This window comes from Sphingomonas sp. SORGH_AS_0879, assembly GCF_030819175.1.
Lineage (GTDB): Bacteria > Pseudomonadota > Alphaproteobacteria > Sphingomonadales > Sphingomonadaceae > Sphingomonas.
On record NZ_JAUTBJ010000002.1, the window covers coordinates 1,880,917 to 1,996,259 of the forward strand.

The following is a 115,343-nucleotide window of genomic DNA, read 5'->3' on the forward strand; positions in this document are numbered from 1 at the left end:
GCCGACCTCGCGCGCCCAGACCTTCATCAGTTCGGGATAGCGATAATAGACGGCGTGCGCCGACAGCATGTCGTTATAGGCCGACACGATGCCGATGTTCATGCCGCGATCCGCCTTCATGGCGTCGCGGTCCTCCTCGGTCCCGGCATAGGCATGGGCGAGGTTGGCGCAGCCCAGATTGGGGCGGCGCACCGCCGTTTCGGCCTCACGCGCGATCAGGTCGAGATAGGCCTGCCGTCCGGGCTTCGAGCGTTCGATGACCCGGTCGGTGACGGCCGAGACGGCGGCGTTCAGGCTCATTGCTCGCTCCAGTGGATGTCGATCGGCAGTTCGACCTCGGCCAGCACGCGACCGATCGGATAGGGCGACGACGCGCCTTGCTTGATCGCGTCCTCCAGCACCTTCTTCTTGGCCGGACCCGAAATGGCGATCATGATCGAGCGCGCCGAGACGATCCCGGCGCGGCTGAGCGTCACCCGCGCGACGGGGGCTTCGGGGGGCAGCGGATCGGGCATGACGCCCAGCGCGCGGCGTTCCTTCGGCCCATTCAGCGCCTCGTCATAGTCCGGGCCGGGGAAGATCGAGGCGGTATGCCCGTCGCCGCCCACGCCCAGCAGCACCAGATCGAGCGGCCAGTGCAGGTCCTGCATCAGCGCATCGGCGGAGCGGCCCGCGGCCTTATAATCCTCGGTCGCCTGGGGCACGATCGGCATCACCCGCGCACCCTTGGGCAGGAAGATCTTGCCGATCATGGTGACGTTGGACAGTGGATCGCCCAGCGGCACGATGCGTTCGTCGGCGGGGACGATCGTCACCCGCTTCCAGTCGAGCTTGGCCTTGGCCAGCTTCTCATAGACCGGGATCGGCGTCTTGCCGCCCGACAGCGCGATCACCGCCGCGCCGCGCGCCTCGATCGCGCTTTCGATGATGAACTGGATGTCGCCCGCCAGCGCGTCCGCCATTTCGGTGGTGTCTTCATAATCCCACCATTCGATTTCGTCGGTCATGTCATCCTGTCCTGAAATATTTCGGGGCAGGGCCGGTCCGCAGTTTCCAGCGAACGGCCCCTGCCGATCATCGCACGCCGTTCAGGCGCGTATGTCAGTCGTCCTGCCAGGTCACGCCGTCGCGCTCGGTCAGCGCAATCGCGGCGGACGGGCCCCAGCTACCGCTGGGATAGGATTTGGGCTTCACATCGGCGGCATCCCAACCGGCCCGGATCGCATCGATCCAGGTCCATTGCGCCTCCACCTCGTCACGGCGGACGAACAGCGTCTGGTCGCCCTCGATCAGGTCGAGCAGCAGCCGCTCATAGGCGATGCGGCGGCGGGTGCCGGCGAACTCGGCGTCGAGCGACAGGTTCAGCGGCACTTCGCGCAGGCGTAGGCCCTCGCGGTCGAGGCCTGGCTCCTTCGCCATCACCAGCAACTGGATATATTCCTCCGGTTGCAGGCGGATGATCAGCGTGTTGGGCTGAAGGATGCCACCGCGCCCCGCGAACATCGAGTGCGGGACGGGCTTGAACTGGATCGCGATCTCGGAGCGCCGCGCGGCCATGCGCTTGCCGGTGCGCAGATAGAAGGGCACGCCCTGCCAGCGCCAATTGTCGACATGCGCCTTGATCGCGACGAAGGTCTCGGTCTTGGAGGGCTTGCCCAGTTCGTCGGCATAGGAGCCGACGATCTTGCCGCCGACCGCACCGTCCGAATATTGGCCGGTGACCGTGTTGTGCGGCACCTCCTCCGGCGTCATCAGGCGCAGCGAGCGGAAGACCTTGGCCTTTTCGTCGCGGATCGCGGTGCCGTCATAGCGGGCGGGCGGCTCCATCGCGATGAGGGCGAGGAGTTGCAGGATATGGTTCTGCACCATGTCGCGCAGCGCGCCCGCGCCCTCGTAATAGCCCGCGCGATCCTCCAGCCCGACCGTCTCGGCAATGGTGATCTGCACATTGTCGATGCCGTGCGCGTTCCAGATCGGCTCGAAGAAGAAATTGCCGAAGCGCAGCGCCAGGATGTTCTGGACGGTTTCCTTGCCCAGATAATGGTCGATGCGGAAGGTCCGATCCTCGGGGAAGCCGAACGCCACCGCGTCATTGATCTCCTTCGACGAGGCGAGGTCGTAGCCGAGCGGCTTTTCCAAGCCGATTCGCACCGTCTCGCCCGCCAGGCCGACCGATTCGAGCCCCTTGATGGTCGATTCGAACAGGCTGGGCGCGGTCGACAGATAGATGGCGAGACCGTTCGAGACGTCGCCGACCTTCTCCGCCAGTGCCGGAAAGCCCTCGGTCGAGGAGGCGTCCAGCGACTGATACTGCAATCGATTTAAGAAGCTGGCAATTTTTTCGCCGTCCTTGCGGTCGTCCGGCAGGAAAGTGTCGAGCGCCTTCTCCGCGAATTCCCGGAAGCTGGCGTCGTCATGGTCGGAGCGGGCGGTGCCGGTGATCGTCAGTTCCTCGGGTAGCAGGCCGTCGGAGTGAAGATTGAACAGCGATGGCAGCAACATACGCTGCGACAGGTCGCCGGTCGCGCCGAACAGCAGCAGCTTGCCAACGGGATTGCGCGTCATGACGTCTCCTTAGAGCACGAGGCCGGCGGTCGGATCGAGCCCGGCCATGATGTTCAGATTCTGCACCGCCGCTCCCCCGGCACCCTTGCCCAGATTGTCGAGCGTGGCGATCAGTCGAGCCTGACCCGTGGCGGCATTCCCACACAGGCGCAAGGTCATCCGGTCGGTACGGGCATTTTCCTCGATATTCACCGCCGCGACGTCGCCTGGCGCGAAGCTTACCACCCGGCCATCGGCATAGGCGTCGGCCAGCACCGCCGCGACCGTCTCCAGCGTCGGCGCGCCGGGCAGGGCATGAAGGGGCAGCGGCACCTCCACCACCATGCCGCGATAGGTATCGACCACGGCCGGGGCGAAGATCGGGGCGTGGGTCAGGCCCGAATGGCGCTGCATCTCCGGCGCATGCTTGTGCGCCAGCGACAGGCCATAGGGGCGAAAGGCGCGGTTGGTGGTGCTTTCATATTCGGCGATCATCGCCTTGCCGCCGCCCGAATAGCCCGAGGCGGCGTTGACCGAGATCGGCCAGTCCGCCGGAACGATCCCGGCGCGGACCAGCGGACGGACGAGCGCCAGGAAACCCGTCGGGTAGCAGCCGGGATTGGAGACGAACCGCGCCTCGGCGATCCGCTCCGCCTGGTCGGGCTCCAGTTCGGCGAAGCCATAGACCCAGTCGGGCGCGGTACGGTGGGCGGTGGAGGCATCCACCACGCGCGTCCGGTCGTTGGCGATCAGCGAAACGGCTTCGCGCGCGGCATCGTCGGGCAGGCAGAGGATGACGAAATCGGCATCGTTGATCGCCTCGCGCCGGGCATCCGCGTCCTTGCGGCGGTCATCGGGCAGGGTCAGGATCGACAGGTCGGGCCGACCGGCCAGCCGGTCGGCGATCTCCAGCCCGGTCGTGCCCGCTCCGCCATCGATGAAAACCGTCTTCGTCACTGTACCCGCTCCAGCCCATCGGCATCGCAATAGCCGACCAGCCCCATATGCGTCGCGATCCCCCAAGCCTGACCGCCCGCGATTTCCAGAACCTCGAACCTCTCGCCCGAGGTCAATTCCGCCAACACCGTGCTGTCAGACCGGCGGCCTTCGCGCAAGGTGAGCGGAACTTTGGTGGTGTAAAGCAACGGCGCGGCATAGTGGGGCGCGAACACGTATTCGGCGAGCCGCACATCGGCCAGATCAGCGCGGACCGCATGGGTGCGCGGGTCGAGTTCGGCGCGGCGACCCTGCAACGAAAAACTCTTACGCGCTGGCTCGCTGGAGGCCGGGGGCGTCGCCAGCGCCGATGAAATGTCCGAATTCTTCAAGAAAGTCCGCCCCTTCAGGTGTCCTGGCGACAAAGATGTTACGCTTGTCGCTATCATCGCGTTGGCGGCGCAGATAGCCCAGCGTTCCTAGTCTATTCAAGGCGCGGGTGACGACGGGTTTCGAGACGTTCAAAGCACGCGCCAAACCGCGCACGGTATGGGGGCCCGGGCGAAGGTAGACGACCAGCAGCAAGGCCATCTGCCGATTGGTCAGGTCGGGCTCGCCCGAACGGACATAATCGACCAGGGCGCTCATCCAGGCCAACAGCGACTGAGCTTCGTGTGGGTGGGACACGGGTGGCGATTCCAATAGCTGAGCCGGGCTTTGCCGGGCGTTGTTTCGAAGTCATAACGCCCTTTATCGGTGGTGGTTTCCACTGATGTTCCGTGAAGGTCATCAACTTGAGTCAGGGGATTCCCATTCCTCCCTGAACTTGCCCGGGGTGGTGGAGGGGCAGGGCCGGTTCGGACTTGCCCTCCCAACCATCGCTGGCGCGAGGGGCCTGCTCCTCAGGCCGGCTTGGGGAGGAATGGGCTACCGATCCGTCCCATGGTTGATCCCGCCCCCGGGCTCGCCTATGTGCGCGGTTTCGCACACCCCTCAATCGGGATCATACGCGCCTCATGTTCGCATTTCTGCTCGTCATCCACGCTCTTATCGCCGCGACCCTGGTCACGGTGATCCTCATGCAGAAGTCGGAAGGCGGCGGTCTGGGCATGGGGGGCAGCCCGTCGGGGCTGATGTCGGCGCGCGGTGCGGCGGACTTCCTCAGCCGGGCGACGGCGGTGCTGGCGACGGCGTTCGTCGGCTTCTCGATCCTGCTGGCCGTGCTGGCGGCGACGCGCGGCGCGCCTGCCATCGATACCTCGCTGGCGCGCACGCCCGCGACTCAGGCGCCGATCACCGCGCCCGCACCCGCGCCCGTTCCGTCGGACAATGCGGCGGCCCCGGCACCGGCGCAGCCGGCTGATAATTCGGCGGTTCCGCTCGCACGCTAAACCTCGTTTTTATAACAACTTAGGCCAACGCGCCGCCGCAAATCGACGGCGGCGCGCATCTTTGCTGTTGTCGTATCCACCCCATCCAAGCTAGGCGATTCTTCCCATGGCGCGGTATATCTTCATCACCGGCGGCGTGGTTTCGTCGCTCGGCAAAGGCCTCATGGCGGCCTCTCTTGCGGCTCTTTTGCAGGCGCGCGGCTACCGCGTGCGCATCCGCAAGTTCGATCCCTATCTCAATGTCGATCCGGGCACGATGAGCCCGTATCAGCATGGCGAGGTCTATGTGACCGATGACGGGGCCGAGACCGATCTCGACCTGGGTCACTATGAACGCTTCACCGGCGTGGCCTCGCGCCAGTCGGACAACGTCACCTCGGGCCGCATCTACAAGACGATCATCGAGCGCGAGCGGCGCGGCGACTATCTGGGCGCGACGGTGCAGGTCATTCCGCACGTCACCGACGCAATCAAGGCGTTCGCGCGGGCCGACACGGTCGACGAGAATGGCGAGGATCTGGATTTCGTCCTGTGCGAGATCGGCGGGACGGTCGGCGATATCGAGTCGCTCCCCTTCATCGAGGCGATCCGCCAGTTGAAGAACGAACTCGGCCGGGGCCAGTCGATCAGCATCCACGTCACGCTGGTGCCCTATATCGCGGCGGCGGGCGAGTTGAAGACCAAGCCGACCCAGCACTCGGTGCGCGAGATCGCGGCGCTGGGCGTGTCGCCCGACGTGCTGGTCTGCCGCTGCGAGCATCCGTTGCCCGCCTCGGATCGTGCCAAGATCGGCCTGTTCTGCAATGTGCCGCCCTCGGCGGTCATCCCGGCGCTGGATGCCAAGAGCATCTATGCCGTGCCGCTGCAATATCATGCCGAAGGTCTCGATTCGGAGGTGCTGCGCGCCTTCGGGATCGAGCCCGAGGGTGCCCCGGACCTGTCGCGCTGGACCGAGATCGTCGACCGTCTGGTCAACCCGGAAGGCGAAGTGACGATCGGCGTGGTCGGCAAATATGTCGGGCTTCAGGACGCGTACAAGTCGCTCAACGAGGCGCTGGTGCATGGCGGCATCGCCAACAAGGTGAAGGTCCATATCCGCTGGATCGACGCCGAACTGTTCGAAGGTGACGAGAGCGAGATCGCGCAGCAACTCGAACCCTGCCACGCCATCCTTGTCCCCGGCGCGTTCGGTGAGCGCGGCGCGCAGGGCAAGATCGAGGCGGTCCGCTTCGCGCGCGAGCGGCGTGTGCCCTATTTCGGCATCTGCTTCGGCATGCAGATGGCGTGCGTCGAAGGCGCGCGGAACCTGGCCGGGATCGCCGACGCCTCCTCGACCGAGTTCGGCCCCACCGCCGAGCCGATCGTCGGCCTCATCACCGAGTGGATGGGGCGCGACGGTCTGGAGAAGCGCGAGGCGAGCGGTGATCTGGGCGGTACGATGCGGCTGGGTGCCTATCAGGCGAAGCTGGCGGGCAACAGCGTCGTCGGCTCCATCTATGGCAGCGAAGACATCTCGGAACGACATCGCCACCGGTACGAGGTCAACACCGCCTATAAGGACGCGCTGGAAAAGGGCGGCCTGGTGTTCAGCGGCATGTCGCCGGACGGCACGCTGCCGGAGATCGTCGAGCGGCCCGACCATCCCTGGTTCGTCGGCGTGCAGTTCCACCCGGAGTTGAAGTCCAAGCCCTTCGATCCGCATCCGCTCTTCGCCAGCTTCGTCCGCAGCGGCGGTGAAGCAGAGCCGGTTGGTGTGATTTTTGGCCCCGCTCCCGGATGATGGGGGCGGGGTTTTTTCTTGTCCCGGAAGGCTCCAACCATCCGTTCAGCCTGAGCGAAGTCGAAGGCCAAGATAGCGCTTATCCTCTTGGCGGATTTTCGGACGTAGGCTTCGACTACGCTCAGCCTGAACGGAGGCAAGGAAAAAACAGAAGGCGCCCGGACCCGTCGGTCCGGACGCCCCGCGACGTCTTCAGGGAGGGAAAGACGTCGAGTCGGTTACGCCGCCTTGGCCTCGTCGGCCTTGTCGTCGGCGTGATGTTCCACCGCGGCGAGCGGCTGGCCCGTCTTGATCGCGATCGTCTTGGGCTTCATCGCCTCGGGCACCTCGCGGACGAGGTCGATGACGAGCAGGCCGTCGTTCAGGCGCGCATCCTCGACGAACACGAAGTCCGCCAGTTCGAAGCGCCGCTCGAACGAGCGATTGGCGATCCCGACATGCAGGAAGTTGGGCGAACCCGCCTTGTCATCCTTCTTGCCGGTGACGAGCAGCATGTTCTGCTGCGCGGTGATCTCGATCTCCTCACGCGAGAAACCGGCGACCGCCAGGGTTATGCGGTAACGGTCCTCGGCCAGACGTTCGAGGTTGAAGGGAGGATAATTCTCCGCCGAAGCGCCACGCGAATTGGCCTCCAGCAGATCGAACAGCCGATCGAAGCCAATGGTCGAACGGCGATACGGGGTCAGATCGATACGCATGTCAAAACCTCCATCAGAAGCGAATTGAAACGGGATCGGCCGGACCGCCCCGGCGCGGGGCGGTTCGACCCATCCGTGCAGCCCGATATCGGCACCGCACGCGAACCCATATGGTTCACCATAAAGAGGCTTCAAGAGCCTTTTCGGATCGGAAAGCAAATCTTCGGAAGGGCCAAGCCATGGCTGGCTTGAATGCATAGTAAAACGATGTGTGAATAGGAGATGAAATCAAAAGGGGAGCTTCCATGTACTTGACCCTCGCGCTCATCCTCGCTGCCCAGGCGGCTGCACCGGCCGCCGATCCGCAGGACACGTCTGTCGTCACCGCACCGACGACCGAAGCCCGCCGCGACGAAGGACGGTTGGGCACCGCGCAACAGGGCGGCGGCGATGTCGTCGTCACAGCGCGTCGTCGCGCCGAGACGATCCAGAGCGTTCCCATCGCCATGTCGGTGATCGGCGGCACCGCACTGGCGGAGACGGGGACGTACAATGTCAACCGGCTGACCCAGATTCAGCCGACGCTGCAATTCTATTCGACCAACCCGCGCAACTCGGCAGCCAATATCCGCGGGCTCGGCGCGCCGTTCGGGCTCACCAATGACGGGATCGAGCAGGGCGTCGGCATCTATGTCGATCAGGTCTATTACAGCCGCATCGCCTCGGCGACGTTCGATTTCACCGATACCGAGCGGATCGAAGTGCTGCGCGGGCCGCAGGGCACGCTCTATGGCAAGAACACCACGGCGGGCGCGATCAACATCATCACCCGCGCGCCCAGCTTCACGCCCGAGGCGCGGGTCGAGCTGAGTGCCGGCAATTACGACTTCTTCCAAGGCAAGGCGTCGGTGTCGGGCCCGCTGGTCGATGACAAGGTGGCGGTCCGCCTGTCGACCTCGATCACCACGCGGCGCGGTACCGTCTGGAACACGCGACAGCAGGAATGGCAGAACAGCCAGGACAATCTGTCGCTGCGCAGCCAGTTCCTGTGGCACGCGACGCCCACTCTCGACCTGACCCTGTCGGGAGATTATGCGCGGCAGAACCCCAATTGCTGCGTCCAATATTATGCGCGGGTGGGCGCGACGCAGCGGCCGATCAACCGCCAATATGCCGCGCTGGCGGCGGCGCAAGGGTATAGCGTGCCCTCGACCAATGCCTTCGACCGGCTGACCGATGTCGATACCGATCTGCGCGCCAAGCAGGAACTGGGCGGGCTGTCGCTGGTCGCCAACTGGGATGTGGGGGAGGCGACGCTGACCAGCGTGTCGGCCTGGCGCTTCTGGCACTGGGACCCATCCAACGACCGCGACTTCATCGGCCTGCCGATCACCACCGTCTCTGCCAATCCTTCGCAGCAGAGCCAGGTGACACAGGAAATCCGCATCGCTTCGAACGGCAAGCGGACGCTGGATTATGTGCTGGGCGCCTTTTACTTCTGGCAGTCGATCGACACGCAGGGGCTACAGGTACAGGGCCCGGCGGCGAGCGCCTTCCTGCTCAACCCGACCAGCGCGGGCGGGCGTGATCCGGCGACGCTGAACGGCCTGACCTCGCGCAATACCATCGGCTTCACCAACACCTCGGCGGCGTTGTTCGGCAAGCTGACCTGGCATGTCGACGATCGCCTGTCGGTGTCGCCGGGCCTGCGGCTCAACTATGATCGCAAGGACGGGTCCTATGTCTCGACCGTGACCAATGGGGCGGGATCCTCGACGCTGACCAGCGACCAGCGCGGGGTGCTGGCGCCGCAGAATTACACGCCCTCCTTCACCAACTGGAACCTGTCGGGCGACCTGACCATCGCCTATGAGTTCAATCCCAATGTCCATTACTACGCGACCTATGCGCGCAGCTATAAGTCGGGGGGCATCAACCTGTCGGGCTTGCCGCTCGATGGGCAGAACAATCCGATCCTGGCGACGCAGACCGTGCGCCCCGAGAAGGTCAACCATTTCGAGCTGGGGCTGAAGACCCAGTTCGCCGACCGGCGTGCGACGGTGAATATCGCGGGCTTCTGGACCGAGATCGGCGATTATCAGGCGACGGTGAACAACCTGCAGGTCAACGTGCTGCGCGGCTATCTCGCCAATGCGGGGCGGGTGCGGACGCGCGGGGTCGAGATCGACTCGGCCTTCCGCCCGACCGAGCGGTTCAACGTCTATGCCAATGCCGCCTTCACCGATGCGCGCTATACCCGCTTCACCAACGCGCCTTGCCCGCCGGAATTGTCGGGCGGAAGCGCGCTTCCCGTGGTGAACGGCCAGATCGTGGGCACGCCCGCCGCCGCCGGAACGCCGGGCGCGTCGCTGCCCTATTGCGATATCTCCGGCCAGTGGCTGCCGGGCGTGTCGCGCTGGGCCTTTTCCTATGGCGCGGAATATGACCTGCCCGCGACCGTGGCGGGGACCGAGGGGCAATTCTACCTCGGTTACGACGGCAGCTACCGGTCGAAATTCTCGTCCAATCCGTCGCGCTCGGCCTATACGGATATCAACGGCTACAGCCTGTCTAACGTCCGTGCCGGGTTCAAGGCGCCGGGGAGTTGGAACGCCTTTGTCTGGGTGCGCAACCTGTTCGATCACAATTATTATGAGTTGCTGGCGACGCAATCGGGGTCGACCGGGTTGATCGTCGGCCAGCCGGGTGATCCCAGGACCTATGGGTTCACGATTTCCAAGTCTTTCTGACCCAATCCTCCCCATCGGAGATGGGGAGGGGGACCATCGCGTCAGCGATGGTGGAGGGGCGGGTTACGCCCGCGAACGGCATAACCCCTTCACCACCGGGCTAACGCCCACTGGTCCCTCTCCCCCAAGCGAAGCTTGGGGAGGATTGAAGGGAACGAAGCACAGGATTCGTCCACATTCGGTTCATCTTGTTCTGGTATATCCAAGGTCCCGTGAGTGGGCGCCGGGCCGGCATCTGGGGGACGGAAGTCTGGAAGCTCCCCGTTTCCCTGGCCGGTCCCGGTGGCTTTTCCCGAGCGTGGAGCGATCGTGTCGGTGCCCGAATGCCAAACGCCCGGACCGTTTCCGATCCGGGCGCCTGCGTGACGATCGCTCGTCAGCCCCCTTTTCCCGCTCCCGCATCAACCTCGTTGGGTGAGCGTTGGAGCAATCCCCGAACCACGGCCGTTGCTGCCTGTGTCTCAGTAAGATTGTGGTACGTTAGGATGACGGGGCTTGTCATCCCTCTTGCGGCATCCGCGCTACGATTGGCGCGGCTGTGTGGCACGCGCGCAACAATCGCCGGAGTCACCGGTTTTGCAAGCCGAACCGGGCGCGGCATTGCCAGCACCCGCCGGCGCTCCTACAGCCTGCGGGCATTTCGTCTTCTTCATGGATCGATCGGACCTCAATGATCCTGTCTCGTTACGAACGGATGATCGCGCGGCGCTATCTGCTGCCGGGCAAGGGGGAGGCATTCATCTTCCTCGTCGCCTCGATCAGCCTGGTCGCGGTCATGCTGGGCGTCGCCGCGCTCATCATCGTCATGAGCGTGATGAACGGTTTTCGCGCCGAGCTGTTCGACAAGATCGTCGGGCTGAACGGTCATGCGGTGGTGCAGGGGGTGGGCGGTCGCCTGCCCGATTGGCGCGATATCGTGCGCGATGCCAGGGCGACGCCCGGCGTGACCAGCGCGGTGCCGATGATCGAGCAGCCATTGATGTCCAGCTATAACGGCCGGGTCGAGGCCGTATTGGTGCGAGGCATGCGTGTCGCCGATATCGGCGGCAACTCCGCGATCCGCTCCAAGATCGTCATGGGCAACCTCAACGGCATCACGCCGGGCAGCGGTCGCATCGCGATCGGCAGTCGCCTGGCCGAAGCGCTGGGGGCATCCGTCGGCTCGGAAATTTCGCTGATCAGCCCGCAGGGACAGACCACCCCCTTCGGCACGGTGCCGCGCATCGTCAGCTACACGGTCGGCGCGATCTTCGAGATCGGGGTGTACGACTATGACAAGGCCTATGTCATCATGCCCATCGAGGATGCGCAGACGCTGCTCCTGATGGGCGACACGGTCGGCATGGTCGAAATCCAGACGGTGGATGCCGACCGGGTCGGGCAGATCCTGGCGCCGCTGGCCGACAAGCTGGGTGGGCGCGCGGTCATCGCCGACTGGCGGACGATGAACGCGCAATTGTTCGAGGCATTGGCGGTCGAGCGGGTGGCGATGTTCACCGTGCTGTCGATCATCATCCTGGTCGCGGTGTTCAACATCCTGTCCTCGCTGATCATGCTGGTCCGCGCCAAGACGCGCGACATTGCCATCTTGCGGACGATGGGCGCGACGCGGGGCGGGTTGATGCGTATCTTCATGACGGTCGGCACGACGATCGGCGCGCTGGGAACGTTGGCCGGGCTCGTGCTGGGGGCGATCTTCCTCTTCTATCGGCAGGGGGTGGTGAACTTCGTCCAGTTCGTCACGGGGCAGAATCTCTGGGATCCATCGATCCGCTATCTGACCGAGCTGCCGTCCAAGACCGACCCCGTCGAGGTCATCGTGATCGCGTCGATGGCGCTCGTCTTCTCTTTCCTCGCCACGCTCTACCCCGCCTGGAAGGCGGCGAGCACGGACCCGGTTCAGGTGCTGCGCTATGAATGATCCGATCATCCGCATGGGAACCGCCGTCGAGGCCCGCGTCGCCGAACCGGTGCTGGAGACGACCGGACTCTCGCGCAGCTTCACGCAAGGGGGCCAGACCATCGAGGTACTGCGCGGCGTCGACCTGGCCGTCGCGCCGGGTGAGATCGTCGCGTTGCTCGGCCCCTCCGGCTCGGGCAAGTCGACGCTGTTGCAGGCGGTCGGCCTGTTGGAAGGCGGTTTTTCGGGCTCCATCCGCATCGCGGGCGAGGAGGTGTCGAAGCTGGACGCGCATGGCCGCACCATCGCGCGGCGCGATTATCTGGGCTTCGTGTATCAGTTCCATCACCTCCTGCCCGACTTCAATGCCATCGAGAATGTCGTCCTGCCGCAACTGGTGCAGGGCAAGCTGCCCGGTGCCGCCGATGAGCGCGCCAGGGGCTTGTTGACCGCGCTGGGCCTCGGCCACCGGCTGACCCACCGGCCGAGCCAGCTTTCCGGCGGCGAGCAGCAGCGCGTGGCGGTCGCCCGCGCGCTCGCCAACCAGCCGCCGCTCGTGCTGGCGGACGAGCCGACCGGCAATCTGGACGAACACACCTCCGAAGTGGTGCTCGCCGAGTTCCTGCGACTGGTGCGGGGCGAGGGGGCTGCCGCACTGATCGCGACGCATAACGAACGGCTGGCGTCGAAGATGGATCGGGTGGTCCGCCTGCACGAAGGCCGCCTGCAATGACCGCCTGGAGCGAGACGCCGACTCTGACGGGGCGTCATGTCACGCTACGCCCGTTCGTGGAGGCCGATCTGCCTGCGCTGGTCGAAGCGGCGCGCGAAGGCGATCTCTGGAACATCTTCTACGCCAATGTCTCGATGATGAAGGTGCCCGAACGCTGGCTGGCGGCGGCGTTGAAGGAGCAGGATGTCGGTCGCGCCCAGCTCTTCACGGTCGAGACGCCGGGCGGCGAGGTGGTCGGCACCACCCGCTATATGCGCATGGCCCAGCAGCATCGGCGGCTGGAGATCGGCGGCACCTTCTACGCCACCCGCGTCCAGCGCACCGGCGTCAATACCGAGGCGAAGCGAATGCTGCTGACCCATGCCTTCGAGGTGATGGAGTGCCAGGCGATCCAGATCCGCACCGATGCGCTAAACCTGCGTAGCCAGGCCGCGATCGAGCGGCTGGGCGCGAAGCGGGACGGGGTGCTGCGCGGGCATCAGGTGATGGCGAACGGGCGTGTCCGCGACAGCGTGGTCTATTCGATCCTGCGCCACGAATGGCCGGGGGTGCGCGCCAATCTCGACTATCTGCTGGGGAAGCACCGATGAGCGGTATTGCGGATTTTACCGTCCAGGCGGCCGACGGTTCCGCCGTCGATCTGTCGGCCTATGCGGGGCGGGTGGTTCTGATCGTCAACACCGCGTCCCAATGCGGCTTCACTCCGCAATATGAGGGGCTGGAGGCGCTGCATCGCCGCTATGAGGAGCAGGGGCTGACCGTGCTGGGCTTTCCCTGCAACCAGTTCGGCGCGCAGGAGCCGGGCGATGCGGCGGAGATCGCGAATTTCTGTTCGCTGACCTATGACGTGACCTTCCCGGTGATGGCGAAGGTCGAGGTCAATGGCGACGGAGCCGATCCGCTGTTCCAGTGGCTGAAAGTCGAAGCGCCGGGCGTGCTGGGGACCAAGGCGATCAAGTGGAACTTCACCAAATTCCTGGTGGATCGTTCGGGGAAGGTTGTCGGGCGTTACGCGCCGACGACCAAGCCCGAGGATCTGGCGAAGGATATCGAGGCGCTGCTCGGATAGGGCGGAACGTGCGCTTCGACTTCGCTCAGCGCGAGCGGAGTGGAGGATAAATCCCCCAACTTCCGTTCAGCCTGAGCGAAGTCGAAGGCTAAGGGAATGGCTCAGATCGAAAAGGCACTCGTCCCCTTCTTGTGGTCCAGCGCCGAGGCGATCGAAGTAACCCCGCCGAAGAAGAAGCTGAGCCCCAGGATATAACCGGGCAGCGTCATCGCGCTCCACGGCAAGGTTGCCAGCACGAACAGCGCCAACACGATGTTGAGCACACCCAGCGCGATCATCCAGCCGCGCCGCCGCCGCATCCGCGCACCCAATCCGATCTCCAGAGCCCCGCGAAGCCCCAGCCACACCGCGACCAGCAGGGTGATCGAGATCGCACCGGTCGCGGGCTCGAACGCCATGATTAGCCCGATGACGAGCGAGACCAGGCCGAAGCCGATCGCATAGCCGCGCCCCTCATGGCCCTTGCCGAAGATGCCCGCGCCGATCGCGACGATCCCGGACGCCAGGAAGAATGCCCCGATCACCAGCGTCGCGGCCAATGTCGCAGGCACCGGAAAGACGAACGCCGCCAGGCCCAGCAGCGCCGAGAGGACGCCATATGCCAAAATCCAACCCCAGCCCGCACCGGGACTGGGGGAGGTCGCAAAGGAACGGTCTGTATCGGTCATCGTCACCATCCCGCGTTCGGACCAACGTTCTGTTGTCGTAACGGTTCGCTTTGCGACGGGTTCCGCGCTGGTCGAATCACGCTTGTTCGGATAGGGATGGGGGATGCATTCCGGTTATGTGCCCCTCCGCATCTTTTCCTCCTTCACGATGCTCGACGGCGCGATCGACCCGAAGGCGATCGCGGCCCAGGCCAAGGCGAATGCCTTTCCTGCCGCCGGGCTGACCGATCGCAACGGCCTTTATGCCGCCATGGCCTTTTCGGACGCGGCGAAGAAGGCGGGGGTGCAGCCGATCATCGGCACGATGCTGGGCGTCTCGCGCCCGGATATGCCCGACAATGTCGCGCCCATGGTCGACTGGATCGCGCTCTATGCGCAGGACATGACCGGTTACGACAATCTGTGCGCGCTGGTGTCGGCGGCGCATCTGGAGCGGCCGATCGAACTGGCCGCCCATGTCGGTTTTGACGTGCTGGAGAAGTTCAGCGCCGGCCTGATCGCGTTGACGGCGGGGGGCGAGGGGGGCATCGCGCGGCTGTTCGCGGAAGGCCAACCCGACCGGGCGAAAGCCTATGCCGGCCGGTTGCAGGCCATTTATGGCGACCGGCTCTATATCGAACTGGTGCGGCGCGATGACGCGATCGAGATGGCGGCCGAGCAGGAGCTGATCGACCTGGCCTATGACCGCGACCTGCCGCTGGTCGCGACCAATCCCTGCTGCTTCGCCGATAGCGGTTTCCGCGATGCGCATGACGCGATGCTGTGCATCGCCAATTCGACCTATGTCGAAATGGACGACCGCCCCAAAAGTTCGCCCGAGGCGTGGCTCAAGCCCGCCGAGGTGATGAAGCAACTCTTCGCCGACCTGCCCGAAGCGATCGACAACACGCTGGTCGTCGCGCAACGCTGCGCCGTCATGGCCCCGTGGCGCAAGCCCATCCTTCCCAGCCTGGCGGGCGACCGGGAGGGCGAGGCCGAGATGCTTCGCCGCGACGCGACGGCGGGGCTTGAGGCGCGGCTCGATCGTATCGCCGAACTGGAGGGTGAGGGCGAACCCGGCTGGCGCGAAGCCTATCACGAACGGTTGAAGTTCGAGGTCGACATCATCATCCAGATGGGCTTCCCCGGCTACTTCCTGATCGTCGCCGACTTCATCAAATGGGCCAAGGACCATGACATCCCCGTCGGTCCAGGCCGTGGTTCGGGCGCGGGTTCGGTGGTCGCCTGGGCGCTGACCATCACCGATCTCGATCCGCTCAAGCTGGGCCTGCTGTTCGAACGCTTCCTGAACCCGGAACGTGTGTCGATGCCCGACTTCGACATCGACTTTTGCGAAACCCGGCGTGGCGAGGTCATCCGCTACGTTCAGGAGAAATATGGCCGCGATCAGGTCGCGCAGATCATCACCTTCGGTAAGCTGAAGGCCCGCGCCGTGCTCAAGGACACGGGCCGTGTGCTCCAGATGAGCTATGGCCAGGTCGATCGCCTCGCCAAGCTGGTGCCCAACCACCCGACCGACCCCTGGGACCTGAAGCGCGCGCTGAACGGCGTGCCGGAACTGGCGAAGGAGTATGCCAACGACAATCAGGTCCGCCGGTTGCTCGATCTCGCCACCAAGCTGGAGGGGTTGCCGCGCCACTCCTCGACCCACGCCGCAGGGGTCGTGATCGGCGACCGGCCGCTGGCGCAACTGGTGCCGCTCTACCGCGATCCGCGCTCGGACATGCCGGTGACGCAGTTCGACATGAAGTTCGTCGAGGGCGCGGGGCTGGTCAAGTTCGACTTCCTCGGCCTCAAGACCCTGTCGGTGCTGCAAAAGGCGGTGCAGTTGCTTGCCAAGCGCGGGGTCCAGGTCGATCTGGGTGCGCTGCCCTGGGATGACGAGGCGACATACGCCCTGCTTCAGAAGGGTGACACGGTCGGTGTGTTCCAGCTTGAATCGGAAGGCATGCGGCGCACCCTGTCCGCCGTCCGCCCGACCAATTTCGGCGACATCATCGCGCTCGTGTCGCTCTATCGACCCGGCCCGATGGACAATATTCCCAGCTTCGGCCGCCGCAAGCAGGGGACCGAGGAGATCATCTACCCGCATCCCCTGCTCGAACAGATCTTGTCCGAGACCTACGGCATCTTCGTCTATCAGGAACAGGTGATGCAGGCTGCCCAGATCCTGGCGGGCTATTCGCTGGGCGGCGCGGACCTGTTGCGTCGCGCGATGGGCAAGAAGGTGAAGGCGGAGATGGACGCGCAGCGCGCCATCTTCGTCAAGGGATGCCAGGAGGTGAACGGCATTCCCGCGCAAAAGGCCAACGAGCTGTTCGACTTGATCGACAAGTTCGCCGGCTATGGCTTCAACAAGAGTCACGCGGCCGCTTACGCGCTGCTCGCCTATCAGACCGCGTGGCTGAAGGCGCATCATCCGCACGAATTCTACGCCGCGTCGATGTGCTACGACATGGCGCTGACCGACAAGCTGGCGATCTTCGTCGATGACGCGCGGCGCATGGGGGTGGCGATGCTCCCCCCTTGCATCAACGCCAGCCAGGCCGAGTTCGATGTCGAGCCGCATGAGGATGGCCTGGCCGTCCGCTATGCGCTGGGCGCGCTCAAGTCGGTGGGCGAGGGCGCGATGGAGAAGCTGGTCGTCGAGCGTCAGGCGGGCGGCCCCTTCGCCTCGCTCGACGCGCTGGCCAAGCGGGTCGATCCACGCTTGATGAACAAGCGGCAGTTGGAGACGCTCGCCTCGGCGGGCGCGTTCGACGGGATCGAGCCCAACCGCGCGGGTGTCCATGCGGTCGCGGAAACCGTCCTCGCCATCGCCGCGCGGACGCATGAGGGACGGACCAGCGGGCAGGGCGGTCTGTTCGGTGAGACCGAAGTGGCGGGCGACGCCATCAAGCTGCCTTCGGGGGTGCGCTGGACCCTGTCGCAGCGGATGGAGCAGGAGAAGGAGGCGTTCGGCTTCTATTTCTCGGCGCATCCGGTGGACCGCCATGCGCATATCGCCAAGATGCACGGCGCACGGACCTATACCTCGCTGACCGAGCTTATCATTCCCGACGATGGGGCGCGGATCGGCGCGACCATGGCGGCCCTGGTCGAGGATGCGCGCTGGCGGACCTCGGCGCGGGGCAAGCGCTACATGATGGCGCAGCTATCGGATGCGACGGGCCAGTTCCTGGCGACCTGTTTCGACGACTCGGTCGCCGCCGATCTGGAAAAGGCGGCGAAGGAAGGCGACTGTGCCCTGATCACGGTCGAACTCGACCGTCGACCGGGAGAGGAAGCACCGCGCGTCAGCATCAAGCGGGTCCAGCCATTCGATGGCCTTGCCAGCACTGCCAAGTTCGTGGTCGAGGTGACGGTGACTGACAAGGTGGCGTTCAAGGCGCTCCACGCGATGCTCGACCCCTTGCGCAACGGACGCGGAGAGGTGCGGGCACGGATCAAGGGGCTGGATGGCGATACGCTGCTGACCCTGGGGCGCAACTTCCTGCTCGACGCCGAACTGGCCAGCCATATCGAGGACCTGCCCGGCGTGAAGGCCGTGGAGATGAAGTCGTCTGAGGCGCGACTGGCGTTGGTGGGGTAGCAGCCGGTCGTCGCCCCAGCGAAGGCTGGGGCCTTTGGCGAAGGTGTCGCTTACCTGCCAAAGATGCCAGCCTGCGCTGGCATGACGTTATGGAAGCCGGTCAGCCGCCGACTTCGCGACGATCCTGTTCTTCCTTGCCCGCGTCGCCGTGATTGCCGTAACCCCCGCCGGAGCTGTCGGCTTCATCCTCGTTGGGGATCTGGTCGGGCTGGGTGGGCTCGGGGTCGGTCGTCATCGTCTCTCTCCTTCGTGCCCTCAACGCATTGGCCGATAGGGACGATCCTCAGAATAGCTCGCCTTGCGGGCCTTTGGGCGGACGGAACCGGCCGGTGTCGAGCAATGGTCGGTCGCGGTTCAGTCCGTGCAACCGGCAGGCGCGGTGAAAGCGGACGCGGAGCAGCTCCGCCCAAGGGCCCTGGCCCTTCATGCGGGTGAAGAAACCCGGATCATCGTCCCGCCCGCCGCGCAAGGACTGGATGATCGCCATGACCTTGCCCGCCCGATCGGGGAAATGCGTGTCGAGCCAGGCGCGGAACAGCGGCGCGACCTCGTGCGGCAGGCGGACGGGGATGAAGAAGGCGTGCCGCGCGCCCGCCTCCGCCGCGCGGGCGACCAGATGCTCGATCTCGTGATCGGTGATCGCCGGGATGACCGGCGCGATCGAGACATAGGTCGGAATACCCGCCGCCGCCAATTTCGCTACCGCCGCCAGCCGCCGTTCGGGTGTCGGCGCGCGCGGCTCGACCGTGCGCGACAGGCGCGCATCAAGCGAGGTGACCGAGACACAGACGGTCGCCAGCCCCTTGGCCGCCATGGGGGCCAGAATGTCGAGGTCACGGACCACCCGGTCGGACTTGGTGGTGATCGCGACGGGGTGATCGGTTTCGGCCAGCACTTCCAATATCTGCCGCGTGATACGCCATTGCTGTTCGATCGGCTGATAAGGATCGGTATTGGTCCCCAACGCGATCGGCGCAACCGCATAGCCGGGCTTGGTAAGTTCGATGCGGAGCAGATCGGCCGCATCGGGCTTGGCGAACAGTCGGGTTTCGAAATCCAGCCCAGGCGAGAGATCGTGATAGGCATGGGTCGGCCGCGCGAAGCAATAGATGCAGCCATGCTCGCAGCCGCCATAGGCGTTGATCGACTGGCTGAACGGCACATCGGGTGAGGCGTTGCGGGTCAGGATCGTCCGCGGTTTGACCACCGTCACGCTCGTCCGCAGCTTGGGCGGCTCGCCATCGATCTGCGCGCGCTGGTCCAGCCAGTCGCCGTCCGCCTCATGCTCGGGCAGGTTGAAACGCCTGCTCGTCGCATTTCCGGTTGCGCCGCGCCCCGTCATTTTCGACATGGGAGCACCATCGTGACAGCGACCATGACGTTCAGGGAATCGCGCTTGACCATGCGGCCAGATTAGATCATCAATAAGAACGTATCAAGAACATTAGGGGGCGATCATGGCGCGGTTCGATTATCTGGAGCTTCCGGTTTCCGATCGGGCGGAGGCCAAGCGTTTCTATGCCGAGGCGTTCGGCTGGAGCTTCACCGATTTCGGGCCGGATTATGCCGCGACGATGAGCGGCGACACTGACCTCGGGCTCGACGCCGCCTCCGATAAGGTCGCAGCGCCGTTGCCGGTGATCCGCGTCGATGATCTGGAGGCGGTACAGGCCGCGGTCGAGCGCGCGGGTGGGGCGATCAGCGTGCCGATCTTCGCCTTTCCGGGCGGGCGGCGCTTTCATTTCCGCGACGTCGACGGCCATGAACTGGCGGCGATGCAGGTCGACTGATCAGCGCTCCAGCAGGCGCGGCATCAACTCGACGAAGTTGCAGGGGCGGTGGCGGCTGTCGAGCTGGTCGCGCAATATGCCGTTCCATGCGTCCTTCACCGCGCCGGTCGAGCCGGGGAGCGCAAAGATGTAGGTGCCGCGCGCGACACAGGCGCAGGCGCGCGACTGGATGGTCGAGGTGCCGATCGTCTGGAAGCTGAGCCAGCGGAAGAGTTCGCCGAAGCCGGGGATCATCTTGGTGGCGACTCGTTCGATGGCTTCCGGGGTCACGTCGCGCCCCGTCACCCCGGTGCCGCCGGTGGTCAGGATGCAGTCGACGCTCGCATCGTCGATCCAGCGATGGAGTTGCGCGACGATATGATCGGCATCGTCGCGCAGGATCGTCCGCTCGGCCAGGTCATGCCCCGCCTCGGTCAGCAACCCGACCAGCGTGTCGCCCGAGCGATCTTCCGCCAGCGAGCGAGTGTCGGAAACGGTCAGCACCGCGATGCGGACGGGGAGAAAGGGGCGGGGCGTGTCGATGGGCATGGCGGCTTTCGATACAGGTGGTCGCGCGTGAACGCTCGGGCGGGGATATTGGGAGCGGCTGGGCAGGTGGTGGAGTGTGCGCTTCGACTTCGCTCAGCGAGAACGGAGGTTGGGGATGGAGGCAACGCGGTCATTCCCCGTGCCGCACATCCCAAGTCCCGTTCAGCCTGAGCGAAGTCGAAGGCCAAGGGACGCCGCCCGCGATCCCGCTCAATTCGCCTGAGGGACCGCCGTGCTCGATTGCGGGTTGATCGTGGCGTTCAGGGCGATCGTCGTCTTCGAAGGCACGCTCGCCTGCGCGACATTGGGACGTTGCAGCCGGATCGCCGTCGCACCGGGAAGACCCGGAAAGCGCGGCCACAGGCCTTGCGCCAGCGCGGAGCGGCTGGGCGACTTGGCCTTGCCGGTCTGGCTTTCGTACATCCAATAGTTGCGCAGGACCATGGTGACGTATCCGCGCGTCTCCCAATAGGGAATGCTCTCGATATAGAGGAGCGGGTCGCCATTGTCGCGGACGATGCTGTTCCACTCGCCCACCGGCTTGGGCCCGGCGTTGTAGGCCGCGATCACCTTGGGCAGCAGGCCGCCGGTGATGCCGGTCATGTCGCGCAGCCGCTCCAGATGGCGCTGGCCGATATCCATGTTGGTCGACGGCTTGGTCAGCGCGCTGCGGTCGATCGACACGCCCCGCTCGCGGGCGAAGTCGGTCGCGGCAGCGGGCATGATCTGCATCAGGCCGTACGCCCCCGCCGGGCTGATCACCTTGTTGCGGAAACCGCTTTCCTGAAGCGTATGGGCATAGACCAACGCCTTTTCGACGCGCCAGCCGCTGTCGGGCGTCCAGCTCGGCGTCGGATAGCGCGCCTCGGCGGTCGCGGTGACGCCGGCCGGGCAATTATGTGCCAGCCACACCGTCGTCGCGGGCAGGTCGAGCGATTCGGCGAGGCGGACGAGGTTGCGGAACTCGGTTGGCTGACCGATCCGCGCCTGCTGGCGGATCACCTGATCGGCCAAGTCGGTCTCGCCGATCTCGACCAGCGCGGCGGCGACCAGGATGTTGGGGCGACGGTCGAGCGCGGCCCAGTCGGTCGCGACCAACTGCCCGCGCGGCTCCCGCTCGCCGCGCATCCCCAGCGCCTGACGCGCAAGCTGGCCATAGAAGCTTTCGCGGAATTGCGAGGCGGAGCGCAGTCGCCCCTCAATCCGGTCGGGACGGCCGCAAACCATGTCGGCGCGGGCGGCCCAATAGAGTGCGGCGGCGCGCAGGTCGACATCGGTGGCGCGCGCGGCGGTACCCTCGAACGCGGTCGCGGCGGTCTGGCAGTCATTCTGACGCCAGGCCGACAGAGCGACGGTCCAGCGACCCTGCACCGCCCATTCGCCATAGCCCTCGGCGGCCTTGGCGGCCAGCGTGCGGGCATTGTCATCGTCGCCCATCAGGAAATAGATCCAGGCGACCTTCTGCTGCCATTCGGTCAGTGCCTCGGGCGACAGGCCTTGCGTCGATTCGAGCAGCGCCTGTGCGGAGGGGCCGTCATCCGCCTTAACGAAGGGTTGCATCTTCACCGCCAGATCGGCGGCGATCATGTCGCTCTTCACGCTCTTGGCCCGGACGCGGCGGGGCGCGCCGTCCTGCCAGATCAGGTTATGCGCCTCCGGCAGCGGGGGCAGGTCATGCGCGCCGCGCGACCGGGCGAGGCGGGCAAGCTGCTCGGCCTGGGGCAGTTCGGGGGCTTCGTTGAGCAGCGCGACCAGCCGCTCGACATCGACCTTGGGCGAGCCCTTGGCGGTATAGAGTTCGGCGCGGGCGATCGCATGGAGCGGGCCGGGTTTGAGCGCGTCGAGTTCGAGCTGCGCGTCGGTCCAGCGGCTTTCGCGGATCGCGGTGAAGACGCGGGCATATCCCGCCTTCTGATCGGCATCGAGCAATGCAGGGATGCTGGGCGGCGCCTTGGCGGGGAGGGAAACCCGCGCGTCGCCACCGGCGGCGGGTTCGATCGGGGCGGCGGAGGCACTTTGGCCGGCGGCGATCATCGCCCCCATGGTCAGCATATACGTAACAAGCTGCCCCGGTTTCATCCTCGCATATCCCCCATCAGCATCTGCAAGTCCTTCCAGCTTTCCGCTTTGGCCATCGGCTTCTCGATGAGGAAGCGGGGATGGAAGCTGGCGATCGCCCTGCTTTTGCCGTTCTTATGATCAAGTTCATGCGAATGTCCGCGTGCGCTGGTGAGTTCGGTCCCGAGCACGGCACGGCTCGCCGCATTGCCTAGCAATAGCAGCCCGCGCGGGGCGACCAGGCCGACATGATGAAGCGCGATCTCGGCCAGCCGCGCCTCCAGCCCGGCGGGCGCGCGTCCGGCCAGCGGGCGGCGTGCGCAGACCGAGGCGATGTGGACCGTCTCCCGCGACTGGCCGATCGCGGCCAGCATCCGGTCGAACAAGCGGCCGGGCGCGCCGGACAGGATTTGTCCCGCGTCGCCGTCGTCGCGGTCGGGGCAATCGACCAGCACCATCAGCTTCGCGTCGACCGGCCCCGTCGCGGCGAGCGATATGCCGTCCCATGCGGTCTCCGGCGCGGCGTCCGACAGTCGCCACGCCAGGAACGCCTCCAGCGTATCGGGAAGGAGCGTGGGCTGTGCCGGGGCCAGCGCGACCACGCCGCCATGCATGGCGGGCGTCGCACTCGCCATGGTCGGCGCGGGGGGCGTGAAGGCCATGGGCCGCACCGGTTCGGCGGCCATCCAGTCGCGGGGTTCCTCCTCGACCAGCAGGTCGACGCCCGCGTCATGCCACCAATCGAGCACGCTGGCCGCCAATGCGGTGTCGAACGTTGGAAGAACCCCCATATGACTTGCTTCCATGCTGCAAGGTTGACGTGCGCGTCAATCTGTCGGATCGACGGTCGGGACAAGATGTTTCCCGTCCGCGCCCGGACGAACCCGCCATAGCGGGACCCTACGGCAGCGGCGCGGTCACAATGCGAGGATGCCATGAGCGAACGCGAATCGATGCCTTATGACGTGGTGATCGTCGGCGCTGGTCCGGCGGGCCTGTCGGCGGCGATCCGCCTGAAACAGCTCGCGGGCGAGCAGGGCGGCGAATTGTCGGTCTGCGTGCTGGAAAAGGGGTCCGAGGTCGGCGCGCATATCCTGTCGGGCGCGGTGATCGATCCGATCGCGCTCGACGAACTGCTGCCCGATTGGCGCGACGATGGCTGCCCGCTGGCCGAGGTGCCGGTGACGGAGAATCTCCACTGGATATTGAGCGCGGGCAAGCACCGCAACCTGCCCCATGCGCTCACCCCGCCCTTCATGCACAACAAGGGCACCTATACCGGGAGCCTGGGCAATCTGTGCCGCTGGCTGGCGGGCAAGGCCGAGGAACTCGGGGTGGAAATCTTCCCCGGTTTCGCCGCCGCCGAAATCCTGTTCCACGAGGATGGCCGGGTGAAGGGCGTCGCGACCGGCGACATGGGCGTAGGCCGCGATGGCACCCGCAAGCCCGACTATCAACCGGGCCTCGAACTCCACGCCAAATACACCTTCTTCGCCGAGGGCGTTCGCGGCCATCTGTCCAAGGAGATCATCCGCCAGTTCGACCTCGCCCGCGACAGCGATCCGCAGGTCTATGGCCTGGGCGTGAAGGAATTGTGGGACATCGACCCCGCCAAGCATGTGCCGGGCCGGGTGATCCATACCCAGGGCTGGCCGCTGGGCCATGACGCCAATGGCGGCGGTTTCATCTATCACCAGGCGGGCGGGCAGGTCGCGCTCGGCTTCGTGACGTGGTTGAACTATACCAACCCGTACATCTCGCCCTTTCAGGAGATGCAGAAGTGGAAGACCCATCCGGTCATCGCCGAACTGCTCAAGGGCGGCAAGCGCGTCTCCTACGGCGCGCGCGCGATCAATGACGGCGGGCTCCAGGCGATCCCGAAGCTGACCTTCCCAGGTGGCGTACTGGTCGGCTGTTCGGCGGGTTTCCTCAACGTGCCGCGGATCAAGGGTACGCACGGCGCGATGAAGTCGGCGATGCTGGCCGCCGAGGCGGCCTTCGCGGCGGTGCAGGCGGGTCGCGAAGGTGACGAACTGACCGATTACCCGCAGGCGTTCCGTGCGTCCTGGCTCTACAAGGAACTGTCGACCGTCCGCAACGTCGTGCCGCTGGTCAAGAAATATGGCGATACGCTGGGCTCCGGCCTGGCGGGCGTGACCATGTGGGCCGAGCATTTCGGGCTGAAGATGCCCTTCACCATGAAGCACAAGCCCGATCACGAAAGCCTGTGGCGCAAGGATCAGGTGAAGAAACCCGATTATCCCAAGCCCGACGGCGTGCTGACCTTCGACCGCCTGTCCTCGGTCTTCCTGTCGAACACCAATCACGAGGAGGATCAGCCGGTCCATCTGACGCTGAAGGACGCCAGCGTTCCGATCGCCCACAACCTGCCCTTGTTCGACGAACCCGCGCAACGCTACTGCCCGGCGGGCGTTTATGAGGTGGTGGGTGTCGAGGAGGGCGATCCGAAGTTCGTGATCAACGCCCAGAACTGCGTCCACTGCAAGACGTGCGACATCAAGGACCCGACCCAGAACATCAACTGGGTCGTGCCGGAAGGCGGCGGAGGACCCAATTATCCCAATATGTAAGCGTTCGTCCCTCGTCCGGGGTTCGGCTCTGGCCCTGATCGCGGCGATTGTCTCGACCCCGGCGGTCGCCGCGGTCAAGGCCGGTCCCGAACCACTCGCCGCCTATCTGTCCGCGCGGGTCGCGGCGGCGGAGGGGCGTTCGGCGGCGGCGGCGAGCGACTATGCGGTCGTGCTGACCAGTTGGCCCGACGATCCCGCCGTCGCGGTCCGGGCCTATCGCGAGGCGATGATCAGCGGCGACGAAGCGCTCGCCCTGCGCGCCGCCCGCGTGATGGAGGCCGAGAAGGTCGCGCCGATCGACGTGGCGCTGCTCGACCTGGCCATCGCGGCGCACAAAGGCGACCGAAGGGCGTATGATGGCGCGCTGACCCGGATCGATGGCGGTGCGCTGCGCATCCTGTCGCCGGTCCTGCGGGCATGGGGTGCATGGGACCGCAAACAGCCGGTCGAAGCGGCGCTGGTCAGCGCGGGCAAGGAGCCGGTCGCACGGCGGCTGGCCGAGGAACATCGCCTGTTGCTGGCGCTGGCGGGGCGGCGGATGGCCGATCCGTCGGCGCGCGTGCTGCTGGAGACGATGCGCGCCCCCGCCGACACGCGGATCGCAGCGGCGGAATTGATGGCGGGGCGCGGCGACGAAGCCAATGCCCATGGCCTGTTGACCGATCCGCTGGTGTCGTCGGAGCGCGGGAAGCTTGGCCGTAAGCCCGATCTGGGCTTCGGCGTATCGCGACTCTTCGCCCGCGTCGGGGCCGAGCTGGTGGGGGAGGGGCCACGCCCGCTGGTGATCGCGCTCGCCCGCACTGCCCTGATCGCCGACCCGGGCAACGACCGGGCCCGCCTGTTGATGGCGGAGGCACTCGCCAAGGACGAGGCCTGGGACGCCGCGATCGCCGCGCTGGAGGGCGTCGATCCCGACCGCGCCTTCGCCCACCGGGCGGCGGTGGTGCGGATCGGCCTGCTGGGAGAGGCGGGCCGCCCGGGCGAGGCGCTGATGCTGGCGAAGGGGCTGGCGACCGCGAAGACGGCGGGGGTCGATGACTGGCAGGTCTATGCCGACCAGTTGATCGCGGCCAAGCGCCCGGCGGATGCCGCCCCCTGGTATGAGCGCGTGACCCGCGTCGATCCGCCGCTGCCCTGGGCCGCCTGGCTGCAATATGGCGGCGCGCTGGATCAGGCGGGCCGCAAGGACGAGGCCGATGCCGCGCTCGCCCGTGCGGTGGCGCTGGGGCCAGAGGAACCGCTGGCGCTCAATTATCTGGGCTATGCGCGGATCGAGCGGGGAGAGGACGTGCCCGGATCGCTGGCGCTGCTCGAACGCGCAAGCAAGCTGGCGCCGGACGATGCCTCGGTCACCGACTCGCTCGGCTGGGGCTATCACAAGGCGGGGCAGACCGGGCGGGCGTTGCCCCTGGTCGAGCAGGCGGCGATGGCCGAACCCGCCAATAGCGAGATCGCCGATCATCTGGGCGATATCTATTGGGCGCTGGGGCGGCATTATGAGGCGCGCTATGCTTGGCGTGCGGCCGCGTTGACCGCCGACGATAGTGAGCAGGCGGCGCTGGCGGCGAAGCTGGCGCGTTGAGCGGTCTTGCCGCGCCGCGCCGGGCGACGCATGGGCTGGGTATGACCGTCATCGTCGAGACCGCCCCCGCCAAGATCAACCTGGCCCTTCACGTCCGCCGTCGCCGCGCCGATGGCTATCACGATCTGGAGACGCTGTTCGCCTTTTGCCGCGACGGCGACAGGGTGACGGTCGAACCGTCGGCGGCGACCAGCCTGACCCTGACGGGCCCCTTCGCCGCGGTGCTGGAGAGCGAGGCGAAGGAGGACAATCTGGTCACCCGCGCGGCGCGCCGTTTTGGCGAGCGCTTCGGCGTGACCGGGGGCCATGCCATCACGCTCGACAAGCATCTTCCCATAGCCTCCGGGATCGGCGGCGGTTCGGCGGATGCGGCGGCCACCCTGCGAGCACTGGCGCGGTTGCATGACGTTCCGCTGGACCATGCCGAGTTGTTCGCGCTGGCGGCCGGTCTGGGCGCGGACGTTCCCGCCTGTCTGCTCGGACGGACGGCGCGGGGCGAGGGGAAGGGCGATGCGCTTCGACCGCTGCCGCCGCTCGGCGACCGTCCGGTGCTGCTCGTCAATCCGGGCGTGGCGGTATCGACGGCGGCGGTGTTCGGGGGCTGGGACCGGGTCGATCGCGGGCCGCTGGGCGAGGGGGACGCGATGGCAGTCGCGGCCGAGGGACGCAACGATCTGGAGCCCCCGGCGCGCGCCATTGCGCCGCAGATCGATGCGGTGCTGGCGCTGCTGGAGGGCGCGGCGGGCGTGGACTTGGCGCGCATGTCGGGATCGGGGGCGACCTGCTTTGCGATTTTCCGTAATGCGGCGGCGCGCGACGCGGCGGCGCAGACGGCTTCGGCACAGGGCTGGTGGGTACTGCCGACATTTCTGCAGTAAGCTTTGTTCTTCTCTTGTTCCCTCGGAACAAAACACATACATAGCAGATGCGTTGAATGGACCACGCGCATGGTCTAGCGAGGGAAGCATCTGATGGCCGCCAATCTGAAAGTGATCGAAACAGGCATGGCAACCGCAAACGCAGACCGGCAAAAGGCGCTCGACGCCGCGCTCGCTCAGATCGACCGGGCATTCGGCAAGGGCTCGGCAATGAAGCTGGGGCAAAAGGAAGCGATGCAGGTCGAGGCGATCTCGACCGGTTCGCTGGGGCTCGACATCGCGCTCGGCGTCGGCGGCTTGCCGCGCGGCCGCGTGATCGAGGTCTATGGCCCCGAATCGTCGGGCAAGACGACGCTGGCGTTGCACGTCATCGCCGAGGCGCAGAAGATGGGCGGCACCGCCGCCTTCGTCGACGCCGAACACGCGCTCGACCCCGTCTATGCCAAGAAGCTGGGCGTCAATATCGACGAACTGATCGTGTCGCAGCCGGATACCGGCGAGCAGGCGCTGGAAATCACCGACACGCTGGTCCGCTCGAACGCGATCGACGTGCTGGTGGTCGACTCGGTCGCCGCGCTCGTGCCGCGCGCCGAGATCGAGGGCGAGATGGGCGACAGCCATGTCGGTCTCCAGGCCCGTCTGATGTCGCAGTCGCTTCGCAAGCTGACCGGCTCCATCAGCCGTTCGCGCTGCATGGTGATTTTCATCAACCAGCTTCGTATGAAGATCGGCGTGATGTACGGCAACCCGGAGACGACGACGGGCGGCAACGCCCTGAAATTCTATGCCTCGGTCCGGCTCGACATCCGTCGCACCGGCGCGATCAAGGATCGTGAGGAAGTGACCGGCAACGCCACCCGCGTGAAGGTGGTGAAGAACAAGGTCGCGCCGCCGTTCAAGCAGGTCGAATTCGACATCATGTATGGCGAGGGCATCTCGAAGATAGGCGAGATCCTGGACCTGGGCGTCAAGGCCGGGCTGGTCGAGAAGTCGGGGAGCTGGTTCTCCTACGACTCGGTGCGGATCGGGCAGGGGCGTGAGAATGCCAAGACCTATCTGCGCGACAATCCCGACATGGCCGACCGTCTGGAGCGCGCCATCCGTCAGCGGACCGAAAAGGTCGCCGAAGAGATGATGACCGGCCCCGACGCGGACGATATCTGAACGAGGGGAGCGGCCCGCCAGCGATGGTGGGCCGTTTCGCTTTTGGCGCATATGGGGTGGGGCGATGACCAGCGGACTGGATTGGCGTGGCCGGGTCGGCGATATCTGGGCGGCGGAATGGCGTCGCACCGATCGCAGCCTCGCCGATCTGTCACGCCACCTGAACGCTGCGATCGCAGCAGTCGCCCCGGAGCAGGGGCTCGCGCTCGATATCGGAAGCGGGGCGGGGGCGACCAGCCTGGCGCTTCATGCCGCGCGACCTGGGTTATGTGTGACGGGTGTCGATCTGTCGCCGGACCTGGTAACGGTCGCGCAAGGCCGGGCGGCGGACGAGGGCGGCGGGGCGGACGAGGCGCATCTGCGTTTTCGCTGCGACGATGCGATCCGACTGGCGGCGCGTGAGGGGCCGTTCGACCTCTTCGTCTCGCGCCACGGCGTGATGTTCTTCCCCGATTCGGTCGCGGCCTTTCGAGGGTTGCGACAGGCGGCGACCGATGACGCCGCGTTCGTCTTTTCCTGTTTCGATGAGCGCGGGCATAACGGCTTCGCGACCCTGGCCGATGCGGTGATCGGACACACGCCCCCCACGCCCGCCGGATATGAGCCCGGACCCTTCGCCTTCGCCGACAGCCATAGGGTGGCGGACTGGCTGGAGCAGGCGGGATGGGCGCCGGGTGCGGCGGCGCGCCTCTCCTTCGAATATGTTGTCGGAGCGGGGGAGGATCCGGTCGCCGATGCGATCGCCTTCCTGTCGCGCATCGGCCCCGCCGCTCGGGCGATCGCTGCGGCCACTCCCGATGAACGCGACCGGATCGTTAAGGCGTTGGGGCGGGCTCTGTCGGACTATCGAGTGGAGGACCGCGTCGTTCTGCCCGCCTCCGCCTGGATCTGGCGCGCCCATGCGCGGGGTGGTGCGGGATAGGCGTGTGGCGGTGGGGCTGGCGCATCGTCTGATCCTGTCCTGACGGATCGCCACGATGAGGCGCGCTGCGCACCGACGTTCCATCCTGCTTGGCCCCGAACGACATTCGGGCTGCGCCGCCTTCACTCCTCCCCTGCGAGAGGAGGGCGGGCGTGCGGAGCATGGTGGCGGGGTATCCCCCTATCGAAAGCGCGACGCCGCTGCGTCAGGCCTGACGGCCTGCCACTTCCCCTTTCAGGACTCCTCTGCAAAACTCCCTCAGCACCATTCCGGCAAAGGCCGGAAGCCAGTTGCTGGACGATTGGAAATGACTTTAATTGCTTCCCAACTGGACCCCGGCATCCGCCGGGGTGGTACATGGTATTGGGCGAGGTCCCGACTTTCGCAGGGGTTTCCTTCCAGGGGAGGAATGAGTGAATGTCGATTCGCGCCGGTCCCTCTCGAACGGGGTTCGCGCAGAGGCGCAGAGAACGCAGAGATGTTTCGATTGAGCGTCCCGTCAGAGGGGGGCAAGCTTGGCGCATGGATCGGATCATGACCGCCCGGTCCGTACGCATCCCGATCGCGGCGAGCGATGACTTGCCGAAGCCCGGATTGGGCCCCGCGAGACGATTGATGCGTTATCGCGCCCGCATCATGGGGAACAGGCATGACGATCATCGTCCATCATCTGGAAAACAGCCGCTCGCAGCGTATCCTCTGGATGCTGGAGGAACTGGGGCTGCCCTATGACGTGAAGCGCTATGAGCGCGACCCCAAGACGATGCTGGCCCCGCGCGAGTTGCGTGCCGTGCATCCGCTTGGCAAGTCGCCGGTGATCGAGGATGACGGCATGGTGATCGCCGAGACGGGGGCGATCATCGAATATCTGGTCGGCAAGGGCGATGGCCGCCTGGGACCGCCCGCGCATCGGGAAGCCATGCAGCGCTGGCGCTTCTGGCTGCATTATGCCGAGGGATCGCTGATGCCGCCGCTGTTCGTCCTGCTCGTGCTCAGCCGCATACCGGTGATGGGCAAGGCCGCGATCAAGCGCTTCCGGCCGATGATCGACCGTCATCTCGACTATATCGAAAGCGAATTGCAACGCGCGCCCTGGTTCGCGGGCGAGCAGATGACCGCCGCCGACATCATCATGAGCTTCCCGCTGGAGGCCGCTCGCGCCCGGGCCGGGCTGAACGAAAGCCGCCCGGCGACGATCGCGTGGCTGGAGCGGATCCATGCCCGCCCCGCCTATCAGGCCGCGCTCGCCAAGGGTGGGCCCTATGCCTATGCGTGAGGGCGGAGGCTGGGGTTCACCCCATGCCCTGCCCATCGCAACTTACGTAACGTCGCCCAACCGCAAAGGATGGTGACGATTCGGCGCACCATCCCCCGCGCGAACGCCCTCAATGCCCCCCGATCTGGCGAAAGCTGTCCGGTGCCGGTTCGGCGGGCGTGCCCGATGGCGCCCGCAGCGATTCGACATCCACCGGCTCGGGCGGATCGAGCGGGCCTTCCCATTTGGCGATGACCGCACTCGCCACCGCGTTGCCGATGACGTTGGTCGCCGAGCGGCCCATGTCGAGGAAGTGATCGACCGCCAGGATCAACAGCAGCCCCGCCTCGGGAATGTTGAACATCGGCATGGTCGCCGCGATCACCACCAGCGAGGCGCGCGGCACGCCCGCAATCCCCTTCGACGTGACCATCAGGACCAGCAGCATCGTGATCTGCTGTCCGATCGACAGGTCGATGCCGTAAGCCTGTGCGATGAACAGCGACGCGAAGGTCATGTACATCATCGAGCCGTCGAGGTTGAACGAATAGCCCAGCGGCAGCACGAAGCTGGCGATGCGCGGCGGCACGCCGAACCGGTCCAGCCCCTCCAGGATGCGGGGGTAGGCGGCTTCGGACGACGCGGTCGAAAAGGCCAGGATCAGCGGCGCGCGGATATGCGCGATCAGGTCGCGGATGCGCGGCCCGATGAACAGCGTCGCGATGCCGAGCAGCACGCACCACAGCAGCAGCAAGCCGAGATAGAAGCTGCCCATGAAGATGGCGAGCTTGCCGATCACCGACGGCCCCTGCTCGATCAGCGTCCCCCGCCACCGCCGCGAACACCGCGATCGGGGCGACGCGCATGACGTAGTCGGTGACCTGCAACATGACGGCGACCAGCGCATCGACCGCGCGGACCAGCGGCGCGGCGCGCTCGCCGACCGCCGTGATCGCAACGCCCAGGAAGAGCGAGCCGATGACGATCTGCAACACTTCGTTGGTCGCCATCGCCTCGATCAGCGAGGCGGGGACGAGGTGGGTGACGAATTTTTGAAGATCGAACCCGGCCTTCACCACGCCGCTATCGGCGGTGACGGCGGGCAGCGGCAGGTTCAGGCCGACGCCCGGCTGCAACAGGTTGACTAGGATCATGCCCAGGCTGAGCGAAACCAGGCTGGCCGAAATGAACCAGGCCAGCGAGCGGAAGCCGATCCGCCCCAGTGCCTTGGTATCGCCCATCTGCGCGATGCCGGATACCAGGGTCGCGAAGACCAGCGGCGCGATGATCATCTTGATCAGGCGCAGGAACAGGCCGGTGACGATCGCAAAATATTTGGCGATCGTCGTCAGTTGCGCGGTCGCCGCCGCGCTGCCGTCGTCGAGCGACAGGTTGATCGCAAGCCCGACGATCAGGCCCAAAACCAGCCCGATGAAGATGTACAAGGTCAGCCGCTTGGCCATGCATCCCCCAATATAAGTTCCACGCGCGAGCCAAGGGCATTGCGGCGCTCAGGTCAAGAATTCTATCGTCCGGCCATGCAGACCCTGTTGTCCCGCCGCGCGCTGATCGCGGCCGCCGCCCTGCCGCTTCTGATCCGTCCGGGGCTGTTGCGCGCCGCCGAGCCCGATCTGGCGGGATTGTCCGATATTACGGGCGGGGCGGTGCCGATCGGGCCGGAGGAGCGCGCGCGGCGGCTGGCGCGGGCGCAGCAACTGATGAAGGCGAACGGCATCGGCGCGGTGCTGATCGAGCCGGGATCGAGCCTGGTCTATTTCACCGGCGTCCGCTGGGGCCGGAGCGAGCGGCTGACCGCCGCGATCCTGCCGGTCGAGGGCGAGCCGTGCATCGTTACGCCGTTCTTCGAAGAACCCTCGGTCCGCGAGACGCTGGCCGTGCCCGCGGAGGTGCGGGTGTGGCAGGAGGACCAGAACCCGCTCGCCATCGTCGCGGGCTTCCTGCGTGATCGCAAGCTGGCGGGGCGTCCTGTGGGCATCGAGGAGACGGCACGCTTCTTCGCCTTCGATGGCTTGCAAAAGGCATTGCCGGATGCGCGGCTGGTGTCCGCCAATCCGATCGTGCGTGGGTGCCGGATGGTGAAGACCCCCGCCGAGATCGCATTGATGCAGGTGGCGACCGATGTGACCATGGCCGCCTATCGCTGGCTCCACCGCCGTGTCGAGGCGGGGATGACGGGCGCGGAGATCGGCGCGCTGATGAGCGCCGCGACCCGCAAACTGGGCGGCAACCCGGAATTCAGCATGGCGCTGATCGGTGAAGCCTCGGCCTATCCGCATGGCAGCAAGCAGGTGCACAAGGTCGCCGATGGCCAGGTCGTCCTGATGGACTGCGGCTGTACGGTCGAGGGTTACCAGTCCGACGTCTCGCGCAGTTGGGTGCATGGCACGGCCAGCGCGGAGCAGCGCAAGGTCTGGGACACGGTCGCACGCGGGCAGCAAGTGGCACGCGCGGCGGCGAGGATCGGCGCTCCGGCGGGCAGCATCGACGATGCGGTGCGGCGTTTCTACACCGCGCAAGGGTTCGGCCCCGACTATCGCCTGCCCGGCCTGTCGCACCGGACCGGCCACGGGATCGGCATGGACGGGCATGAGCCGGTCAATCTGGTGCACGGCGAGGCGACTCCGCTGGCCCCCGGCATGTGCTTTTCGAACGAGCCGGGGCTGTACCTGCCGGGCAAGTTCGGCATCCGGCTGGAGGATTGCTTCCATATGACCGAGAACGGGCCGGTCTGGTTTTCGCAGCCGCCAAGGTCGATCGAGGTGCCGATCGGGTGATCGACCAACTGGAAGATCAGGGCCATGCGCTCTGGCCGTCACGGCTGGACGAGCGCGAGCGCGCCGAACTGGCGGCGCTGTTTGCCGACTGGCCCGCCGGGCGTCCCGGACAGCGGATCGACCCGGCGCGTGCGGGTGCCCTGTCGGGCGTGCGCCGACTGATCGCGGACCGGGCTTCGGCCATGCGCCCCGTCCGTGCGCTGCTGTTCGACAAGACGGACGATGCCAATTGGGCGCTCGCCTGGCATCAGGATCGGACGATCGAGGTCGCGGAGCGGCGCGAGGTCGACGGCTTCGGCCCATGGACCGTCAAACAGGGCAGGGTGCATGTCGCGCCCCCGGTATCGCTGCTCGAGCGCATGATGACGGTGCGCTTTCACCTCGATCCGGTGGATGCCGACAATGCGCCCCTGCTGGTCGCGCCGGGGTCGCATCGACTGGGTCTGATCCCGGAAGCGTCGATCAATGACGTGGTTGAGCGGTGCGGCGAGGCGATGGACCTGGCGGAAGCGGGATCGGTCTGGCTGTACCGGACGCTGATCCTTCACGGCTCGGCCCGATCGAGGCCGGGGCGGCATCGCCGGGTGCTCCAGATCGACCTGTCGGCGGACGACTTGCCCGGCGGGTTGCGTTGGGCAAGCGATGCGGAAACTGCGGAAACTGCGGATGCGACGGAGCGCCCCGAACGCGCGGGCGCTTGAGCGCGCGTGAAACCTCGCCTAAGTCGCTTGGCCATGACCTCGACCAACGACATTCGCCGCGGCTTTCTCGACTATTTCGGAAGTGAAGGGCACCAGATCGTCCCTTCCGCGCCGCTCGTGCCGCAGAACGACCCGACGCTGATGTTCGTCAATGCGGGCATGGTGCCGTTCAAGAACGTGTTCACCGGGCTGGAATCGCGTCCCTACTCCACCGCCACCAGCTCGCAGAAATGCGTCCGCGCCGGGGGCAAGCATAACGATCTCGACAATGTCGGCTATACCGCGCGGCACCATACCTTCTTTGAAATGCTGGGCAATTTCTCGTTCGGCGACTATTTCAAGGAACAGGCGATCACCCATGCCTGGACCCTGCTGACCAAGGTCTGGAGCATTCCCGCCGAAAAGCTGACCGCCACCGTCTATCACACCGATGACGAGGCGTTCGACTTGTGGAAGAAGATCGCCGGGCTTCCCGAGCACAAGATCATCCGTATCCCGACCAAGGACAATTTCTGGGCGATGGGCGAGAACGGGCCGTGTGGTCCGTGCTCGGAAATCTTCTACGACCACGGCGACCATATCTATGGTGGCCCTCCCGGCAGCCCCGAGGAAGATGGTGACCGATTCGTCGAGATCTGGAACCTCGTCTTCATGCAGTTCGAGCAGGAAGCCAATGAGATCGTCGGCGAACTGCCCAGGAAGTCGATCGACACCGGCATGGGACTGGAGCGGATCGCCGCCGTGCTCCAGGGCGTGCATGACAATTACGATACGGACACCTTCAAGGCGCTGATCGCGGCGTCGTGCGAACTGACCCATACCAAGGCCGAGGACGGGCAGAAGGCGTCGCACCGCGTCATCGCCGACCATCTGCGTTCGGCCGGTTTCCTGGTCGCGGACGGGGTGCTGCCCGCCAATGAAGGGCGTGGTTATGTCCTCCGCCGGATCATGCGCCGGGCGATGCGTCATGCGCATCTGCTGGGCGCCAAGGAGCCGTTGATGCACCGGCTGGTCCCGGCGCTGGTCGCCGAGATGGGCGCGGCCTATCCCGAACTGGTCCGGGCGCAGCCGCTGATCGAAGCGACGCTGAAGCAGGAAGAGACCCGCTTCCGTCAGACGCTGGACAAGGGCCTCAAGCTGCTCGACGAAGCGACCGCGGGCATGGCCCCCGGCGCGACGCTGGCGGGTGAGACGGCGTTCAAGCTCTATGACACCTATGGCTTCCCCTATGACCTGACCGAGGATGCGCTGCGGGCGCAGAACCTGTCGGTCGACCGCGCCGGCTTCGACGCCGCCATGGCCGAGCAGAAGCGCGCCGCCCGCGCCGCCTGGAAGGGCTCGGGCGCGAAGGCGTCGGACGATGTCTGGTTCGACATCGCCGAAGAGACGGGCTCGACCGAGTTCCTCGGCTATGCCTCCGACACCGGTGAGGGCGAAGTGCTGGCGCTGGTCAAGGACGGCGCGCGGGTCGACAGCGCGGCGGCGGGTGAGAGCGTTGCGATCATCGTCAACCAGACGCCTTTCTATGGCGAGAGCGGCGGCCAGGTCGGCGATACCGGCACCATCTCCAGCGATGCCGGGCTGAAGGCGGTCGTCACCGACACGTCCAAGCAGCTGGGCCGCGTCTTCGTCCACAATGCCGAAATCCAGGAAGGCGGGATCAAGGTCGGCGACAGCGTGAAGCTGGCGATCGACACCACCCGCCGCGCCGCGATCCGCGCCAATCACTCGGCGACGCACCTGCTGCACGAGGCGCTTCGCCAGCGGCTGGGCACCCATGTCGCGCAGAAGGGCTCGATGGTCGCGCCCGAGCGGCTGCGCTTCGACTTCTCGCAGCCGGTCGGCATGACCGCCGACGACATTGCCGAGGTCGAGGCACGCGTGAACGAACAGGTGCGCGGCAACGGCCCGGTCGTCACCCGCCTGATGACCCCGGACGAAGCGATCGAAATGGGCGCGATGGCGCTGTTCGGCGAGAAGTACGGCGACGAGGTGCGCGTCGTGTCGATGGGCGAGGATGCCGACGGCACCTACAGCCTCGAACTCTGCGGCGGCACGCATGTCGGTGCGCTGGGCGAGATCGGCGTGTTCAAGATCGTGTCCGAAGGCGCGGTGTCGAGCGGTGTGCGCCGGGTCGAGGCGCTGACCGGCGAGGGGGCGCGCGCCTATCTCGGCCACCGCGACGATATGCTGAAGGCCGCCGCCGCGACGCTGAAGACCACGCCCGACGAGGTGCCCGCGCGCATCGCGGCTTTGGTCGAGGATCGCCGTCGCCTGGAGCGCGAACTCGCCGAGGCCAAGAAGGCGCTGGCGATGGGCGGCGGGGCCGGAGGAGCTGCCGCCGGACCCGAGCAGATCGGCGATGTCGCGTTCATCGGCCAGGTGCTCGACGGCTTCGAGGCCAAGGGACTGCGCGGCGCGGTGGACGATGCCAAGCAGCGTCTGGGCGGATCGGGAGTCGCGGTGATGGTCGCGGTGAATGACGGCCGCGCCTCGGTGGCGGTCGGCGTCACCGACGACCTGACGGCCAGGCACAATGCGGTCGAACTGCTGCGCAAGGCGGTGGCGGCGCTGGGCGGGCAGGGCGGCGGTGGCCGTCCCGACATGGCCCAGGGCGGCGGCCCGGACGGCACCAAGGGGGCTGAGGCGTTGCAGGCGGTTCGGGACGCTCTTGCAGGCTGAACCCATATCGTAGGGAGCAAGCGATGCGAAAGACCATTTTGAAGGCTTTGACATTGCTTGCTTCTTTTGTCGGGGCATCGAGCGGTGCCGTCGCGCTGGCGCAGAGCGGCGCGACGGCGAGCGACCCGGTCGTCGTGACCGCGCGACCCTTGCCGGACCGGCGGCAGACCCTGCGCTGGTTCGGTTCGATCTCTGGCTATCCCTCCGGTGACGAACCGCTGGCCCGCATGACCGAGCCCTTGTGCATCGCCATTTCCGGAATGTCGGCAAAGGTCGCGGTGCCGATCGCGAACCGCATTCTGGAGCATGCCGAGCGGCTGGGGATCAGACTGGGCGGCGACAAATGCAGCCCCAATGTCCTCGTCCTGTTCGTCGAAAACGGGGCCCGGCAGGTCGCCTGGCTTGCCGATCATCGTCCGAGCGTGTTCGGCACCCTGTCCGCGCATGAGGTGGGCACGCTGGTCCGCGACAAGGGACCGGTCCATGCCTGGAGCCTGACCGCGATCACCAGCCGCGACGGCGATCCGCTGGTCCAGATCGGTGGCGGCCTGCCCACGCTGCGCATTCCGACCGCCAGCCGGATCAGCCTGTCCACCAAAGCCCATATCGCCGCCGCCCTGGTGCTGATCGACAATGGTGCGGCGGACGGAAAGACCGTCAACCAGATCGCCGATTACACGACGATGCGGCTGCTTGCCCAGGTCCGCCCGCGCAAGGGCGAGGGCGTGTCCACCATATTGTCGCTGTTCGATGGCGACGGCGCCGCGCCGGAGGCGATGACGCCGTTCGACTGGGGGTATCTGCGCGGGCTCTATTCGGGTCCTGGCGACCGCCGCCCCATGTTCCAATATGCCGCGATGGCGCGTTTCGTCGAAGAGGAAACGGCCAAAGAAGAGGCCAAGCCGTGAGTACCCCCAACGGACGTCGCGACCTGACGGCGGGGCCGATCGGAAAGACGCTGCTGCTGTTCGCATTGCCCACTCTGGGGTCGAGCGTGCTGCAATCGCTGAACGGCTCGATCAACGCGATCTGGATCGGCCAGTTCCTGGGCGAGCGCGCGCTGGCGGCGACGACCAATGCGAATATCATCATGTTCCTGCTGGTCGCCGCGACCTTCGGCTTCGGCATGGCGGCGACGATCCTGATCGGCCAGAATATGGGGCGGCGGGATGTCGAGGCGGTGCGCCGGGTGCTGGGATCGGCGCTGGGGCTGTTCGTGGTCATCTCGACCCTGACGGTGGTGGTCGGCTGGCTGGCCGCGCCCGCCATTCTGCGGGCGCTGGCGACCCCGGCGGAGGTCTATCCGCTGGCGCTCGCCTATCTACGCGTGATCTTCGTCGCGATGCCGCCGGGGTTCATCGGCGTGCTGCTGACCATGGCGTTGCGCGGGGTGGGCGATTCGATCACGCCGTTGAAGTTCATGGCGCTGGGCTCGGTGCTCGACGTCGTGCTGAACCCCGTCTTCATCCTGGGGCTCGGCCCCGCACCGGCGCTGGGGATCGAGGGGTCGGCGGTGGCGACGCTGATCGCCAATAGCGGATCGCTGCTGGCGATGGTGATCTATCTCTACGCCAAGGATCTGGTCATCCGGTTGCGCGGCGCCGAGTGGCGCTATCTGGTCCCGACGCCGACGCTGCTCAAGACGATCGTGGTCAAGGGCTTTCCGATGGGGCTCCAGATGCTGGTCGTCTCCACCTCCGCGCTGGCGATGATGGGGCTGGTCAACCGGCACGGCACCGCGACCACCGCGGCTTACGGCGCGGCGAACCAGCTTTGGACCTATATCCAGATGCCCGCCATGGCGGTCGGCGCGGCGGTCAGCGCGATGGCGGCGCAGAATATCGGGGCGGGCCAGTGGGACCGGGTCGACCGGATCACGAACGCGGGGCTTCGGATGAACCTGCTGCTGACCGGCGTGCTGGTGCTGGCGGTGACGCTGCTCGACCGGCACGTCCTGTGGCTGTTCCTGGGCAGTGAGCGGGAGGCGATCGGGATCGCGACGCGGATCAACCTGATCGCCGGGTGGAGCTTCATTCTGTTCGGCGTGTCGATGGTGCTGGCGGCGACGGTGCGGGCCAATGGCGCGGTGGTGGGACCGCTCGTCATCCTGGCGATTTCGATGTTCCCGGTCCGCTTCGGCCTCGCCAACCTGCTGGAGCCCAGCCTGGGGGCGGACGCGATCTGGTGGAGCTTTCCGGCAGGCTCGCTCGCCTCGATGGTCATGACGATCGGCTATTATCGCTATGGCGATTGGCGCAAGGGGCGGATGGCCGTGGTCGACAAGCAGGAATGCGAGGAACAGGCGCTGGCGGAAGGGCAGCCGACCAACAAGGCGATGCCGGTCGGATAATCGTCCTTTTTCCTCCCCTGCAAGGGGAGGGGGACCATCCGAAGGATGGTGGAGGAGTATCGCCAGCGGCGTGGACACCCCTCCGTCAGGGCTTCGCCCTGCCATCTCCCCTTGCAGGATTCCTCTGCGAAACGTCTGGCAATGAGGATGGTTGAGTGATTCACTGTGCGGGCAGGAGGGCATGGTGATGGTCGAGCAGCGATTGCTGGTGGAAGCGTTGATGGATCCGCGCTTGGGATCGAATGCGAAGCTGTCGGGGATCGAGCGGCTGATCGACTGGAGCCGGCTGGAGCCGCTGGTGTCGCCGCTGCGGCAGGGTCGGACGGGTCGACCGCCCTATGCGCCGCTGGCGATGGTCAAGGCGCTGTATCTACAGGCGTTGTATGATCTGTCGGACCCCGGGCTGGAGGAGGCGCTGCTCGACCGGCTGTCGTTCCGGCGGTTCTGCGGCTTTGCGCTGGATGGCGGCACGCCGGACGAGACGACGCTGTGCCGGTTTCGCGCGGCGGCGGCGGGGGACGTGCTGGAGCGCTGCTTTGCCGAGATCAACCGGCAGCTGGATGCGCAGGGGCTGGTGCTGCGGCGGGGGACGATCCTTGATGCCTCGGTGGTCAAGGCGACCCGCAAGCCCCCGCGCGGGGACGGGATCGCGCCGGGTGATCCGCACCCCCAGGAGCCGGGTGCCGACTGGACGCGCAAGGACGGCAAGCCGGTGTTCGGCTACCGCTTCCATATCGGCATGGACGAGGGCTCGGGCCTGATCCGCAAGCTGGCCTTCACCTCGGCCAGGGTCCAGGATGTCGAACGGGCCGACGCGCTGGTCTGCGGCGACGAAGGCGCGGTCTATGCCGACCGGGCCTATGAGGGCCAGGCGCGTCGCAAGGCCCTGAAGGCGGCCGGGATCAAGGATCGCATCATGCATCGTCGGCACCGCTACATGCCAAAGCTGCCGCGCTGGCAGGCCCGGCGCAACCACCTCATCGCCAGACGGCGCGCCCCTGTCGAGGCGGTCTTCAGCGCCATGAAGCGCCTCTACGGCAAGGCGCGCACCAGATGCCTGTCGATCGAGCGGAACGCCGCAGACTTCCTCGCCTTTGCCACCATCTACAATCTCAGACGCGCCGCCATCCTTGCCGCTGGCTGAGCCGGGGCGATCCGGCCCCTCCAAACCGGCCAGCCAAAGCTGGCCAAGGCCCGTACCGGATCCCTGCAGCGAAAGCCTCGCCCAGATCCTCTGTCACAAATGAGCCGTTTCGCAGAGGAATCCTGTAAGGGGAGGGTTTTCATTCCGCCGGGGCCATCACCTCGATGATGCCGGGCGCGATCCTCGCGGTGACGGGGGTGCGGGCCAGGACCTCGCCGTCGATCGAGATGGGCAGCGGCGGGATGCTGTTGAGCCGGATTTCGCGTCCCCGGAACTCGCGCACCTTTTCCTTGCGATAGTCGCTGCGCAGGACACTGGCCGCCCAGTTGACGAGCAGGCGGCGCTTCACATGGCCGCACACCGCCTGGACCACGATCTCGCCCGAATCGACCGCCGCCGATTCCACCAGTTCGGTGCCGCCATGATAGGGCCCGTTGGAAATCCGCACCTCGACCACCCGCAGCCGCTCGCGCTTGCCGTCCTGCTCGACGATCAGCGTGAAGGGGCGGAAGCGCAGGAACTGATAGGCCGCCCAGCCCAGATAACCGAGCCGCCCCGCCACGCGCTTCAGGCCGTGCGGCACGGTCTCGGCGATCTTGGGGCTGATCCCCATGGCGGCGCAATTGGCGTAATAGTCATTGTCGATCATGCCCAGGTCGATGCGGCGCGGACGACCGGTGCGGATCACCTCCACTGCCCCCTCGATGTCGAGCGGGATGTTAAGTGACCGCGCGAAGCTGTTCGCGGTGCCGAGCGGCAGGACGCCCAGCATGACCTCATGCCCGACCATCAGGTCGACCAGCCCGCTGATCGTCCCGTCGCCACCGCCCAGGATCAGCAGGTCTGGCTTGGCGGCCAGCAACTCGCGAACCGTCGGCTCCAGATCCTCCGGGTCCTCGATTGCCCGGGCGTCGACGGGGTAGGGGAGGCCGGACATGGCGGCGCAGGCTTGTCGGAACAGCGCCTGTCCGCGCCGCGATTTGGCATTCACCACCATCGCGGCCGATCGTATCTCTCTCACCCTCATATCCTTTCGCACCCGGAACGCTTTATCCAACGCTTGGCAAGCGCGGTACGATCCCCCAAATGCCATAAGCATGACCGCATCCTTTCCCGCGCTTCGCCTTCGTCGTACCCGCGCCTCCGACTGGAGCCGTCGGCTGCATGCCGAGAATGTGCTGACCCCCGCCGATCTGATCTGGCCGCTGTTCGTGACCGAGGGGCAGGGGGTGGAGGAACCCATCGCCAGCCTGCCCGGCGTATCGCGCTGGTCGCTCGACGGGATCGTGGCGCGCGCGCGGGAGGCGGCCGAACTGGGCATTCCGTGCCTGGCGCTGTTCCCCAACACGCCCTCACACCTCCGCACCGATGACGGGCGCGAGGCGCAGAATCCCGACAATCTGATGTGCCGGGCGATCCGGGCGATCAAGGATGCGGTGCCAGAGATCGGAGTGCTGACCGATGTCGCGCTCGATCCCTATACCACGCATGGCCATGACGGGCTGGTCGATGCGGCGGGTTATGTCGTCAACGACAGCACCGCCGCCGCACTGGTCCAGCAGGCGCTGACCCAAGCGCGTGCCGGGTCGGACGTGATCGCGCCGTCCGACATGATGGACGGCCGCATCGGCCTGATCCGTGCCGCGCTGGAGGCGGAGGGTTTCGTCAATGTCCAGATCATGGCCTATGCCGCGAAATACGCCAGCGCCTTTTACGGGCCGTTCCGCGACGCGGTGAACACGCGCGGGCTGCTGAAGGGCGACAAGCGCACCTATCAGATGGACTCCGCCAATGCCGAGGAGGCGCTGCGCGAGGTCGCGCTCGATCTGGCCGAGGGCGCGGACAGCGTCATGGTGAAGCCGGGTCTGCCCTATCTCGACATCATCCGCCGGGTGAAGGACGAGTTCCGCGTGCCGACCTTCGCGTACCAGGTGTCGGGCGAATATGCGATGATCGAGACGGCGGTGGCCGCCGGGGCCGCCGACCGTGACGCCATGGTGCTGGAGACGCTGATGGCGTTCAAGCGGGCGGGATGCGCGGGGGTGCTGACCTATCACGCCGCCCATGCCGCGCGTCTGTTGAACGCCTGAGCCCGGCACGGGAGTGATCGCCCAATCGTCCGGCCTGCCCGCGCGCGCGCTGTTCGTCGCGACGATCCTGACCGGATCGTTCCTGCTGTTCCTCGTCCAGCCGCTGGTCGCGCGGATGGCGCTGCCCCGGCTGGGCGGCGCGCCGGCGGTGTGGAACTCGGCGATGTTCGTCTATCAGGCGCTGCTGCTCGGTGGCTATGCCTATGCCCATGCGCTGGGCCGGTGGCGACCGCGGGTTCAGGCGGGCATCCATCTGGCGTTGTTGGCGGGTGCGGCGCTGTGGCTGCCCATCGGGTTGATGGCGGTCGAACTGCCATCCGATGCGGAGCCCGCCTTGTGGGTGCCGTGGCTGCTGGGCCTGTCCATCGGGCCGCTTTTCTTCGCGGTGTCGGCTCAGGCCCCGCTTATCCAGCGCTGGTTCGCGCTCGCCGAGCCGGGGCGTAACCCTTATGCGCTCTATGCGGCCTCCAATCTGGGCAGCTTTGCCGGGCTGATCGCCTATCCCCTGCTGGTCGAGCCGATGATGACGCTTCACGGGCAGAGCCGGTTGTGGAGCGCCGGCTATGCCCTGCTGGCGGTGATGGTGCTGGCCTGTGCGACGCGGCTGCCCGGTGGGCAGGATCGGGAGAAGGTCGAGACCCCCGCCTCGTCGCCTCCGGGATGGCGGAAGGTGGCGCTGTGGACCGCGCTGTCGGCGGTGCCCTCGGGTCTGGTGCTGGCGACCTCGACCTATATCACCGCCGATATCGTGGCGATGCCGCTGCTCTGGGTGCTGCCGCTGGGGCTGTATCTGTTGAGCTTCATCATCGCCTTCGCGACGCGGCGGGTGGCGGCGGACATGCTGACGCGGATTGCGCCCGTGACCCTGTTGCTGTTCGGCGGGGTCATCATGGGCGGCTATCCGGGGCGGCCCTATTTCAATGTCGTCGTCGCGCTGCTGCTGCTCTTCATGGTGTCGGTGGCGTTGCACACCGCGCTTTACCGGGCGCGACCGGCGGTTGATCGGCTCACCGGCTTTTATCTGTCGATGGCGGTCGGCGGCGCGCTGGGCGGCGTGTTCGCCGGGATATTGGCGCCGGTGCTGTTCGACTGGACCTATGAATATCCGCTGCTGATCCTGGCGGCGGGCGTGCTGATCCCGCAGCAGTTCATGACCATGGGGCTGCGCCATGCATGGCTGCGGCATCGCCGCGTCATGCTCGTCGCGCTGGTCATCGTCATCGGCCTGTTGCTCGGCCTCAGGCTGCTCGGGCAAGCGGCGTGGTTCGGGGAGGAGCGGCAGGGGCCGATCTTCCTCGCGATCGCGCTGCTCGCCTTCCTGACGATCGGCGCGCGGACGGGCTTTGCCCTGTTGCTGGCAGCGGCACTGATCCTGTTCGGCGGCTATCGTGCCCTGTCGCTGTCGATGGAGCGCGACGCCCGGATGCGCAGCTATTTCGGCGTCTATACCGTGCGCGACGAGGTCGGTCGCCGCGAACTGGACCATGGGTCGACCGTCCATGGCATCCAGCTACGCGGATCGGAGGCGCGCGAGCGGACGCCGACCACCTATTATGCCCCCGATTCCGGTGTGGGTCGGGCCATGCGCGCCTCGCCCGCCATCTTCGGACCCTCGGCACGGATCGGCGTGGTCGGGCTGGGGACCGGAACGCTCGCCTGCTATGCCAGGCCGGGGCAGAGCTGGCGCTTCTACGAGATCGATCCGGTCATCGTCCGCATCGCGCGTGACACCGGCCAGTTCAGCTATCTGCGGCGCTGCCTGCCCGATCCGGTCATCCGCATCGGCGATGCCCGCATCCGCCTGGCCGCCGAGGCGAGCGACAGCTTCGACCTCCTCGCGCTGGACGCCTTCTCCTCCGACGCCGTGCCCGCGCATCTGTTGACCCGCGAGGCCTTCGCCACCTATGGGCGGGTGTTGTCGCGGCGCGGGCTATTGCTGGTCCATATCTCCAATCGTTTCGTCGATCTGGAGCCGCTGGTGGCCGCCGCCGCGCGCGATGGCGGCTGGGCGGTCGGCAAGCTGACCTATATCCCCTCGGACCTGGACGAGCAGGAGTCGGCCACCTACCTCGGTCTGGCTCGCCCTGTCGCGCGATTCGGGCGTGCTCCGCGCGCTGGAGGAGAGGGGGGGCGACTGGAAAGCCGCGACCGCTCCGCCAGGCCTTGCGCCCTGGACCGACGATTATTCCAGCGTCCTGCCCTTCATCCGGCAGTTCTGAGCGGATCAGCCGCTCGGCAGGCTGGCGGACAGCGCCGCGATCTGCTTGGCCTGACGCTCGGCCGCGCCCGCCACCCGCTCGCGCAGTGCGGTGAGCGGGGGATAGTCCGGCTCCAGCGCGGCCGCACGCGCGATGGCGCGGTCGTCGATCTCGGTCAGCAAGCCCGAAGTCCGCGCCCGGATTTCGTCCAGCGCCGCCAGATCGGTCTGCGCGGCCAGCCAGGCATCGCTGCCCACGCTCTGCCCGCGTGCCTTGGCCGCGCCGGTACGGGCTTGGTCATAGGCCTTGGCGAATTCCCCCTCCACGGCGGTCAGGCGATCGGCGATCCCGGCGATCTGCGTATCGAGCTCGGGATCGGGGCGCAGCGTGACCGGCTTGGTCACCGGCTCGGCAAAGCCCTGCTTCTCGACCGGGCGGACCGCGAGCGAAGGATAGGGCGTCGTGTCGCGGTCGCGCGCGCATCCGGCCAGCATCGTGGCGGACAACAGGCCGACCAGCGCGATCATCGGGCCGGAGCGGATTGTGGAGAGGGACGGATGGATCATCACAACCATCCTAGACGGAAGACAGGGCTTGGGAAAATGCCGCACGGACGCTTTGCGGGCGTGTTCCGAAAAAATGTGGATAACCGGGTCGAGGGGCTTGCCATGATCCCGAACCGCTTCTAAGAGCCCACCTCCACAGCGCGCCCGTAGCTCAGCTGGATAGAGCATCAGACTACGAATCTGAGGGTCGGACGTTCGAATCGTTCCGGGCGCGCCAGTGGATCATATCCGGTCTTATCAGACCCTTGCGCGCCCGTAGCTCAGCTGGATAGAGCATCAGACTACGAATCTGAGGGTCGGACGTTCGAATCGTTCCGGGCGCGCCATTTCTTTCCCGTCATCGACATATCGGCTTCCCGGCCCCGGCTTTCGCCGAGGCCTTTCGCGATCAGCGCCAGCCGAGCGCGGGTGCGATGTGGCGCAGGATGTTCTCGATCACATGCGCGTTATAGTCCACGCCGAGCTGGTTGGGCACGGTCAGGAGCAGCGTGTCGGCCTCCGCGATCGCCTCGTCCGCGCGAAGTTGCTCGATCAGGCGCTCGGGCTCGGCGGCATAGGAGCGGCCGAAGACGGCGCGCATATTGCCGATGACGCCGACCTGATCCTGGCTGTCGTCCCGGCCGAAATAGGCGCGGTCCTGATCCGTGGTCAGCGCGAAGATCGAGCGGGAGACGGACACGCGTGGCGTCCGCTGATGCCCCGCCTCGGCCCAGGCCTCGCGATAGGCGCGGATCTGCTTGGCCTGCTGCACATGGAAGGGCTCGCCGCTCTCATCGGCCTTCAACGTGGAGCTTTGCAGGTTCATCCCCTGCTTGGCCGCCCAGATCGCGGTCGCGTTGGAGGCGGAGCCCCACCAGATACGATCGCGCAACCCCTCCGAATGCGGCTCCAGACGAAGCAGCCCGGGCGGGTTGGGGAACATGGGGCGCGGATTGGGCTTGGCGAAACCCTGCCCTTTCAGAAGGTGCAGGAACACCTCGGCATGGCGGCGGCCCAGATCGGCGTCGGTCTCGCCCTGGGCTGGGCCATAGCCGAAATGCCGCCAGCCATCGATCACCTGCTCGGGCGAACCCCGGCTGATCCCCAATTGCAGGCGACCGCCGCTGATAAGGTCCGCCGACCCGGCATCCTCGACCATGTAGAAGGGGTTCTCGTAGCGCATGTCGATCACGCCGGTGCCGATCTCGATCCGCTTCGTGCGCGCGCCCACGGCGGCGAGGAGCGGGAAGGGCGAGGCCAGTTGCTGCGCGAAGTGGTGCACACGGTAATAGGCGCCGTCCGCCCCCAGTTCCTCCGCCGCGACCGCGAGGTCGATCGACTGGAGCAGCACATCCTGCGCCGAGCGCGTCGCGGACTGGGGGGAGGGCGACCAATGGCCGAAGGACAGGAAACCGATCTTTTTCATGGGACGAAGATAGGTCACGCGCGGTCGCGATGCACCCCGGGGCATGGCGCGCCGAGCGAAACGCTTGCTTTCCGAAAGCGCGATTGGATTTGGGGTATTACCTTCTGTTCCCCTCTCTCCTCTACGAGGGGCGAGGGAAGTAGGAGTGTCGCTTGAACGTCGATGATGTCCGGGAATGTCAGCGGTTGCGCCAGTCCTTGGCGATGGCGGCCTTTTCTCCCTCCGCATCCAGCGGCATGTCGGCCATCATGTCCTGCGCCGCCGCCATCAGTTCGGCGTCGGACGATCCCGCCTGGGCATAGCCGCCCGCTTTGGGCGTGGTGCCCGGCATGGTCCGGCGGAGCGCCCAACCCTTGGGATCGCGACAGGCGATGCCGTCGGCGGCGGCGGACTGGAAGACGCGGCAGAAGTCGTTGTCCGTCGCGCGGAAGCTGACCGCGATCCGCACCGCGCCGTCACCCCCGCTCGCCTGTCGATCGAGTGCGCTGGCCAGCGATCCGGCGGCGTAGAGTCCATGGTCGGTTGCGGAAATCGGTCCCCGATCCACCTGCCGCCCCAGCAGCACCCCGACGACCAGACAGGCCGCCATCGCCGCCGCCGACTGCCACAACGGCAGCGACAGGCGCGAGCGTTGGCGTAGCGGCGGCTGCATCGGAACGACATTGCCGGTCAGTATCGCGGCCAGGCGATCGGGCACGGGTTCGTCGGCGACGGGGGCATAGGCGCTGGCGAGCCTGGCCTTCAGGCGCCGATGGCGTTCGACCTCGTCGGCTAGCGCGGGGTTCTCGGTGATGGCGCGCTCGACCCGTTTGGCGTTCAGGGGATCGAGCGCCCCATCGGCATAGGCCATCAGCATTTCCGGTTCGATCGTCATGCCGCTTCTCCCAGTCGCGCCATCAGCGCCTGTCGTCCCCGCACCAGCCGCGAGGTCAGCGTGCCCATGGGAATGTCGAGGATCTCGGCGGCTTCCTTATAGGCGAGCCCTTCGACCAGGACGAGCGCCACCGCCTCGCGCTGTTCGTCGGGCAGGGTGCGCATCGCGGCGTCGACCTCGTTCAGCGCGACGCGCGCCTCGGCATTGCCGGTCGCGCCGACGGACAGCCCGGCATCCTCGCCGACGAAGGTTTGCGCCGCGCGCGAGCGGGAACGGGCGGTGTCGATCCAGGCGTTGCGCATGATCCGGTACATCCAGCTATCCAATCTCGTCCCCGCCTGCCACGATCCTTGCGCGAGCAGAGCCTTTTCGACCGTCACCTGGCAAAGATCGTCCGCATCCGCCGCATCATGGGTGAGCGATCGGGCGAACCGCCGCAATCGCGGCAGCAGCGCCAACAACTCCTTCTCGAATGCAGCCAAGCGCGGTTCCTTCAATTCAGGGATGAAACGGACGACCCGGATCGTTTAATCCCTGTTCGTCTGATCCATGTCAGGATTATTTTTCAACGGGAGGGCGGCGGTGGGCAAGCGGGCATTTCGGTTTCTGGGCGTGATGGCCGCCATGACCGGCTGTGCGCTGGGCGTCGGTGGGGCCCATGCACAACTCGGCGGGACGCTGCCGAGCCTGCCGTCGCTGCCGGGCGGGCTTCCTCCGAACATCGGGCCGATGGTCGATGGCGTGGTCGATCCGCTGCGGCGCGGCGTCGACCGGGTGGCGAGCACGACCGCGGCCAGGCTCGATGACCTGCGCCGCGCCGCCTATGCGCAACTGGTGCGCGATCATCCCGATGCGATCGCGCTAGACCCGAACGGCTTCCCGGCGCGTGCGGGCGAGGTGGTGGTGGATGCCCCCAGCGAGGCGTTGCTCACCGCCGTCGCGGCACAGGGTTTCAGCGTGATCGAGCGGGATGATGTGCTGGGCGTGTCCTTCGTCCGGTTGCGCGTGCCGAACGGCCTTCCGCTCAGAAAGGCGCTGGCGTTGATCGACAGGCTGGGTGGAGAGGTCAGTGCGGATCAACTCCATTTGCCGAGCGCGGCGAGCGTGGCGACGATCGCCGGGGGCGCGTCGCCGGAGGGGCAGGGCATCATGGTCGGCGTGATCGACGGCGGGGTCGAGGGGGCGGCGGTGATCCGCGGTTTCGCGACCGGGGCTCCCAAGCCTGACGATCATGGCACCGCCGTCGCCTCGCTCATCAGCGGCAGGGGCGGTGTCCGGGGATCGCTGCCCGGTGCGCGGATCGCGTCGGCGGATGTCTATGGCACCGACCCGGCGGGCGGCAATGCGACCGCGATCGCCAAGGCGCTGGGCTGGCTGGTCGAGCAGCGCGTGTCCGTCGCGACGATCAGCCTGGTCGGCCCCTCCAACCCGCTGCTCGCGCGGGTGGTCGCGGCGGCGCAGGCGCGGGGGCTGATCATCGTCGCGGCGGTCGGCAATAACGGCCCCGCCTCGCCGCCGGCCTATCCGGCGTCCTATCCCGGCGTGGTGGCGGTGAGCGGCGTCGATGCGCGCAACCGCCCGCTGATCGAGGCGGGCCGCGCCTCGCATATCGATTATGTCGCGCCTGCCGCCGACATGCTGGCGATCGGGCTGGGCGGTCGGCGGATGAAGGTGCGCGGCACCTCCTTTGCCGCGCCGCTGGTCGCGGGGCGCATCGCCGCCGCCTATCCGGCGCTGAAACCCGGCCAGGCCCGTTCCGTACTCGCGCGGGTGGATGGGGAGGCGAAGGACTTGGGGGCGAAGGGCCATGATAAAAGCCATGGCCGTGGAATGCTTTGCGGGGAATGCCGCACCCCCGTGCAATAATTTTCACGAAATCCGGGATTAAACCCGCGAGCCGCCTCGTTGTCGTTCCAGAAGTTAAGGAGAACGATGATGAAGAATTTTCTTTCTGGTAGCGCGATCCTTGCCGTTGCTCTGGTGGCGGCGCCCGCTTCGGCGCAGTTGCTTGGTGGTGCTGGCGGCCTGGGTGGCCAGCTCGGCGGTGTGACCGGGGGCCTGACTGGCTCGGCCACGGGTTCGCTGAGCGGTATGGCGGATCGGGGCCGGGTCGCGACGGACACGGCGACCCGGACGCGCGGGTCGACGCGGGCGGATCGCAATGTCGATCTGCGTCGCGGCCGGGTGGCGGCGTCGGGCGATGCCTCGGGCGGCTCGACGCTGGATAACGCGACGCGGATCGGACAGGCCTCGGGCGGTGGCAACGGCTCGGCCTCGGGTTCGCTGGGTGGCGGCGTCGATGCGCAACTGGTCGGAACCGACGCGGTGCGGGATACGACGGGTCGTGGGGTGAACACCGTCGGCAACGTCGCCGGGCAGGTCCGGGATACCGCCGGGGCGGTCGGCAACCGGGCGCGTGGTGCGGTGTCCAACCTGGCCGACGGGGCGGCGAATAGCGGTGCTGCTGCGGCGGGGTCCGCGACGGGCTCGGGATCGGGCGCGCTGTCGGCGGCGGGCGGTAGCCTGTCGGGTGCGGGCAATCTGGCGCTGGCCGGTAGCGGTGCGGCCCAGGGCGGGGCCTTCCCGGTCAATCCGGGCATGGCCGTCACCGACGCCCGTGGCCGTGCGCTCGGCGCGGTCCAGTCGGTCCGCACCAATGCCCAGGGCGCGGTCGAGCGGGTTCTGGTGAAGGTCGGCAACCGCGTCGCCGATCTGCCCGCCGCCAATTTCTCCGGCTCGGGCAATGTCCTGGTCTCGGCCATGGGGCAGGGCGATGTGAAGAGCGCCGCGCAGTAATCCTGGCCGATCCGAAAGGTACGCCCGACCTCCCTCGCGAGGTCGGGCGCATCGTCATGTCCGGCTCAGGCGGACATGCCTTGCGCGGCGGGCAGTTCGACGATGTCGGAGGATTCGGCCCACAGGTTGATGCCGCCATCCTGTGCCGCCCGGTCGATCGCCGCCAGCTCCTCGTCGGTGAAATCCAGACGGGCCACGGCGTCGAGCGAATCGTCCAACTGCGCGACCGTCCGTGCGCCGATCAGCGCGGAGGTCACGCGCGGATCGCGCAACACCCAGGCGATCGCCATCTGCGCCAGCGTCTGCCCCCGCGCCTGTGCGATATCGTTCAGGCGGCGGATGGCGGACACATTCTCTTCGCTCAGCAGCGACTGCGACAGCGAACCGCCCCGGCTGGCCCGCGCATCCTGCGGCACGCCGTTCAGGTACTTGCCAGTCAACATGCCCTGCGCCAGCGGCGAAAAGGCGATGCAGCCGGTGCCGAGTTCGCCCAGCGTGTCGAGCAGATCGCGCTCGATCCAGCGGTTGAGGATCGAATAGCTGGGCTGGTGGATGAACAGCGGCACCTTCTCCTCCGCCAGGATCGCCGCCGCGCGCCGGGTCAGCCCCGCATCATAGGAGGAAATGCCGACATAAAGCGCCTTGCCCTGCCGATGCAGTTGCGCCAGCGCCCCCATCGTCTCCTCAAGTGGCGTCTCCGGATCGACCCGGTGCGAGTAGAAGATATCGACATAGTCGACGCCCATCCGTTTCAGGCTCTGTTCGCAGCTGGCGATGAGGTACTTCTTCGACGAGCCGATATCGCCATAGGGCCCCGGCCACATATCCCAACCCGCCTTGGTCGACAGGATCAGTTCGTCACGATGCGCGGCGAAGTCGGTCGCCAGTACCCGCCCGAAATTCTCCTCCGCAGAGCCATAGGGCGGACCGTAATTGTTCGCGAGATCGAAATGGGTGACGCCGCGATCGAAGGCGCGCCGAAGAATGGCGCGGCCCGTCTCAAACACATCGGTGCCGCCGAAATTCTGCCATAGCCCCAGGCTGATCGCGGGCAGCTTCAGGCCGCTGCGCCCGCTCCGGCGATAGGGCATCCGACCGTCGTAACGGGCCGGATCGGCGACATAGGGGGTGGGGAAGGGCATGGGACGGTTCCTCTCGTATCGGCGCGGCTCTTATGACGTCTGACGATAGCGGCCAACTGCCTGGGTCAAGATGGCGGTCAGGCGAGCAGATCGGCCAGCCGTGCCAGCCGCTCGGACGGATCGTCGAGGCGTTCCTTCAGCAGATAGCGGCCGTTCTTCTCCTCAAGCCCGTCGATCCCGTTCAAATCTGCATCCTCACCCTGCGGCGTCAGGGCGACGGCGGCGGGCCCCGCGTCGATCCGCGCGATCCCCAGCATCCGCATCCGCTCACGCAATCGGGCGAGCGCGATCAGCAGGGCGGCCTCTTCGGGCAGTTCGCCGAAACGATCCTCCAGTTCCGCCTCGAAATCGTCGAGTTCGGCATCGTCGCGCAGCCGCCCCAGCCGCGCATAGAGCGAGATGCGCAGATCCTCATCGGGTATCCATTCGGCGGGCAGGCGACCCTCGACGCCGACGCACAGTTCGGGCGTCCAGCGCTCGACCGTCTCGCCGCGCGCGGTGCGTAGCGCGTCTTCCAGCAATTGCTGGTAGAGCTCGACGCCGATCAGCCGCATATGCCCCGCCTGCGTATCGCCGAGCAGATCGCCCGCGCCGCGCATGTCCAAGTCGCGCGCGCTGATCGCGAAGCCCGCGCCCAGCCGGTCGAACGCCTCCAGGGTGCGCAACCGCTTCAGCGTGCGCGGCGCGATGGCGTCGTCGGTTTCGGTGAACAGCAGCACCTGGCCGCGCCGGTGCCCACGCCCGACCCGCCCGCGCAACTGGTGAAGCTGCGACAGGCCGAAACGATCGGCATGGACGATCGCCATCGTGTTGGCACGCGGCACGTCGAGCCCCGCCTCGATGATATTGGTCGCCAGCAGGACATCGCCATCGCCGCGCCCGAAGCGGACCATCACATCGTCGATCTCGGCGGCGGGCAGCTTGCCATGGGCTCGCAGCACCTCCAGTTCGGGGACGATCTTGGCCAGCTTCTCGGCCAGCGGGGCCATGTCCGCGATGCGGGGCACCACGACGAAGCTCTGCCCGCCGCGCGACCGCTCCCGCAACAGCGCGGCCCGCAACGTCTCCGGCGAGAAGGCGGAAACGGCGGTGCGGATCGGTTGCCGCCGGGCGGGCGGGGTCGCGATGATCGACAATTGGCGCAGGCCCACCAGCGCGGATTGCAGCGTGCGCGGGATCGGCGTCGCCGACAGGGTCAGGACATGACCCGCCGACAGCGCCTGGAGCCCCGCCTTGTCACTCGCGCCGAAGCGCTGCTCCTCGTCGACGATGACCAGCGCCAAATCCTTATAGGTCATGCCCTTGGCCGCGACCGCGCCGGTGCCGATCACGATCCGAATACTGCCATCGGCCAGCCCGGCCTTGACCCGGCGCTTTTCGGCGGCGGTGGACAGGCGCGACAGGCCCGCGACGGCGATGCCGCTGTCGGCGAAGCGCGCGGCGAAGCTGTCGAGATGCTGGCGGGCGAGCACGGTGGTCGGGGCGGCCAGCGCCACCTGCCGCCCGGCGAGCGCGGCGATGGCGGCGGCGCGCAGCGCGACCTCGGTCTTGCCGAAGCCGACATCGCCGACGACCAGCCGGTCCATGGGGCGCCCGGAGGACAGGTCGGCGCGCACCGCCTCGATCGCGGTCAACTGGTCGGGGGTCTCGCTGAACGGAAAACCGGCGGCGAAGCGCTCATAATCGGCGACCGGGGGATCGAGCACGGGGGCATGCTGCTCGGCGCGTTCGGCGGCCATTTCGGTCAGGCGGCGTGCGGTCTCGGCGATCGCCTCGTCGATGCCACGGCGGCGCTCGTGCCAGCTCTTGCCGTCGAGCGTGTCGGCGCGGACCGCATCGTCCTCGCCGCCATAGCGCCACAGCCGATCCGCCTCGGCCACCGGGACCAGCCGCGTCGCCGATTTGGCGTAGACCAGCTTGATGGCGTCCCCCGTCACCCCGTCCTGCATATCGATCGGCTCGATCCCCGCGACGGTGGCGATGCCGTGATCTTCATGGATGACCATGTCGCCGACCCGGATTTCGGCGGTCTGGATCAGCGACAGGTCGACGCGGTGGGCCTTGCCGTCCTCGCGGTCCGCGCGACTGCCCAGCAGATCGGCGGCGGTGACGGCCAGAATGTCCTTGCGGACGAAGCCCCGCTCGGCGGGGGCGACCAGCGTCAGCAGCGCGCCGGGCTCGGCCTTGCGGACCGCGCGCCAGCTATCGACCCGGACGGACGGCGTGCGCAGGACATTGTCGACCCGCCGCCCGAGAAAGCGCAGGTCGCGCTCGCTGCCGATCAGGACGACGCGGCACCCTTCGTCACGCGCGGCCCGCGCGGTCTTGGCGAAGTCCCGCAAGGGCGCGCGGCGTTCCACGAAGCGGGGAGGGAGGTCACCGATCCGGCCAAGGCTCGCGGTCTTGCGATCGGCGAGCAGGATCGACCAATGCTTGTCCGCGATCATGTCGCGCGCGGCGCGTCGGGAGCCACGCTTGGCGACATCGGCGCTCAGCAGCAGCAGGCGTCGGCGGCGTTCGTCGGCGGCGGGCTCGACGATGATTTCGGCGCCGGGCAGATGCTCGATCAGGCTGGTCGGGTCGGACGCCAGCGGCGGCTCGGCGACACGGCCCAGTTCGCGGCGATCCAACTCGCCGGTGCTCCGCTGGTCGGCGGGATCGTAGGACCGGATCGCCGCGATCCGCCCCCCGGCCACCTCGATCCGCAGCGGCTGTTCGGCGTCGGCGGGAAACACGTCCAGCACCTGTCCGCGAAGCGCCACCTCGCCGGGCTCGTCCACCCGCTCGTCGGCGATATAGCCCAGGTCGAGCAGCATGTCGTGAAGTCGGCTCAGGTCGCAGGGCTCGCCCTGGGCGACGCAGGGCGGCTCGGCATCGAAGGTCGAAGGCGAGGACAGGGCACGCGCCAATGCCTCGCCCGAAGTGACCAGTGCGATCCGACCTCGCTTCTTCGCCGCCGATGCGGCGCGCAGGGCGTGGAGCGCCGACACGCGCTGCCCGACATTGGCGGGCGAGGCGGGGGCGTCGTCGCCGGGCAGTGCATCCGATCCGGGGCAGAACAGGATCGTCGCGTCGGGCGCGATCGCGGTCAGGATGCGGGTGACGGCCATCGCGCGCGTCTCGTCCGTCACCGCCAGGATGATATCGGCCCGTTCCAGCCGCTCCGCCGCGCCCGCCGCCAGTTCGGCGACGCCCAGCAGCGGATGGGGCCCTTCGCCGGACGGGGGCATGGTGGCGATTTCGGCTTCGGACAAGGAACGCACGGCGGGGGCTCTCCCAGGACTGATTGCGATGGCGAACGGGCGGGAGGTGCGCGTCGTTCCGCTCGGGATCAAAGACTTATCGGCGGAACCCTAAGCCGCTTCGTCACTTCATCGGCACGGCATTGATCTGCATCGATGACATGGCTGACCGCCCGCCGAGGGAGAATGACGATGGATCTGGGTATCGAGGGCCGCATCGCACTGATCAGCGGATCGGATTCGGGCATGGGCAAGGAAACCGCGCGGCTGTTGCTGGAGGCCGGAGTGCGGGTCGCGCTGACCGACAAGCCGGGCGGCACCATGGATGAGGCGGTCGCGGAACTGGCCCCGCTGGGCGAGGTGATCGCCGTGACCGGCGACGTCACCAGGCCGGGGGAGGTGAAGGCGCTGTGGCAGGAGGTTCGCGAAAGGCTGGGCGAGCCGGACATCTACATCAACGCGGCGGGCGTGACCGGCGCGCAGGGCGATTTCCTGGAGGTGGGCGATGACGGCTGGCTGGAGACGCTGGACATCAACCTGATGGGGGCGGTGCGCATGTGTCGCGAGGCGATCCCGGCGATGCGGCGCAAGGGCTGGGGCCGGGTCGTCCTGTTCGCATCCGAGGATGCGGTGCAGCCCTATGTCGAGGAACTCCCCTATTGCGCGTCCAAGGCCGCGATCCTCAGCTTGGCCAAGGGATTGTCCAAGGCCTATGGCGGCGACAATGTGCTGGTGAACACCGTGTCGCCCGCCTTCATCGCGACGCCGATGACCGATGCGATGATGGAGAAGCGTGCCGAGGAAAAGGGCTTGAGCTTCGACGAGGCGATCGAGACGTTTCTGGAGGAGGAGCGCCCCGGCATGGTGTTGAAGCGGCGCGGCAGGGCCGAAGAGGTCGCCGCCGCCGTCGCCTTTTTGGTGTCCGAACGGGCCAGCTTCATCAACGGCGCGGGGCTCCGCGTCGACTCCGGTTCGGTCTTCACCATCGCCGGATGATTTCCCCGGCTGATCTGGCCCCCGTTTCACCGGACGGGTTCAAGCGGTTGCAGAAACCAGTGCGCGATGCTCGCGCGGCGAACGCATTTTGAGCCCTGAATGGGGGTGGTTGTCGTTGTAGTCCTCGATCCATCCGGCAAGCGATGTCAACGCGGTGAGTGCGTCCGGCAGCGGCGAGACGCGGACGTAATCCCGTTTGAGGGTATGGACGAAGGCCTCCGAGATGCCGTTGGACTGCGGGCTGCGGACGGGGGTGAAGCAGGGTTTGAGGCCCAGCTGCCGGGCAAAGGTCCGTGTTTCGCAGGCGGTATAGGCCGAACCGTTGTCCGACAGCATCTCGACCGGTGTCGTCGCGCGCATGGTGCCGAAGCGGGTTTCCACGGCTTCCAGCATGATGTCGCGCACGTCCGAGCCGCTGATGCCGGCATTGGCAACCGCGCGCCACGAGATGATCTCGCGGTCATGGGCGTCGATGATGAAGGCACCGCGCACGACCTCACCGTTCCAGCAGGTGAACTCGAAGCCGTCGGAGCACCAGCGCAGGTTCGAGCGGATCGTCACTACGACGCCGTCATGCCCATAGTCGGCTCGCTCGGCGTAGCGCCGCGCCAGCAGCAGGCGGTCCGCCGCCATGATGCGGTAGACGCGCTTGTGGTTGACCGGCGCAAGTCCTTCGGCGCGCCGCTGCCGATTGAGGACCGCCGCGATGCGGCGGTAGCCGTATGTTGGCCGTTGCGCGGCGATCTGGCGAATGCAGGGCAGCAGATCCGTGTCGTCGGCCTTGGCGTACGGCCCGCGCGTCCTGGTGGTTCCCGTCAGGCGGTCGTACACCGTCGAACGCCCGACCCCGAGCGTGCTGGCGACCAGGCTCACCGGATAGTCTCCGGCAGCGGCGAGTGCATGAGCAAGCTCGCTTTTTTTGGGCGCGAGCGCTCCAGCGCCTCCTTCAGTATCTCGACCTCCAGCGTCTTGCGCCCGAGCTGGCGCTCCAGTTCGCGGATGCGGGTTTCCATCTCGCGGACCTGCCGGTTGCTGGTCACGTCGTCGTCGCCGGCAACTGCAACGCTCCCGCCTTCCAGCATCAGCCGCCGCCAACGGTACAGCAGGTTCGGCGCCACGCCGTTGCGGCGCGCCACCACCGATATGCTCTCCCGACCATCGAGCGTCTCCTCGACGATCCTCAGCTTCTCGGGCGTGCTCCAGTGACGGCGACGACCGCCGTCGGTGATGATCTCGGACACGGACATAAGCCTATGCTCAGGGGATAGCCCCAAGCCTCCTTCCTAGGCTCAAATCCGTCCGGTCGAAATGGGGGCCAGTTCACCGGCCCGTCGGCATGGTCTTTCCCGTTGGGGATGACTAGGCTGACGGGCAAGATATTCGGGGAGAGTGGCGATGCGGCGATGGGCTTGGGCGATGCTGGCGGGTGTGTCCCTGCTGGCGATGGGCGGTGCGACCGGGCAGGAGACGCAGACCGCGACGCTGGGGGCGACCAACACGAATTACGACGGAGCCATGGCGGCGCCGAAGACCGCCCCGACCTTCGGCGACGAGTTCAACCGCGCGATCGATCCCGGCCGCTGGCGTTGGGACGTGTCAGCGAACAAGCGCGGCTGGCCCAATCACGAACTGCAATATTATGTCGGGCCGAAGCGGAGCAACGCGCGGATCGAGAAGGGCGCACTGGTGATCGAGGCGCGACGCGAAGCCGCCCGCGACGAGCCGGATTGGGGCGGGCAGGATTATACATCGGCCAAGCTGGTGACGCAGAAGACGCTCGGTTTCGGCTTTTACGAGGTTCGCGCAAAGCTGCCCTGTGGCCGTGGCATGTGGCCCGCCATCTGGCTTCTCCCCATGGACGGCGCGCGCTGGCCCGATGGCGGCGAGATCGATATCATGGAGATGGTCGGGTGGAACCCCGATGTCATCCATGCGACCGTCCACTCCGCCGTCTATAACCACGTCAGGAAGACGCAGCGGGGCAGCCAGACCGACGTGCCCGGCGCGTGCACGGACTTTCACCGCTATCAACTCGACTGGACGCCCGATATGATCACCATCGGGGTCGATGGCCGCGCCTATATGCGGGTAAAGAACGACAAGCCCGGCGGCGCGGCGGCCTGGCCGTTCACGCGGCCCTATTCGCTGATCCTGAACCTGGCGGTCGGGGGCGACTGGGGCGGGCAGAAGGGCGTCGACGATGCCGCCCTGCCGCAGCGGATGGATGTGGATTATGTGCGCTACTGGAAGCGATAACCGGGTGTTCGTCGCCCCGCTTACAGCAGAGTCCCCGACAAGATCGCTAGCGCAATGCTGAAATAGATCACCAGCCCGGTCACATCGACCAGCGTCGCGACGAACGGAGCCGAGGCGCTGGCCGGATCGAAGCCCAGCCGTTGCAGGACGAAGGGCAGCATCGATCCCGCCAACGAGCCGAAGGTGACGATCCCGACCAGCCCCGTCCCGACCGTCGTCGCCACCAGCACCCAATGCGGTCCGTAATCATAGAAGCCCAGCGTCTGCCACAGCGCAATCCGTGCGATGCCGAGCAGTCCCAGTATCGCCCCCAGCGTCATCCCCGCCGGAAGCTCGCGCAGCGCCACTCGCCACCAGTCGCGCAGGCGTACCTGCCCCAGCGCCAGCGCACGGATAATCAGCGAGGTCGCCTGGCTGCCGCTATTGCCGCCCGAGCTCATGATGAGCGGGATGAACAGGGTCAGCACGACCGCCCGCTCCAGTTCGGATTCGAAATGCTGCATCGCGCTGGCGGTCAGCATTTCGGAGAAGAACAGGATGCTCAACCACCCGGCGCGCTTGCGGATCATCGCGAGGAAGCCGGTTTCCAGATAGGGATTGTCCAGCGCCTCGACGCCGCCGAACTTCTGCGTGTCCTCGGTATGGGCGGCGACCAGCGCGTCGAGCACGTCGTCCACCGTGACGATGCCGATCGGGCGGCCCTGTTCGTCGACCACGGGCAGGGCGAGCAGGTCGTGGCGGCGGATCAGATGCGCCACCTCCTCGCGGTCCGTGACCGGTGCGACGGTGATCGGGTCATGCCCGCGCGCGAGATCGATCGCGGGCGAGTCCGGCTCGGCGGCGATCAACTGGCGCAGCGAGACGGTCGCGACCAGCCGCCCCTGCGGCTCCAGCAGGAAGACCGAATAGACGGTCTCGCGGCTGCGTTCGACGGTGCGGATATGGGCCAGCACCTCGGCGACGGTCGCGTCGGCGGGGGAGGCGACATATTCGGTCGTCATCATGCCGCCCGCGCTGTCCGGCGGCCAGCGGAGCAGCGTGTCGATCGACGCGAGGATGGTGGCGGGAAGGTCGGCGCGGATCGGCGCGGCGACCTCTTCCTCCATCGCCGCCAGCACGTCGGCGGCACGGTCCTCCGCCATTTGCGACACCAGGGCGGCGGCGCGCGCCGCGGGCAGCAGGGCCAGGATATCGGCGGCGCAGCGCAATTCCGGGCTGTCGAGCACGGCGACGGCACGCGCGTCGGGCATCTGGGTCAGGGCGTCGGCCGCTTCCGCCACGGGCAGCGACTGGAGCGTATCGACGAGATCGGCGATGGACAGGCCACGCCGAGAGGAGCGGAAACCGGCGGCGACGCCGGCGATCAGATCGTTGACCATTCAAAACCTTTCGTCCGCACGACACGGGCGGACGAAAGCCAGTTTCGCGAAACTAGCGGACGACCCCGGGGCGTGCGGCGCTACTGGAACTGTCGCTGGACATGTTCTCGCTTTCTGGAACGACGCGGGGGCTCCCGCGCCTGTCGGGCGCTCTGATCCTCTGCGGCCCGATCGTCAACACCGGCAGGCCACCTGACGAATTTTTCATCGGGGCACCAAGGTTTCGGGGTGAGGGCTCCGTCTGAACGGGCAAAGCGCACAAAGGGGACCTTATTCGTGCATCGCCTGCTCTTCGCCTCGACCGCCACGCTCGCCCTGGTGGCGGGGACGGCCGCTTCGGCCCAGACCGTCATCGATACCAAGCGGACCACCCCGGTCCGCACCGCGACCGTCAATAACGGCGGTGCGGGCGATGTCAGCATCGCCGCGGCGGGCAGCGTCGTGACCACCGGCGGTACCGCGGTGACGATCGACAGCAACAACAAGCTCGCCAATGCGGGCACCATCCAGATCACCGACGCCAACGACTCGATCGGCATCGGCGCGGCGGCGGGCGTGACCGGCGAGATCGCGAACAGCGGCAAGATCGTCATCGACGAAAGCTATACGCCCGTCGATATCGACAAGGACGGCGACCTGGACGGCCCCTTCGCACAAGGCGCGCGGCGGACCGGCATCCGCACCGCCGGGGCCTTTACCGGCGCGATCAGCAACAGCGGCGAGATCACCGTCGAGGGCAACGACTCGGCGGGCATCTATCTGACCGGGCCGCTGACCGGGAACCTCGCCCAGTCGGGCAAGATCAACGTGCTGGGCGATCGCTCAGTGGGTGTGCGGACCGGCGCGGTGTCGGGCAATGTCACGCTGGGCGGCACCATCGTCGCGGTCGGCCAGGGCGCGGTCGGCGCGCGGATCGACGGCGATATCGGCGGTGCGCTGACCATCGAGGGCGGGATCGGCTCGACCGGCTATCGCTACACCACGCCACCCAGCGATGTGTCGAAGCTGGACCCGGACGATCTGTTGCAGGGCGGATCGGCGCTGGTCGTGGGCGGCAATGTCGCGGGCGGCATCACCCTGGGCAACGCCACCGGCAAGACGGCGGACATCATCTCCAACGGCGCGGCCCCCGCCATGCTGGTCGGCGCGGCGGACCGGGCGATCGTCATCGGCGCGACCGGCGGCAGCACGCCCGCACCCGGCCTGGTCGTCAATGGCCGGATTACGGGCAACGGCGTCTATAGCGGCGTGCGCGCCAATGCGCTGACCATCGGCGGGCAGGGCGGCAATGTCCAGATCGCGCAGGGCGTCGCGGTCGGCGGTACGGTGCAGGCGACCGCCAATGGCGCGGAGGCGACGGCCATCCGCTTCGGTGCCGGAGCCTCGACGCCGGAATTGCGCGTCGGCGGCTCGGTGACCGCGACCGGCGGCGGCACGGCCTCGGCGGTGACGACCGCCGTGCTGATCGACAGCGGCGCTTCGGTGCCGACGATCCGCAACTCCGGCGCGATCCGCGCGACGGCGGCGGGCGCCAGTGCGACCGCAATCCTCGACCGGACCGGCGGCCTGACGCTGGTCGAGAATGCGGGCGCGATCGCGGGGGCCGGGGCGGACAGCTCGCGCAGCACCGCCATCGATCTGTCGGCGAACACCATCGGCGCGATCGTCCGCCAGATCGCCCCCGCCAGCGGAGCCGCCGCCCCCACCATCACCGGTGCGATCCGCTTCGGCAGCGGCGACGACCGGCTTCAGATCGGCGCGGGTTCGGTGAAGGGCGACGTCCGTTTCGGCACCGGCAACAACCGGCTGGAGATGAGCGGGACGGGCACCTATGCGGGCAGCGCGACCTTCGGCACCGGGGCGGACACGCTGACCATCGCCGATACCGCGCGCTTCGACGGCGTGGCCGACTTTTCCGGGCTGGGCCAGGATGTGGTGGCGATCACGGGGAAGGGCGTCTTCGCCGGACGGCTGACCAACGCCTCCCATGTCGCGGTCACGGTCGCCAGCGGCGGCGGCACCTTCGCCGCGAACGGGGCGACCAACATCGCCTCGCTGACCATGGGCGACCAGTCGATCCTCAGCGTCGCGCTCGACAAGGCGAACCCGACCGGCAACCTGATCCAGGTCGGCGGGGCGACCACCATCGGCGCGAACAGCCAGCTGGCGCTGCGCGTGTCGGGCGGGACCGATGTGACGGGCCGCTATGTCGTGCTGCGCTCGGGCACCTTGACCGGTGCGGGCAATCTGACGCTGGCACCCTCGGCCATGCCCTTCCTCTACAAGGGCGCGATCGTCGCCGCCCAGCCCAACGAGATCGCGGTGGAGGTCAGCCGCAAGGCCAAGACCGAACTGGGCCTCAGCAACGCGGGCGTCAGCGCCTTCGACGCGATCGACGCCGCGATCGGGACCGACGCCAGGCTGTCCGACGCCATCCGGGGCATTTACGACGGCGCGGCCTTCCGTGGCGCGGTTGAGCAGATGCTGCCCAATTATGCGGGCGGTGTGTTCGAGGGGGTGACGCTCGCCTCCCGCGCCGCCGCCGCGCAGCTTCGCGAGCCTGCGGGCGAGTTCAGCGAAGAGGGCAAATGGGGCTATTGGCTCACCCCGCTCGGCTGGGATGCGTCCAAGGGTACGCGATCGACCCGCAGCTATGACGTGCGCGGCTGGGGTATCAGCGGCGGCATCGAGCACAAGACCGATGCGGGCAATTTCGGGGCCTCGCTCTCCTATATGAGCGGTCGCGACAATGAAGGCTCGGCGATCAACCGCGTGAACCACAGCCAATATGAACTGGCCGGTTTCTGGCGTGCGCGTTGGGGAGCATTGGCGGCGCAGGCGCGTGGTTCGGCGGCCTTCCTGTCCTTCGATTCGCAGCGCCAGTTCGACGGCGTGGTCGGGACCGAGGCGGTGCAGCGCCGCGCGACCGCCGACTGGAAGGGGATGCTCTATTCCGGCTCGGGCTCGGTCTCGTGGGAGCATTGGGTCGGCCAGTTCAACGTGCGCCCGATCCTGGCGGTCGATTATTACCGGCTGAACGAGGACGGCTATCGCGAGAGCGGCGGCGGCACCGGATACGACCTGACCGTGCGCAAGCGGACCAGCGACGAACTGGCGCTGACCGCCAGCGTGGCGGCGGGCATCAATTTCGGCGGCGACAACCGCTACGCCCAGTGGAGCCGCCTGGAGATCGAGGGCGGTCGGCGCGAGCGGGTCGCCGGGGCGCTGGGCCGCACGGTCGCCAGCTTCGGCGACGGCACGCCCTTCATCCTCGATCCCGAGGCGCGCGGCGGCGGCTGGGTCGGCCGGGTCCGCGCGATCACCGGCACCAGCGAGATCCGGCTGAGCGGCGAGGTCAACGCCGAACAACGCCTTGGCAACGTCGCGCTGTCCGCGCGCGCTGCCCTTCAGTTCGCCTTCTAGGCGAGTTCGTCCGCGTGCATCCCCCCTGTAGCGTGCGCGGGCGTTCGGAGCCCCACCTTGCGTCCCGGTGGGGCTCCTTTCCATGGGCGGAAGCTTCGTCTAAACGGCGGGACTTCCGCCCATCTTGTCCGGTTCAGACCATGACGCCCACCGGGATCGAGGCCGTCTTCCTCGCCAATCGCGACAAGCTCGTGCGCTTCCTGACGGCGCGCGGCGCGGGCGATGCGGCGGAGGATCTGGTCCAGGACCTGTGGCTGAAACTGTCGGGGCGGATGGACGGGCCCCTCGCGCAATCCGCTGGCCTATCTCTACCGCGCGGCGGACATGCTGATGATCGACCGCTATCGATCGTGCCGCCAGGCCGAGCAGCGCGACCAGGCCTGGGCGGAAGGACAGGGTGGCCCCGAGCCGCCCGCCGCCGAACGCGCGGTCGAGGCGCGGCAGACCGCCGAGCGGGTGGCGGCGACGCTGACCGCCCTGGGCGAGCGACCCGCGCTGATCTTCCGCAGGGTGCGGATCGACGGCGTACCCCAGAAACAGGTCGCCGCCGAACTCGGCATCAGTATCAGCACCGTCGAAAGCGATCTCCGCATGGCCGCCCATGCGCTCGCCGCCCTCAAGGAACAGATCGGATGAGCCAGGACCGCCATATCGCTTTCCCCGCCACGGATGCGGTCGCGCTCGACTGGGCGCTGCGGATGGCCGATCCGGCGCGCGCGGACTGGGATGCCTTTACCGACTGGCTGGAGGCCGACCCGGCACACGCCGAACGCTATGACCGGATGGCCGCGACCCTGCTCGACGCCGAGGATGCGCTGGCCGCGCATCCCGAACTGCTCGACGCGCCTACGCCCTTGCCGGTCGAGGAGACGCCCCGTCGCCGCCCCCTGCGCTGGATCGGCGGGGCGGTCGCCGCCGCGCTGGTCGCGACCGTCGGCGTCACCGTCTGGCCGGAACGCGCCCAGCCCTATGCGGTCGAGACGGCGGCGGGCGAGACGCGCAGCGTGCCCCTGCCGGATGGCAGCAGGATCCTGCTCGCGGGTAACAGCCGGGTCGAACTGGATCATGCCGATCCGCGCCGGGCCGTCATGGCGCGCGGCGAGGCGCTGTTCCGGGTGCAGCATGACGCAGACCATCCCTTCGCGGTGCAGGCGGGATCGCTGGCGCTGGTCGATCTGGGGACGGTGTTCGACGTGCGGCTGGGCCAGGCGCGGACCCGCGTGGCGGTCGCCGAGGGCGCGGTGATGGTCGATCCCGAGGGCGCGGCGCTGCGCCTGGATGCGGGACAGGCGGTCGTCGCGACGCGCGATCGGTTGGAGCGGGAAGGCGTCACTCCCGCCGATGTGGGCGGCTGGCGTGAGGGGCGGATGGCCTATGACGGCGTGCCCTTGAGCGATGTGGCGGAGGATGTGTCCCGCTTCCTGCCGCAGCCCATCGGTGTCGCGCCCGCCATCGCTGGCAGGCCGTTTCGCGGCACCATCGATCTGGAGGCGGTGCGGCGTGATCCCCGGCTGCTGGGGCCGTTGATGGACGTGACCGTGCGGCGCGGGGCGGTTGGCTGGATGCTGGAACCGCGCGGGTGAGGCTGGCGGGGGGCGGGATCGTCGGGATGCTGATCGTCGCGGGCGCGCCCGCGATGGCGGCGGACCGCGCGCCCGTCGACCTGCCCGCCGGAACCGTCGGTACGCAGGTGATGGCCTTGGGACGGCTGACCGGGGCCAACATCGTCGTACCCGATGCGCGGCTATGGGATCGGCCCGTGCCGCGCCTTCGCGGGCGATGGTCGGTCGAGCAAGCGCTGGCTCTGATCGCGCGGGGCAGCGGCGCGCAGGTCCAGCGGCTGGGACCGGCAAGCTGGCGGCTGGTCCCGCGCAAGGTCGTGCCGGTCGCCAAGGTGGTCCGCCGTCGCTTCATCCCGCCGCCGCCCGAAGTCCCCCCCGGCGATGTCGTCGTCACCGCCAGCAAGCGCGACACGACCCGCGATCATTTCGCCGGGCAGGTGGTGCAGGTGGCGGGTGCCGATCTGGAACTGGGCGGGGCGGGCGGCACGTCGAAGCTGGCCGACCGGATGACCGCCATCGCCTCCACCTATCTGGGTGCGGGTCGCAACAAGCTGTTCATCCGGGGAATCGCCGATTCCAGCTTCACCGGCCCGACCCAGGCGACGGTCGGGCAGTATTTCGGCGACCTGCGGCTCAGCTACAACGCGCCCGACCCAGATCTGCGACTGGCCGACCTGGCGGCGGTCGAGGTGCTGGAGGGGCCGCAGGGGACGCTGTACGGCGCGGGGTCGCTGGGCGGGCTGATCCGGCTGGTCCCCAATGCGCCCGATCCGACCCGCGCCGGGGGATCGGTGATGCTGGGCGGCTCGGCGACGACGAACGGCAGCCCCGGCGCGGACGGGCAGGCGGTGCTCAACCTGCCGCTCATCGCCGACCGGCTGGCGGTGCGGCTGGTCGCCGACAGCGCGAGCGAGGGCGGCTATATCGACAAGCCGCTGCTCGGGCGCACCGACGTCAACCGCACCCGCATCACCGGCGGACGCGCCGCGATCCGCGCCGATCTGGGCGGCGGATGGAGCGTCGAGGCGATCGGCATCGGCCAGCGCATTCGCGGCGCCGACAGCCAATATGCCGATCGCGACGGCCCGCCGCTGACCCGCTCCGCCCCCGTGACCGAGGGGTTTTCGGCGGATTTCGGCCAGGCGCAACTGGTTCTGTCGGGGCGGCTGGGCCGGGTGCGCTTCCGGTCGAGCAGCGGGATCACCGCGCATGACCTGATGGAACGCTATGACGCGACGCCGCCAGGCGGCCCGGTTCAGCTCTTCGCCCAGGCCAACGAGACGCGGATGCAGGCCAATGAGACGCGGGTCTGGCAATCCGCGCCCGACGGGTCGGGCTGGCTCGCGGGGTTCAGCTATATCCACAACCGTACTCGCCTAACGCGCCTGTTCGGCGAGCCGGATGCGCTGGTGCCGCGTACCGGCGTCGTCAACACGGTCGAGGAGGCGACCCTTTATGGCGAGGGAAGCGTGCGGCTTCTCCCCGGCCTGCTCGCGACCGGGGGCCTGCGGGTGACGCATTCGGTGCTGGACGGCGCGGGGGAGGATCTGCCCGCTGCCTTGTCCTTTCAGGCGATGGTGCGGCTGGCCGAGGTGACGGCGCGGCGGGCGCAGACGATCCTGCTGCCCTCCGCCTCCGCGCTGATCGACCTGACGCCGGGTGCGCAACTGTTCCTTCGCTATCAGCAGGGGTTTCGCCCCGGCGGGCTGACGATCGAGGGGCCGCTGGTCCGGCGCTTCCGCAACGACCGGGTCGCGACGATCGAGGCGGGATTGCGGACCGGCCAGCCGGGGCGCGATCGCTTCGACGCCTCGCTGACCCTCGCCCATACCGCGTGGCGCGATATCCAGGCCGATTTCATCGACGCGACGGGCCTGCCGAGCACCGCCAATATCGGCGATGGACAGCTCTGGACGGTCGAGGCGCTGGCGGGCTTCAAGCTGGCCCCCGGTCTGCGGATCGAGGGAGCCCTGTCCTATAACGACAGCCGCATCGATGAGCCGTCGAGCGCGCAGGCCTTCGCGCTGATGGACGGGCTGGTCGCCGATCCCGTCACCGCGCGCGCCGCGATCCTGGCGCGGTTGAGCCAGATCCCCAATATCGCCCGGATCACCGCGCGGGCGGGGGCGGTGTATCGCCGGACGCTGGCCGGTGGACGCGACCTGCGGGTCGATGGCTGGTTGCGCTATGTCGGCTCGTCGCGGCTGGGCGTCGGGCCGGTGCTGGGCGAGTTGCAGGGCAGCTATCTGGACAGCGGCGTGACCACGCGACTGGGCTTGGGCGCATATGGCGTGACGGCGGGGATCACCAATCTGGCCGATGTGCGCGGCAACCGCTTCGCGCTGGGCACGCCCTTCACCACGGGGCGGGATCAGGTGACGCCGCTCCGCCCCCGCACGATCCGGATCGGGCTGGACGCGGCGTTCTGATCAGCGGCGGGGCGGTGCCTTCCCGAACAGCGCCAGCGGCACCGCCTGAGCCATGACGCGGTAGCCCGCCGCACTGGGATGAAGGTGATCGCCGCAATCATAGGCGGGCAACAGCCGCGCGGGCTGCGCCGGATCGGCCAGCGCCTTGTCGAAATCGACCACGCCGTCGAACAGGCCGGAGGTGCGGATGAAGCGGTTGATCGCCTGTCGATCCGCCTCGGTCTCCGGGCCGGGATGATAATAGTCGTTGCCCTGGAACGGCGTGATCGTCCCGACGATCAGGCGGATGCCATGCGCGTGCGCCCGCTCGGCAAGCTGGCGATAGGCGAAGGTGATCTGCCGCACGATCGCCTGATGCGTGGCTGTGTCCACCGGGTGTTCGCGGGTCAGCATGCCCAGGTCGTTGACCCCCTCCAGCAACAGCGCATGGGTGACACCGGGCCGTGCAATCACGTCCCGGTCGAACCGCGCCATCAGGCTGGGGCCTAACCCGTCGAGCAGGACGCGATTGCCGCCGATCCCCGCATTGACCACGGAGAAGCCCCGCGTGGCCGGGCTGGCCGCCAGCCGCTTGGCCAGTTCGTCGGGCCAGCGCGTATTGCTGTCGTCGGCGATGCCATAGCCGTCGGTGATCGAATCGCCGATCGTCACGATCGTCCCGGTCTGCGCCGCATCGCGGACCTCGATATCGGACAGATTCCACCAGCCGCCGATCCTCTGCGCATCGGGGAGGGCGGTTTGTGCCGTGGCGTCGCCCGGAATCAGAAAGGTGGTCGAGCGCGCGCCCGAATGGCCGGTCGGAGTGGTGACGGCTTCGGGGAAGTAGAGGCTGACCGCGACATCGCGCCCGCGCGTGACGGGCAGGGGGATGGGGTCGGAATAGATTTCGGCTCCCGGCGGCACGATCACATCGCGCGCGCCGTCGAACAGGATGGATTGCGGCGCGGTGACATTCGACTGGCCGGGTTGCGCCATGCCGATGGTGGCGGCGCCGATCTTCAGCGGGGATTGCCCGGTGATGTTCGACAGGCGTAGCCGGATCGTCTTGCCATCGGCCGTGAGGTGGACGATCTGGCGGATGGTGGCGGGCCCGGCCTTGGCGACCTTCTCTGCATTCGGACCGTCCAGCCGCATCTGCGACGCACCCCAGGCCGGCGTCCACCGAACCTCCCGCGCCGGAGCCGCCGCCGCCAATGTCAGGCCCAGAGCGATCAGCCCGGTCAGGCGACCGGTTGCCCGGTGAAAGGCGCGCGCCTTGGTCATGTCCATCCCCTCCAAAATGTCGATCCGCGCTTGCGGCTTTGCATTATGGTAGCGATAACGGAGCGATAGGCCAATGAGAAAGCTCATGAAGCATCAATGGCTTCGGGGCGGGGAGAGAGATGATGCGCCACCTGTTCATGTCCGTCGCTTTGACGGCGCTGATGCCGGGTGCGGCCTGGGCCGCGTCGGACTGCACCGGGCCGATCGTGGCATGCGAGCGGGCGATGCCGGGGAGCCTGGCGCTGCTGGCACCCGGCCGCACGGCAACCATCGTGGTCGATGCGGGTGATGAGCCGGGCGTCGCGCGGGCTGCCCGGGATCTGGTCGCTGACCTGAAGGCGGTCGGCGGCGGCGATGTTCGGCTGGGCAACAATGCCTCACGCGGGGCCAGCGTGATCGCGGGCACGCTGGGGCACAGCGCGCTGATCGACGGACTGGTCCGGTCGGGCAAGCTCGACGTGTCGGGCCTGGCGGGGCAGTGGGAAGGCTATGTCGAACAGGTGGTCGACAATCCCCTGCCGGGAGTCGCCCGCGCACTGGTGATCGCGGGGGCGGACCGGCGCGGCACCATCTTCGGCCTCTACGACATCAGCGCCAAGGCGGGAGTCAGTCCCTGGACCTGGTGGGCGGACGTGCCGGCGCAGCGTCACCCGACGCTGTACCTGACGGCGGGTCGCGTGGCCGACCATCCGGTGGTCAAATATCGCGGCATCTTCATCAACGACGAAGAACCGGGCTTCGGCGGCTGGGCGCGCGCGAAGTTCGGCGGGATCAATCACCTGGCCTATGAGAAGGTCTTCACGCTGCTTCTGCGGTCCAAGGCCAATTTCCTCTGGCCCGCCATGTGGGGCAAGTCACTGTGGGAGGACGATCCGGCGTCCGCTCCGCTGGCGCAGGAGATGGGGGTGCTGCTGGGTACCTCGCATCACGAACCGATGCAGCGGGCGCAGGCCGACTGGAAGCGGGAGGGGCGCGGCCCCTGGGACTATAGCAAGAATGGCGATGTGCTGCGCGCCTTCTGGCGCAAGGGCATCGAACGACGGGGCAAGGCCGAGGACCCGGTGACGATCGGGATGCGCGGCGATGGCGACGAGCCGATGACCGAGGGGACCGCCACCGGCCTTCTCGAACGCATCGTCCGCGACCAGCGCCAGATCATCGCCGATGTCACTAAGCGACCCGCCGCCGAGACGCCGCAGGTCTGGGCGCTCTACAAGGAAGTGCAGGATTATTACGACAAGGGGATGCGCGTCCCCGAGGACGTGACCCTGCTGTTCGCCGACGACAATTGGGGCAATATCCGCCGCCTGCCGCCGCTGGGCGAGCATCGCGCGGGCGGGGCGGGCGTCTATTATCATTTCGATTATGTCGGTGGTCCGCGTAACTACAAATGGCTGGACACGAACGCGATCCCCCGCGTCTGGCAGCAGATGCGCATGGCCGACCAGTACGGCGCGGACCGGCTGTGGATCGTCAATGTCGGCGACCTGAAGCCGATGGAATATCCGACCAGCTTCTTCCTCGACATGGCGTGGAACCCGGCCCGCATGGATCTGGCCGCGATGCAGGCCTATCCCGTCCGCTGGGCGACGCAGCAATTCGGTCCCGCTCATGGGGCCGAAATCGGCAAGCTCCTGACTCGCTATGGCCAGCTCGCCAGCCGCCGCAAGCCCGAGCTGATCGACGCCACCACCTATGGCCTGAAGAACGGAGAATGGGCGCGGGTGCTGGGCGAATGGAATGCCCTCGACACGGCGGCGCGCGGGGTGGAGGCTCGGCTGCCCGCCGATCTGCGTGATGCCTATTACGAACTGGTGCTGCACCGGGTCGAGGCGATGACCAACCTGCACCGGCTGTACGAAGCGGTGGCCGCCAATCGTGCGGCGGCCCAGGCCGGGGACGGCGCGGCGGCGGAGCGGTTCGCTACGGCGGCGCGGGGCTATTACGCGCGCGATGCGGCTATCCGCCGCCGTTACGAGGTGGAGACGGCGGGCGGCAAATGGACCAGCATGATGGCGCAGACCCATATCGGCTATACTGGCTGGCAGCAGCCCGATGCCGATGTCATGCCCGCCTTGGCCAGCGTCGCCAAACCCCTGCCGCTACCGCCCTCCACCCCCGCGCCGCGCCTGGCACTGGCGGCGGATGCCGGTCGCGCGGTCGATGGACGGGGCATAAGCTGGCAGCGTGTGGCGGGCTTCACCGCCGAGGGCGCGGCGATGGTCGCCAACCTCGCTTCCGCGCCGGTGGTCGAGCGTCCCGGCGGGGACAGCCCGCATATCGTCTATGACCTGAACTGGGATCGCGCGGGGCCCGCGACCCTGGGCGTGGTCGCTGCCCCCGGCCTGGACGTGCGCGGCGGGGGCCAGCATCGGATCGCGGTGTCGGTCGATGGAGGCGCACCGGTGATGCTCGACCTGATGGCGGGCGAAACGGAGGAAAGCTGGGGCCGCGCGGTGATCGAAAACCGGCGCATCGCGACCACCCGCCTAACCGATCTGACCAAAGGCAGGCATCGCGTCACCCTGTGGCTGGTCGATCCCGAAATCGTGGTGCAGGGGATCACGCTCGATCCCGCCGCCTAACCGCCGCGAAGCATCCGCATGGCCTGGGCACGGAGGATGCCGATATTCTCCGCGCTCATACCCAGCACCCCGTGCCGTTCCTCGGGTAGATGGGCCAGCGGGTGGCCGTCGGGGCGAAAGACATAATGGTCGAACCACGCCCGCCACGCCGCACGCTCTGCCTCCGGACGCGCGGCGATGGCGCTCATCGCAAGCAGCAGGGGGGCGAAGGGCTGGTCCGGGCCGACTGGAAAGGCGTCCCACCAGTAATTGACCAGGATGTTAAGCGATCCGCTCGCCTCCACCCGGTGCCACCACAGCTTGGGCATATAGAGCGCGTCGCCCGCCGAGAGTTCGACCGTGATCGCACGGTCTCTCGCCCGTTCGAACCGGGGATAGCGGGAATCATCGGGTGCGGCTTCGGCGGCGAGTGCGACCGGCTGTCCGGCCATGGTGTGGTCGATCGGTCCGACATAGAGATCGCCGATCGCATTGGGCGGATAGAGGGTGAAGCGCCGCTGCCCCGCCACGACGCAGGCGATATTGTCCATCATGTCGTAATGACAGGCTATGGTCGAGGCATGGCCCATCCAGATGCGCGGCGGCACGTTCGCCGGCGCGAGGGGCAGGATATTCTCCTCCGCCAGTCCGGGCAGGACGAGCGGGATGGGGAGTGACCCAACATAGAGGGTCTCGGCCTCGTTGCGGCCCGTGACGAGGCGTTCGACGGCCTCGCTCAGCGGCATCGACTCGCGCCGGAAATTGAAGCCCGACAGATCGTCGGTATAGTGATAGCGCCCTGCGATCGCCGCATCGCCGACAAAGGCCTCGATCCGCCGCCCCGCGTCGAAGCGCGCGAGATACTCGCCCAACGCCGCCCCACCGGTCGCGGCGATCCGCGCCAGCGGCCAGTCGCGCACCGCGCCGCGAAGCACGACCGGCCGACAGGGTTCGGTCACGAGCCGCCGAAACGCCCCGGGGTCGTTCAGCGTGGCGGGGTCGACCTCGACCGCCGCGCCGCTCACCGGGCCAGTCCGCTCAGCCGGTCGTTACGCCGACGCCCGAGGAAGGGGATGTGCCGGACCGAGCCGGTGATCGCATAGACGAGTTGCAGATCGCCCGACCGGAAGAGCGCCAGCGCCGCCTCGTCGGGCAGACCGTGAAGCGCATCGAGGCTGATCGTGTAGAGCGCGTCCAGCCTCAGGCTCTCGCCATTGTCGAACTGGAAATTCAGGTCGATCGGCTCGACCAGCTTGTGCTCCAGCAGGCGCGCGATGAACCCCTCCGTCTCGGGCAGGCCGACATGCAGGCGTCGCAGCGCACCCTGCACCCGGCGGAGCGCCGGGGCCGCGCCGCCGTCCGATTCGAAGATCGGGTCTCCTTCCATCTGGGTCAGTGCGGCATGGGTGGGGTCGATCGCGATATTCTCGCCCGAGACGTAGAAACCCTGCCGCTCCAGATCGGCGGGGCGATAGCCCGCCAGGGTGGCGTTGGTCGTCAGACAGAGATTTTCGTCCGGCACCAGCCCCATCAGGGCACCGGGATAGAGATCGCCGGTCTCCGGGTGACGCGCGAACAGGATCGGGTAATGCAGCGCGGCCGGGAGAAACTCCTCGGCCACCAATTGTACGAAGTGGCGCGCCGCATCGGGCTTGGTCGAGACGCGAAGACCGGCATGACGCGCGCTGTCCAGCAATTCCATTTCGGCCATGGCGATTCGATCCTTTCGCATCCTCTCCGGCCCGATTCTGACGAGGGAACCGGACGACGAGGCCCCGGATTTGTCGGCATCCACCACCCCGCGTCAAGGCGTCGGATTAGCGGGGGGAGTAGCGAGTTGCGAACGCTCTGACAAATGCCTTGTTTCGGAGGCATTATAACGCTAACATCATGTCATCGAATGGGCGGTACGGTGGCGATAACCATCGATCGTACATTGACCATAGAACCGAAGGAGAGGGGAAGATGGTGTCTCGCACTAGCTTTGTGGGCGCATTCGTTTCGCGCCGCGGCCTGATGACCGGCGTGTCGCCGCTCATGGCCCTGGCGATGATCGCGCCGGGCGCGGCCTTTGCTCAGACTGTGGCTCCCGGAGCCGTTCGGCCGGACACCCCGGTTCAGGCCAACACCACCAGCGCCCAGGAAGCCGGAACCCCGCAGGATCAGGCGACCGCCCCCAGCGCGCAGAACAATGCGCCGTCCCCCTCGGGCGAGGTTTCGGAGGGCGAGATCATCGTCACCGGCCTGCGCAGTTCGCTCCAGCGCAACCTCGATATCAAGCGGACCGCGACCGGCGTGGTCGACGCGATTTCTGCCGAAGATATTGGCAAGTTTCCCGATTCCAACGTCGCGGCCTCGCTCCAGCGTCTGCCCGGCGTGTCGATCCAGCGCTCCGGCGCGCGCGGCGAGCCGACCGGCATCACCGTTCGCGGCTTTGGCGGCGACTTCAACACCACCCTGTATGACGGCCGTCGCATCTCGACCGCGACGGGCGGGCGCCAGATCGACTTCAGCACCGTCGGTTCGGACTTTATCGGCCAGCTGAGCGTGCTCAAGACGCCCGACGTGACGCTGGCCTCCAGCTCGATCGGTGCAACGGTCGACATCCAGTTCCCCAAGCCGTTCGACCATCCCGGCTTCCGCGTCGCGACCAGCGCCTCGGGTTCGCTCCAGGATCGCGCGGGTCAGGTCGTGCCGACACTGGGCGCGCTGGTCAGCGATACCTTCGCCAATGATACGCTGGGTATCCTGTCGAGTTTCATCTATACCCGGCGTGATACCGATACCAATCGCGTCTATGTGTCGGGTTGGCCGGGCGGCAACTTCGCGCCGTGCCAGTTGGCGGGCAGCACCGCCGCGACCTGCGCACCGACCACCGACGCCAGCGCTGCCCCCAGCAACCGCCGCACCCTGACCGGCTGGTTCCCGCAGCAATATGGCGCGGAGCAGCAGCGGACCAAGGACGAACGCGTCGACGGTCGCGTGGCCCTGCAATGGCACCCGAACAATGACCTGATGGTCACGCTCGACAACAACTTCTCGCGCCAGACGATCTCGACCGACATTTACGGCTTCGGCGTGTGGTTCAGCCAGGAGTCGCTGCGCAACGTCCAGCAGGACGCCAACGGCACGGCAGTCAGCTTCACCCAGGCGGGGTCGCCGACCGACTTCACCGCGGCGATGAACAAGCAGATCCTCCAGACCAACCAGACCGGCCTGAACGTCAAGTGGGACGTCAATGAGAAGGTGACCGTCGAGGCGGACGGCGCCTATGCCAAGAGCTGGCTGAACCCCGGCAACACCATCGGCAGCAGCAATGGCGATATCGGCTATGGTGGCGCGCTGGGCACCAATCTGGGCTTCAACGTCACCGCCGACAGTAACAAGGCGTTCCCGACGATCAGCAATTTCGGTCCCGCCGGCAATGGCGGTCGCTGGGCCGATCCGACCGCGATCGGATCGCACGTCACCGTGCTCCAGACCCAGCAGAATACCGACGAACTGAAGCAATTCCGCGGCGTCGTGACCTGGAAAGAGGACAACATCACCCTCAAGGCGGGCGGCCAATATACCGACGACACCTTCAACCTGCTGAACCGCAGCACCTTCACGAACAATTTCTGGCAGGCCTATGCCGGTTATGGTGCGCCGTCGGGTCAGGGATCGGGTATCTCGCCGCTGCCGTCGAGCCTGTACCAAGGGTCGATCAGCCTCAACAACTTCATCCCGGGCTTTTCGGGCAGCCTGCCGCCATCGGTCCTGATCTACAGCCCGCAGGCCTATCAGAATTACCTGACCAGCCTGGGCAATCCCCAGGCGCAGAACGTGCCCGGCTTCAACTATAATGGCGGGGTGAACGGCTTCACCGGCCAGTTCACCGAAGCGGTCGACCCGGGCAGCATCCTGTCGGTCAACGAAAAGACCCTGTCGCTGTTCTTCAGCGGCAGAATGGAAGGGCAGATCGGTTCCATGCCGCTGCACGCCGCCTTCGGCGTGCGGACGGAGAACACGCGCCTCCTGTCGATCGGTCAGGGGCGTGCGCCGACGTCGATCACGCGGAGCACCGCCGATCCGACGCTGCTGTCGATCGCCTTCACCGACGTCCAGCCGATTTCGAACCGCAGCAGCTATACCTATGTGCTGCCCTCGGTCGATCTGCGACTGGAGGTGACGGACAATCTGCAATTGCGCTTCGACGCATCGCGCACCCTGACCCGTCCGGGCCTGAGCCTGCTGAACCCCGTCGTCGGCATCGGCAACGGCCAGCGCGTCGGCGCATTGTCCGGCAGCGGCGGCAATCCGAACCTGAAGCCCTATCTTGCCGACAATTTCGACGTTGCGGCGGAATGGTATTATCAGCGCAACTCGTACATCGCGGTTGACCTCTTCCTGAAGAATGTCAGCAACTTCATCGTCGGCGGCGTGACCAATCAGACGGTCGGCGGCGTGATCGACCCGACGACGGGCCGCCCGGGCGGTCTTCGCCATCACGGCCCAGGTCAACGGGCCCGATGCGACGGTGCGCGGCGTCGAAATCGCGTGGCAGCAGGTGTTCGGCGACAGCGGCTTCGGCTTCCAGGCGAACGGCACCTTCGTCAACACCAACAAGCCCTATGATCCCAAGGTCGTCGGGCAGAGCGGCTTCGCGGTCACGGGTCTGGCGAATTCGGCGAACTTCGTCGGCTTCTATGACAAGAACGGCTTCCAGTTCCGCACCGCGCTCAACTGGCGGGACGAGTATCTGTCGGGCTTTGGACAGAACCAGAATACCGGCTCCTATGGTGCCGAGCCGACCTTCGTGAACCAGAGCTTCCAGGTCGATCTGACCAGCAGCTACGACGTGACGAAGAACTTCTCGATCTTCGGCGAGGTGCTGAACATCAACAAGAACAAGCAGAGCACCCATGGCCGGTTCAAGAACCAGCTGCTCGACGTGTTCGATTACGGTCGGCGCTTCACGCTCGGCGCCCGCTATCGCTTCTGACGATAGCCACTGGCGGGGATGTCGGGCTGCCGCTTGACATCCCCGTCCTTTCCCGGACCCTTTGGCCCCATGGTTCAGCCTGTTCAGCATATCGTGATCGTCGGCGGCGGGACCGCCGGCTGGTTGGCCGCGGGCGTCATCGCCGCGCGGCATCAGGGGCGGCGACCGCATGGCTTCACCGTCACGCTGGTCGAGTCCCCCAATGTCCCGATCATCGGCGTGGGCGAGGGGACCTGGCCGACATTGCGCACCACGCTGCGCAAGATGGGCGTGTCGGAGACGGCGTTTTTCCGGGAGTGCGACGCCTCGTTCAAACAGGGCGCGCGGTTCAATCGCTGGACCACCGGTGCGGCGGATGACGGCTATTACCACCCGCTGATGCTGCCGCAGAGCTTTGGGCAGGTGAACCTCGCGCCGCACTGGCTGGCGGGTGAGGGGGAGGCGAGTTTTTGCGACGCGGTGACGCCGCAGGGGCGCATCTGCGACGCGGGGCTGGCCCCCAAGACGATCGCCACGCCGGAATATGAGGCGCTGGCGAACTATGCCTATCATCTGGACGCGGGCAAATTCGCCGACTTCCTGCGCCGCCATTGTACCGAGCGACTGGGCGTGCGGCATGTGCTCGCCGATGTCGAAGAGGTGTTGCTGACCGAGAGCGGCGACATCCGTGCGGTTCGGACCACCCAGGCGGGTGAGGTTGCGGGCGATCTGTTCGTCGATTGCACCGGCTTCCGCTCGCTCCTGCTGGGCGAGGCGTTGGGGGTGCCGTTCAAGCCGTTGAACGACGTACTGTTCTGCGACACGGCGCTGGCGATCCAGGTGCCCTATGACGATCCCGAAGCGCCGATCGCCTCGCACACCATCTCGACCGCTCAGTCGTCGGGGTGGATTTGGGATATCGGCCTGCCGACCCGGCGCGGCGTCGGCCATGTCTTTTCCAGTAGCCATATCGGGCGCGACGAAGCAGAGCGGGAATTGTGCGCCTATCTGGGCGAGGCGGGGCGGGATTTGCCCGTTCGTGAGTTGAAGATCCGCGCCGGGCACAGGACGCGCTTCTGGGAGCGGAATTGCGTCGGCGTCGGGCTGGCGGCGGGGTTCCTCGAACCGTTGGAGGCGTCCGCGATCGTTCTGATCGAACTCTCCGCCAAGCTGATCGCCGAGCAGATGCCCGCCTGCCGGGAGGTGATGGACACGGTCGCGCGGCGGTTCAACGACACCACCCTCTATCGCTGGGGCCGGATCGTCGATTTCCTGAAACTCCATTATTCGCTGACGAAGCGGACCGATACCGATTTCTGGCGCGACAATTGCCGTCCCGAAACCATGCCCGAGCGATTGCGGGAACTGATGGAGTTGTGGCGCTATCAGGTGCCGTGGATGCACGAGGAGTTCGACCGGGTGGAGGAGGTGTTTCCTTCCGCCAGCTATCAATATGTCCTCTACGGCATGGGCCAGCGGACCGAGATCGTACCGGGGAGTCTGGTCGCCGAGACGGTCGCGGCGGAGCGGGCCCGGCGGGAGAATGACGTGCAGACCGGCCGGCTGCTCGCTGGGCTGCCGCGCCACCGTGACCTGATCCGCAAGATCGTCGAGCGGGGATTGCCGACGATTTAGTTGGTGAGGGTGTCGCGTGGCCTTCGACTTCGCTCAGGCTGAACGGAGCGGAGGATCGAAGGCCACACCCCAATAGTCGTTCAGCCTGAGCGAAGTCGAAGGCCAAGGGACGACCTCTCCAGTCAGCGCCCCGTCAGCGTGAAGCTGTCCACATCCATCCACCCGCCCTTCGTGCCCGGATTGTAGCAGAACAACGCGAATTGCTGCCCCTGGAACGTGCCCGTCCGCCAGTCGAAGGCAAGCGGGAATTCCCCGCCCAGCGTCCGCCAGTTTCGCCCATCCACGCTATAGGCGACGCTCGCCCGGTCGGTCTTGAACTCCATATCCGTGCGCAGGAACAGGCGCCGACCCATGACCGGCCGGGCATCGATGCGGAGGTCGGTCTTCTGCGTCGTCGCCTTATCCTCGATCACGCGCATCGTCAGGGTCAAGCGACCGTCCGTGCCGCGCCCGACCGCGATATGGCCGCTATATTTGCCGAAGGTGCCGAAGCCGCACTGGTCGCCTGCGACGATGTGCGAGGTATCCATCGCCACCACGCCGCGACCGAACGGCCCCTGTCCCTTTTGCAGCAACGTGTTGCGCGCGCTCCATAATGCGGGTGCCTGTGTGGCGTGCAGCCGCAGAAAGCCCGGCCGCTCGGTCAGCGACCAGCGATCGGGCAGCGGGTTGTGGTTCCACTGCCATTGCAGGCCGAGCTTCGGCGTCGCGAAATCGTCCGAGGCGGGCAGCGAGGCGATCGGCTGCCCCTTGATCGGTTTGGGCGCGGTGGCGGGCACCCGGCCCGGCGCGTCGGGCGTGCCCCATACCGGCCAGCCGTCCTTCCAGAAGACCGGGCTGATATTGGTCATCCGCCCGATCGCGCCCGCATCGGTCATCACGAAACCATAATCGGTGCCGTCGGGCAGGTCGACGATCGCGCCCTGATGCCCGCCAGTCGTGTCGTCGATCTGGTCGCGCGTCTCCCATGGCCCGAACAGGCTCCTGGAGCGCGACACCGTCATGCCGAGCCGCCGGGGGATGGCATTGAACATGTAATAATAGTCACCGCGCCGGACGATCTTGGAGCCCTCCGCCCCCTTGTTGAAATAGACGACGCGCTTGTCGGTAACGGTGCGCAGGTCGCGGCTGAGGCTGAGCAGCGTCGTCGTGCCGTCCGACCCGACCGAGGTCATGACATAGGCGCTGCCGTCCTTGTCGATGAACAGGCCGGGGTCGAACGCCGCCTCGCTCAGCCGGTTCATCTCCCAGGGGCCGCGAATGTCGCGGGATCGATAGATGCGGGTCTTCTCGCCCACCGGGGTGACCGCGATGTAGAAGACGCCGTCATGATAGCGAAGGCTGGGGGCGAAAATGCCTTTGCGGTACGCGCCGCCGTCCTTCAGGTCATATGCTGGCAGGCCCTCCAGCCGGTCGATGACATGGCCGACGAAGCGCCAGTTCACCAGATCGCGCGAGGTCATGATGGTCAGGCCGGGGACGTTGGCGAAGGTCGTGGTGATGAAGTAGAAGTCCTGACCCACCCGGATGATGTCGGGATCGGGATAATCGGCATAGAGCGGCGGATTGGCATAGGTGCCGTCGCCGCGATCCGACTGCCAGACCTGCGCCGAGGCGATCGCCGAAACGCCGCCGAGCGACAGCATCGCGAGAAGAAGAACCCGCCGCATCACCGCGCCGCATAGACATAGGGGCCGATCACGGTGCCGACGAAGCCGCCCGCGCGCGCCGTGCTGAGGAAGCGCACGTCGAGATCGGATTTCAGCGTCGCGGTCTTGCCGCCGACCGCATAGTCGAACGCCATCTCTCCGCCCCGGGCATGGATGGTCAGCGTCACCGGCCCCTTGCCCGCGAAGGGCGCGGAAGCGACCAGCGTTTCGGGTGCGGTTTCGTCGCGGGTGTTCTTCCCCTCCCGCTTGTAGAGCGCGATGCGCGGCTGTCCGTCGATCCGGGTCAGGCCGAAGAACAGATAGGCATAGTCGTTCTGCATCGCGACCAGCCCGGCGCGGGCGCCGTCCTTGGCGGGGGCGTAGCGGAGCGTGGTCGAGACATCGGCGATCGCATGTTGCTGTCGGCGTCCGACAAAGCCCGGCACGCCCTGTCGATCCCCCAGTGCGTCGCCGCCGCTCAGTTGCAGCGTGCCGTTGGCGAGCCTGTAGAAGGGCGTCTTCGGCGTGCGGACGCCGATCCATGGCATCGCCAGCTTCGTGCCGTCGAATTCGTCGGTATAGCCGAAGTCACCGCTGGTCGGCAGCTTGGGCGCGGGGCTGGCGGGAAGGTTCGGAACCTTGTGCGTCCATGGCACCGTCTTGCCGTGATCGAGGATGATCGGCCAGCCGTCCTTCCACGTCACGGGCAGCAGGAAGGTCTCGCGTCCGATATTATAATAATCCTCGGCATAGGGCCGCGTCGCCAGAAAGGTCGCCCACCAGTCGCCATTCTGCGTCTGGACCAGTTCGGCATGGCCCGCCGCGCTGATCGGATGGGGGCGCTTGGGGTCGAGATCGCGCTGGGTCAGGATCGGGTTGCCTGCGAACGGCGCGTAAGGGCCGCGCAAGTCTCTGGACCGCAGCACCACCTGCGAGTGGTTGACGCTGGTCCCGCCCTCGGCGGCGGTCAGATAATACCAGCCATCCTTCTTGAAGATATGCGGCCCCTCGATCCAGACCGGCTTCTTGGACAGGTCGACCCCGCCATTGATCAGTTGCGTGCTCTCGCCGACCATCTTGCCCGCGCGCCAGTCATATTCCTGGATCCAGATGGCGCGGTGGCCGTCATAGCGCGGTGGCTCGGCGGGGGCGCGATTGTTGACGATATAGGCGCGGTCGCCTTCCCAATAGAGGGACGGGTCGATCCCCTCGAAGGGCAGCCAGATCGGGTCCGACCACGGCCCCGCCGGGTTCTTCGCGGTGATGACGAAATTGCCCCGGCATTCGACGCAGGTGTTGACGATGTAGAAGGTGCCGTCGTGATAGGTGATGTCGGGCGCGAACACCGCCTCCGACACCGCCCGTCCCGTGAAGTCGAGTTGCCCCGGCCGGTCGATCGCATTGCCGATCTGGGTCCAGTGGACGAGGTCGGTCGAATGGAAGATCGGCAGGCCGGGAAAGTGCGCGAAGGACGAGTTGACGAGATAATAGTCCTTGCCCACCCGCGTCACCGACGGATCGGGATAATAGCCCGAGATGATCGGGTTCAGATACTCCCCGGCTTTCGGCGCGACCTGTTCGATCGAGCGGCCCTGATAGGTGAAGCGCTCGAACGTCGCGGTCTGGGCCGAGGCGGCTCCGGCCATGACGAGCGACAGGGTGAGTGCGGTGAGGGGGCGGCGGATCATGCGATGCCCTTCCGAACGGGGGCGGCGCGCAGGGCATCGGCGATGGCGGCGCGCAGCGGCTTGGGTTTCAGGGCGTCGTCATAGGGCAGGGGCCGCTGCGGCAGGCCGTCAGCGCGGGGGGCGAAGCCGTTCAGCCAGCTATGCTTGTCCCACAGCCCCCAGCACAGGAACTGGTCGAGTTGCGGATAGGAGAACATCATGTCGAGATAGCTTTTGGCGACCGCCGCCACCTGCATATCGCGCCGGGCGATGTCCTTGGGCATTTCCCGGTCGTTGATGTCGAACTCGGTGATGAGCAGGCGATAGCCCATGCCGGTGACCTCATCGAGGAAGCGCTTCCACTCGGCATATTGGGCCCTGGAATGGCTGCCGTCATTGCCGAGATGACTCTGGATGCCGAGCGCGTCGACGGGGACATTCTCCTTTCGAAACCGCTCCAGCAGGCGGAGCACGCCCGTCCGGTGGGTCTCGTTGCCGACCTCCCACGACATATAGTCGTTATAGACGCGCTGGGCGTGCGGCGCATGGTCGCGCGCCGCCTCATAGGCGATCTTGAACACATCGAAGCCCAGCGCCTGGTCGAACACCGTGCCCCGGACCCGGCCCGTCTTGGGATCGATCGTCTCGTTGACCACGTCCCAACTATAGATTTGGTCGCCGAAATGCCCGGCGACCTTTGCGATATAGGCGCGAAGCCACTTCTCCGCGCCCGTCGAGCGGACCCGCTCGGCCAGCGCGGGCGAGATATATTTGTCGTAGTTCCACAAGAGCGTATGGCCGCGCAGCTTCAGCCGATGGTCCCGCGCGAAGCCCGCGATACGGTCGGCGGGCGCGAAGTTCAGATGCTCGGGGTCGTTGCCGAGGACATAGACCTTCATCTCGTTCTCAGGCACCAGCACCCCGCATTCGCGCGTGACGATCGCGGCATAGGCCGGATCGTTGATCGGCGAGCCCCGGCCCGCGTTGATCGCGGTGCCGAACAATATGCCCTTTTGCGCCGCCAGATCGCGCAGCGGCGTTTCATCCGTCGCCGCCCATGCCATTGACGGGAGCGCTCCCATCGCAAGTCCGCCGGCCATGCCGACCAGATGCTGACGGCGAGTCAGGACCGGCCCATTTTCCTTGGGTTTCATCACCCTCTCCCTATGTCTTTGCGCTGACAGTCGCATGGTCGCCCGGAAACGGCAAGGCCATGCGGTGGCGACTTAAACCACGCTGCTCCGGACCCTTAGTCGAGCAACCGTGCATCACCCCACACCACCGGCAGCGCCGCATCGGGAGCGCTATCGGCACGCGTGACCAGTTCGATCAGCTTGCGACCCCGCACATCCGCCTCAATCGTCGCGGGGGCTTCGTTCAGGGCCATGGGGCGCGACCGGGTAAGCAGCTTGCCGTCGCCATAAACCTCGAACACCACGCGTCGCCCGCGTGCGGTGGCGGAATCGTCGATGCCGATCGTGGCGGCGAAGCGGCTCTGGCCGGGATTGCGCACCTCCAATCGCGAATTGGCCAGCACGCCCAGCCCGGTGTCATAGGCTTTGCCCGCCATCCGCAGCGGCCGACCGAAAGGCGTGCGATCCGCCTGTGCGCCGCCCCAGCCGCCATATTGCGGAAAGTCGCCCGGCCCCTTGCTGCCGTCCCAGGGGCTGAGTTCGTGATGGATGGTCGGATCGCCCTCGGGCGTCCGGACGCCATCCTCCGCCGGGTTCACGTCGCCCGGTGTCTCCGACAGATAATGGCCGCGCGGCAGCCGACGCTCGCCGGAGACGCGGTAGATCAGCGTCTGGTGCGGCGCGAGCGTCAGCTTCGTCTCGCCCGAAAACTCGCTCTTCTGCCCGGTCCACAGGTCGGTCATGGCGACGGGGCGATCGCCGCGCAGCTTCAGGTGATCGGCGGTCAGGACGGGCTGGACCGGCCCGGCGGTGCGGTTGAGGATCGCCACCGCCTTGTCGCCGTCGGCCAGCGTCTTCACGAAGATCTGAACGTCGTCCGACAGATAGGCCGGAGTCGCCTGATGCCCCGCCGGGTCCTGATTCAGCGCGATGATCGCCCGGTTGCCGAGAAGCGCGATCTGCTCGGCATTGGCCTTGCGCAGGTCGAAGCCGATCAGCAGCGGCGCGTTCATCATCGCCCACAGCGCGAAATGCGATCGCGCCTCAGTCATATGGTTCGCGTCGAACTCGCCCGAGCCGACGAACAGCATGTCGGGGTCGTTCCAGGCGTGTGGATGGGCGTAGAGCGCGCGGGTCGCGCTGGTATCGAAATTGGTCAGCATCCGCGACCAGTGCGCGGTGATATCGTCGCTGGTGCGCGAGACATTGCCGATCTGCTTGCCCCAGTTGCGGACGTCGGACGATCCCCAGAGGCAGAGCGAGAAGATATAGTCGCCGTCCGGATTTTCCCGGCGCAGCGCCGTCGCCACCTGGTCGTACAGCGCGCGCACCGCCGGAATATCGGTCCGTGCGAGGGAGTTCATGTCAATCAGTGGCGCCAGTTCGCGATAGTCGCCCTTGCGGACATGGTCGCTGTCCTTGCCCAGCCCGCGAATGCCGCAGCCATCGACCTTGATGTAATCGAATCCCCATTCGCGGAAATAGAGCGCGATATCCTGATCAATATGGCCGTAAAGCCCGACCTCGCGCTCGGCGACGGTCCCTTCGGGCTGGTTGGCGAAGTTGGGGGTATAGACCTGGCCGCAACTGTTGCGCCCGATGTCCGAATAGATGCCCGCCTTGAACCCCATGGCATGGAGCCGGTCGGTGAGCGGTCGGAAGCTGGTCTGCTGGTTGGGTCCGGCGGCGGAGGAGGGGAATTTGTCGGTGCGGATCACCATCCGGCCATCGGGTTGGCGACGGCGCAGCCACCAGCCGTCGTCGATGTTGATATAGCGATAGCCCGCATCGCGCAGCCCCTTGTCGACGATCAGCTTGACCGAGGCCATCACCTTGTCCTCGTCGACATCGCTGTTGAACGCGTTCCAGCTGTTCCAGCCCATCGGGGGCAGGCTGGCCTGGCCGTCCTGATTGGCGCTCCAGCGTCCGGTCGGTGCAAGCGGATCGACGGCGGTCGTCTGAGCAACGCTCACAACGGGCGTCATGAGCCCTAGCAGCGCCGCGCCACTTGCCAAAATCAACCGCTTCGTCCGTGGCATAGCCATCCTCCCAATCTGTTTTGCGGGCATCTTGTCGGACTAAAAAGGGGCTGTCCACCGCCTGTGATCGATTGCCATGGATTTGCCGGGTGGACAGGATGACGACGGGTGATAACGGTAACAGAAATAACGATATCGGGAGTGGATGGTCATGAAGGCATGGCGTGGATCGATCTTGGCCGCCCTGGCACTATCGGTGGCGTATCCCGCCATGGCCCAATCGCAAGGCGATGGCGAGCAACAGGCCGATACGCTTGCCGAGCATCTGGTCGCGCGGATGACGACCGACGAGAAACTGGCGCAGTTGCTCAACACCGCGCCTGCCATCACCCGGCTGGACGTGCCCGCCTATAATTGGTGGACGGAGTCGCTTCACGGTGCGTTGGGGGCCGGTGCCGACGACCAATTTTCCGGAGCCGGTCGGGCTGGCGGCGACCTTCGACGAAGCGCTGGTCGGCCAGGCTGCACAGGTCATCAGCCGCGAGGTGAGGGGGCTCCACGCGCTCGCCCGCCGGACGGGACGGATGGGGCGGATCGGCACCGGGCTGGATAGCTGGTCGCCCAACATCAACATCTTCCGCGATCCGCGCTGGGGCCGGGGGCAGGAGACTTACGGCGAAGATCCGTTCCTGACCGCGAAGATGGGCGTGGCGTTCGTTCGCGGGATGCAGGGGACCGATCCGACGCGGATCGACGTGGTCGCCACCCCCAAACATTATGCGGTGCATAGCGGCCCGGAATCGACCCGGCATGAGGCGAATGTCTATGTCTCGCGGCACGATCTGGTCGACACCTATCTCCCCGCCTTTCGCGCGGCGATCGTCGAGGGCGGGGCGGGGTCGATCATGTGCGCCTATAACCGGATCGACGGCCAACCGGCGTGCGGCAGCGACCTGTTGCTCAAGGAGTATCTGCGCGGGAGCTGGGGCTTTCGCGGCTATGTCGTGTCCGACTGCGATGCGGTGAAGGATATCGCCGCCAACCACCATTACGCGCCCGACGCCGCCACCGCGGTCGCCGCCGCGATGCGGGCGGGCGTCGATAACGAGTGCAACAATGCGACGCTGACCGACACGGACGGGCTGACCAGTCCGTATCGCGACGCCCTGTCGCGCGGCCTGATCTCGGTCGCGGATATCGACCGCTCGCTGACGCGGCTGTTCGCCGCCCGTTATCGCACCGGCGATCTGCCGGGCCTGCGTCCGCTATCGACCCAAACCAGCTCCCCCGCCGATGTCGATACCCCCGCGCATCGGGCGCTGGCGCTGGAGGTCGCGGAGAAGAGCCTCGTCCTTCTCAAGAACAAGGGCATATTGCCGCTCAAGCCCCAGGCGCGGATCGCGGTGATCGGGCCGCTCGGCGATGCGACGCGGGTGCTGCGCGGCAATTACTCTTCCTCGCTGTCGGGGCCTTCCTTCTCGGTGGTCGACGGGTTGCGGCGGGCCATGCCGGGCGCAGAGGTGCGCTATGTCCCGTTCGCCGAAACCTTCACCGATGGCGATCCGATCCCGACCAGCGCGCTCAGGACCGAAGACGGCCAGCCCGGCCTGCTCGCCCGCTATTACAATGTCGTGGGGCGCGTCCCCGAGCGTTTCGCCCCCGGTGCGCTGGGGGAATGGTTGAAGACCGCAAGATTCGAGGAGCGCCCGGTCGTCACCCGGATCGAGGCCAATGCCGCCTCGCGCAGCCTGGACCTGTCCTCGGTCCGCGACGTGCACCGGGCGGTGTGGACCGGCTATCTCGTTCCGCCGGAGACGGGCCGCTACCGGCTGGGCATATCCGGGTTCAACGGCGCGATGACGCTGGACGGACAGCTCTTTGTCGATCTGACCAAGGCGTCGTGGAACAGCCTGCCGACGATGCGCACCGTCACGCTGGAAAAGGGGCGGCGTTATCCGATCACGGTCACGACCGAGGCGCGTATCCTGACCGGTATCAACCTGGTCTGGAAGCGGGTGTCCGACGATCCGGCGGGCGAACTCCGTGCGGCGGCGAAGGCCAGCGACGCGCTGGTCGCGGTGGTCGGCCTGACCTCCGACCTGGAGGCGGAGGAAGCGCCCATCTCGGTCCCCGGCTTCAAGGGCGGCGACAAGACGACGCTCGACCTGCCCGCCGACCAGCAGGCGCTGCTCGAACAGGCCAGGGCGACCGGCCGCCCGCTGATCGTCGTGCTGATGAACGGCAGCCCGGTGAACCTGGCCTGGGCGAAGGCCAATGCCGATGCGATCGTCGAGGCCTGGTATCCGGGGCAGGCGGGCGGGCTGGCGGTCGGCAATGTCCTGTCGGGCAAGACCAATCCGGCGGGCCGCCTGCCGCTGACCTTCTATCGCTCGGTCGAGGACCTGCCGCCCTTTGGCGACTATGCCATGAAGGGGCGGACCTATCGCTATTTCACCGGCACGCCCGTCTATCCGTTCGGTTACGGCCTCAGCTATACCAGCTTCGCCTATGCGCCGGTGTCGGTCCAGCCGGGCGCGGACGGCGCGATGCGCTTCACGACCGAGGTGCGCAATAGCGGTCGCCGGGCGGGGGACGAGGTGGCGCAGCTTTACCTGAACTTCCCCAAGGTCGAGGGCGCTCCCCGCATCGCGCTACGCGGGTTCCAGCGGGTGCATCTGGCCCCCGGCGAGCGGCGGCGGCTGACCTTCACCCTGACCCCGCGCGATCTGAGCGCGGTGGATGCCGATGGCGTAAGGATGGTGATGAAGGGCGATTACCGCGTCTCGGTCGGGTCGGGACAGCCCGATACCGGCGTGCCGGTGCGGAGTGCGACATTCCGGATCGAGGCGCCCCGAACGATCCCGGACTGATCCTCCCCGGCACGGGGAGGTGGCAGGGCGAAGCCCTGACGGAGGGGGGCTTCGACGGAACATGTCCCTCGCGGCACGCCCCCTCCACCATGCTCCGCATGGTCCCCCTCCCCGTACCGGGGAGGATAGAGATTACTTCGTCACCAGCGACCGGCCGAAGAACGGCAACACCTGCTCTTGGAACCGCACGCCGATCCGGTTGACATGGTCGCCGTCATAGATCTCGAATGTGTGCGCGATGCCATAGCGCTCCATCGCGTCGTGCAACGCCTGCGCATCGGCCTTCAAGCCGTCCTGCGACCCGACGTCCAGCGCGATCGCGCGGTAGCTGCGCAAGGGGGCGACATATTGATCGACAAAGGCGAGCGGCGTGTTGGCCAGCCATTTGGCGGTGATGTCGTCGCGCATCTTGCCGTCCTTGACCGGCAGGTCGAGATAGAGCGGCGGGTTCTTCGGATTGGGCGACCAGGCGGCGGAGGCGGCCAGCATCGCGCGCTGGCCCCAGTTCAGCTTCTCCGACTCCCTGGGCGAGGACAGGCTGGTCAGCAGCTTCTCGTCGGTCCCCTCGGGCCGGGCCATCATGCGCGGCGACAGGCAGCAGGGGCTCATCATATAGATGGCGCCGTACATATCGGCATGCTTCATCCCGATGCGCGCGGTGCCATAGCCGCCCATCGAATGGCCCGCGAGGCCACGGGCTTCGCGACGGGGAATGGTGCGGTAGCGCGTGTCGATCGCCGCGATCAGGTCGTGGCTGACGAACCGCTCGAAATCGCCGACCGTCTGCGAGGACGAATACATCGATCCGTTGTGCATCGTCTTGCTGTCGGGAAAGACCAGGATCATTGGCGGCACGCCACGCGCGAACGCCCCCTCGACCGAGGCGGGGACATGGATCTCCTTCGTCCACTGATCCGCGCCGATCGAATAGCCGTGGAGCGCATAGACGACCGGATAGCGGCGCGCCTTGTTCCTGGCATAATCGGGCGGCAGGACGACGATGACGTCGCGGTCGGCGCTGTTGCCCTCCAGATTGCCTTCGATCGCGGGCGAATGGACCTTGATCCGCTCGACCGTCACCGGCTTCGCACCGGGCACCGTGGCGGGGTTCTGCGTCGTCATCTGGGCGGGCAGCGCGGCGAGCGGCGTGCAAGCCAATCCGGCGGCGAGCAGCCAGTGCGTCTTCGACATAGGACATGCCATGCGGGTGATCCTCCCTCTTGAAAACGATGCCGACATGGATGTGCCGGTCTGCGATATGCTTGCGAAATGCCGTGCCCCGCGATGAGACGGGCGGGGCGGATATCGTTACCAACAATGCGGATTGGGCCTTGTCAAGCGGGGCGGTAGAGGGTTTCCCTTGGCCTTCGACTTCGCTCAGGCTGAACGGAGGTTGGGGACAGAAGGCCATATTCCCTCGCTTCGTTCAGCCTGAGCGAAGTCGAAGGTCACGTCCCGAACCCGGAACTGGAAAACCGCGAACCGGCCTTGCATCCTCGTCGTTGATAGCGCTATCGTGCCTGGAAAGCTCCGGATACGGGGCAAATGGGAGAGAGAAAGCGATGAAGCGCTTGATGATGGCCAGCCTGGTCCTGGGGCTTGGCACCGCAGCCTGCGGATCGCCGCAGACGGCCGAGAATACCGCGCAGGAGAACACCGCTACTGCGTCGAACGACACCAATCCGACGTCGCCCGATGGCCGCCATTATCTGTCGCAGCCGTTGGTGCGCGAGATCTTTACCGCCGACCCCTCCGCGCATGTCTGGGGCGATGGAAAGATGTATATCTATCCCAGCCACGACGTGCCGACCGACACGCCCAACGACGATCTGGGCAACCAGTACGCCATGCGCGATTACCGCGTGCTGCGCATGGACGAGCCGGGCGGCAAGGTCACCATAGGCCCCGTCGCGCTCGACGTGAAGGACGTGCCCTGGGCCTCGCAGCAGATGTGGGCCCCCGATGCCGCCTATAAGGACGGCACCTATTATCTCTATTTCCCGGCGCGCGATAAGACCAAGGATCGCAACGGCCTGGGCGCGTTCCGCATCGGCGTTGCGACCTCCAGGAATCCGATGGGCCCGTTCAAGGCCGAGCCGGAGGCGATCCCCGGCAGCTTCTCGATGGACCCCGCCGTCTATCAGGACACGGACGGCACGGCGTACATGTATTTCGGCGGCATCTGGGGCGGTCAGCTTCAGCGCTGGAAGGACGGCAAGTACGACCCGAACGGCAGCGACACCGACCTGAAGCAGGACGACCAGCCCGCACTGTCGGGGAAGGTCGTCAAGCTGAACCCCGACATGAAGACCTTCGCCGAAACCCCGCGCGACGCGGTGATCCTCGACGAAAAGGGCAAGCCCGTGTTGGGCGGCGCGCATGACAAGCGCTTCTTCGAGGGCTCCTGGGTCTTCAAGCGCGACGGCAAATATTATTACACCTATTCGACCGGCGACACGCACTTCCTGAACTATGCGATCGGCACCAGCCCCTATGGTCCCTTCACCTATAAGGGCCATATCCTGAAGCCGGTGCAGGGCTGGACCACCCATCATTCGATCGTCGAGTGGAAGGGCAAATGGTGGCTTTTCTACGCCGACACGCAATTGTCCGATAAGAACCACCTGCGTAACGTCAAGATGACCGAGTTGAAGTTCAACCCGGACGGGACGATCCCGACCATCGATCCGTTCGTGAAGTAAGGACGACGCATGTTCCTTGGCATCGATATCGGTACGTCGGGCGTAAAGGCCGTCGTGCTGGACGAACATGGCGCGGTGGTCGGGCAGGGGACGGCGGCGCTGACCGTGCAGCGTCCCCACCCGCTCTGGTCCGAACAGGACCCGGAAGCATGGTGGCAGGCGACGACCGCGGCGGTCCGGGCGATTGACCCGGCGGTCCGCCGGGCGGTGCGCGGAGTCGGTCTGGCGGGGCAGATGCACGGCGCGACCCTGCTGGGCGCGGACGATCAGCCGCTCCGCCCCGGCATCCTCTGGAATGACGGGCGCAGCCATGCCGAATGCGCGGAACTGGAGGCGAAGGCCCCCGCGCTTCATCGCATCGCGGGCAATCTCGCCATGCCGGGCTTCACCGCGCCCAAGCTGCTCTGGGTCGCGCATCACGAGCCGGAAACCTTTGCTGCCATCCGTACCGTGCTGCTGCCCAAGGATTATGTCCGGCTGCGGATGACGGGCGAAAAGGCTTCGGACGTGTCGGACGCGGCGGGCACCCTGTGGCTGGACGTTGCCGCGCGCGAATGGAGCGACGAGATCCTCGCCGCGACCGGCCTGACCCGCGATCAGATGCCGCAGGCGGTCGAGGGTACGGCGCAGACCGGTCGCCTCCGGGCCGACGTGGCCGAAGCCTGGGGCATGGATCAGGTGCCGGTGGCGGGCGGCGGCGGCGACAATGCTGCCGGGGCTGCGGGTGTGGGTGTCGTCAAGGACGGCGACGCGCTGTTGTCGCTGGGCACGTCGGGCGTGATCTTCGCGGCGACGCGCGAGTTCCGGCCCAATCCGGCGGGCGCGGTTCATGCCTTCTGCCACTGTCTGCCCAATGTCTGGCACCAGATGTCGGTCCATCTGTCGGCGGCGGCGTGCATCGACTGGGTCGCGCGGCTGACCGGCACGCCGGGTGCCGCCGAACTCTTCGCCCGCGCCGAAAGCGTCGGCCCGGCGAGCGGCCCCGAAATCTTCCTGCCCTATCTGTCGGGCGAGCGGACGCCGCATAACGATGCGGAGGTGCGCGGCGCGTTCCTGGGGCTGGACCATGACACCACGCCCGAGCGGCTGGCGCAGGCGGTGCTGGAGGGGGTGGCCTTCGCGCTCGCCGATGGCCTGTCGGTGCTGCGCGATGCGGGCACCGAATTGTCGCAACTCTCCGTCATCGGCGGCGGGGCGCGCTCCTCCTATTGGGGCCAGACGCTGGCCGCCGCGCTGGGCGTCGAACTCGTCTATCTGAAGGGTGGCGAGGTCGGGCCCGCGCTTGGGGCCGCACGTTTGGCGCAACTGGCGGTCGATGGCGGTTCGCCGGAAGAGGTCTGTGCGCCTCCGCCCGTCAGCCATAGCATCGCCCCCGACGCCGCGCTCGCCGAGCGTTTCGCCCCCAAGATCGCGCAATTCCGCGACAGCTATTCCCGTATCACTCCGAGGAACCGTTAAATGGCTACCGACTTTTTCGCCGATATCCCGACGATCCGTTACGAAGGCCCGGACAGCGAGAACGAACTCGCTTACCGCTTCTACGACAAGAACCGCGTCGTGCTGGGCAAGACGATGGAGGAGCATCTCCGCTTCGCCGCCTGTTTCTGGCACACCTTCTGCTGGCCGGGTTCTGACGTGTTCGGCGGTGGCACGTTCAACCGTCCGTGGCACGCCGGTGCCAATGACAGCGCCGCCGCCGCGCAGAAGCGTGAAGTGGCGTTCGACTTCTTCTCGAAGCTCGACATCCCCTATTACTGCTTCCACGACGTCGATGTGATGGCCGATGCGCAGGGCGTCGCCGAGCATCGCCGTTATTTCGCGGAAGCCGTCGATCACCTCGAAAAGCTTCAGGCTTCGTCGGGCCGCAAGCTGCTCTGGGGCACCGCGAACCTGTTCAGCCATCCGCGCTTCGCCGCCGGTGGCGCGACCAACCCGGACCCCGAAGTCTATGCGTTCGGCGCGATGCAGGTCCGCGACGCGCTGGAGGCCACGCATCGTCTGGGCGGCTCCAACTATGTGCTGTGGGGCGGTCGTGAGGGTTACGAGACGCTGCTCAATACCAACATGAAGCGTGAACTCGACAATCTGGGCCGCTTCCTGACGCTGGTCGTCGAGCACAAGCACAAGATCGGCTTCAACGGCACCATCCTGATCGAGCCGAAGCCGCACGAGCCGACCAAGCATCAGTACGACTTCGACACCGCGACCGTGTACGGCTTCCTGAAGGCCTACGGCCTGGAGAACGAGGTCAAGGTCAATATCGAGGCGAACCACGCCACGCTGGCCGGTCATACCTTCGAGCATGAGATCGCGACCGCGGGTGCGCTGGGCATCTTCGGCTCGATCGACGCCAATCGCGGCGACCACCAGAATGGCTGGGATACCGATCAATTCCCCAACTCGGTCGAGGAACTGACGCTGGCCATGCTGGAGATCATCCGGGCGGGCGGCTTCACCACCGGCGGCTTCAATTTCGACGCCAAGGTGCGTCGCCAGTCGATGGACGCGGTCGACCTGTTCCATGGCCATGTCGGCGGGATCGACGTGGTGGCCAAGGGCCTGCTCAACGCCGCCGCGCTGATCGAGGACGGCCGCCTGGATGCGATCAAGGCCGAGCGTTATGCCGGTTGGGACGGCGACTTCGGCCAGAAGGTCGGCGGCCTCGATCTGGCGGGCATCGCCGATCTGGCGGTCGAGAAGGCGGTCGATCCGAAGCCCCGCTCGGGCCGTCAGGAGCGGATCGAGAATATCGTCAACCGTATCGTGAACTCGGGCAGGTAAAGGGGGAGGGGCCGGTTGATCCGGTCCGCCTGCCAGAAAGAAAAGGGGCGCGTCCGACAGTCGGGCGCGCCCCTTTCTTATGCCCGGTCGCCTGGCCTTCGACTTCGCTCAGGCTGAACGGAGGTGGTGAAGGACCTGCTCTCCCCCCTCTGTTCAGCTTGAACGAAGTCGAAGGGGCCAAGGGAATCCCGCCGTCCAGCACGAACGGCGGGACGTGTCGGATCAGGCCACCCCGTTCGCCGCCATATCCCGCAGCGCCGCATGGAAGCGCCCGATCGCTTCCGTGCTGAACCCCGCGATATTGATCCGCCCCGATCCGGCCATGTAGATGCCATGCCGGTCCCGCAGCCATTCGACCTGCGAGGGCGATAGGGGCAAGGTTGCGAACATGCCCTTGCCCCCGGCGACCGCCGCCAGATCGATCGAGCCGATCCGGCCACCCGCCGCCAGTGCGGCGCGCAGGCCCGCCAACCGCTGTCGCATCGTCTCCAGTTCCTCGCGCCATTCGCGGGTCAGTGTCTCGTCTTCCAGAATGATGCGCACGATGGCCGCGCCGTGATCGGGCGGCATCGACCAGTTGGCACGCGCCAGCGACAGCAGGTTGGACAGCACCACCATGCCGGTATCGGCATCGGGCGACAGGGCGAACAAGGCTCCGGTCCGCTCGCGATACAGCCCGAAATTCTTGTCGCAGGAATAGGCGAGCAGCGCTTCCGGCACCGCCGACAGGATCGTGCGTGCGCCCGCCGCATCCTGATCGAACCCGTCGCCCAGCCCCTGATAGGCGAGATCGACGACCGGGGTCAGCGACTTGTCGGCGATATGGCGCGCGATGGCGGTCCATCCGGCGGCATCGGGGTCGATCCCGATGGGGTTGTGACAGCATCCGTGCAGCAGCACCGCCTCGCCTTCCTCCGCGCCGTCCAGCCCGCGAAGGAAGCCGTCCAGATCGAAGACCTGGCTGGTCAGGTCGTAGCAGGGGATCATCACCGGCTCGACGCCCGCCTGTCGGAACAGCGGCGCGTGATTGGCCCAGCTCGGGCTGCCGATCCAGATGCGGGGGACGCCCGCGCGGGCGAGCAGTTCGGCGGCGAGGCGCAGCGCCCCCGTACCGCCCGGCGTCTGGAGACCGACGACGCGATCGGCGGCCACGGTGTCGGCCAGGACCAGCGCGGCCAGCGCACGGACGAAACCGACATCCCCCTCGGGCCCGAGATAGGATTTGCTCGGTTGCTCGGCGAGCAGGCGGGCTTCGGCGGCCTTGACGGCGGTCATGACCGGGGTGCGTCCTTCCTCATCGCGGAACACGCCGACGCCCAGATCGATCTTGTCGGCGCGCGGGTCGGCGGCGTGCTGGCCGATGATCCGCAACAGGGGATCGTCGGGCTGGCGGGTCAGGTTCGCGAAACGCATGGCAAGGCCTCTTGGACGGAAAGGCGCGCACCATAGGGTCCCGGCAGGGAAAGGGAATGCCCGGCGGTTCATGGACGGCGATCCCTGTCGCCGGGCAATCGGAATGCCTGAGCCGAAACACAATGGTTTGTACCATCAACGCATCCCGTTTTCAGATCTAACTCACGAAAAATACGGCATATTGATATGTATTATGGAGCGTGTGCTGCGTTTGTTCGTAGACCTTGTGGACGGAATTTCCGGTGGCGCCCAGCTCGCCCTGCCATGACCGTGATGGCACGCCGATCCTGGGCCTTACCAACGGTTCGGCTCCGTCGAACCCTCAATATTGTCAGTCCCGATGACGTGCGTCGCGTCATCGTCGTTGTCGTGCGGCCGTGACAGGCGGGCGGCGTGATGAGGAAAGTTTGCGATGAATATTTGTCGGCCCATCTCGCGCGTTACGACGATCCAGGCATCGCTGCCACGGCCTGCGCCGCATGAGCATGGTGCCGGTTTCATGCAGGCGGAGTATAAACCATGACGCTGGGTGTGGTTCGCCCCGCCATGGGGCATTCGGTATCGGCGCTGAGCCGGTTGTCGCGGCTGGCCTCGCTCGACAAGCTGGCGGAGGCCGCGTTGATCGAGGCGATGTCGCGCCCGCAGCACTTCCGTCCCCGCCGCGACCTGATGGTCGAGGGACGCGATATCGCCAGCCCGCATCTGATCCTGTCGGGCTGGGCCGCGCGGGTCCGCATCCTGCTCGACGGGCGGCGGCAATTCCTGAACTTTCTGCTGCCGGGCGATGTGGTGGGGCTGTACCATCATCAACGACCGCTTGCGCCGACCAGTATCATCACGCTGACCGAAGTCACTACCTGTACACCCCCCGCCTGGGGAACGAACCCGTCGCTGGACGAAGCCTATGGCGTCGCGCATGCGCTGGACGAGGCTTTTCTGCTCGCCCAGATCGCACGGCTGGGTCGGATGAACGCGATGGAGCGGATCGGCGACCTCATGCTGGAGTTGCAGGAGCGGCTCACGATGAGCGACCTGACCCATGGCCCCAGCTTCGAATTGCCGATCACGCAGGAAACGTTGGCCGACGCGCTGGGGCTGACGGCGGTGCATGTGAACCGGATGCTTCAGGCGGCACGGCGCGCGGGCGATCTGATCTGGTCGTCGCGATCGATCACTATCCCCGACCCGAAGATGCTGGCGCGCAAGGTCGGTCGAGTGCCCATCCGCGTGTCGGGAAGCTGACCTCGCCAACGGCCGTCCATCATCGCGGTTGGATATCTTGATGTCCATCAAGATATTGGAAAAACATGATTAAATAAGGAACAACCATCCTCATCCCGCGCTGTCCGGGCAAGGAATGAGGAGAGAGGCTTGTGCCGGATATCGCCGACAGACCCTATGACGACGCGCCCGTGTCGACATCGAAGGACAGCGACGCCGCTGCCAGAACCGCGATCAGCCAGGGGATCGAGGAACAGGGCGGCAGCCTTGCCGCCTGGGCCGTGACGATCAATCGCCCCGTCGCCGAACTCTATGCCTGGTGGCGCGACTTTTCCAATCTCGCCAGCGTGATGGAGAATGTCGATCGGATCGATGTGCTCGACGCCCAAAGGTCCCATTGGGTGGTCAAGGCGCCCGGCGGTTCCACCGTCGAATGGGATGCGATCGTCACCGAGGAGCGGGAGGGAGCGGTGATCGCCTGGACCTCTGACGAAGCGGCCGATGTCGCCAATTCGGGCCGCGTGACCTTTCGCGACGCGGGCGCGCGGGGCACCGTCGTCTCCGCCACCATTCTTTACGACCCGCCCGCCGGGGTGATCGGCAAGCTGGTCGCCAAGCTGTTCCAGCGCGAGCCCAATATCCAGGTCCGCCGCGACCTCGCGCGCTTCAAGCAACTCATGGAAACCGGTGAGGTCGCCACCAACGCGATGAACCCCAAACAGCTTGAGGAGCAGGGTGCATGAAGGCGCTGACCTGGCACGGCAAGCATGACGTCCGCATCGACAATGTGGACGATCCCGCCATCATCAATCCGCGCGATGCCATCATCAAGGTGACCGCGACCGCGATCTGTGGTTCTGACCTGCATCTCTATGACGGATATATCCCGACGATGCAGTCGGGCGATATCCTGGGCCATGAGTTCATGGGCGAGGTGGTGGAAACCGGCTCCGCCTCCACCCTGAAAAAGGGGCAGAAGGTGGTGGTGCCGTTCACCATCGCCTGCGGCTCCTGCTATCATTGCGGCAAGCATCAATATTCGGGTTGCGAGAACGGCAATCCGGCCGACAATCAGGATATCGCGCGCGAGCTTTACGGCCAGCCGATGTCCGCGTTGTTCGGATATAGCCACATGACCGGCGGCTATGCGGGTGGACAGGCGGAATATGTCCGTGTGCCGTTCAGCGACACGGGCCCCATCGTCATCCCGGACGGGGTGGACGACGAGAAGGTCCTGTTCCTCTCCGACATCCTGCCGACCGGCTGGATGGCGGCGGAGAATGCCCAGATCGAGCCGGGCGACACCGTCGCCGTCTGGGGCTGTGGCCCGGTCGGGCTGTTCGCGGTCCAGTCGGCCTTCCTGATGGGCGCGGAGCGGGTCATCGCGATCGACCACTTTCCGCACCGGCTGGAGCTGGCGCGCAAGTTCGGGGCGGAGACGATCAACTATGAACAGACCTCGACCTATGACGCGCTGATGATCATGACCGGCGGGATCGGTCCCGACGCGGTCATCGACTCGGTCGGGCTGGAGGCGCACGGCCTGTTCGTCGACAATGCGATCGATCAGATCAAGGCGTCGACCTTCCTGGGGACCGATCGCATCCACGCCATCCGCCAGGCGATCATCGCCTGTCGCAAGGGCGGGCGGGTGTCGATGCCCGCCGTCTATGGCGGCTTCGTCGACAAATTCCCGCTCGGCGCGGTGATGCAGAAGGGGCTGACGCTCAAGACCGGACAGACCCATGTCCAGCATTACCTGCCGGGCCTGCTCGACGCGATCATGGAGGGGAAGATCGATACGACCTTCCTGATCTCGCACCGCCTGCCGCTGGAACAGGCGCCCGAGGGCTATCGCATGTTCCATGACCAGCAGAATGAAGTGACCAAGATCGTGCTGAAGCCCGGTCAGTAAGGAACCACATCATGGCACAAAAACTCGCGATCGTGACCGGTGCCTCGACGGGCATCGGCTATCATCTGGCGGCCTGTGCGGCGGAGGCGGGCTATGACCTGTTGATCGTCGCGGACGAGCCCGCCATCCATACCGCCGCGAGCAGACTGGCGGCAATGGGAGCACAAGTTCAGCCGGTCGAGGCCGATCTCGCGACGCTGGAGGGCGTCGACACCCTGCTGGCGGCGACGGGCGGGCGGCGGATCGATGTGCTGTGCGCCAATGCGGGCAACAGCAAGGGCGGGCCGTTCCTCGACCAGTCGCTGGAGGACTGGCGGCGTTCGGTCGACACCAATGTGACGGGCACCGTCTATCTGCTGCAACGCGTGCTGTCGGCTATGGTCCGGCATGGCGAGGGCAAGATACTGGTCACCGGCTCGATCGTCGGCTTCATTCCCGGCCCCTTCAACGCGATCTACAATGCGACCAAGGCGTTCATCGTCAACTTCACCGAGGCGCTGCGCAACGAGATCAAGGAGCAGAAGGGCGTCACGCTGACCACCCTGATGCCCGGGCCGACGGAGACCGAGTTCTTCGCCCGCGCCGACATGCTCGACACGCGGGTGGGTGCGAGCGAGAAGGACGATCCCGCCGAGGTCGCTCGCAAGGGCTGGGACGCGATGATCGCCGGTGAGGGGCATATCGTCCCCGGCCTCGCCAACAAGGCCCAGGTCGCCGGGGCCGGCGTGGTGCCGCAATCGGTGCTGGCCGAGGCGCATCGCAAGATCGCCGAACCGGGCTCGGCCGACCGCTGACCCCCCTCGAAAGGAGACCGACCATGGGCTTGTTCACCAAGTATATCGCGACGCTGGACGACCTGTTCGTGCATCAGCTTCAGGATATCTATTACGCCGAGCATCAGATCACCAAGGCGCTGCCCAAGATGATCGACAAGGCGACCGATCCGCAGCTCAAGGCCGGGTTCGAGCAGCATCTGCGCGAGACCGAGGGGCAGATCCGGCGGCTGGAACAGGTGTTCGAGATGCACGGCCATTCGCCCAAGGCGGTCACCTGCCCCGCGATCGACGGCATCATCAAGGAAGCCAATGAGGTCGCGGGCGAGGTCGCCGACAAGCGGGTCCTCGACGCCGCGCTGATCGCGGCGGCGCAGGCGGTCGAGCATTATGAGATCGCCCGCTATGGCACGCTGGTCGCCTGGGCGCGGCAATTGGGGCGAAGCGATTGCGCGGCGATGCTCGACGAAACGCTGGCCGAGGAAAAGGCGACCGACGAAAAGCTTACCGGATTGGCCGAAGGCGGGACCAATGCGGCGGCGCAGGCCGCCGAACCCGCCTGACACGCCACCGGTAATCGGGGCATCGTCGCCGGAATACCCTTCCCCGGCGGCGATGCCCCATCCCCCCCCGGCACGGGGAGGGGAACCAGCGAAGCTGGTGGAGGGGGCCTTCCACAACGGACATGCCTTGTGAAAGCCCCCGTCATTCAACCCGAAATCAATGGGCGAAGTGCGTCACGCCCAGCATCAACACGATCCCCGCGACAGTCGCGAGACTGGTGCGAAAGCGCGGATCGAGCGACTGGCTGCGCGGGACCAGTTCGCATGCCCCGATATACAGGAACACCCCCGCGAAGAGCGCCATGACCGGTACTAGCATGCTCGCCGGAATGGCGATCCCCGACCCGATCAGCACGCCCAGCATTGGCGCGATCCCGTTCAGGATCAGCCAGCGCCGCGCCGCCGTCTCCGACCGTGCGGCCAGGCTGAGGCTGACGGTATTCACGCCGTCCGCCACGTCATGAGTCAGCACCGCCAGCGCGATCATCCAGCCTGCCGCCGTATCGATCTGAAAGGCCAGGCCGATGCCCAGTCCGTCCATCAGGCTGTGCAGGCACAGCATGGCGGGTCCCAGATCGCCACGCCACGACGCCGCCGCACGGGGTATCCGTGCCAGCAGCCGGTCGAGCAGCATATAGCCCGCCAGCCCCAGCGCGGTGAAACCCATCATCTCCCGCACCGCCCAGCGGTCGCCCGCCAGTTCCAGCGCCTCGGGCACCAGGTCGAACAGCGCCACGCCGACCACGATTCCGGCGGTCACGCCCAGCACCATGCCGATGCGATGCCGCAGGCGAAGCGCGAGCATCCCGCCCGCCAGCGTCGCCGCCATCGCCGCCAGGCCGAATGCCAGAGGGATCAGCGTCATCGCGCGGTCCGCATGGCGAAGGCGTCGGGATACGGTAGCGGTCGCTGCATCGCGGGTTCATGGACCAGCGAATGTGACGTTACAAGGTCACGCATGCCGAATATCGGTCACCGGTACGGGCGGTCGCCTCTCAAGGACGAAACGCCCTATCCTTTGGCGATCGCGTCGAGAACGCGCTCGGCGACTTCGCGGCGGCAGATCAGCAGATCGGGCAGCAGGGGGTTCTCGCAATTGTAGATCAGCGGTCGGCCATCGATGCGCGAGGCATGGAGCCCGGCGGCCAGCGCGACGGCGGCGGGGGCGCAATTGTCCCACTCATATTGCCCGCCGTCATGCAGGTAGACATCGGCCCGCCCCTCGACCACGGCCATTGCCTTGGCGCCCGCCGAGCCCATCGGGATCAGCGTCGCGCCCAGCCGGTCGCCGACGCACCGGGCGATGTCCGGCGCTCGGCTGCGGCTGACGACAACGCGCAGCCCTTGGGGGCAGGGGGGATGGTCGGGGGGCAAGTCGTCGGTCGCGAAGATCCGGTCGCGGTCGGGCACCGCGACGGCACCCAGCGCCGGGCGGCCATCGATGGCGAGGCCGATATGCACCGCCCACTCGTCCGACCCGCTCGCATATTCGCGCGTGCCGTCGAGCGGATCGACGATCCACACCCGCCGTGCGGCGCAGCGGGCACGGTCGTCCACCGACTCTTCGGACAGAATGAAGTCGTCGGGCCGGGCCGCGCGCAGCCGGTCGAGGATCAGCGTGTTCGCATCCCGGTCGCCCAGCGCGCCGAGTGCCGCGCCGTCCAGCCCGCTCGACGCGCGCAGGTCCTTCAGCAGTTCGCCCGCCTCGATGGCGACCGACCGCGCGAGTTCGGCGTCGGTCACAGGTCGTAACTCCAGATGCCCAGCACATGCTCGACGATCCGCGACGCCGCCTGTTCCGCCGTCTCCCTGGTCGTGTCGACCCGGATTTCGGGACGGTCGGGCGCTTCATAGGGACTGGAGATGCCGGTGAACTCGGCGATCTCGCCCGCCCGCGCCTTGGCATAGAGGCCCTTCACGTCGCGTTCCTCGGCGACCGCCAGCGGCGTGTCGATGAAGATCTCGACGAACTCGCCCTCTGGCAGCAGCGCACGCACCATGTCGCGCTCGGCCCGGAAGGGCGAGATGAAGGCGGTCAACACGATCAGGCCCGCATCCGCCATCAGCTTGGCGACCTCGCCCACGCGGCGGATATTTTCCACCCGGCCCGCCTCGGAGAAATCCAGGTCGCGGTTCAGGCCATGACGGATATTGTCGCCGTCGAGCAGGAAGCTGTGGCGGCCCATGCTGTGCAGCTTCTGCTCGACCAGATTGGCGATGGTCGACTTGCCCGAGCCCGACAGGCCGGTGAACCAGAGGACCTTCGGGGCCTGGCCCTTTTGCCGGGCATGGGCTTCGCGGGTGATGACCGTGGATTGCCAATGCACATTCTGCGCGCGGCGGAGCGCATGATCGATCATCCCCGCCGCGACCGTCGCATTGGTCGCGCGGTCGATCAGGATGAAGCCGCCCAGCGTACTGCCCTTCGCATAGGGCTCGAACACGATCGGTCGGTCCGCATAGACCTCGGCCAGCCCGATATCGTTGAGCGCGAGCGTGTCGGCGGGGCGCTGCTCCTGGCTGTTCACGTCCACCACATGACGCGGCGGCTGGACGGTCGCACCGACAAGCTGCGTGCCGATCTTGAGCGAGTAACTGCGCCCCGGCACCAGCGGCGCATCGGCCATCCAGACGATGGTGGCGACGAACTGGTCGGAGATTTCGGGCGGGTCCTCGGCGGCGGCGATCACGTCGCCGCGCGAGCAATCTACCTCGTCCGTCAGGACCAGGGTCACCGCCTCGCCAGCAATCGCCTGTGACTGGTCGCCGTCATAGGTGACGATCCGCGCGATCTCGGTCATCTTGCCCGAGGGGGCGATCCGCACCCGGTCGCCGACCGACACCCGACCACTCGCGATCAACCCGGCAAAGCCCCGGAAGTCGAGGTCGGGCCGGTTCACCCATTGTACCGGCATGCGGAACGATGCCGTGACCGCGCGGTCGCCGTCGATCGCCACCGTCTCCAGATGCGGTAGCAGCGCGGGGCCGTCATACCAGGGCATGTCGGGCGAGCGCGTGGTGACGTTCGCGCCGGTCAGGCCCGACAGTGGAATGGCAGTAAACCGCTCGATCCCGATGCCGCGCGCGAAACCGGCATAATCGCCGACGATCGCGTCGAAGACCGACTGGTCGTACCCGACCAGGTCCATCTTGTTGACCGCCAGCACGATCTCCTTGATCCCGACCAGATGCGCCAGATAGCTGTGCCGCCGCGTCTGGGTCAGCACGCCTTTGCGCGCGTCGATCAGGATCACGGCCAGATCGGCGGTCGAGGCGCCCGTCACCATGTTGCGGGTATATTGTTCATGACCCGGCGTGTCGGCGACGATGAACTTGCGTTTCTCCGTCGCGAAGAAGCGGTACGCGACATCGATGGTGATGCCCTGCTCGCGCTCGGCGGCAAGGCCGTCGACCAGCAGCGCGAAGTCGATATTCTGCCCCTGCGTACCGACACGGCGGCTGTCCGCCTCCAACTGGCTCAACTGATCCTCGAAGATGGTCTTCGAATCATAGAGCAGCCGACCGATCAGCGTCGATTTGCCGTCATCGACCGAGCCGCATGTGATGAAGCGCAGCATCGACTTGGCGGCATGGGTGGCGAGATAGGCGTCGATATCGGCGGCGATCAGCGCATCGGGTTGATAGGCGGTCATCTCAGAAATACCCCTCGCGCTTCTTCTTCTCCATGCTGGCGGCCTGGTCATGGTCGATGGCGCGTCCCTGCCGTTCCGAGGTCGTGGTCAGCAGCATTTCCTGGATGACTTCGGACAGGGTCGCCGCCTCGCTCTCGACCGCGCCGGTCAGCGGATAGCAGCCCAGCGTGCGGAAACGGATCGAGCGGTCCACCGGCACCTCGCCCGGCCGCAACTGGAACCGGTCGTCATCGACCATCAGCAGCAGTCCGTCGCGCTCCACCGTCGGGCGCGGCGCGGCGAAATAGAGCGGCACGATTTCGATGCCCTCCTGCAAAATATATTGCCAGATATCGAGTTCGGTCCAGTTGGACAGCGGGAAGACGCGGATGCTCTCCCCCTTGTGGATGCGGCTGTTATAGAGGTTCCACAGTTCGGGCCGCTGCGCCTTGGGGTCCCAGCCATGCGCGGCGGAGCGAAAGGAGAAGACGCGCTCCTTGGCGCGACTCTTCTCCTCGTCGCGCCGTGCGCCGCCGAACGCCGCGTCGTATCCGCCCGCGGTCAGCGCCTGTTTCAGCCCTTCCGTCTTCCACATATCGGTGTGGCGGCTGCCATGGTCGAAGGGGTTGATCCCAAGCGCCTCGGCCTCCGGGTTGCGGTGGACGATCAACTCCATGCCCGCCGCCTCGGCCGCGCGGTTGCGCAGATCGTACATCGCGCGGAACTTCCACGTCGTGTCGACATGGAGCAGCGGGAAGGGCGGGCGCGCCGGGAAGAACGCCTTCTTGGCGAGGTGCAGCATCACCGCCGAATCCTTGCCGACCGAATAGAGCATCACCGGCCGCTGGGTTTCGGCGACCACTTCGCGCAATATATGGATGCTTTCGGCTTCGAGCCGCTGAAGGTGCGTTAGTCCAGTCATCGGATTGTCAGATAATGTCGCCAGCGAAGCGCGCGACCAACTTATCCTGTCAGTCACGATAGTCCCGCTCCAGCGAGTCCAGGATTCGCGCGCCCGCCATGAACACCGCGATGGGGCAGGCGGCGAACAGGATCTTGCCCGCAACGCCTGGATAAGCGGTCAGATAATGCTGTCCCCGCTCCACCGCGCCAAGGCCCAGCGCGTAGATGACGAGGAAGGCCTCGAACTTAGACCTGATGGTGAACAGGGCGACGAGGCGGGGCCACATGGTGGCGGTTACACCACTCCATCGCCGCGCCGCCAAGCCTCAACCCTCTGCCAATATGAGACAGTCGAGCGTCTCGAGCAGCGCCAGTCGCGCCTTTTCCACCTGCGCGATCAACCGGGGATCGCCGATATCGGTCGGCTCGATTGCCTCGGGCCAATGCGCCTCGACCACCGCCGCGATCCGGTCAAGTGCGGCATGGTCGACCAGAAAGCGCGGATCGATCGTCGCGGGATCGGCGACGACGCGCAGGCGAAGACAGGCCGGGCCGCCGCCATTGGCCATGGATTCGCGGACATTCACCACCTCCAGCCGCCGGATCGGGCCGTTGCCGGCGACATGATCCCGAAGCCAGGACCAGACCGCGTCATTGTCGCGCGCCTCCTGCGGCAGGATCAGCGTCGGCTCGCCGCCCGGCGGGGTGACCAATTGCGCGTTGAACAGATAGGAGGCGATGGCATCCGCCAGGCTGACCTTGTCGGCGGGGACTTCGACGATCTCGACATCGGGCATCAGGCTGCGCAAATCGGCGTAAAGGCCATCGCGATCGGCAAAGGCCTGTTCATGCGCGAACAGCACGCGTTCGTTCGCGACCGCCACGACGTCGTTGTGAAAGGCCCCCGCCGCGATCGCCGCGTCCGATTGCCGCGCGAACAGCACGCGATCGGCGTGCAGCCGGTGCGCGCGGGCGACCGCTTCGCAGGCCTCTCGATGCTGGCGCGCGGGGAAGGGACCGCCGCTTTCGCCATAGACGAACACCTCGACGCCCGGTCGGTCATGGCCGCTGCACAGCCGCATGTGATTGGCCGCACCTTCATCGCCGAAGGGGGCAGGCACTGGCGGATGGATGACAAAGGCCGGGTCGGCGAAGATCAGCTTCAACTGGGCGAGCGTCGCGGGCCATTCATGGCTGCGATGCGGCATGGTCAGCAGGTTGGCGACGGTCAGGTGGCAGCGCCCGTCGCCGCTATCGGGTGCGGGCGAGACGGTCGCGGCGTTGGCCGCCCACATCGCCGAGGCGGACAGCGACTGTGCTTTCAGGACCGGCGAAGCGCCGTCATAATCTGTCGCGAGCCGTCGCAGCCACGCGTGATCGGGCCGGGGATGGGGCAGCAGCAGGCCCTGTACCAGCCCCAGATCGAGGTTCGCGCGCATCTTGGCGATCCCCTGCAACGCGGCGGCGCGGGGGCGGGAGGTCTTGCCCGCATTGCGGGTGGCCGCCAGATTGCCGTGGCTGAGCCCCGCATAATTGTGGCTCGGCCCGATCAGGCCGTCGAAATTAATCTCTTTCAGCATGGCCCTCACCGATCGATGTGCAGGACGAGGTCGTCGATCATCAGGTCGAGCGTCTCTGCCGTTTCCTCCGAGATGATGATCCCGTCATCGCCATCGCGTATTTCGCCCAGCGCACAGCGGAAGTCGGTCAGCTTGCCGACCGCGACCAGCGCCTCGCGTCCCGGCGCTGCCTCGATTCCGACGACCCGGCTTTCGCGTGCGTCGCGGATGGTGCGCACCTGATCGGTGCGTGCCGTCATGGTCGGGCCGCCGTCGAAAATGTCGATATAATGTTCGAAGGCGAAGCCCTCATTCTCGAGCATCCGCATCGCCGCGCGCCCGGAGGGGTGAGGCAGGCCGATGGCGGCGCGCGCGGTTTCGGTCAGCATCGCGGTGTAGATGGGATGCTTGGGCATCAGGTCGGCGATGAACTGGTGGCCGTGGATCGCGTTGAATTCGTCCGCCTGCTGGAAATTCATCCCGAAGAAGCGGCCCGCCAGACCGTCCCAGAAGGGCGATCCGCCCGCTTCGTCGATCACCCCGCGCAACTCCGCCAGCACCCGGTCGGCGAAACGCGGACGGTTGGCGCGCATGAACAGGTAACGGCTGCGCGCCAGCAACAGGCCGAGCCCTCCCGCGCGCTCGCCGGGATGGAGGAACAGCCCGCCCACCTCGCTCGCGCCTTCCAGATCGGTGGTCAGCGACAGCATCTCGGCGCGGAAGGTGCGGTCGAGTTCGCGGCTATGCTGGGTCAGTGTGCCGATACGATAGCTGTAGAAGGGGTGCTTCTGCCCGACATGGGTGAAGATCTGACAGGTCCCGCGCACATCGCCGGTCCTCCGATCCTCGAGCATCAGGACGAACAATTCGTCCCGCACCGTTCCGTCGCCATCGCTGGAAAAGGCGTCATGGCTGCGGGCCAGCTTGGCGGACAGCGAGCGGCGGTCCGGGGGCAGGTTGGTGAAGCCGCCGCCGGTCAGCTTGGCCATTTCATAGAGGTGCCGCAGGTCGCTATCGACGGCGGGACGGATACGGAAGCTGTTCATGCGGAACCGATGATGCGCAGGATCGTCAGCGCCGACAAGCCCGCCCGCTCGGCCAGGCTATCGATCAGCAGATACTCGTCCGACGAATGGATCGCGCCGCCGCGCACGCCCATCGTGTCCACCACCGGCACACCAGCCGCCGCGATATTGTTGCCGTCGCACACCCCGCCGGTCTCGCGCCAGCCGATCGACAGGCCCATATCGGCTCCGGCACGCCGCACCGTCTCGAACAGCGCCGCCGCGCCGTCGTCGATGGGCTTGGGCGGGCGGTTGAAGCTGCCATGCACCTCGACGTCGACCTCATGCTCGGCGGCGATGCGCTCTGCGATGGCCTTCATGGCGGGGCCGGTCCGCTCGATCGCGGCAAGGGCGCGGGGGCGGAAATTGACCTGGAGCATGGCGAGGTCGGGCACGACATTGTTCGGCCCGCCGCCGTCGATCCGGGCCGGGTTGACCGTGATGTCCTCCGCCGCCAACCGCGTCAGTTCCAGCGTGATGCGCGCGGCGGCGACGATGGCATTGCGGCCCTCTTCCGGGTTGCGGCCCGCATGGGCGCTTCGCCCGCGCACGACGATGGTGAAATTGCCGGTGCCGCCGCGTGCGCCCGCCAGCGTCCCGTCGGGAAGCGCGGGCTCATAGGTCAGCGCGGCGACCTTGCCCGCCGCCAGCCGGGCGATCAGCGCCGCCGATGAGGCGGAGCCGGTTTCCTCGTCGGAATTGATCAGCACGTCATAGCCTAGCCGATCCGCCGCAGGGCTCGCCTCGACCGCATGGAGCGCCGCGAGGAGGACGGCGAGACCGCCCTTCATATCCGCCACACCTGGGCCACCCAGCCGGTTGGCGTCGATCCGCGTGACGCTCTGAAAGGGATGATCGACCGGATAGACGGTGTCCATATGGCCGGTGAACAGCATCCTGACCGGCGCTTCGGGGCGGACCGACAAATGCAGATGGCGGCCATGCTCGATCGCGACCGGGCGTCCGTCCGCGCCGACCCGCTCGACCGGCTCGGGTGCGACCATGGTCAGGACGCCGGGTAGCGTGCCGAAGCGTTCGGCAAGCTGATCGGCCATGGTCGCCAGGCCGATCAGGTTGCGTGTGCCGCTGTTGATCGCCGCCCATCGCTCGGTGAGCGGCAGCATGGGGTAGGCGGCGGCGGACGCGACCACGTTCCGCTCGATCGTGTTCAGTCTCTCCATCACCCCAGCCTAGGCGATGGAAGGGGGTAAGGTGAACCCCCCTGTCTTCGTGGCGATCAGAAGCTGTACACGACCGAGGCGCGGGTGATCGTGTCGGTGGTCTGGCGACCGAGCGGTGGCTCGCTTTCATATTGGACGTTGTAGGAGAATTGCGCCGACAGCGGCCCGAACACCTTGGCGTTGAGCGACGAATTGGTGCCGACCGTGCTGTTGAACTTCTGGAGATAGGCGGACGCCGTCTGGTTGAACGAGATGGCGGGCGTCAGCTTCCAGGTGAAGTTCAGGTTGCCGCGTGCCGCCAGCGCGCTTTCGATCCGGGCGTCGGTGAATTCGGTGTGGCGGAATGCGGGGCCCAATTCGACGTCCAGCGTCATGTTGGGCTTGCGGATCGCGCTGTAACCCGCACCCGCCGAGGCCGATAAGCGGTTGAAATAGCCAAGGAACCGGTCGCTCTCATATTGCGCGGCGCCATAGACGTAGTTGTTGGCGTCCAGTTTGAAATTGGGCTCGTAGGACGCGACATAATGTTCGCGGCTGACGACCTTGAAGCTTTCCTGATAATCGCCCTGAAAGTGCAGCTTGTGCCGCCATTGCAGCCCTTCGCGGGTCAGGTCGACGATGCCGGTCAGGCCGATATTCTGGCTGTTGCCCGTCGTCGCGAAACCGCCCAGCTCGACCCGGCCATGCCACAGGTCGAAGAAGGTCGCCTCGCGGATCGTCCGGCTGCGGCTCGCGGTCTTTTCGTCGCGCCAGACATCGGCCATCGCGTCGATCGCGTCGGCCGCTTCGGGAACGGCATTGCGGGCATAGCGGACGACGGTGGTGATGTCGTTCTCGTTGCCGCTGGCGATCGCGGCCTCCAGCATCGCGCGGATCTGCGGCGGGATCAGCGCGGGGTCGGGGTCGTTCGGCTCGGCATTGGCCAGCAGGCCCAGCGCCATGGGGATCAGCAGCAGCCGCTTCGTCATGATGCGCGCCTTATGCCTTTCGCGACCCGGCGGGAATGGCGGCATCCCCATGCGGTGCGGCGAAATGCTCCGCGAAGACGACCAGCAGTTCCTCGTACAGCGCCTTCTTGAACGGTACGATCATCGCGGGCAGCGTCTCGGGCTCGCTCCAGCGCCAGGCGCGGAATTCGGGATGCTCGGTGTCGATGCGGATATCGCCGTCCTCGCCCAGGAAGCGGTAGAGGAACCAGATTTGCCGCTGGCCGCGCCATTTGCCCTTCCACACCTTGCCGATCATGTCTTCGGGCAGGTCGTAGGTCAGTTCGCGGGGGGCGCGGGCGATCAACTCGACCTTGTCTGCGGTGACGCCGGTCTCCTCGAACAGCTCGCGCAAGCCGGCGGCATCGGCGTCCTCGCCCGGATCGATCCCCCCTTGCGGAAGCTGCCAGGCCTCCAGCGTGGAATCGATCCGCTGTCCCACGAAGACGCGGCCGTCGCGGTTCATCAGGATGACGCCCGCGCAGGGGCGATAGGGGAGATCGGTCATCATCATTGTCCCATAGGGCGTGCCGCCACCGCCTCGGCGATCAGCGCGCGCAACGCAAGCAGGAATCCGGTCAGGTCAGCCACGCCCGAGGGGATCGCCTTGCGCAGCGTGGCGAAGCCGTGGATCGTGCCCCGAGCCTCGCGGAAACTGACAGCCACCCCGGCGCGGACGAGCGCGGCGGCATAGGCGCGGCCCTGGTCGCGGATCGGGTCGCACTCGGCGGTGACGATGACAGCGGGCGGCATGGCGGACAGATCGCCGCGCATCGGTGCCGCGCGCACATGCTGAAGGTCGGCGGCATAGCAGGCGACGAACCAGTCGAGCATCGCGCGGGTCAGGAAATGGCCGTCCGCGAAGTCGCGCAACGACGGATGCGCACGGCCCATATCGCTGGCGGGATAGAGCAGCCCCTGTGCCAGCACCGGCACCGCGGCGGGGCGGTCGCGCAAGGTCATCGCGGTCACCGTCGCCAGCGTTCCGCCCGCGCTGTCGCCCATCAGGACCAGCCCCGTGGTGCCGGGCTGTTCCGCCAGCCAGCGCGCCGCCGCCTCGCAGTCGTCCGGTGCGGCGGGCCAGACATGCTCGGGGGCCAGCCGATAGTCGAGCGAGACGACCGGCAGGTCGAGCGTCCGCGCGATCTCGGCGGCGAGCGGCGCATGGGTATCCACGTCACCCAGCACGAAACCGCCGCCATGCAGGAACAGCACGACCGGCCCCGCCGCCCGATCCTCACGCGGATCGAACAGCCGTGCGGGCATCGCACCGTCCGGCCCCTCGATGATGAAGCGGCGGTCTGTGCCCAGCGGCCCGATCGGCGGGTCGGTCAGGTCGCGGGCCGCGCGCATCATCGCCCGCGCGGCCTCCGGGCCCAGATCCTGCTGGGGCGGGCCGGGCAGTCGGTTGTAATAGCCGAGAAAGCGGGCGACATCGGCGCGCAACTCGGGTAGCGGGGCCGGGGCCCTCCTATCGCGGGTCATGGCACCCTAACTAGGGCGCATGATCCATGTCGTCCATCACCCGGCCTATGTGACCGAAGCTCCGGCCCGCTCCACCTATCGCTGGGGCAAGAATGGCGCGATCCGCGATCTGTTGCGGCAGGAGGGGGATGCGGTGGCCTGGACCGAACCCGCGCTGATGCCATCCGAATGGATCGAGGCGGTGCACGACCCCGATTATGTCGCCGAAGTGCTGGAGGCGCGCGTGCCGCCGGAGAAGACGCGGCGCATCGGCTTTCCGATCACCGAGCAGGTGGCGTACCGCGCGCGGGCGGTGCCGGGGGGAAGCTGGACCGCCGCGATGCTGGCGCTGCGGCACGGCTTCGCCGCCAATACAGCCGGGGGTAGCCATCATGCGCTGGCCAATACGGGGGCGGGCTATTGCATCTTCAACGACCTTGCGATCGCGGCGAACCGGCTGGTCGAGGAGGGGACGGTGGCCCGGGTCGCGATCGTCGATTGCGACGTGCATCAGGGCGACGGCACCGCCGCGCTGACCGCCGGGCGGAGCGATATCGTCACCTACTCCATCCATGCCGAGAAGAACTTCCCGGCGCGCAAGGCCCGCTCTACGCTGGATGTCGGACTGTCCGACGGGGTGGACGATGACGGCTATCTGGCGGCGCTGGACGCCACGCTCCGCCCCTTTCTGGACGAGCACCGGCCCGACATCATTCTGTATCAGGCGGGAGTCGATCCTTTTGTCGAGGATCGGCTGGGGCGATTGTCGCTGACCCGCGAAGGGCTGGTGGCGCGCGAAAATCTGATCGCCGACCTGGCGCTGGCGCGGGGGTTGCCGCTCGCGAGCACGGTGGGCGGCGGTTATGGCGACGATGTGATGGCGATCGCGGAGCGACACGTGACCGCCATACTGACGCTCGGCAAACGATTGGGCGTCAGGGAACCGGGGGACAAGCGAAGCGTAGCGCTGGGATGAATGCTGCCCCCCATATCCTGTGGTTTCGCCAGGATCTCCGCCTTCACGATCAACCCGCGCTGCTGGCGGCGGCGGCGGCGGGGCCGGTCGTTCCGGTCTATATCCTCGATGACGACACGCCCGGAGACTGGCGGATGGGCGCGGCGCAGCGTTGGTGGCTGCACCATAGCCTGACCGCGCTCGCCAAGGATCTGGAAGCGCTGGGCAGTCGCCTGATCCTGCGGCGCGGGCCGGCGGTGAAGACGCTCCAGGCTCTGATGAAGGAAAGCGGGGCGGAGGCGATCCACGCCATCCGCCATTACGAACCCTGGTGGCGCGCGGCGGAAGAGGAACTGGGCGAGGCGCTATGCCTGCAAGACGGCAATCATCTCGCCCGTCCCGAACTGGTCACGACCGGCGGCGGCAAGCCGTTCCGCATCTACTCCGCCTTCTGGAAGGGATTGCAGGGCCATCTGCCGCCCGAACACCCGCTCGACCCGCCCGAGGCGCTGACCGCGCCTGCGCATTGGCCGAAGAGCGAGACGCTGGCCGACTGGGCGCTGCTGCCCACCAAGCCCGATTGGTCGACCGGCTTCGATGCGGACTGGACGCCGGGCGAGGCGGCCGGGCGCGAGCGGATCGCGGATTTCGTCGCCAAGGCGACCGCCTATGACACGGCGCGCAACATGCCGTCGGAGGAGGGAAGCTCGCGCCTGTCGCCGCACCTGCATTTCGGCGAGGTGTCGCCCCGCGCCGTCTGGTACGCGCTCGACCGGCACGCCGATACCGAGACGTTCCGTAAGGAACTCGCGTGGCGCGACTTCACTGATGGCGTGGTGATGGCGCTGCCCGACTATGCCGATCGCAATGGGCGCGAGGCGTTCGATCGCCTGCCCTGGCGCAAGGGGAAGGAGGCGGATGCCGATCTGAAGGCCTGGCAAACGGGACGCACCGGTTATCCCATCGTCGATGCGGGGATGCGGCAGCTCTGGACGACCGGCTGGATGCACAACCGGGTGCGGATGATCGCCGCCTCGTTCCTCATCAAGCATCTGTTGATCGACTGGCGTGAGGGCGAGCGCTGGTTCTGGGACTGTCTGGTCGATGCGGACTACGGGAATAATTCGGTCAACTGGCAATGGGTCGCGGGGACGGGGATCGACGCGAATATGTTCGGCCGCATCATGGCCCCGCTCACCCAGTCGGAGAAGTTCGACGCGGGCGACTATATCCGCGAATGGGTGCCGGAATTAAGGAACCTGCCCGATGCCGCGATCCACGATCCGGATGTGGCGGGGTGTCGGCCCAAGGGCTATCCCGCCAAGATCATCGGCCATCGCGAAGGCCGCGAGCGGGCGCTGGCAGCGGGGAAGGCGGCGCGGGGATAGGCCGGGGCGTGCGCTTCGACTTCGCTCAGCGCGAACGGGGTGGGTGGCGTGACCCCAATTTCCATTCGGCATGAGTGTCGTCGAAGGCCGAGCGATGACCGGGATACTCGGCGGAGCGGAGCGCGTGCGCTTCGACTTCGCTCAGCGCAAACTGGGGTGGATGACTTGCCCCAACCCCCGTTCAGCCTGAGCGAAGTCGAAGGCCATGGGATGAGATCCGGCCTACCCGAAACACAAACGGCCAAGGCAAATCCTTACCGCTTCCGCCGACACGCATCCGAACAATAGACCACCTGTTCCCAATCCCGCGCCCATTTCTTGCGCCAGGTGAAGGGGCGCCCACAGGCCGGGCACGTCTTGCCCGGCAAATTCCGCTTGGCGACCCCATTGGGCATCAGCGGGGTTCGCCGTCCAGGAAGGCGGTGACGTCGGCCAGATCGACCGTCTTGTCGAGATAGGTCCGCCCGATTCCGCGTGCGAGAAGGAAGGGCAGGGTGCCCGCCGCCATCTTCTTGTCGTGCTTCATATGCTCGACCAACGTCGCCGACGGCGCATCGATCCCGGCGGCGGCGAGGCCGTCGGGCAGGCCGATGGCGCGCAGATGCGCCGCGACCCGCTCCGCATCCTGCCGCTCGCAAATTCCCTTGCGGACCGAATAGCGAAAGGCGAGCGCACAGCCCGCCGCGACGCCCTCGCCATGCAGCAGCCGATCGGAAAAACCAGCCTCCGCCTCCAGCGCATGGCCGAAGGTGTGGCCAAGGTTCAGGAGCGCGCGGATGCCGTTCGTCTCATGCTCGTCCGCCGCCACGATCCGCGCCTTGGCCGCGACCGAATGCGCGATGGCATGGACCCGCGCGTCCGCATCGCCCGCCAACAGCGCGGGCGCGTTCGCCTCGCACCATTCGAAAAAGGCGAAATCGTCGATCAGGCCGTATTTGACGACCTCCGCATAACCGGCGCGCACCTGGCGCGCGGGCAGCGTGTCGAGGACTTGCGGGTCGATCAGTACCATGGCGGGCTGGTGGAACGCGCCGATCAGGTTCTTGCCCGCCGAGGTGTTGATCGCGGTCTTGCCGCCCACCGACGAGTCTACCTGGGCCAGCAGCGTCGTCGGGATCTGGACGAAGCGGCATCCGCGCTTGACGATCGAACAGGCGAAGCCGACCAGATCGCCGATCACCCCGCCGCCCAGCGCGACGACATGATCCGACCGCTCCACCCCGCGTTCCAGCAACCGGTCGCAGACATGTTCCAGGATCGTCCAGCTCTTGGTCTTCTCGCCGGGGGGCAGGATGATCGCCTCGCTCTCCACCCCCGCGGCGGTCAGCGACGCCTGCAACGCTTCGAGGTGGGGGCGGACATTCTCGTCCGTCACGATCGCCATGCGCCGCCCGCGCGCCAGCGGGGCCAGCCATTCGGCGGCGCGGGGCAGCAGCCCGGCCTCGATATGGATGGGATAGCTGCGGTCGCCGAGCGACACGGTGACGGTCTTCATCGTCCGATGGCTTTCAATATGGCGTTGACGGTGGCCTCGTGGGGCCCGCGCTTGCTGGTGACGTGGATGGGGGCGAGGGCATAGATCGGGTTGCGGACCGCCGACAATTCGCGAAGCACCTTCAGCGGGTCCTTGCCGCGAAGGAGCGGGCGGGTGTCGCGCCGCCTGACCCGCTCGGCTAGCACCTCGGGCGTGGCGTTCAGCCAGATGGCGGTCGCCTGTTCCAGGATCAGCGCGCGCGTCTCGTCGTTGATGAACGCGCCGCCGCCGGTCGCGATCACTTTGGGCCGACCATCGACCAGCCGGGCGATGACCCGCCGTTCGCCGTCACGGAAATAAGGTTCGCCGAACTGGGCGAAGATTTCGGACACGCTCATGCCCGCGGCTTCCTCGATCGCGGTGTCGGCATCGACGAAGGGCAGGCGCAACCGATTCGCTAGGCGGCGGCCCACGGTCGACTTGCCCACGCCCATCAGCCCCACCAATACGATGGGCGACCCGTTCCAGCTTGCATCTACAGGGTTGTGGCTTTGCAACATTGCACTCTGCGCTATACAGCGGGCGCGCGCCCGGCAACACCGGCCGGGCTTTCACGGGTCCATTATAAGGTTTAGCGTTTCATGTCCCGTATGGTCGTTTCGCTCATCGTCCTCCTCGTCGTGATCGTCGGGGGGCTGTTCCTGCTCTCGGGCCGGGCGACCGAACGGCCGACGACTCAGGTCGAGAAGGCGGTCTCGCTTGGCAACCTGCAATAAGCGGAAGGCCGTTTTCCGCCATCTGCCCCGCGCCGTCGCGTTTCTGATGGTCGGGGCCGCCGCACTGGCGGCGGCGCAGGATCGGCCCGAATCGCTGCTTCCCCCGGGCTTCGGCCAGCCGAGCGCGCCGCCCAGTCCCCGGCCGACGCCGCGCGGCACGGCGACCCCGCGCGTGGCGCCGGGAACCGCGCCGACGCCGGTGGCCGTACCGACGCCCGCGCGGACCCCGGCCGATCCGGTCGGCGCGCTGATCGAATCGCTATCCACCCCGACGCCCACGCCGACCCCGTCGCCCAGCGCGACGATCGATCCGCATACGCTGGCGGAGTATGAACTCCCCGCCTCGGCACGGCGGTCGCTGGCGCTGGTCGGTCCTGCCGGTCCGCGCGAGGGCGCATTGGACCAGCGGGTGTTCGCGGGCGCGGACGGACGGGTCGCCGAGGCATTGATGCGGCGTTTGTCGGCCCCGCTGCCGTCGCGCTGGACCTCGATCCTGCTGCGCCGGACGCTGGCCGCGCAGATGATCACGCCGCGTGGCGTCAACGGCGCGGACTTCGCCGCCGAGCGCGCATGGCTGTTGCTCCGCATGGGCGAGGCGCAGGTGGCGCGCGCGGTCGTCCAGTCGGTCGATGTGGGCAACTACACCCCCAAACTCTATCAGGTCGGGATGAACGCGCTGCTCGCGTCGAGCGATCCGGCGGGGCTCTGCCCGCTCGCCGATGGCGGCGCCGCCGCCACCGGGCTGGGCGGCTACCGGGTGGCGCAGGGCATGTGCGCGGCGCTGTCGGGCGAGGCGGCGCGGGGCAGCGCCATCGTGCGGCAGGTCCGGCGTCAGCGTATCGCGGACGATTTCGACCTGAAGCTCGCCGAAAAGCTGATGGGGTCGAGCGCTGGGGGGCGTCGGGCGGTGTCGCTCGACTGGACCGGCGCGGATCGCCTGACGGTCTGGCGCTTCGGCCTCGCGACCGCGACCGGGCTGGGCGTGCCGCCCGAATATCTGTCCTATGCGGGCCCGCAGGTGCGCGGCTGGCTGGCGACCTCGCCCGCCGTTGCCGCCAGCGACCGGGCGAGCGTGATCGATCAGGCGGCAAGCATGGGCGTGCTGTCCAACGCCGCGTTGGTCGATTTCTATTCGGCGCTGGCGGACGACGACCAGGCCAGCCGGGCGTCGGGCGCGATCGGCAATGACCTGCGCAACGCCTATGCCGCCAATGACGAGGGGCAGCGGCTGTCCGCAATCCGTTCGCTCTGGGGCGATGGCGATCGCACGCCCTATGGCCGGTTGATCCTGACGGCGCGCGCGGTGGCGCGGCTGCCCGTGGTGTCGTCCGACGGCGATTCGGACCGGCTGGTCGCCTCGATGCTGTCCGCCGGGCTGGACCGGAGCGCGGCTCGCTGGCGCGGTGCCGTCAAGCAGGGCAGCGACGCCTGGGCGATGATCGAACTCAGCGACCCGGACCGGCAGGGGCAGGTCGGCTATAGCCAGGTCACGGCCTATGGCGGCAATGGCGACGCGCTGAAGCAGCGCCTGTTCTTCGCCGGCATGGCGGGGCTGGGCCGCTTGTCGCAGGGCGATACCGAACGCGGTGCCGAGGCGCTGGACGTGCGGATCGGGCAGCGCAACGCCTGGACCCAGGCGCTCGACCAGGCGGTGGCCGATGAGCAGACCGGCATGGTCGTGCTGCTCTGTGCGATCGGGATGCAGACCAACGACTGGCGTGGGGTGCCGCCCCAGGCGCTGTACCGGATCGTCCAGGCGCTGCGCTCGGTCGGGCTCGACACCGATGCGCGGATGATCGCGGCGGAGGCGATCGCGCGGGCATGATGTCTCGCGACGCCGCGCTCCTCGACCGGTTTCTGGAAATGATGGCGGCGGAGGCGGGCGCGGCGGGCAACACGCTGGCCGCCTATCGCTCGGACCTGCGGCTGGCGGGCGAGGCGATGGGCGGGCTGGCCGATGCGGACGAAGGCGCGCTTCAGGCGCTGGCCGATGGCTGGGCGCGGCTCGCCAATGCGACCGTCGCGCGCAAGGCGGCGGCGCTGCGCCGCTTCTATGCCTTTCTGCATGAGG

91 protein-coding genes, 2 tRNA genes and 4 pseudogenes (2 of these 97 only partly in view) are annotated in these 115,343 nt (G+C 67.0%); 51 read left to right on the forward strand and 46 right to left on the reverse strand.

Annotated elements, in window-relative coordinates; translation table 11 throughout:
* From edd to QE379_RS09690, 6 genes are all read right to left on the reverse strand, one after another.
* A protein-coding gene (edd, locus tag QE379_RS09665; protein ID WP_306999934.1) for a phosphogluconate dehydratase crosses the window boundary here: on the reverse strand, window positions 1-300 show its beginning. The gene continues 1,518 nt to the left of window position 1, outside the view; the window shows 300 of its 1,818 coding nt (coding positions 1-300); its start codon is at window positions 298-300; its stop codon lies off the left edge, out of view.
* Window positions 297-1,007: a 6-phosphogluconolactonase gene (pgl, locus tag QE379_RS09670; protein WP_306999936.1), complete on the reverse strand. Its 711-nt coding sequence runs from the start codon at window positions 1,005-1,007 to the stop codon at window positions 297-299. The genes edd and pgl overlap by 4 nt, the downstream gene beginning before the upstream one ends.
* 94 nt (window positions 1,008-1,101) lie before the next feature.
* Window positions 1,102-2,565: a glucose-6-phosphate dehydrogenase gene (gene zwf / locus QE379_RS09675; protein WP_306999938.1), complete on the reverse strand. Its 1,464-nt coding sequence runs from the start codon at window positions 2,563-2,565 to the stop codon at window positions 1,102-1,104.
* A 9-nt stretch (window positions 2,566-2,574) separates the two neighbouring features.
* On the reverse strand, window positions 2,575-3,501 hold the full coding sequence (gene argC, locus QE379_RS09680; RefSeq protein ID WP_306999941.1) for an N-acetyl-gamma-glutamyl-phosphate reductase: 927 nt from the start codon (window positions 3,499-3,501) through the stop codon (window positions 2,575-2,577).
* Window positions 3,498-3,797, reverse strand: coding sequence for an SH3 domain-containing protein (locus QE379_RS09685; protein ID WP_306999943.1), 300 nt, complete (start codon window positions 3,795-3,797; stop codon window positions 3,498-3,500). Before QE379_RS09685 ends, argC begins: the two co-directional genes overlap by 4 nt.
* A 10-nt stretch (window positions 3,798-3,807) precedes the next feature.
* On the reverse strand, window positions 3,808-4,128 hold the full coding sequence (locus tag QE379_RS09690; protein ID WP_175311482.1) for a MarR family transcriptional regulator: 321 nt from the start codon (window positions 4,126-4,128) through the stop codon (window positions 3,808-3,810).
* 368 nt (window positions 4,129-4,496) lie between these two features.
* On the opposite strand from QE379_RS09690, the gene secG reads away from it, so the two are divergent.
* Window positions 4,497-4,871 carry a preprotein translocase subunit SecG gene (gene secG / locus QE379_RS09695; RefSeq protein WP_306999946.1) on the forward strand — a complete coding sequence of 125 codons (375 nt, stop codon included), beginning with the start codon at window positions 4,497-4,499 and terminating at the stop codon, window positions 4,869-4,871.
* 106 nt (window positions 4,872-4,977) lie between these two features.
* A pseudogene (locus QE379_RS09700) lies at window positions 4,978-6,628 on the forward strand (CTP synthase).
* Between the two features lie 241 nt (window positions 6,629-6,869).
* On the opposite strand, the gene QE379_RS09705 reads toward QE379_RS09700, so the two are convergent.
* The gene (locus QE379_RS09705; protein WP_306999948.1) at window positions 6,870-7,349 is read right to left on the reverse strand and encodes an Hsp20 family protein; all 480 of its coding nucleotides are present in this window, start codon (window positions 7,347-7,349) and stop codon (window positions 6,870-6,872) included.
* Between the two features lie 245 nt (window positions 7,350-7,594).
* On the opposite strand from QE379_RS09705, the gene QE379_RS09710 reads away from it, so the two are divergent.
* The 5 genes from QE379_RS09710 to QE379_RS09730 all read left to right on the forward strand — a co-directional run bounded on the left by QE379_RS09710 (window position 7,595) and on the right by QE379_RS09730 (window position 13,741).
* Entirely contained in the window at window positions 7,595-10,039 is a 2,445-nt protein-coding gene (locus QE379_RS09710) for a TonB-dependent receptor (protein ID WP_306999951.1), read from the forward strand.
* A 670-nt stretch (window positions 10,040-10,709) separates the two neighbouring features.
* Window positions 10,710-11,960 (forward strand): lipoprotein-releasing ABC transporter permease subunit, encoded by a 1,251-nt coding sequence (locus QE379_RS09715; RefSeq protein WP_306999954.1) that lies wholly within the window; start codon window positions 10,710-10,712, stop codon window positions 11,958-11,960.
* Window positions 11,953-12,672, forward strand: coding sequence for an ABC transporter ATP-binding protein (locus QE379_RS09720; RefSeq protein ID WP_306999956.1), 720 nt, complete (start codon window positions 11,953-11,955; stop codon window positions 12,670-12,672). The genes QE379_RS09715 and QE379_RS09720 overlap by 8 nt, the downstream gene beginning before the upstream one ends.
* Entirely contained in the window at window positions 12,669-13,262 is a 594-nt protein-coding gene (locus QE379_RS09725) for a GNAT family N-acetyltransferase (RefSeq protein ID WP_306999958.1), read from the forward strand. Before QE379_RS09720 ends, QE379_RS09725 begins: the two co-directional genes overlap by 4 nt.
* Window positions 13,259-13,741, forward strand: a complete 483-nt coding sequence (locus QE379_RS09730) for a glutathione peroxidase (RefSeq protein WP_306999961.1) — start codon at window positions 13,259-13,261, stop codon at window positions 13,739-13,741. The genes QE379_RS09725 and QE379_RS09730 overlap by 4 nt, the downstream gene beginning before the upstream one ends.
* Window positions 13,742-13,842: 101 nt before the next feature.
* On the opposite strand, the gene QE379_RS09735 is transcribed toward QE379_RS09730, so the two are convergent.
* Complete coding sequence (locus QE379_RS09735) at window positions 13,843-14,409, reverse strand: HdeD family acid-resistance protein (RefSeq protein ID WP_306999963.1); 567 nt, start codon at window positions 14,407-14,409, stop codon at window positions 13,843-13,845.
* 103 nt (window positions 14,410-14,512) lie between these two features.
* On the opposite strand from QE379_RS09735, the gene dnaE reads away from it, so the two are divergent.
* The gene (dnaE, locus tag QE379_RS09740; RefSeq protein ID WP_306999965.1) at window positions 14,513-18,001 is read left to right on the forward strand and encodes a DNA polymerase III subunit alpha; all 3,489 of its coding nucleotides are present in this window, start codon (window positions 14,513-14,515) and stop codon (window positions 17,999-18,001) included.
* A gap of 100 nt (window positions 18,002-18,101) precedes the next feature.
* Here the strand turns inward: dnaE and QE379_RS09745 are convergent, their stop codons facing one another.
* The gene (locus QE379_RS09745; protein WP_306999968.1) at window positions 18,102-18,236 is read right to left on the reverse strand and encodes a hypothetical protein; all 135 of its coding nucleotides are present in this window, start codon (window positions 18,234-18,236) and stop codon (window positions 18,102-18,104) included.
* A 48-nt stretch (window positions 18,237-18,284) separates the two neighbouring features.
* Window positions 18,285-19,352: a PA0069 family radical SAM protein gene (locus tag QE379_RS09750; RefSeq protein ID WP_306999970.1), complete on the reverse strand. Its 1,068-nt coding sequence runs from the start codon at window positions 19,350-19,352 to the stop codon at window positions 18,285-18,287.
* A gap of 106 nt (window positions 19,353-19,458) precedes the next feature.
* Between QE379_RS09750 and QE379_RS09755 the strand changes: the two genes are divergently transcribed.
* Entirely contained in the window at window positions 19,459-19,791 is a 333-nt protein-coding gene (locus tag QE379_RS09755; protein WP_306999972.1) for a VOC family protein, read from the forward strand.
* Here QE379_RS09755 and moaB read toward each other — a convergent pair whose 3' ends face one another.
* The 3 genes from moaB to QE379_RS09770 form a co-directional block, all read right to left on the reverse strand.
* On the reverse strand, window positions 19,792-20,319 hold the full coding sequence (gene moaB, locus QE379_RS09760; RefSeq protein WP_306999974.1) for a molybdenum cofactor biosynthesis protein B: 528 nt from the start codon (window positions 20,317-20,319) through the stop codon (window positions 19,792-19,794).
* Window positions 20,320-20,529: 210 nt separating this feature from the next.
* Entirely contained in the window at window positions 20,530-22,362 is a 1,833-nt protein-coding gene (locus QE379_RS09765) for a lytic transglycosylase domain-containing protein (RefSeq protein ID WP_307003160.1), read from the reverse strand.
* Between the two features lie 32 nt (window positions 22,363-22,394).
* On the reverse strand, window positions 22,395-23,168 hold the full coding sequence (locus QE379_RS09770; RefSeq protein WP_306999977.1) for a uracil-DNA glycosylase: 774 nt from the start codon (window positions 23,166-23,168) through the stop codon (window positions 22,395-22,397).
* A 144-nt stretch (window positions 23,169-23,312) separates the two neighbouring features.
* On the opposite strand from QE379_RS09770, the gene QE379_RS09775 reads away from it, so the two are divergent.
* The 6 genes from QE379_RS09775 to QE379_RS09800 all read left to right on the forward strand — a co-directional run bounded on the left by QE379_RS09775 (window position 23,313) and on the right by QE379_RS09800 (window position 30,790).
* Window positions 23,313-24,968, forward strand: coding sequence for an electron transfer flavoprotein-ubiquinone oxidoreductase (locus tag QE379_RS09775; RefSeq protein WP_306999979.1), 1,656 nt, complete (start codon window positions 23,313-23,315; stop codon window positions 24,966-24,968).
* A 169-nt stretch (window positions 24,969-25,137) separates the two neighbouring features.
* A complete protein-coding gene (locus QE379_RS09780; RefSeq protein ID WP_306999981.1) occupies window positions 25,138-26,550 on the forward strand; it encodes a tetratricopeptide repeat protein in 1,413 nt (470 codons plus the stop codon).
* 41 nt (window positions 26,551-26,591) lie between these two features.
* Window positions 26,592-27,428 carry a 4-(cytidine 5'-diphospho)-2-C-methyl-D-erythritol kinase gene (locus QE379_RS09785; RefSeq protein WP_307003161.1) on the forward strand — a complete coding sequence of 279 codons (837 nt, stop codon included), beginning with the start codon at window positions 26,592-26,594 and terminating at the stop codon, window positions 27,426-27,428.
* Window positions 27,429-27,521: 93 nt separating this feature from the next.
* On the forward strand, window positions 27,522-28,592 hold the full coding sequence (gene recA / locus QE379_RS09790; RefSeq protein ID WP_306999983.1) for a recombinase RecA: 1,071 nt from the start codon (window positions 27,522-27,524) through the stop codon (window positions 28,590-28,592).
* Window positions 28,593-28,656: 64 nt separating this feature from the next.
* Window positions 28,657-29,514 carry a bifunctional 2-polyprenyl-6-hydroxyphenol methylase/3-demethylubiquinol 3-O-methyltransferase UbiG gene (locus QE379_RS09795; RefSeq protein ID WP_306999985.1) on the forward strand — a complete coding sequence of 286 codons (858 nt, stop codon included), beginning with the start codon at window positions 28,657-28,659 and terminating at the stop codon, window positions 29,512-29,514.
* 649 nt (window positions 29,515-30,163) lie between these two features.
* Window positions 30,164-30,790: a glutathione S-transferase family protein gene (locus QE379_RS09800; RefSeq protein ID WP_306999988.1), complete on the forward strand. Its 627-nt coding sequence runs from the start codon at window positions 30,164-30,166 to the stop codon at window positions 30,788-30,790.
* Window positions 30,791-30,899: 109 nt separating this feature from the next.
* Here the strand turns inward: QE379_RS09800 and QE379_RS09805 are convergent.
* Window positions 30,900-32,232, reverse strand: a pseudogene (locus QE379_RS09805) (dicarboxylate/amino acid:cation symporter).
* 75 nt (window positions 32,233-32,307) lie between these two features.
* Here QE379_RS09805 and QE379_RS09810 point away from each other — a divergent pair.
* The 6 genes from QE379_RS09810 to QE379_RS09835 all read left to right on the forward strand — a co-directional run bounded on the left by QE379_RS09810 (window position 32,308) and on the right by QE379_RS09835 (window position 40,441).
* Window positions 32,308-33,564, forward strand: a complete 1,257-nt coding sequence (locus tag QE379_RS09810) for a Xaa-Pro peptidase family protein (RefSeq protein WP_306999990.1) — start codon at window positions 32,308-32,310, stop codon at window positions 33,562-33,564.
* Window positions 33,561-34,265, forward strand: coding sequence for a phytanoyl-CoA dioxygenase family protein (locus tag QE379_RS09815; protein WP_306999992.1), 705 nt, complete (start codon window positions 33,561-33,563; stop codon window positions 34,263-34,265). Before QE379_RS09810 ends, QE379_RS09815 begins: the two co-directional genes overlap by 4 nt.
* A 33-nt stretch (window positions 34,266-34,298) precedes the next feature.
* On the forward strand, window positions 34,299-36,947 hold the full coding sequence (gene alaS, locus QE379_RS09820; protein WP_306999995.1) for an alanine--tRNA ligase: 2,649 nt from the start codon (window positions 34,299-34,301) through the stop codon (window positions 36,945-36,947).
* 23 nt (window positions 36,948-36,970) lie between these two features.
* A complete protein-coding gene (locus tag QE379_RS09825) occupies window positions 36,971-37,855 on the forward strand; it encodes a hypothetical protein (RefSeq protein WP_306999997.1) in 885 nt (294 codons plus the stop codon).
* Complete coding sequence (locus QE379_RS09830) at window positions 37,852-39,297, forward strand: MATE family efflux transporter (protein ID WP_306999999.1); 1,446 nt, start codon at window positions 37,852-37,854, stop codon at window positions 39,295-39,297. Before QE379_RS09825 ends, QE379_RS09830 begins: the two co-directional genes overlap by 4 nt.
* A 151-nt stretch (window positions 39,298-39,448) precedes the next feature.
* Window positions 39,449-40,441 carry an IS5 family transposase gene (locus QE379_RS09835; protein WP_307000002.1) on the forward strand — a complete coding sequence of 331 codons (993 nt, stop codon included), beginning with the start codon at window positions 39,449-39,451 and terminating at the stop codon, window positions 40,439-40,441.
* Between the two features lie 139 nt (window positions 40,442-40,580).
* Here QE379_RS09835 and QE379_RS09840 read toward each other — a convergent pair whose 3' ends face one another.
* On the reverse strand, window positions 40,581-41,438 hold the full coding sequence (locus QE379_RS09840; protein ID WP_373461858.1) for a diacylglycerol kinase family protein: 858 nt from the start codon (window positions 41,436-41,438) through the stop codon (window positions 40,581-40,583).
* 100 nt (window positions 41,439-41,538) lie between these two features.
* On the opposite strand from QE379_RS09840, the gene hemB reads away from it, so the two are divergent.
* The gene (gene hemB / locus QE379_RS09845; protein ID WP_307000006.1) at window positions 41,539-42,531 is read left to right on the forward strand and encodes a porphobilinogen synthase; all 993 of its coding nucleotides are present in this window, start codon (window positions 41,539-41,541) and stop codon (window positions 42,529-42,531) included.
* Window positions 42,532-42,544: 13 nt separating this feature from the next.
* Window positions 42,545-44,750: pseudogene (locus tag QE379_RS09850) on the forward strand (spermidine synthase).
* A gap of 5 nt (window positions 44,751-44,755) precedes the next feature.
* Here the strand turns inward: QE379_RS09850 and QE379_RS09855 are convergent.
* Window positions 44,756-45,295: a hypothetical protein gene (locus QE379_RS09855; protein ID WP_307000007.1), complete on the reverse strand. Its 540-nt coding sequence runs from the start codon at window positions 45,293-45,295 to the stop codon at window positions 44,756-44,758.
* Between the two features lie 140 nt (window positions 45,296-45,435).
* Here QE379_RS09855 and QE379_RS09860 point away from each other — a divergent pair.
* Window positions 45,436-45,512 (forward strand) — tRNA-Arg (locus QE379_RS09860).
* A gap of 32 nt (window positions 45,513-45,544) precedes the next feature.
* Window positions 45,545-45,621, forward strand: a tRNA-Arg gene (locus QE379_RS09865).
* A 62-nt stretch (window positions 45,622-45,683) separates the two neighbouring features.
* On the opposite strand, the gene QE379_RS09870 is transcribed toward QE379_RS09865, so the two are convergent.
* The 3 genes from QE379_RS09870 to QE379_RS09880 form a co-directional block, all read right to left on the reverse strand.
* Entirely contained in the window at window positions 45,684-46,700 is a 1,017-nt protein-coding gene (locus tag QE379_RS09870) for an LLM class flavin-dependent oxidoreductase (RefSeq protein WP_307000009.1), read from the reverse strand.
* A gap of 178 nt (window positions 46,701-46,878) precedes the next feature.
* A complete protein-coding gene (locus tag QE379_RS09875) occupies window positions 46,879-47,574 on the reverse strand; it encodes an anti-sigma factor (RefSeq protein WP_307000012.1) in 696 nt (231 codons plus the stop codon).
* Entirely contained in the window at window positions 47,571-48,056 is a 486-nt protein-coding gene (locus QE379_RS09880) for an RNA polymerase sigma factor (RefSeq protein WP_267432505.1), read from the reverse strand. The genes QE379_RS09875 and QE379_RS09880 overlap by 4 nt, the downstream gene beginning before the upstream one ends.
* A 100-nt stretch (window positions 48,057-48,156) precedes the next feature.
* Between QE379_RS09880 and QE379_RS09885 the strand changes: the two genes are divergently transcribed.
* Both QE379_RS09885 and QE379_RS09890 read left to right on the forward strand, forming a co-directional pair.
* Window positions 48,157-49,440: a S8 family serine peptidase gene (locus QE379_RS09885; RefSeq protein WP_307000015.1), complete on the forward strand. Its 1,284-nt coding sequence runs from the start codon at window positions 48,157-48,159 to the stop codon at window positions 49,438-49,440.
* 66 nt (window positions 49,441-49,506) lie between these two features.
* Complete coding sequence (locus QE379_RS09890; RefSeq protein ID WP_307000018.1) at window positions 49,507-50,370, forward strand: hypothetical protein; 864 nt, start codon at window positions 49,507-49,509, stop codon at window positions 50,368-50,370.
* 65 nt (window positions 50,371-50,435) lie between these two features.
* On the opposite strand, the gene mgrA is transcribed toward QE379_RS09890, so the two are convergent.
* Window positions 50,436-51,512, reverse strand: coding sequence for an L-glyceraldehyde 3-phosphate reductase (gene mgrA / locus QE379_RS09895; protein WP_307000020.1), 1,077 nt, complete (start codon window positions 51,510-51,512; stop codon window positions 50,436-50,438).
* Between the two features lie 77 nt (window positions 51,513-51,589).
* Window positions 51,590-54,775: a helicase-related protein gene (locus QE379_RS09900; protein ID WP_307000022.1), complete on the reverse strand. Its 3,186-nt coding sequence runs from the start codon at window positions 54,773-54,775 to the stop codon at window positions 51,590-51,592.
* Window positions 54,776-54,946: 171 nt separating this feature from the next.
* On the opposite strand from QE379_RS09900, the gene QE379_RS09905 reads away from it, so the two are divergent.
* Window positions 54,947-55,750, forward strand: coding sequence for an SDR family NAD(P)-dependent oxidoreductase (locus tag QE379_RS09905; RefSeq protein ID WP_307003162.1), 804 nt, complete (start codon window positions 54,947-54,949; stop codon window positions 55,748-55,750).
* Between the two features lie 39 nt (window positions 55,751-55,789).
* On the opposite strand, the gene QE379_RS09910 is transcribed toward QE379_RS09905, so the two are convergent.
* Window positions 55,790-56,997, reverse strand: a protein-coding gene (locus tag QE379_RS09910) for an IS3 family transposase (protein WP_307000024.1) whose coding sequence is annotated in 2 segments (ribosomal slippage) — window positions 55,790-56,673 and window positions 56,673-56,997 — 1,209 coding nt in all. Because the reading frame shifts where the segments join, the coding sequence is not laid out codon by codon here.
* A gap of 148 nt (window positions 56,998-57,145) precedes the next feature.
* Between QE379_RS09910 and QE379_RS09915 the strand changes: the two genes are divergently transcribed.
* A complete protein-coding gene (locus QE379_RS09915; RefSeq protein WP_307000026.1) occupies window positions 57,146-58,006 on the forward strand; it encodes a glycoside hydrolase family 16 protein in 861 nt (286 codons plus the stop codon).
* A gap of 20 nt (window positions 58,007-58,026) precedes the next feature.
* On the opposite strand, the gene mgtE is transcribed toward QE379_RS09915, so the two are convergent.
* Window positions 58,027-59,385, reverse strand: a complete 1,359-nt coding sequence (gene mgtE, locus QE379_RS09920) for a magnesium transporter (protein ID WP_307000030.1) — start codon at window positions 59,383-59,385, stop codon at window positions 58,027-58,029.
* Window positions 59,386-59,661: 276 nt separating this feature from the next.
* Here mgtE and QE379_RS09925 point away from each other — a divergent pair, with 276 nt between their 5' ends.
* From QE379_RS09925 to QE379_RS09940, 4 genes are all read left to right on the forward strand, one after another.
* Window positions 59,662-62,808, forward strand: coding sequence for an autotransporter outer membrane beta-barrel domain-containing protein (locus QE379_RS09925; RefSeq protein ID WP_307000031.1), 3,147 nt, complete (start codon window positions 59,662-59,664; stop codon window positions 62,806-62,808).
* A 324-nt stretch (window positions 62,809-63,132) separates the two neighbouring features.
* Window positions 63,133-63,444: an RNA polymerase sigma factor gene (locus QE379_RS09930; protein WP_307000033.1), complete on the forward strand. Its 312-nt coding sequence runs from the start codon at window positions 63,133-63,135 to the stop codon at window positions 63,442-63,444.
* On the forward strand, window positions 63,441-64,391 hold the full coding sequence (locus tag QE379_RS09935) for a FecR domain-containing protein (RefSeq protein ID WP_307000036.1): 951 nt from the start codon (window positions 63,441-63,443) through the stop codon (window positions 64,389-64,391). Before QE379_RS09930 ends, QE379_RS09935 begins: the two co-directional genes overlap by 4 nt.
* Window positions 64,388-66,799, forward strand: a complete 2,412-nt coding sequence (locus tag QE379_RS09940) for a TonB-dependent receptor (RefSeq protein ID WP_307000040.1) — start codon at window positions 64,388-64,390, stop codon at window positions 66,797-66,799. Before QE379_RS09935 ends, QE379_RS09940 begins: the two co-directional genes overlap by 4 nt.
* Here the strand turns inward: QE379_RS09940 and QE379_RS09945 are convergent, their stop codons facing one another.
* A complete protein-coding gene (locus QE379_RS09945) occupies window positions 66,800-68,149 on the reverse strand; it encodes an SGNH/GDSL hydrolase family protein (RefSeq protein WP_307000042.1) in 1,350 nt (449 codons plus the stop codon).
* Between the two features lie 50 nt (window positions 68,150-68,199).
* Between QE379_RS09945 and QE379_RS09950 the strand changes: the two genes are divergently transcribed.
* Window positions 68,200-70,647, forward strand: a complete 2,448-nt coding sequence (locus tag QE379_RS09950; protein ID WP_307000044.1) for a glycosyl hydrolase 115 family protein — start codon at window positions 68,200-68,202, stop codon at window positions 70,645-70,647.
* On the opposite strand, the gene QE379_RS09955 is transcribed toward QE379_RS09950, so the two are convergent.
* Window positions 70,644-71,651 (reverse strand): cupin-like domain-containing protein, encoded by a 1,008-nt coding sequence (locus QE379_RS09955; RefSeq protein ID WP_307000047.1) that lies wholly within the window; start codon window positions 71,649-71,651, stop codon window positions 70,644-70,646. The two genes, QE379_RS09950 and QE379_RS09955, sit on opposite strands and share 4 nt — an antisense overlap.
* The gene (locus QE379_RS09960) at window positions 71,648-72,337 is read right to left on the reverse strand and encodes a SapC family protein (protein WP_307000049.1); all 690 of its coding nucleotides are present in this window, start codon (window positions 72,335-72,337) and stop codon (window positions 71,648-71,650) included. Before QE379_RS09960 ends, QE379_RS09955 begins: the two co-directional genes overlap by 4 nt.
* Window positions 72,338-72,591: 254 nt before the next feature.
* Here QE379_RS09960 and QE379_RS09965 point away from each other — a divergent pair, with 254 nt between their 5' ends.
* The 3 genes from QE379_RS09965 (at window position 72,592) to QE379_RS09970 (ending at window position 77,224) form a co-directional block, all read left to right on the forward strand.
* Entirely contained in the window at window positions 72,592-75,243 is a 2,652-nt protein-coding gene (locus QE379_RS09965) for a TonB-dependent receptor (protein WP_373461761.1), read from the forward strand.
* Window positions 75,146-75,610, forward strand: a complete 465-nt coding sequence (locus tag QE379_RS19605) for a hypothetical protein (RefSeq protein ID WP_373461762.1) — start codon at window positions 75,146-75,148, stop codon at window positions 75,608-75,610. The genes QE379_RS09965 and QE379_RS19605 overlap by 98 nt, the downstream gene beginning before the upstream one ends.
* Before the next feature lie 69 nt (window positions 75,611-75,679).
* The gene (locus QE379_RS09970) at window positions 75,680-77,224 is read left to right on the forward strand and encodes a tryptophan halogenase family protein (RefSeq protein WP_307000051.1); all 1,545 of its coding nucleotides are present in this window, start codon (window positions 75,680-75,682) and stop codon (window positions 77,222-77,224) included.
* A 122-nt stretch (window positions 77,225-77,346) separates the two neighbouring features.
* On the opposite strand, the gene QE379_RS09975 is transcribed toward QE379_RS09970, so the two are convergent.
* The 4 genes from QE379_RS09975 to QE379_RS09990 form a co-directional block, all read right to left on the reverse strand.
* On the reverse strand, window positions 77,347-78,894 hold the full coding sequence (locus QE379_RS09975; protein ID WP_307000053.1) for a glycoside hydrolase 43 family protein: 1,548 nt from the start codon (window positions 78,892-78,894) through the stop codon (window positions 77,347-77,349).
* Window positions 78,894-80,561, reverse strand: coding sequence for a glycoside hydrolase family 43 protein (locus tag QE379_RS09980; protein WP_307000055.1), 1,668 nt, complete (start codon window positions 80,559-80,561; stop codon window positions 78,894-78,896). The genes QE379_RS09975 and QE379_RS09980 overlap by 1 nt, the downstream gene beginning before the upstream one ends.
* The gene (locus QE379_RS09985; protein WP_307000058.1) at window positions 80,558-81,694 is read right to left on the reverse strand and encodes an endo-1,4-beta-xylanase; all 1,137 of its coding nucleotides are present in this window, start codon (window positions 81,692-81,694) and stop codon (window positions 80,558-80,560) included. Before QE379_RS09985 ends, QE379_RS09980 begins: the two co-directional genes overlap by 4 nt.
* Window positions 81,695-81,789: 95 nt before the next feature.
* Entirely contained in the window at window positions 81,790-83,658 is a 1,869-nt protein-coding gene (locus QE379_RS09990; RefSeq protein ID WP_307000061.1) for an NPCBM/NEW2 domain-containing protein, read from the reverse strand.
* Window positions 83,659-83,923: 265 nt separating this feature from the next.
* Between QE379_RS09990 and QE379_RS09995 the strand changes: the two are divergent.
* A pseudogene (locus tag QE379_RS09995) lies at window positions 83,924-86,522 on the forward strand (glycoside hydrolase family 3 C-terminal domain-containing protein).
* 132 nt (window positions 86,523-86,654) lie between these two features.
* Here QE379_RS09995 and QE379_RS10000 read toward each other — a convergent pair.
* Entirely contained in the window at window positions 86,655-87,725 is a 1,071-nt protein-coding gene (locus tag QE379_RS10000) for an alpha/beta hydrolase family protein (RefSeq protein WP_307000063.1), read from the reverse strand.
* A gap of 359 nt (window positions 87,726-88,084) precedes the next feature.
* On the opposite strand from QE379_RS10000, the gene QE379_RS10005 reads away from it, so the two are divergent.
* Genes QE379_RS10005 through xylA form a run of 3 tightly spaced genes read left to right on the forward strand, consistent with a single transcriptional unit; the run spans window position 88,085 to window position 92,005 of the window.
* On the forward strand, window positions 88,085-89,224 hold the full coding sequence (locus QE379_RS10005; protein WP_307000066.1) for a glycoside hydrolase family 43 protein: 1,140 nt from the start codon (window positions 88,085-88,087) through the stop codon (window positions 89,222-89,224).
* Between the two features lie 9 nt (window positions 89,225-89,233).
* Window positions 89,234-90,682, forward strand: a complete 1,449-nt coding sequence (gene xylB / locus QE379_RS10010; RefSeq protein ID WP_307000069.1) for a xylulokinase — start codon at window positions 89,234-89,236, stop codon at window positions 90,680-90,682.
* Window positions 90,683-92,005 (forward strand): xylose isomerase, encoded by a 1,323-nt coding sequence (xylA, locus tag QE379_RS10015; RefSeq protein WP_307000071.1) that lies wholly within the window; start codon window positions 90,683-90,685, stop codon window positions 92,003-92,005.
* 222 nt (window positions 92,006-92,227) lie between these two features.
* On the opposite strand, the gene QE379_RS10020 is transcribed toward xylA, so the two are convergent.
* Complete coding sequence (locus QE379_RS10020) at window positions 92,228-93,418, reverse strand: aromatic amino acid transaminase (RefSeq protein ID WP_307000072.1); 1,191 nt, start codon at window positions 93,416-93,418, stop codon at window positions 92,228-92,230.
* 519 nt (window positions 93,419-93,937) lie between these two features.
* Between QE379_RS10020 and QE379_RS10025 the strand changes: the two genes are divergently transcribed.
* From QE379_RS10025 to QE379_RS10045, 5 genes are all read left to right on the forward strand, one after another.
* Complete coding sequence (locus QE379_RS10025; protein WP_307000074.1) at window positions 93,938-94,660, forward strand: Crp/Fnr family transcriptional regulator; 723 nt, start codon at window positions 93,938-93,940, stop codon at window positions 94,658-94,660.
* Window positions 94,661-94,791: 131 nt separating this feature from the next.
* The gene (locus QE379_RS10030) at window positions 94,792-95,382 is read left to right on the forward strand and encodes an SRPBCC family protein (protein WP_307000076.1); all 591 of its coding nucleotides are present in this window, start codon (window positions 94,792-94,794) and stop codon (window positions 95,380-95,382) included.
* Entirely contained in the window at window positions 95,379-96,554 is a 1,176-nt protein-coding gene (locus tag QE379_RS10035; RefSeq protein ID WP_307000078.1) for a zinc-dependent alcohol dehydrogenase, read from the forward strand. Before QE379_RS10030 ends, QE379_RS10035 begins: the two co-directional genes overlap by 4 nt.
* Before the next feature lie 11 nt (window positions 96,555-96,565).
* Window positions 96,566-97,348, forward strand: a complete 783-nt coding sequence (locus QE379_RS10040; protein WP_307000079.1) for an SDR family oxidoreductase — start codon at window positions 96,566-96,568, stop codon at window positions 97,346-97,348.
* Between the two features lie 23 nt (window positions 97,349-97,371).
* Window positions 97,372-97,890, forward strand: coding sequence for a ferritin-like domain-containing protein (locus QE379_RS10045; RefSeq protein ID WP_307000081.1), 519 nt, complete (start codon window positions 97,372-97,374; stop codon window positions 97,888-97,890).
* Window positions 97,891-98,047: 157 nt separating this feature from the next.
* On the opposite strand, the gene QE379_RS10050 is transcribed toward QE379_RS10045, so the two are convergent.
* The 11 genes from QE379_RS10050 to QE379_RS10100 form a co-directional block, all read right to left on the reverse strand.
* The gene (locus QE379_RS10050) at window positions 98,048-98,755 is read right to left on the reverse strand and encodes a ZIP family metal transporter (protein ID WP_307000084.1); all 708 of its coding nucleotides are present in this window, start codon (window positions 98,753-98,755) and stop codon (window positions 98,048-98,050) included.
* Window positions 98,756-98,901: 146 nt separating this feature from the next.
* A complete protein-coding gene (locus QE379_RS10055) occupies window positions 98,902-99,633 on the reverse strand; it encodes a 3'(2'),5'-bisphosphate nucleotidase CysQ (RefSeq protein WP_307000086.1) in 732 nt (243 codons plus the stop codon).
* The gene (cysN, locus tag QE379_RS10060; protein WP_307000088.1) at window positions 99,630-101,543 is read right to left on the reverse strand and encodes a sulfate adenylyltransferase subunit CysN; all 1,914 of its coding nucleotides are present in this window, start codon (window positions 101,541-101,543) and stop codon (window positions 99,630-99,632) included. Before cysN ends, QE379_RS10055 begins: the two co-directional genes overlap by 4 nt.
* Window position 101,544: 1 nt before the next feature.
* A complete protein-coding gene (gene cysD, locus QE379_RS10065) occupies window positions 101,545-102,444 on the reverse strand; it encodes a sulfate adenylyltransferase subunit CysD (protein ID WP_307000090.1) in 900 nt (299 codons plus the stop codon).
* A 49-nt stretch (window positions 102,445-102,493) separates the two neighbouring features.
* Complete coding sequence (locus tag QE379_RS10070; RefSeq protein WP_307000092.1) at window positions 102,494-102,712, reverse strand: hypothetical protein; 219 nt, start codon at window positions 102,710-102,712, stop codon at window positions 102,494-102,496.
* 39 nt (window positions 102,713-102,751) lie between these two features.
* On the reverse strand, window positions 102,752-104,005 hold the full coding sequence (locus QE379_RS10075; RefSeq protein WP_307000094.1) for an N-succinylarginine dihydrolase: 1,254 nt from the start codon (window positions 104,003-104,005) through the stop codon (window positions 102,752-102,754).
* Window positions 104,006-104,010: 5 nt separating this feature from the next.
* Window positions 104,011-105,030 (reverse strand): arginine N-succinyltransferase, encoded by a 1,020-nt coding sequence (locus QE379_RS10080; RefSeq protein WP_307000096.1) that lies wholly within the window; start codon window positions 105,028-105,030, stop codon window positions 104,011-104,013.
* Window positions 105,027-106,229 carry a hydrolase gene (locus tag QE379_RS10085; protein ID WP_307000099.1) on the reverse strand — a complete coding sequence of 401 codons (1,203 nt, stop codon included), beginning with the start codon at window positions 106,227-106,229 and terminating at the stop codon, window positions 105,027-105,029. The genes QE379_RS10080 and QE379_RS10085 overlap by 4 nt, the downstream gene beginning before the upstream one ends.
* Before the next feature lie 56 nt (window positions 106,230-106,285).
* Window positions 106,286-107,197, reverse strand: a complete 912-nt coding sequence (locus QE379_RS10090) for a YdiY family protein (RefSeq protein WP_307000102.1) — start codon at window positions 107,195-107,197, stop codon at window positions 106,286-106,288.
* Window positions 107,198-107,207: 10 nt separating this feature from the next.
* Entirely contained in the window at window positions 107,208-107,723 is a 516-nt protein-coding gene (locus QE379_RS10095) for an RNA pyrophosphohydrolase (protein WP_307003163.1), read from the reverse strand.
* Window positions 107,724-107,725: 2 nt separating this feature from the next.
* Entirely contained in the window at window positions 107,726-108,700 is a 975-nt protein-coding gene (locus QE379_RS10100; protein ID WP_307000104.1) for an alpha/beta hydrolase, read from the reverse strand.
* A gap of 19 nt (window positions 108,701-108,719) precedes the next feature.
* Here QE379_RS10100 and QE379_RS10105 point away from each other — a divergent pair, with 19 nt between their 5' ends.
* Together QE379_RS10105 and QE379_RS10110 are read left to right on the forward strand one after the other, a co-directional pair.
* Window positions 108,720-109,655, forward strand: a complete 936-nt coding sequence (locus tag QE379_RS10105; RefSeq protein WP_307000106.1) for a histone deacetylase — start codon at window positions 108,720-108,722, stop codon at window positions 109,653-109,655.
* Window positions 109,652-111,022, forward strand: a complete 1,371-nt coding sequence (locus QE379_RS10110; RefSeq protein ID WP_307000108.1) for a deoxyribodipyrimidine photo-lyase — start codon at window positions 109,652-109,654, stop codon at window positions 111,020-111,022. The genes QE379_RS10105 and QE379_RS10110 overlap by 4 nt, the downstream gene beginning before the upstream one ends.
* A gap of 254 nt (window positions 111,023-111,276) precedes the next feature.
* Here the strand turns inward: QE379_RS10110 and QE379_RS10115 are convergent, their stop codons facing one another.
* From QE379_RS10115 to QE379_RS10125, 3 genes are read right to left on the reverse strand one after another with little or no spacing between them, the layout of a single operon-like run.
* Window positions 111,277-111,417: a DUF2256 domain-containing protein gene (locus tag QE379_RS10115; protein ID WP_307000110.1), complete on the reverse strand. Its 141-nt coding sequence runs from the start codon at window positions 111,415-111,417 to the stop codon at window positions 111,277-111,279.
* Window positions 111,417-112,517 (reverse strand): 3-dehydroquinate synthase, encoded by a 1,101-nt coding sequence (gene aroB, locus QE379_RS10120; RefSeq protein ID WP_307000112.1) that lies wholly within the window; start codon window positions 112,515-112,517, stop codon window positions 111,417-111,419. Before aroB ends, QE379_RS10115 begins: the two co-directional genes overlap by 1 nt.
* Window positions 112,514-113,056, reverse strand: coding sequence for a shikimate kinase (locus tag QE379_RS10125; protein ID WP_267432595.1), 543 nt, complete (start codon window positions 113,054-113,056; stop codon window positions 112,514-112,516). Before QE379_RS10125 ends, aroB begins: the two co-directional genes overlap by 4 nt.
* A 90-nt stretch (window positions 113,057-113,146) precedes the next feature.
* Here QE379_RS10125 and QE379_RS10130 point away from each other — a divergent pair, with 90 nt between their 5' ends.
* The 3 genes in view from QE379_RS10130 to QE379_RS10140 are tightly spaced (each overlapping or abutting the next) and all read left to right on the forward strand, a layout consistent with a single transcriptional unit that may run on beyond the window.
* Window positions 113,147-113,272: a hypothetical protein gene (locus tag QE379_RS10130; RefSeq protein ID WP_307000114.1), complete on the forward strand. Its 126-nt coding sequence runs from the start codon at window positions 113,147-113,149 to the stop codon at window positions 113,270-113,272.
* Window positions 113,256-115,097: a hypothetical protein gene (locus QE379_RS10135; RefSeq protein WP_307000116.1), complete on the forward strand. Its 1,842-nt coding sequence runs from the start codon at window positions 113,256-113,258 to the stop codon at window positions 115,095-115,097. The genes QE379_RS10130 and QE379_RS10135 overlap by 17 nt, the downstream gene beginning before the upstream one ends.
* Window positions 115,097-115,343 carry the 5' portion of a tyrosine-type recombinase/integrase gene (locus QE379_RS10140; protein WP_307003164.1) on the forward strand. 650 nt of this gene lie beyond the right edge of the window, so only the first 247 of its 897 coding nucleotides appear in the window; its start codon is at window positions 115,097-115,099; the stop codon falls past the right edge of the window. Before QE379_RS10135 ends, QE379_RS10140 begins: the two co-directional genes overlap by 1 nt.

What these genes read in the sequence shown, in the direction of transcription:
- QE379_RS09725 (WP_306999958.1), top strand. Translation starts at nt 12,669, where the DNA reads ATGACCGCCTGGAGCGAGACGCCGACTCTGACGGGGCGTCATGTCACG.
- QE379_RS09945 (WP_307000042.1), bottom strand. Translation starts at nt 68,149, where the DNA reads ATGAGCTTTCTCATTGGCCTATCGCTCCGTTATCGCTACCATAATGCA.
- QE379_RS10090 (WP_307000102.1), bottom strand. Translation starts at nt 107,197, where the DNA reads ATGACGAAGCGGCTGCTGCTGATCCCCATGGCGCTGGGCCTGCTGGCC.
- QE379_RS10085 (WP_307000099.1), bottom strand. Translation starts at nt 106,229, where the DNA reads ATGGAGAGACTGAACACGATCGAGCGGAACGTGGTCGCGTCCGCCGCC.
- QE379_RS10075 (WP_307000094.1), bottom strand. Translation starts at nt 104,005, where the DNA reads ATGCTGAAAGAGATTAATTTCGACGGCCTGATCGGGCCGAGCCACAAT.
- QE379_RS09875 (WP_307000012.1), bottom strand. Translation starts at nt 47,574, where the DNA reads ATGACGATCGAACCGGAAATGCTGATGGCCTATGCCGATGGGGCGCTC.
- secG (WP_306999946.1), top strand. Translation starts at nt 4,497, where the DNA reads ATGTTCGCATTTCTGCTCGTCATCCACGCTCTTATCGCCGCGACCCTG.
- QE379_RS09935 (WP_307000036.1), top strand. Translation starts at nt 63,441, where the DNA reads ATGAGCCAGGACCGCCATATCGCTTTCCCCGCCACGGATGCGGTCGCG.
- QE379_RS09690 (WP_175311482.1), bottom strand. Translation starts at nt 4,128, where the DNA reads ATGAGCGCCCTGGTCGATTATGTCCGTTCGGGCGAGCCCGACCTGACC.
- QE379_RS10130 (WP_307000114.1), top strand. Translation starts at nt 113,147, where the DNA reads ATGGTCGTTTCGCTCATCGTCCTCCTCGTCGTGATCGTCGGGGGGCTG.
- QE379_RS09825 (WP_306999997.1), top strand. Translation starts at nt 36,971, where the DNA reads ATGCGAAAGACCATTTTGAAGGCTTTGACATTGCTTGCTTCTTTTGTC.
- QE379_RS09750 (WP_306999970.1), bottom strand. Translation starts at nt 19,352, where the DNA reads ATGTCGAAAATGACGGGGCGCGGCGCAACCGGAAATGCGACGAGCAGG.
- QE379_RS09985 (WP_307000058.1), bottom strand. Translation starts at nt 81,694, where the DNA reads ATGAAACCCAAGGAAAATGGGCCGGTCCTGACTCGCCGTCAGCATCTG.
- QE379_RS09710 (WP_306999951.1), top strand. Translation starts at nt 7,595, where the DNA reads ATGTACTTGACCCTCGCGCTCATCCTCGCTGCCCAGGCGGCTGCACCG.
- QE379_RS09890 (WP_307000018.1), top strand. Translation starts at nt 49,507, where the DNA reads ATGATGAAGAATTTTCTTTCTGGTAGCGCGATCCTTGCCGTTGCTCTG.
- QE379_RS09905 (WP_307003162.1), top strand. Translation starts at nt 54,947, where the DNA reads ATGGATCTGGGTATCGAGGGCCGCATCGCACTGATCAGCGGATCGGAT.
- QE379_RS10040 (WP_307000079.1), top strand. Translation starts at nt 96,566, where the DNA reads ATGGCACAAAAACTCGCGATCGTGACCGGTGCCTCGACGGGCATCGGC.
- QE379_RS09915 (WP_307000026.1), top strand. Translation starts at nt 57,146, where the DNA reads ATGCGGCGATGGGCTTGGGCGATGCTGGCGGGTGTGTCCCTGCTGGCG.
- QE379_RS09980 (WP_307000055.1), bottom strand. Translation starts at nt 80,561, where the DNA reads ATGATCCGCCGCCCCCTCACCGCACTCACCCTGTCGCTCGTCATGGCC.
- cysN (WP_307000088.1), bottom strand. Translation starts at nt 101,543, where the DNA reads ATGACCGCCTATCAACCCGATGCGCTGATCGCCGCCGATATCGACGCC.
- QE379_RS10095 (WP_307003163.1), bottom strand. Translation starts at nt 107,723, where the DNA reads ATGACCGATCTCCCCTATCGCCCCTGCGCGGGCGTCATCCTGATGAAC.
- dnaE (WP_306999965.1), top strand. Translation starts at nt 14,513, where the DNA reads ATGCATTCCGGTTATGTGCCCCTCCGCATCTTTTCCTCCTTCACGATG.
- moaB (WP_306999974.1), bottom strand. Translation starts at nt 20,319, where the DNA reads ATGCCCATCGACACGCCCCGCCCCTTTCTCCCCGTCCGCATCGCGGTG.
- QE379_RS10100 (WP_307000104.1), bottom strand. Translation starts at nt 108,700, where the DNA reads ATGACCCGCGATAGGAGGGCCCCGGCCCCGCTACCCGAGTTGCGCGCC.
- QE379_RS09705 (WP_306999948.1), bottom strand. Translation starts at nt 7,349, where the DNA reads ATGCGTATCGATCTGACCCCGTATCGCCGTTCGACCATTGGCTTCGAT.
- QE379_RS09730 (WP_306999961.1), top strand. Translation starts at nt 13,259, where the DNA reads ATGAGCGGTATTGCGGATTTTACCGTCCAGGCGGCCGACGGTTCCGCC.
- QE379_RS10035 (WP_307000078.1), top strand. Translation starts at nt 95,379, where the DNA reads ATGAAGGCGCTGACCTGGCACGGCAAGCATGACGTCCGCATCGACAAT.
- alaS (WP_306999995.1), top strand. Translation starts at nt 34,299, where the DNA reads ATGACCTCGACCAACGACATTCGCCGCGGCTTTCTCGACTATTTCGGA.
- QE379_RS09745 (WP_306999968.1), bottom strand. Translation starts at nt 18,236, where the DNA reads ATGACGACCGACCCCGAGCCCACCCAGCCCGACCAGATCCCCAACGAG.
- QE379_RS10115 (WP_307000110.1), bottom strand. Translation starts at nt 111,417, where the DNA reads ATGCCCAATGGGGTCGCCAAGCGGAATTTGCCGGGCAAGACGTGCCCG.
- QE379_RS09990 (WP_307000061.1), bottom strand. Translation starts at nt 83,658, where the DNA reads ATGACGCCCGTTGTGAGCGTTGCTCAGACGACCGCCGTCGATCCGCTT.
- QE379_RS09855 (WP_307000007.1), bottom strand. Translation starts at nt 45,295, where the DNA reads ATGATCCATCCGTCCCTCTCCACAATCCGCTCCGGCCCGATGATCGCG.
- QE379_RS10045 (WP_307000081.1), top strand. Translation starts at nt 97,372, where the DNA reads ATGGGCTTGTTCACCAAGTATATCGCGACGCTGGACGACCTGTTCGTG.
- QE379_RS10000 (WP_307000063.1), bottom strand. Translation starts at nt 87,725, where the DNA reads ATGGCATGTCCTATGTCGAAGACGCACTGGCTGCTCGCCGCCGGATTG.
- QE379_RS09755 (WP_306999972.1), top strand. Translation starts at nt 19,459, where the DNA reads ATGGCGCGGTTCGATTATCTGGAGCTTCCGGTTTCCGATCGGGCGGAG.
- QE379_RS09965 (WP_373461761.1), top strand. Translation starts at nt 72,592, where the DNA reads ATGGTGTCTCGCACTAGCTTTGTGGGCGCATTCGTTTCGCGCCGCGGC.
- QE379_RS09720 (WP_306999956.1), top strand. Translation starts at nt 11,953, where the DNA reads ATGAATGATCCGATCATCCGCATGGGAACCGCCGTCGAGGCCCGCGTC.
- xylB (WP_307000069.1), top strand. Translation starts at nt 89,234, where the DNA reads ATGTTCCTTGGCATCGATATCGGTACGTCGGGCGTAAAGGCCGTCGTG.
- QE379_RS10125 (WP_267432595.1), bottom strand. Translation starts at nt 113,056, where the DNA reads ATGTTGCAAAGCCACAACCCTGTAGATGCAAGCTGGAACGGGTCGCCC.
- QE379_RS10070 (WP_307000092.1), bottom strand. Translation starts at nt 102,712, where the DNA reads ATGTGGCCCCGCCTCGTCGCCCTGTTCACCATCAGGTCTAAGTTCGAG.
- QE379_RS09930 (WP_307000033.1), top strand. Translation starts at nt 63,133, where the DNA reads ATGCTGATGATCGACCGCTATCGATCGTGCCGCCAGGCCGAGCAGCGC.
- QE379_RS09775 (WP_306999979.1), top strand. Translation starts at nt 23,313, where the DNA reads ATGAGCGAACGCGAATCGATGCCTTATGACGTGGTGATCGTCGGCGCT.
- recA (WP_306999983.1), top strand. Translation starts at nt 27,522, where the DNA reads ATGGCCGCCAATCTGAAAGTGATCGAAACAGGCATGGCAACCGCAAAC.
- QE379_RS09970 (WP_307000051.1), top strand. Translation starts at nt 75,680, where the DNA reads ATGGTTCAGCCTGTTCAGCATATCGTGATCGTCGGCGGCGGGACCGCC.
- QE379_RS09840 (WP_373461858.1), bottom strand. Translation starts at nt 41,438, where the DNA reads ATGGTGGTGAATGCCAAATCGCGGCGCGGACAGGCGCTGTTCCGACAA.
- mgrA (WP_307000020.1), bottom strand. Translation starts at nt 51,512, where the DNA reads ATGCCCTTCCCCACCCCCTATGTCGCCGATCCGGCCCGTTACGACGGT.
- QE379_RS09870 (WP_307000009.1), bottom strand. Translation starts at nt 46,700, where the DNA reads ATGAAAAAGATCGGTTTCCTGTCCTTCGGCCATTGGTCGCCCTCCCCC.
- QE379_RS10080 (WP_307000096.1), bottom strand. Translation starts at nt 105,030, where the DNA reads ATGAACAGCTTCCGTATCCGTCCCGCCGTCGATAGCGACCTGCGGCAC.
- mgtE (WP_307000030.1), bottom strand. Translation starts at nt 59,385, where the DNA reads ATGGTCAACGATCTGATCGCCGGCGTCGCCGCCGGTTTCCGCTCCTCT.
- zwf (WP_306999938.1), bottom strand. Translation starts at nt 2,565, where the DNA reads ATGACGCGCAATCCCGTTGGCAAGCTGCTGCTGTTCGGCGCGACCGGC.
- QE379_RS10105 (WP_307000106.1), top strand. Translation starts at nt 108,720, where the DNA reads ATGATCCATGTCGTCCATCACCCGGCCTATGTGACCGAAGCTCCGGCC.
- QE379_RS10110 (WP_307000108.1), top strand. Translation starts at nt 109,652, where the DNA reads ATGAATGCTGCCCCCCATATCCTGTGGTTTCGCCAGGATCTCCGCCTT.
- QE379_RS09765 (WP_307003160.1), bottom strand. Translation starts at nt 22,362, where the DNA reads ATGGGGGCGATGATCGCCGCCGGCCAAAGTGCCTCCGCCGCCCCGATC.
- cysD (WP_307000090.1), bottom strand. Translation starts at nt 102,444, where the DNA reads ATGACTGGACTAACGCACCTTCAGCGGCTCGAAGCCGAAAGCATCCAT.
- xylA (WP_307000071.1), top strand. Translation starts at nt 90,683, where the DNA reads ATGGCTACCGACTTTTTCGCCGATATCCCGACGATCCGTTACGAAGGC.
- QE379_RS10025 (WP_307000074.1), top strand. Translation starts at nt 93,938, where the DNA reads ATGACGCTGGGTGTGGTTCGCCCCGCCATGGGGCATTCGGTATCGGCG.
- hemB (WP_307000006.1), top strand. Translation starts at nt 41,539, where the DNA reads ATGACCGCATCCTTTCCCGCGCTTCGCCTTCGTCGTACCCGCGCCTCC.
- QE379_RS09810 (WP_306999990.1), top strand. Translation starts at nt 32,308, where the DNA reads ATGCAGACCCTGTTGTCCCGCCGCGCGCTGATCGCGGCCGCCGCCCTG.
- QE379_RS09785 (WP_307003161.1), top strand. Translation starts at nt 26,592, where the DNA reads ATGACCGTCATCGTCGAGACCGCCCCCGCCAAGATCAACCTGGCCCTT.
- QE379_RS09795 (WP_306999985.1), top strand. Translation starts at nt 28,657, where the DNA reads ATGACCAGCGGACTGGATTGGCGTGGCCGGGTCGGCGATATCTGGGCG.
- QE379_RS10020 (WP_307000072.1), bottom strand. Translation starts at nt 93,418, where the DNA reads ATGCGTTTCGCGAACCTGACCCGCCAGCCCGACGATCCCCTGTTGCGG.
- QE379_RS09715 (WP_306999954.1), top strand. Translation starts at nt 10,710, where the DNA reads ATGATCCTGTCTCGTTACGAACGGATGATCGCGCGGCGCTATCTGCTG.
- aroB (WP_307000112.1), bottom strand. Translation starts at nt 112,517, where the DNA reads ATGAAGACCGTCACCGTGTCGCTCGGCGACCGCAGCTATCCCATCCAT.
- QE379_RS09735 (WP_306999963.1), bottom strand. Translation starts at nt 14,409, where the DNA reads ATGACCGATACAGACCGTTCCTTTGCGACCTCCCCCAGTCCCGGTGCG.
- pgl (WP_306999936.1), bottom strand. Translation starts at nt 1,007, where the DNA reads ATGACCGACGAAATCGAATGGTGGGATTATGAAGACACCACCGAAATG.
- QE379_RS10005 (WP_307000066.1), top strand. Translation starts at nt 88,085, where the DNA reads ATGAAGCGCTTGATGATGGCCAGCCTGGTCCTGGGGCTTGGCACCGCA.
- QE379_RS09950 (WP_307000044.1), top strand. Translation starts at nt 68,200, where the DNA reads ATGTCCGTCGCTTTGACGGCGCTGATGCCGGGTGCGGCCTGGGCCGCG.
- QE379_RS09960 (WP_307000049.1), bottom strand. Translation starts at nt 72,337, where the DNA reads ATGGCCGAAATGGAATTGCTGGACAGCGCGCGTCATGCCGGTCTTCGC.
- QE379_RS09770 (WP_306999977.1), bottom strand. Translation starts at nt 23,168, where the DNA reads ATGGGGGTTCTTCCAACGTTCGACACCGCATTGGCGGCCAGCGTGCTC.
- QE379_RS09975 (WP_307000053.1), bottom strand. Translation starts at nt 78,894, where the DNA reads ATGCGGCGGGTTCTTCTTCTCGCGATGCTGTCGCTCGGCGGCGTTTCG.
- QE379_RS09800 (WP_306999988.1), top strand. Translation starts at nt 30,164, where the DNA reads ATGACGATCATCGTCCATCATCTGGAAAACAGCCGCTCGCAGCGTATC.
- QE379_RS10050 (WP_307000084.1), bottom strand. Translation starts at nt 98,755, where the DNA reads ATGACGCTGATCCCTCTGGCATTCGGCCTGGCGGCGATGGCGGCGACG.